Source organism: Mesorhizobium sp. WSM4821 (genome assembly GCF_055901555.1).
In genome coordinates, this window is sequence record NZ_CM148371.1 from 5,215,050 (window position 1) to 5,326,750 (window position 111,701).

110 protein-coding genes and 2 pseudogenes (2 of these 112 cut by a window edge) are annotated in these 111,701 nt (G+C 63.3%); 40 read left to right on the forward strand and 72 right to left on the reverse strand.

Annotation, left to right across the window (positions count from 1 at the left end; genetic code table 11):
- The 3 genes in view from AC0NID_RS25420 to hmgA are tightly spaced (each overlapping or abutting the next) and all read right to left on the reverse strand, a layout consistent with a single transcriptional unit that may run on beyond the window.
- Positions 1-735: the 5' portion of a fumarylacetoacetate hydrolase family protein gene (locus AC0NID_RS25420; protein ID WP_473452776.1), read on the reverse strand. 279 nt of this gene lie to the left of the window's left edge; only the first 735 of its 1,014 coding nucleotides appear in the window; the start codon lies at positions 733-735; the stop codon falls past the left edge of the window.
- The gene (locus AC0NID_RS25425) at positions 732-1,634 is read right to left on the reverse strand and encodes an MBL fold metallo-hydrolase (RefSeq protein ID WP_473452774.1); all 903 of its coding nucleotides are present in this window, start codon (positions 1,632-1,634) and stop codon (positions 732-734) included. Before AC0NID_RS25425 ends, AC0NID_RS25420 begins: the two co-directional genes overlap by 4 nt.
- A complete protein-coding gene (gene hmgA / locus AC0NID_RS25430) occupies positions 1,631-2,944 on the reverse strand; it encodes a homogentisate 1,2-dioxygenase (protein ID WP_473453297.1) in 1,314 nt (437 codons plus the stop codon). Before hmgA ends, AC0NID_RS25425 begins: the two co-directional genes overlap by 4 nt.
- 129 nt (positions 2,945-3,073) lie before the next feature.
- Here hmgA and AC0NID_RS25435 point away from each other — a divergent pair, with 129 nt between their 5' ends.
- Complete coding sequence (locus AC0NID_RS25435) at positions 3,074-3,523, forward strand: MarR family winged helix-turn-helix transcriptional regulator (RefSeq protein WP_473452772.1); 450 nt, start codon at positions 3,074-3,076, stop codon at positions 3,521-3,523.
- A gap of 214 nt (positions 3,524-3,737) precedes the next feature.
- On the opposite strand, the gene tdh is transcribed toward AC0NID_RS25435, so the two are convergent.
- On the reverse strand, positions 3,738-4,772 hold the full coding sequence (gene tdh / locus AC0NID_RS25440) for an L-threonine 3-dehydrogenase (protein WP_473452770.1): 1,035 nt from the start codon (positions 4,770-4,772) through the stop codon (positions 3,738-3,740).
- 209 nt (positions 4,773-4,981) lie between these two features.
- A complete protein-coding gene (locus AC0NID_RS25445; protein ID WP_473452768.1) occupies positions 4,982-6,169 on the reverse strand; it encodes a glycine C-acetyltransferase in 1,188 nt (395 codons plus the stop codon).
- Positions 6,170-6,447: 278 nt separating this feature from the next.
- Here AC0NID_RS25445 and AC0NID_RS25450 point away from each other — a divergent pair, with 278 nt between their 5' ends.
- On the forward strand, positions 6,448-8,520 hold the full coding sequence (locus AC0NID_RS25450; RefSeq protein ID WP_473452765.1) for a putative bifunctional diguanylate cyclase/phosphodiesterase: 2,073 nt from the start codon (positions 6,448-6,450) through the stop codon (positions 8,518-8,520).
- 106 nt (positions 8,521-8,626) lie between these two features.
- Here AC0NID_RS25450 and AC0NID_RS25455 read toward each other — a convergent pair whose 3' ends face one another.
- Positions 8,627-8,974, reverse strand: a complete 348-nt coding sequence (locus tag AC0NID_RS25455) for a MarR family winged helix-turn-helix transcriptional regulator (protein WP_473452763.1) — start codon at positions 8,972-8,974, stop codon at positions 8,627-8,629.
- Positions 8,975-9,171: 197 nt separating this feature from the next.
- Between AC0NID_RS25455 and AC0NID_RS25460 the strand changes: the two genes are divergently transcribed.
- Entirely contained in the window at positions 9,172-9,579 is a 408-nt protein-coding gene (locus tag AC0NID_RS25460; RefSeq protein ID WP_473452761.1) for a hypothetical protein, read from the forward strand.
- Positions 9,580-9,716: 137 nt separating this feature from the next.
- Here the strand turns inward: AC0NID_RS25460 and AC0NID_RS25465 are convergent, their stop codons facing one another.
- On the reverse strand, positions 9,717-11,762 hold the full coding sequence (locus AC0NID_RS25465) for an oxidoreductase (protein WP_473452759.1): 2,046 nt from the start codon (positions 11,760-11,762) through the stop codon (positions 9,717-9,719).
- Here AC0NID_RS25465 and AC0NID_RS25470 point away from each other — a divergent pair.
- The gene (locus AC0NID_RS25470) at positions 11,752-11,958 is read left to right on the forward strand and encodes a hypothetical protein (protein ID WP_473452757.1); all 207 of its coding nucleotides are present in this window, start codon (positions 11,752-11,754) and stop codon (positions 11,956-11,958) included. The two genes, AC0NID_RS25465 and AC0NID_RS25470, sit on opposite strands and share 11 nt — an antisense overlap.
- Positions 11,955-12,416: a preQ(1) synthase gene (queF, locus tag AC0NID_RS25475; RefSeq protein ID WP_473452755.1), complete on the forward strand. Its 462-nt coding sequence runs from the start codon at positions 11,955-11,957 to the stop codon at positions 12,414-12,416. Before AC0NID_RS25470 ends, queF begins: the two co-directional genes overlap by 4 nt.
- 29 nt (positions 12,417-12,445) lie before the next feature.
- Here the strand turns inward: queF and AC0NID_RS25480 are convergent, their stop codons facing one another.
- From AC0NID_RS25480 to AC0NID_RS25500, 5 genes are all read right to left on the reverse strand, one after another.
- Positions 12,446-13,630 (reverse strand): mandelate racemase/muconate lactonizing enzyme family protein, encoded by a 1,185-nt coding sequence (locus tag AC0NID_RS25480; protein WP_473452753.1) that lies wholly within the window; start codon positions 13,628-13,630, stop codon positions 12,446-12,448.
- An 11-nt stretch (positions 13,631-13,641) separates the two neighbouring features.
- Positions 13,642-14,202 carry a hypothetical protein gene (locus AC0NID_RS25485; RefSeq protein WP_473452751.1) on the reverse strand — a complete coding sequence of 187 codons (561 nt, stop codon included), beginning with the start codon at positions 14,200-14,202 and terminating at the stop codon, positions 13,642-13,644.
- Positions 14,203-14,206: 4 nt separating this feature from the next.
- Positions 14,207-14,686, reverse strand: a complete 480-nt coding sequence (locus AC0NID_RS25490) for a DUF3828 domain-containing protein (protein WP_473452749.1) — start codon at positions 14,684-14,686, stop codon at positions 14,207-14,209.
- Between the two features lie 96 nt (positions 14,687-14,782).
- The gene (locus AC0NID_RS25495) at positions 14,783-16,432 is read right to left on the reverse strand and encodes an ABC transporter substrate-binding protein (RefSeq protein WP_473452747.1); all 1,650 of its coding nucleotides are present in this window, start codon (positions 16,430-16,432) and stop codon (positions 14,783-14,785) included.
- Positions 16,433-16,476: 44 nt separating this feature from the next.
- Positions 16,477-18,027, reverse strand: a complete 1,551-nt coding sequence (locus AC0NID_RS25500; RefSeq protein ID WP_473452745.1) for a trimethylamine methyltransferase family protein — start codon at positions 18,025-18,027, stop codon at positions 16,477-16,479.
- Positions 18,028-18,119: 92 nt separating this feature from the next.
- On the opposite strand from AC0NID_RS25500, the gene AC0NID_RS25505 reads away from it, so the two are divergent.
- Positions 18,120-19,022 carry a LysR substrate-binding domain-containing protein gene (locus tag AC0NID_RS25505; RefSeq protein WP_473452743.1) on the forward strand — a complete coding sequence of 301 codons (903 nt, stop codon included), beginning with the start codon at positions 18,120-18,122 and terminating at the stop codon, positions 19,020-19,022.
- A gap of 20 nt (positions 19,023-19,042) precedes the next feature.
- On the opposite strand, the gene AC0NID_RS25510 is transcribed toward AC0NID_RS25505, so the two are convergent.
- Positions 19,043-20,032 carry a zinc-dependent alcohol dehydrogenase family protein gene (locus AC0NID_RS25510; RefSeq protein WP_473452741.1) on the reverse strand — a complete coding sequence of 330 codons (990 nt, stop codon included), beginning with the start codon at positions 20,030-20,032 and terminating at the stop codon, positions 19,043-19,045.
- Positions 20,033-20,136: 104 nt separating this feature from the next.
- Between AC0NID_RS25510 and AC0NID_RS25515 the strand changes: the two genes are divergently transcribed.
- Positions 20,137-21,039, forward strand: a complete 903-nt coding sequence (locus AC0NID_RS25515; protein ID WP_473452739.1) for a LysR family transcriptional regulator — start codon at positions 20,137-20,139, stop codon at positions 21,037-21,039.
- An 81-nt stretch (positions 21,040-21,120) separates the two neighbouring features.
- A complete protein-coding gene (gene mutL, locus AC0NID_RS25520; RefSeq protein WP_473453296.1) occupies positions 21,121-22,980 on the forward strand; it encodes a DNA mismatch repair endonuclease MutL in 1,860 nt (619 codons plus the stop codon).
- A gap of 239 nt (positions 22,981-23,219) precedes the next feature.
- Here mutL and AC0NID_RS25525 read toward each other — a convergent pair whose 3' ends face one another.
- The gene (locus AC0NID_RS25525; protein WP_473452737.1) at positions 23,220-24,113 is read right to left on the reverse strand and encodes a DMT family transporter; all 894 of its coding nucleotides are present in this window, start codon (positions 24,111-24,113) and stop codon (positions 23,220-23,222) included.
- Between the two features lie 90 nt (positions 24,114-24,203).
- On the opposite strand from AC0NID_RS25525, the gene AC0NID_RS25530 reads away from it, so the two are divergent.
- Positions 24,204-25,130 carry a LysR substrate-binding domain-containing protein gene (locus AC0NID_RS25530; protein WP_473452735.1) on the forward strand — a complete coding sequence of 309 codons (927 nt, stop codon included), beginning with the start codon at positions 24,204-24,206 and terminating at the stop codon, positions 25,128-25,130.
- Between the two features lie 365 nt (positions 25,131-25,495).
- The gene (locus AC0NID_RS25535; protein WP_473452733.1) at positions 25,496-25,729 is read left to right on the forward strand and encodes a DUF2093 domain-containing protein; all 234 of its coding nucleotides are present in this window, start codon (positions 25,496-25,498) and stop codon (positions 25,727-25,729) included.
- 61 nt (positions 25,730-25,790) lie between these two features.
- Here AC0NID_RS25535 and lpxK read toward each other — a convergent pair whose 3' ends face one another.
- From lpxK to AC0NID_RS25565, 6 genes are all read right to left on the reverse strand, one after another.
- Positions 25,791-26,819, reverse strand: coding sequence for a tetraacyldisaccharide 4'-kinase (gene lpxK / locus AC0NID_RS25540; protein ID WP_473452731.1), 1,029 nt, complete (start codon positions 26,817-26,819; stop codon positions 25,791-25,793).
- A gap of 1 nt (position 26,820) precedes the next feature.
- The gene (gene waaA, locus AC0NID_RS25545; protein WP_473452729.1) at positions 26,821-28,137 is read right to left on the reverse strand and encodes a lipid IV(A) 3-deoxy-D-manno-octulosonic acid transferase; all 1,317 of its coding nucleotides are present in this window, start codon (positions 28,135-28,137) and stop codon (positions 26,821-26,823) included.
- Complete coding sequence (locus AC0NID_RS25550) at positions 28,134-28,922, reverse strand: lysophospholipid acyltransferase family protein (RefSeq protein ID WP_473452727.1); 789 nt, start codon at positions 28,920-28,922, stop codon at positions 28,134-28,136. The genes waaA and AC0NID_RS25550 overlap by 4 nt, the downstream gene beginning before the upstream one ends.
- A 5-nt stretch (positions 28,923-28,927) precedes the next feature.
- The gene (locus AC0NID_RS25555) at positions 28,928-29,173 is read right to left on the reverse strand and encodes a DUF4170 domain-containing protein (protein WP_473452725.1); all 246 of its coding nucleotides are present in this window, start codon (positions 29,171-29,173) and stop codon (positions 28,928-28,930) included.
- 74 nt (positions 29,174-29,247) lie between these two features.
- Positions 29,248-30,054: a 3'(2'),5'-bisphosphate nucleotidase CysQ gene (locus AC0NID_RS25560; RefSeq protein WP_473452723.1), complete on the reverse strand. Its 807-nt coding sequence runs from the start codon at positions 30,052-30,054 to the stop codon at positions 29,248-29,250.
- Positions 30,041-31,384, reverse strand: a complete 1,344-nt coding sequence (locus AC0NID_RS25565) for a TldD/PmbA family protein (protein WP_473452721.1) — start codon at positions 31,382-31,384, stop codon at positions 30,041-30,043. Before AC0NID_RS25565 ends, AC0NID_RS25560 begins: the two co-directional genes overlap by 14 nt.
- Before the next feature lie 337 nt (positions 31,385-31,721).
- Between AC0NID_RS25565 and AC0NID_RS25570 the strand changes: the two genes are divergently transcribed.
- From AC0NID_RS25570 to AC0NID_RS25580, 3 genes are read left to right on the forward strand one after another with little or no spacing between them, the layout of a single operon-like run.
- On the forward strand, positions 31,722-32,798 hold the full coding sequence (locus tag AC0NID_RS25570; RefSeq protein ID WP_473453295.1) for a glycosyltransferase family 2 protein: 1,077 nt from the start codon (positions 31,722-31,724) through the stop codon (positions 32,796-32,798).
- A complete protein-coding gene (locus tag AC0NID_RS25575; RefSeq protein WP_473452719.1) occupies positions 32,773-33,465 on the forward strand; it encodes a class I SAM-dependent methyltransferase in 693 nt (230 codons plus the stop codon). The genes AC0NID_RS25570 and AC0NID_RS25575 overlap by 26 nt, the downstream gene beginning before the upstream one ends.
- Positions 33,443-33,892, forward strand: coding sequence for a GtrA family protein (locus AC0NID_RS25580; protein ID WP_473452717.1), 450 nt, complete (start codon positions 33,443-33,445; stop codon positions 33,890-33,892). The genes AC0NID_RS25575 and AC0NID_RS25580 overlap by 23 nt, the downstream gene beginning before the upstream one ends.
- Positions 33,893-33,992: 100 nt before the next feature.
- Here AC0NID_RS25580 and AC0NID_RS25585 read toward each other — a convergent pair whose 3' ends face one another.
- The 9 genes and pseudogenes from AC0NID_RS25585 to AC0NID_RS25625 form a co-directional block, all read right to left on the reverse strand.
- Positions 33,993-34,625 (reverse strand): hypothetical protein, encoded by a 633-nt coding sequence (locus AC0NID_RS25585; RefSeq protein WP_473452715.1) that lies wholly within the window; start codon positions 34,623-34,625, stop codon positions 33,993-33,995.
- Positions 34,612-35,775 (reverse strand): hypothetical protein, encoded by a 1,164-nt coding sequence (locus AC0NID_RS25590; protein WP_473452713.1) that lies wholly within the window; start codon positions 35,773-35,775, stop codon positions 34,612-34,614. The genes AC0NID_RS25585 and AC0NID_RS25590 overlap by 14 nt, the downstream gene beginning before the upstream one ends.
- 109 nt (positions 35,776-35,884) lie before the next feature.
- Complete coding sequence (locus AC0NID_RS25595) at positions 35,885-37,876, reverse strand: glycoside hydrolase family 127 protein (RefSeq protein WP_473452710.1); 1,992 nt, start codon at positions 37,874-37,876, stop codon at positions 35,885-35,887.
- 23 nt (positions 37,877-37,899) lie between these two features.
- Positions 37,900-38,757: a carbohydrate ABC transporter permease gene (locus AC0NID_RS25600; RefSeq protein ID WP_473452707.1), complete on the reverse strand. Its 858-nt coding sequence runs from the start codon at positions 38,755-38,757 to the stop codon at positions 37,900-37,902.
- Entirely contained in the window at positions 38,757-39,683 is a 927-nt protein-coding gene (locus tag AC0NID_RS25605) for a carbohydrate ABC transporter permease (RefSeq protein WP_473452704.1), read from the reverse strand. Before AC0NID_RS25605 ends, AC0NID_RS25600 begins: the two co-directional genes overlap by 1 nt.
- Positions 39,684-40,041: 358 nt before the next feature.
- Positions 40,042-41,298, reverse strand: coding sequence for an ABC transporter substrate-binding protein (locus tag AC0NID_RS25610; RefSeq protein WP_473452701.1), 1,257 nt, complete (start codon positions 41,296-41,298; stop codon positions 40,042-40,044).
- A 77-nt stretch (positions 41,299-41,375) separates the two neighbouring features.
- Positions 41,376-42,425 (reverse strand): LacI family DNA-binding transcriptional regulator, encoded by a 1,050-nt coding sequence (locus AC0NID_RS25615; RefSeq protein WP_473452698.1) that lies wholly within the window; start codon positions 42,423-42,425, stop codon positions 41,376-41,378.
- A gap of 429 nt (positions 42,426-42,854) precedes the next feature.
- A pseudogene (locus AC0NID_RS25620) lies at positions 42,855-43,160 on the reverse strand (HNH endonuclease); the annotation flags it as partial.
- A gap of 296 nt (positions 43,161-43,456) precedes the next feature.
- On the reverse strand, positions 43,457-44,365 hold the full coding sequence (locus AC0NID_RS25625) for a LysR family transcriptional regulator (protein ID WP_473452695.1): 909 nt from the start codon (positions 44,363-44,365) through the stop codon (positions 43,457-43,459).
- A 157-nt stretch (positions 44,366-44,522) separates the two neighbouring features.
- On the opposite strand from AC0NID_RS25625, the gene AC0NID_RS25630 reads away from it, so the two are divergent.
- On the forward strand, positions 44,523-45,416 hold the full coding sequence (locus AC0NID_RS25630; RefSeq protein WP_473452692.1) for an MBL fold metallo-hydrolase: 894 nt from the start codon (positions 44,523-44,525) through the stop codon (positions 45,414-45,416).
- 127 nt (positions 45,417-45,543) lie between these two features.
- Here AC0NID_RS25630 and AC0NID_RS25635 read toward each other — a convergent pair whose 3' ends face one another.
- From AC0NID_RS25635 to AC0NID_RS25655, 5 genes are all read right to left on the reverse strand, one after another.
- On the reverse strand, positions 45,544-46,653 hold the full coding sequence (locus tag AC0NID_RS25635) for an ISAs1 family transposase (protein WP_473459533.1): 1,110 nt from the start codon (positions 46,651-46,653) through the stop codon (positions 45,544-45,546).
- A gap of 387 nt (positions 46,654-47,040) precedes the next feature.
- Positions 47,041-47,208 carry a hypothetical protein gene (locus AC0NID_RS25640; protein WP_473458936.1) on the reverse strand — a complete coding sequence of 56 codons (168 nt, stop codon included), beginning with the start codon at positions 47,206-47,208 and terminating at the stop codon, positions 47,041-47,043.
- 21 nt (positions 47,209-47,229) lie between these two features.
- Positions 47,230-48,651: a TRAP transporter large permease gene (locus AC0NID_RS25645; protein WP_473458934.1), complete on the reverse strand. Its 1,422-nt coding sequence runs from the start codon at positions 48,649-48,651 to the stop codon at positions 47,230-47,232.
- Positions 48,648-49,295 (reverse strand): TRAP transporter small permease subunit, encoded by a 648-nt coding sequence (locus tag AC0NID_RS25650; protein ID WP_473458932.1) that lies wholly within the window; start codon positions 49,293-49,295, stop codon positions 48,648-48,650. The genes AC0NID_RS25645 and AC0NID_RS25650 overlap by 4 nt, the downstream gene beginning before the upstream one ends.
- A 63-nt stretch (positions 49,296-49,358) precedes the next feature.
- Positions 49,359-50,489, reverse strand: coding sequence for a TRAP transporter substrate-binding protein (locus AC0NID_RS25655; RefSeq protein WP_473458930.1), 1,131 nt, complete (start codon positions 50,487-50,489; stop codon positions 49,359-49,361).
- A gap of 154 nt (positions 50,490-50,643) precedes the next feature.
- Between AC0NID_RS25655 and AC0NID_RS25660 the strand changes: the two genes are divergently transcribed.
- Positions 50,644-50,838: a hypothetical protein gene (locus tag AC0NID_RS25660; protein WP_473458928.1), complete on the forward strand. Its 195-nt coding sequence runs from the start codon at positions 50,644-50,646 to the stop codon at positions 50,836-50,838.
- Positions 50,839-50,907: 69 nt separating this feature from the next.
- Here AC0NID_RS25660 and AC0NID_RS25665 read toward each other — a convergent pair whose 3' ends face one another.
- From AC0NID_RS25665 to AC0NID_RS25675, 3 genes are all read right to left on the reverse strand, one after another.
- Positions 50,908-52,332, reverse strand: coding sequence for a coiled-coil domain-containing protein (locus AC0NID_RS25665; protein WP_473458926.1), 1,425 nt, complete (start codon positions 52,330-52,332; stop codon positions 50,908-50,910).
- Positions 52,333-52,465: 133 nt separating this feature from the next.
- Positions 52,466-52,888, reverse strand: coding sequence for a cytochrome c family protein (locus AC0NID_RS25670; protein WP_473458924.1), 423 nt, complete (start codon positions 52,886-52,888; stop codon positions 52,466-52,468).
- 59 nt (positions 52,889-52,947) lie between these two features.
- Positions 52,948-53,301 carry a hypothetical protein gene (locus tag AC0NID_RS25675; RefSeq protein WP_473458922.1) on the reverse strand — a complete coding sequence of 118 codons (354 nt, stop codon included), beginning with the start codon at positions 53,299-53,301 and terminating at the stop codon, positions 52,948-52,950.
- 408 nt (positions 53,302-53,709) lie between these two features.
- Here AC0NID_RS25675 and AC0NID_RS25680 point away from each other — a divergent pair, with 408 nt between their 5' ends.
- On the forward strand, positions 53,710-54,879 hold the full coding sequence (locus AC0NID_RS25680; protein ID WP_473458920.1) for a LuxR C-terminal-related transcriptional regulator: 1,170 nt from the start codon (positions 53,710-53,712) through the stop codon (positions 54,877-54,879).
- Between the two features lie 54 nt (positions 54,880-54,933).
- Here the strand turns inward: AC0NID_RS25680 and AC0NID_RS25685 are convergent, their stop codons facing one another.
- The 3 genes from AC0NID_RS25685 to AC0NID_RS25695 form a co-directional block, all read right to left on the reverse strand.
- Entirely contained in the window at positions 54,934-55,605 is a 672-nt protein-coding gene (locus AC0NID_RS25685; protein WP_473458918.1) for a potassium channel family protein, read from the reverse strand.
- A complete protein-coding gene (locus tag AC0NID_RS25690) occupies positions 55,598-56,896 on the reverse strand; it encodes a TrkH family potassium uptake protein (RefSeq protein ID WP_473458916.1) in 1,299 nt (432 codons plus the stop codon). Before AC0NID_RS25690 ends, AC0NID_RS25685 begins: the two co-directional genes overlap by 8 nt.
- 189 nt (positions 56,897-57,085) lie before the next feature.
- The gene (locus AC0NID_RS25695; RefSeq protein WP_473458914.1) at positions 57,086-57,781 is read right to left on the reverse strand and encodes a response regulator transcription factor; all 696 of its coding nucleotides are present in this window, start codon (positions 57,779-57,781) and stop codon (positions 57,086-57,088) included.
- Between the two features lie 307 nt (positions 57,782-58,088).
- On the opposite strand from AC0NID_RS25695, the gene AC0NID_RS25700 reads away from it, so the two are divergent.
- Positions 58,089-60,248, forward strand: a complete 2,160-nt coding sequence (locus tag AC0NID_RS25700) for a hybrid sensor histidine kinase/response regulator (RefSeq protein ID WP_473458912.1) — start codon at positions 58,089-58,091, stop codon at positions 60,246-60,248.
- Positions 60,245-60,958 carry a response regulator gene (locus AC0NID_RS25705; RefSeq protein ID WP_473458910.1) on the forward strand — a complete coding sequence of 238 codons (714 nt, stop codon included), beginning with the start codon at positions 60,245-60,247 and terminating at the stop codon, positions 60,956-60,958. The genes AC0NID_RS25700 and AC0NID_RS25705 overlap by 4 nt, the downstream gene beginning before the upstream one ends.
- A 53-nt stretch (positions 60,959-61,011) precedes the next feature.
- Here AC0NID_RS25705 and AC0NID_RS25710 read toward each other — a convergent pair whose 3' ends face one another.
- The gene (locus AC0NID_RS25710) at positions 61,012-61,701 is read right to left on the reverse strand and encodes a cation diffusion facilitator family transporter (protein ID WP_473458908.1); all 690 of its coding nucleotides are present in this window, start codon (positions 61,699-61,701) and stop codon (positions 61,012-61,014) included.
- Between the two features lie 330 nt (positions 61,702-62,031).
- Here AC0NID_RS25710 and AC0NID_RS25715 point away from each other — a divergent pair, with 330 nt between their 5' ends.
- Together AC0NID_RS25715 and AC0NID_RS25720 are read left to right on the forward strand one after the other, a co-directional pair.
- The gene (locus AC0NID_RS25715; protein WP_473458906.1) at positions 62,032-62,460 is read left to right on the forward strand and encodes a hypothetical protein; all 429 of its coding nucleotides are present in this window, start codon (positions 62,032-62,034) and stop codon (positions 62,458-62,460) included.
- Between the two features lie 121 nt (positions 62,461-62,581).
- A complete protein-coding gene (locus tag AC0NID_RS25720; RefSeq protein WP_473458904.1) occupies positions 62,582-63,436 on the forward strand; it encodes an ADYC domain-containing protein in 855 nt (284 codons plus the stop codon).
- Here AC0NID_RS25720 and AC0NID_RS25725 read toward each other — a convergent pair whose 3' ends face one another.
- From AC0NID_RS25725 to AC0NID_RS25745, 5 genes are all read right to left on the reverse strand, one after another.
- On the reverse strand, positions 63,437-64,297 hold the full coding sequence (locus AC0NID_RS25725) for a patatin-like phospholipase family protein (protein ID WP_473458902.1): 861 nt from the start codon (positions 64,295-64,297) through the stop codon (positions 63,437-63,439).
- On the reverse strand, positions 64,294-65,544 hold the full coding sequence (locus AC0NID_RS25730) for a M16 family metallopeptidase (protein WP_473458900.1): 1,251 nt from the start codon (positions 65,542-65,544) through the stop codon (positions 64,294-64,296). Before AC0NID_RS25730 ends, AC0NID_RS25725 begins: the two co-directional genes overlap by 4 nt.
- Before the next feature lie 265 nt (positions 65,545-65,809).
- On the reverse strand, positions 65,810-67,174 hold the full coding sequence (locus AC0NID_RS25735; RefSeq protein WP_473458898.1) for a M16 family metallopeptidase: 1,365 nt from the start codon (positions 67,172-67,174) through the stop codon (positions 65,810-65,812).
- 98 nt (positions 67,175-67,272) lie between these two features.
- Positions 67,273-67,827, reverse strand: coding sequence for a 16S rRNA (guanine(966)-N(2))-methyltransferase RsmD (rsmD, locus tag AC0NID_RS25740; protein ID WP_473458896.1), 555 nt, complete (start codon positions 67,825-67,827; stop codon positions 67,273-67,275).
- Positions 67,808-69,598 (reverse strand): pseudouridine synthase, encoded by a 1,791-nt coding sequence (locus tag AC0NID_RS25745; RefSeq protein ID WP_473458894.1) that lies wholly within the window; start codon positions 69,596-69,598, stop codon positions 67,808-67,810. The genes rsmD and AC0NID_RS25745 overlap by 20 nt, the downstream gene beginning before the upstream one ends.
- 180 nt (positions 69,599-69,778) lie before the next feature.
- On the opposite strand from AC0NID_RS25745, the gene AC0NID_RS25750 reads away from it, so the two are divergent.
- A complete protein-coding gene (locus tag AC0NID_RS25750; RefSeq protein WP_473458892.1) occupies positions 69,779-70,231 on the forward strand; it encodes a nucleoside deaminase in 453 nt (150 codons plus the stop codon).
- Between the two features lie 29 nt (positions 70,232-70,260).
- Here AC0NID_RS25750 and AC0NID_RS25755 read toward each other — a convergent pair whose 3' ends face one another.
- Together AC0NID_RS25755 and ileS are read right to left on the reverse strand one after the other, a co-directional pair.
- On the reverse strand, positions 70,261-70,941 hold the full coding sequence (locus AC0NID_RS25755) for a hypothetical protein (protein WP_473458890.1): 681 nt from the start codon (positions 70,939-70,941) through the stop codon (positions 70,261-70,263).
- Between the two features lie 248 nt (positions 70,942-71,189).
- The gene (ileS, locus tag AC0NID_RS25760) at positions 71,190-74,177 is read right to left on the reverse strand and encodes an isoleucine--tRNA ligase (RefSeq protein ID WP_473458888.1); all 2,988 of its coding nucleotides are present in this window, start codon (positions 74,175-74,177) and stop codon (positions 71,190-71,192) included.
- On the opposite strand from ileS, the gene AC0NID_RS25765 reads away from it, so the two are divergent.
- From AC0NID_RS25765 to AC0NID_RS25775, 3 genes are read left to right on the forward strand one after another with little or no spacing between them, the layout of a single operon-like run.
- On the forward strand, positions 74,167-74,484 hold the full coding sequence (locus AC0NID_RS25765) for a hypothetical protein (RefSeq protein ID WP_473458886.1): 318 nt from the start codon (positions 74,167-74,169) through the stop codon (positions 74,482-74,484). The two genes, ileS and AC0NID_RS25765, sit on opposite strands and share 11 nt — an antisense overlap.
- A 2-nt stretch (positions 74,485-74,486) precedes the next feature.
- Positions 74,487-74,909 (forward strand): type II RES/Xre toxin-antitoxin system antitoxin, encoded by a 423-nt coding sequence (parS, locus tag AC0NID_RS25770; protein WP_473458884.1) that lies wholly within the window; start codon positions 74,487-74,489, stop codon positions 74,907-74,909.
- Between the two features lie 17 nt (positions 74,910-74,926).
- Positions 74,927-75,361, forward strand: a complete 435-nt coding sequence (locus AC0NID_RS25775; protein ID WP_473458882.1) for an RES family NAD+ phosphorylase — start codon at positions 74,927-74,929, stop codon at positions 75,359-75,361.
- A gap of 1 nt (position 75,362) precedes the next feature.
- Here AC0NID_RS25775 and AC0NID_RS25780 read toward each other — a convergent pair whose 3' ends face one another.
- Positions 75,363-76,175, reverse strand: coding sequence for a MipA/OmpV family protein (locus AC0NID_RS25780; RefSeq protein WP_473458880.1), 813 nt, complete (start codon positions 76,173-76,175; stop codon positions 75,363-75,365).
- 196 nt (positions 76,176-76,371) lie between these two features.
- Here AC0NID_RS25780 and AC0NID_RS25785 point away from each other — a divergent pair, with 196 nt between their 5' ends.
- On the forward strand, positions 76,372-76,926 hold the full coding sequence (locus AC0NID_RS25785; RefSeq protein ID WP_473458878.1) for an HdeD family acid-resistance protein: 555 nt from the start codon (positions 76,372-76,374) through the stop codon (positions 76,924-76,926).
- Between the two features lie 12 nt (positions 76,927-76,938).
- On the opposite strand, the gene AC0NID_RS25790 is transcribed toward AC0NID_RS25785, so the two are convergent.
- Together AC0NID_RS25790 and AC0NID_RS25795 are read right to left on the reverse strand one after the other, a co-directional pair.
- Positions 76,939-77,922 (reverse strand): bifunctional riboflavin kinase/FAD synthetase, encoded by a 984-nt coding sequence (locus AC0NID_RS25790; protein ID WP_473458876.1) that lies wholly within the window; start codon positions 77,920-77,922, stop codon positions 76,939-76,941.
- A 27-nt stretch (positions 77,923-77,949) separates the two neighbouring features.
- Positions 77,950-78,810: a TIGR01459 family HAD-type hydrolase gene (locus tag AC0NID_RS25795; protein WP_473458873.1), complete on the reverse strand. Its 861-nt coding sequence runs from the start codon at positions 78,808-78,810 to the stop codon at positions 77,950-77,952.
- Between the two features lie 351 nt (positions 78,811-79,161).
- On the opposite strand from AC0NID_RS25795, the gene AC0NID_RS25800 reads away from it, so the two are divergent.
- A complete protein-coding gene (locus tag AC0NID_RS25800; RefSeq protein ID WP_473458871.1) occupies positions 79,162-81,117 on the forward strand; it encodes a TadE/TadG family type IV pilus assembly protein in 1,956 nt (651 codons plus the stop codon).
- Between the two features lie 108 nt (positions 81,118-81,225).
- On the forward strand, positions 81,226-81,858 hold the full coding sequence (locus tag AC0NID_RS25805) for a LysE family translocator (protein WP_473458869.1): 633 nt from the start codon (positions 81,226-81,228) through the stop codon (positions 81,856-81,858).
- 12 nt (positions 81,859-81,870) lie between these two features.
- On the opposite strand, the gene AC0NID_RS25810 is transcribed toward AC0NID_RS25805, so the two are convergent.
- Positions 81,871-82,695, reverse strand: a complete 825-nt coding sequence (locus AC0NID_RS25810; RefSeq protein ID WP_473458867.1) for a DUF2189 domain-containing protein — start codon at positions 82,693-82,695, stop codon at positions 81,871-81,873.
- A 149-nt stretch (positions 82,696-82,844) separates the two neighbouring features.
- Positions 82,845-83,549: a glutathione S-transferase family protein gene (locus tag AC0NID_RS25815; RefSeq protein ID WP_473458865.1), complete on the reverse strand. Its 705-nt coding sequence runs from the start codon at positions 83,547-83,549 to the stop codon at positions 82,845-82,847.
- Positions 83,550-83,657: 108 nt separating this feature from the next.
- Between AC0NID_RS25815 and AC0NID_RS25820 the strand changes: the two genes are divergently transcribed.
- The gene (locus AC0NID_RS25820) at positions 83,658-84,023 is read left to right on the forward strand and encodes a winged helix-turn-helix transcriptional regulator (protein ID WP_473458863.1); all 366 of its coding nucleotides are present in this window, start codon (positions 83,658-83,660) and stop codon (positions 84,021-84,023) included.
- A 267-nt stretch (positions 84,024-84,290) separates the two neighbouring features.
- Here the strand turns inward: AC0NID_RS25820 and AC0NID_RS25825 are convergent, their stop codons facing one another.
- The 3 genes from AC0NID_RS25825 to AC0NID_RS25835 all read right to left on the reverse strand — a co-directional run bounded on the left by AC0NID_RS25825 (position 84,291) and on the right by AC0NID_RS25835 (position 86,301).
- On the reverse strand, positions 84,291-84,839 hold the full coding sequence (locus AC0NID_RS25825) for a dihydrofolate reductase family protein (RefSeq protein WP_473458861.1): 549 nt from the start codon (positions 84,837-84,839) through the stop codon (positions 84,291-84,293).
- 197 nt (positions 84,840-85,036) lie between these two features.
- The gene (locus tag AC0NID_RS25830; RefSeq protein WP_473458859.1) at positions 85,037-85,963 is read right to left on the reverse strand and encodes an SRPBCC family protein; all 927 of its coding nucleotides are present in this window, start codon (positions 85,961-85,963) and stop codon (positions 85,037-85,039) included.
- Positions 85,960-86,301, reverse strand: coding sequence for an ArsR/SmtB family transcription factor (locus AC0NID_RS25835; protein WP_473458857.1), 342 nt, complete (start codon positions 86,299-86,301; stop codon positions 85,960-85,962). The genes AC0NID_RS25830 and AC0NID_RS25835 overlap by 4 nt, the downstream gene beginning before the upstream one ends.
- Before the next feature lie 322 nt (positions 86,302-86,623).
- Here AC0NID_RS25835 and AC0NID_RS25840 point away from each other — a divergent pair, with 322 nt between their 5' ends.
- Both AC0NID_RS25840 and AC0NID_RS25845 read left to right on the forward strand, forming a co-directional pair.
- The gene (locus AC0NID_RS25840; RefSeq protein WP_473458855.1) at positions 86,624-88,342 is read left to right on the forward strand and encodes an adenylate/guanylate cyclase domain-containing protein; all 1,719 of its coding nucleotides are present in this window, start codon (positions 86,624-86,626) and stop codon (positions 88,340-88,342) included.
- Between the two features lie 266 nt (positions 88,343-88,608).
- Positions 88,609-89,124 (forward strand): CAP domain-containing protein, encoded by a 516-nt coding sequence (locus tag AC0NID_RS25845; protein ID WP_473458853.1) that lies wholly within the window; start codon positions 88,609-88,611, stop codon positions 89,122-89,124.
- Here the strand turns inward: AC0NID_RS25845 and AC0NID_RS25850 are convergent.
- The 5 genes from AC0NID_RS25850 to AC0NID_RS25870 all read right to left on the reverse strand — a co-directional run bounded on the left by AC0NID_RS25850 (position 89,045) and on the right by AC0NID_RS25870 (position 96,833).
- The gene (locus tag AC0NID_RS25850) at positions 89,045-91,894 is read right to left on the reverse strand and encodes an EAL domain-containing protein (RefSeq protein ID WP_473458851.1); all 2,850 of its coding nucleotides are present in this window, start codon (positions 91,892-91,894) and stop codon (positions 89,045-89,047) included. The genes AC0NID_RS25845 and AC0NID_RS25850 overlap by 80 nt on opposite strands.
- A gap of 310 nt (positions 91,895-92,204) precedes the next feature.
- Entirely contained in the window at positions 92,205-93,737 is a 1,533-nt protein-coding gene (locus AC0NID_RS25855; RefSeq protein WP_473458849.1) for a DHA2 family efflux MFS transporter permease subunit, read from the reverse strand.
- A gap of 426 nt (positions 93,738-94,163) precedes the next feature.
- Entirely contained in the window at positions 94,164-95,333 is a 1,170-nt protein-coding gene (locus AC0NID_RS25860) for an HlyD family secretion protein (RefSeq protein ID WP_473458847.1), read from the reverse strand.
- The gene (locus AC0NID_RS25865; RefSeq protein WP_145723451.1) at positions 95,330-95,809 is read right to left on the reverse strand and encodes a MarR family winged helix-turn-helix transcriptional regulator; all 480 of its coding nucleotides are present in this window, start codon (positions 95,807-95,809) and stop codon (positions 95,330-95,332) included. The genes AC0NID_RS25860 and AC0NID_RS25865 overlap by 4 nt, the downstream gene beginning before the upstream one ends.
- Positions 95,810-95,897: 88 nt before the next feature.
- Positions 95,898-96,833 (reverse strand): bifunctional helix-turn-helix transcriptional regulator/GNAT family N-acetyltransferase, encoded by a 936-nt coding sequence (locus tag AC0NID_RS25870; protein WP_473458845.1) that lies wholly within the window; start codon positions 96,831-96,833, stop codon positions 95,898-95,900.
- Positions 96,834-97,178: 345 nt separating this feature from the next.
- Between AC0NID_RS25870 and groES the strand changes: the two genes are divergently transcribed.
- Complete coding sequence (groES, locus tag AC0NID_RS25875) at positions 97,179-97,475, forward strand: co-chaperone GroES (RefSeq protein ID WP_006203049.1); 297 nt, start codon at positions 97,179-97,181, stop codon at positions 97,473-97,475.
- 62 nt (positions 97,476-97,537) lie between these two features.
- Positions 97,538-99,190: a chaperonin GroEL gene (groL, locus tag AC0NID_RS25880; protein WP_474033336.1), complete on the forward strand. Its 1,653-nt coding sequence runs from the start codon at positions 97,538-97,540 to the stop codon at positions 99,188-99,190.
- Between the two features lie 77 nt (positions 99,191-99,267).
- Here groL and AC0NID_RS25885 read toward each other — a convergent pair whose 3' ends face one another.
- Positions 99,268-99,867 carry a TetR/AcrR family transcriptional regulator gene (locus tag AC0NID_RS25885; RefSeq protein WP_473458284.1) on the reverse strand — a complete coding sequence of 200 codons (600 nt, stop codon included), beginning with the start codon at positions 99,865-99,867 and terminating at the stop codon, positions 99,268-99,270.
- Between the two features lie 164 nt (positions 99,868-100,031).
- On the opposite strand from AC0NID_RS25885, the gene AC0NID_RS25890 reads away from it, so the two are divergent.
- Both AC0NID_RS25890 and AC0NID_RS25895 read left to right on the forward strand, forming a co-directional pair.
- Positions 100,032-100,490 (forward strand): OsmC family protein, encoded by a 459-nt coding sequence (locus tag AC0NID_RS25890; protein ID WP_473458285.1) that lies wholly within the window; start codon positions 100,032-100,034, stop codon positions 100,488-100,490.
- Positions 100,491-100,538: 48 nt separating this feature from the next.
- On the forward strand, positions 100,539-100,901 hold the full coding sequence (locus tag AC0NID_RS25895) for a nuclear transport factor 2 family protein (protein WP_473458286.1): 363 nt from the start codon (positions 100,539-100,541) through the stop codon (positions 100,899-100,901).
- A gap of 12 nt (positions 100,902-100,913) precedes the next feature.
- Here the strand turns inward: AC0NID_RS25895 and AC0NID_RS25900 are convergent, their stop codons facing one another.
- The 7 genes and pseudogenes from AC0NID_RS25900 to AC0NID_RS25930 form a co-directional block, all read right to left on the reverse strand.
- On the reverse strand, positions 100,914-101,525 hold the full coding sequence (locus tag AC0NID_RS25900; protein ID WP_473458287.1) for a LysE family translocator: 612 nt from the start codon (positions 101,523-101,525) through the stop codon (positions 100,914-100,916).
- Between the two features lie 79 nt (positions 101,526-101,604).
- Complete coding sequence (locus AC0NID_RS25905) at positions 101,605-101,940, reverse strand: YkgJ family cysteine cluster protein (protein WP_473458288.1); 336 nt, start codon at positions 101,938-101,940, stop codon at positions 101,605-101,607.
- Between the two features lie 52 nt (positions 101,941-101,992).
- Positions 101,993-102,160: a hypothetical protein gene (locus AC0NID_RS25910; RefSeq protein WP_167522705.1), complete on the reverse strand. Its 168-nt coding sequence runs from the start codon at positions 102,158-102,160 to the stop codon at positions 101,993-101,995.
- Between the two features lies 1 nt (position 102,161).
- Positions 102,162-102,569 (reverse strand): hypothetical protein, encoded by a 408-nt coding sequence (locus AC0NID_RS25915; protein WP_473458289.1) that lies wholly within the window; start codon positions 102,567-102,569, stop codon positions 102,162-102,164.
- Positions 102,569-102,796: a hypothetical protein gene (locus AC0NID_RS25920; RefSeq protein ID WP_473458290.1), complete on the reverse strand. Its 228-nt coding sequence runs from the start codon at positions 102,794-102,796 to the stop codon at positions 102,569-102,571. The genes AC0NID_RS25915 and AC0NID_RS25920 overlap by 1 nt, the downstream gene beginning before the upstream one ends.
- A gap of 331 nt (positions 102,797-103,127) precedes the next feature.
- Positions 103,128-103,337 carry a cold-shock protein gene (locus AC0NID_RS25925; RefSeq protein ID WP_010915421.1) on the reverse strand — a complete coding sequence of 70 codons (210 nt, stop codon included), beginning with the start codon at positions 103,335-103,337 and terminating at the stop codon, positions 103,128-103,130.
- A 445-nt stretch (positions 103,338-103,782) separates the two neighbouring features.
- Positions 103,783-104,912, reverse strand: a pseudogene (locus tag AC0NID_RS25930) (metallophosphoesterase).
- Between the two features lie 121 nt (positions 104,913-105,033).
- On the opposite strand from AC0NID_RS25930, the gene AC0NID_RS25935 reads away from it, so the two are divergent.
- A complete protein-coding gene (locus tag AC0NID_RS25935) occupies positions 105,034-105,618 on the forward strand; it encodes a hypothetical protein (protein WP_473458291.1) in 585 nt (194 codons plus the stop codon).
- A 21-nt stretch (positions 105,619-105,639) separates the two neighbouring features.
- Here the strand turns inward: AC0NID_RS25935 and AC0NID_RS25940 are convergent, their stop codons facing one another.
- Positions 105,640-106,317, reverse strand: a complete 678-nt coding sequence (locus tag AC0NID_RS25940) for a hypothetical protein (RefSeq protein WP_473458292.1) — start codon at positions 106,315-106,317, stop codon at positions 105,640-105,642.
- A gap of 113 nt (positions 106,318-106,430) precedes the next feature.
- A complete protein-coding gene (locus AC0NID_RS25945; protein WP_473458293.1) occupies positions 106,431-107,045 on the reverse strand; it encodes a TetR/AcrR family transcriptional regulator in 615 nt (204 codons plus the stop codon).
- Between the two features lie 83 nt (positions 107,046-107,128).
- Between AC0NID_RS25945 and AC0NID_RS25950 the strand changes: the two genes are divergently transcribed.
- The 5 genes from AC0NID_RS25950 to AC0NID_RS25970 all read left to right on the forward strand — a co-directional run bounded on the left by AC0NID_RS25950 (position 107,129) and on the right by AC0NID_RS25970 (position 111,680).
- Positions 107,129-107,893: an NIPSNAP family protein gene (locus AC0NID_RS25950; RefSeq protein ID WP_473458294.1), complete on the forward strand. Its 765-nt coding sequence runs from the start codon at positions 107,129-107,131 to the stop codon at positions 107,891-107,893.
- Positions 107,894-107,994: 101 nt separating this feature from the next.
- Positions 107,995-108,981, forward strand: coding sequence for a glycosyltransferase family 10 fucosyltransferase (locus AC0NID_RS25955; RefSeq protein WP_473458295.1), 987 nt, complete (start codon positions 107,995-107,997; stop codon positions 108,979-108,981).
- A 142-nt stretch (positions 108,982-109,123) separates the two neighbouring features.
- The gene (gene fumC, locus AC0NID_RS25960; RefSeq protein ID WP_473458296.1) at positions 109,124-110,521 is read left to right on the forward strand and encodes a class II fumarate hydratase; all 1,398 of its coding nucleotides are present in this window, start codon (positions 109,124-109,126) and stop codon (positions 110,519-110,521) included.
- Between the two features lie 124 nt (positions 110,522-110,645).
- A complete protein-coding gene (locus AC0NID_RS25965; RefSeq protein WP_473458297.1) occupies positions 110,646-111,080 on the forward strand; it encodes a DoxX family protein in 435 nt (144 codons plus the stop codon).
- 177 nt (positions 111,081-111,257) lie between these two features.
- Positions 111,258-111,680 carry a DoxX family protein gene (locus AC0NID_RS25970; RefSeq protein ID WP_473458298.1) on the forward strand — a complete coding sequence of 141 codons (423 nt, stop codon included), beginning with the start codon at positions 111,258-111,260 and terminating at the stop codon, positions 111,678-111,680.
- A 5-nt stretch (positions 111,681-111,685) separates the two neighbouring features.
- On the opposite strand, the gene AC0NID_RS25975 is transcribed toward AC0NID_RS25970, so the two are convergent.
- Positions 111,686-111,701, reverse strand: the 3' end of a protein-coding gene (locus AC0NID_RS25975) for a serine hydrolase domain-containing protein (RefSeq protein WP_473458299.1). The gene runs 1,058 nt beyond the window's last position; only the last 16 of its 1,074 coding nucleotides appear in the window; its start codon lies off the right edge, out of view; its stop codon occupies positions 111,686-111,688.

The window sequence follows — 111,701 nt, forward strand, 5'->3', positions numbered from 1 at the left end:
AATCAGCGCCGGAAAATCGAAGGTCATGTCCACGCCGGCGTCCGCCCGGCCGAACGGCTTGCCGTTGAGATCGACCAGCAGCGGCAGGCTGACCTTGCCGCCGTCCCAGGCATCCCCAAGCTCGTCCGGCGTCACCGCGACAGGCGAAAAAGCAGAGGACGGTTTTGACTGGAAAAAGCCGAAGCCCTTGGCAAGCTCTGGCGCGGTAAGGGAGCGTAGCGTGACGTCATTGCCCAGCATGACCAGCCGGATCGCGGCTCTTGCCTCGTCAAGGCCTTCCCCCATCGGCACATCGTCGACGATGACTGCGACTTCCGCCTCCATGTCGATGCCAAATTCCTCGTCGGTCATGCGGATCGGATCGCGCGGCGCGATGAAGGCGTCCGAGCCGCCTTGATAGATCAGCGGATCGGTCCAGAAGCTTGCCGGCATCTCGGCGCCGCGCGCCTTCCGCACCAGTTCGACATGGTTCACATAGGCCGAGCCGTCGGCCCACTGATAGGCGCGCGGCAGCGGCGAATGGGCGTCATGCTCGTGAAAGCGGTCTGACGGCACGGCATTGTTCTCCAGCGATTCCGCTATTGTCGCGAGATGCGGCGCGATCCGGCTCCAGTCGTCGAGCGCCGCCTGCAGCGCCGGCACCAGAAACGAGGCATCGGTGAACCGCGTCAGGTCGCGCGAGACGACGACCAACTTTCCGTCACGCGTCCCGTCCTTCAATGTGGCAAGCTTCATGCGATTTCCTCTCCTGGAACGGCTTTATCGCCGCTTAATCCCACAACAAGGCCGTCGCGGGCGATCGTCAAGTCACCCGCCCATGTTTTCCTGACGGCGGCAATCCAGTCGGCCTCGCCGATCTCAGGATCGTCGGCCGGAATGAGGTGGTTGAGCACCAGTCTTCCGACCCCGGCCTCGGTCGCGATGCGGCCGGCCTCCTCGGCAAAACTATGGCTGGCGAGCAGATGTTCCCTGAGCCGGGCGCCGTTGCCGGTTTTCGCGACAAGCCGCTCGATGCCTTCTTCCAGCATGGCTTCATGGACGAGTATGTCGGCGCCTTTGGCAAAATCGGCCAAAGGCGGAAAGTATGCGGTATCGGCGGAGAACACCACGCTTTTCCCGTCATGCTCGAAGCGCAGCGCAAAGCAGTCGGTTACCGGCGGATGGTCGACGCGCAGCGCTGAAACTTTCAGGCCGCGCTCCTCCATCACCCGGCCTTCGCCGAACTCAACGATTGAAACCATGTCGAGAATATCCGGCCGGCCTTCGTCGGCGATGCGGATCTCGATGTCGAATTCCATCGCCTGGCAAAAGCGCCGCCAGTAATGGCCGGTGCCGGGCGGGCCGAACACGGTGAGCGGTGTCGCTAGACCCGCCGTCCAGGCGGTGTGGATCAGCGGACCGAGTTCCAGCAGATGGTCGGAATGCAGATGCGTGATGAAGACCAGGTCGAGCGCCTTCAGGCTGATGCCGGCGTCGGCCAGCCCGCGCGTCACGCCAAGCCCGCAATCGACGACGATGTTGCGGCCGCCGATCTCCAGCAGCGACGTACTCGGCCACGGCCCGCCCGGCCGGAGCGCCGGGCCGCCCTTCGAGCCCAGCAGCGCCAGCCGATCCCGCGTTGGATCGGCACTCAAGACCAGTCGCCCTCGGACGTGCCGTTGAAACGCTTCTTCAGATCGGTCCAGCAGTCGATGTAATTGTCCTGCCGGGTTTCAACCTCGGCGGCGTAACGGGTCAGCATCTGCGGGAATCGCGTCTCGAACATGAAGGCCATGGTGCTGTCGAGCTTTACCGGTTTCAGGTCGGCGCGCGAGGCCTTTTCGAAGCCAGACGCGTCAGGTCCGTGGGCCAGCATCAGATTGTGCAGGCTGATGCCGCCGGGAACGAACCCCTCCTCCTTGGCGTCGTACTGGCCGTGGATCAGGCCCATGAACTCGCTCATGATGTTGCGGTGGTACCAGGGTGGGCGGAAGGTGTTTTCCGCCACCAGCCAACGCGGCGGGAAGATGACAAAGTCGACGTTGGCGGTGCCCTCCTCGCCGCTCGGCGCGGTCAGCACCGTGAAGATCGACGGATCGGGATGGTCGAACAACAGTGCGCCGACCGGCGAAAAGGTCGCAAGATCATACTTGTAGGGCGAATAATTGCCGTGCCACGCTACCACATCCAGTGGCGAATGACCGATCTCGGTGACATGGAATTGCCCGCACCATTTCACGATCAGACGGCAAGGCGTTTCCTTGTCCTCGAACCAGGCGCAAGGGGTCTTGAAATCGCGCGGATTGGCTAGGCAGTTGGCGCCGATCGGGCCGCGATCCGGCAGCGTCAGCTTGGCGCCGTAGTTCTCGCAGACGTAGCCGCGCACTTCGGCATCGACCAGTTCGACCTTGAACACCAGGCCGCGCGGCAAGACCGCGATCTCGCCCGGTCGCAATTCGATGACGCCCATTTCGGTTACGAAGCGCAGGCTGCCGACCTGCGGCACGACCAGCAGCTCGCCATCGGCGTTGAAGAAATGGTCGTCGACCATCGAGCGGTTGGCGACATAGACATGGGCGGCCATGCCGGTCTGGCCAAGCACGTCGCCGGCGGTGGTGATCGAGCGCATGCCGGCGATGAAGTCGGTCGGCTCCTTCGGCATCGGCACCGGATTCCAGCGATACTGGCCGAGCGCCAGTTCGTGATCGCCGACATTCGGCGCGCTCTTCCACAGCGGATAATTCGCCGGTTTGAAGCGGCCGGTGTGCCTGACGCTCGGCCGGATACGATAAAGCCAGGAGCGCTCATTGGTGCCGCGCGGCGCGGTGAAGGGCGAGCCCGAAAGCTGCTCGGCGTAGAGGCCGTAGGCCGGCCGCTGCGGCGAGTTCCGCCCTTGCGGCAGCGAACCGGGCAAGGTTTCGGTCTCGAAGTCGTTGCCGAAGCCAGGCATGTAGGAAAAGGCCATCGTATCCTCCCTGAGCCGGTCCCTCAGCCCGCTGGAGCGCGGCTTACCGGTGTTGTTGACCAAACTGGTTTCATTTGTAACCATCGAAAATGTAACTATCAATCGCAGCGTCTGCCGGGATACAAAGTCATGGACGTCTTGGAACTGGAAAGTTTCCTGCCCTACCGGCTGTACCGCCTCGCCGATGCGGTCAGCCGCGAATTCTCGCGAGTCTACAAGGACCGTCACGGTCTGACGCGCCCGGAATGGCGCACGCTGGCCGGGCTCGGGCAACACGGCACGATGACCGCGACGGAACTTGGCGAACAATCGGCTATGCACAAGACCAAGGTTTCGCGAGCCGTCGCTGAACTCGAACGGCGCCGCTGGCTCACTCGAATGCCGGATGAAAGAGACAGGCGAGTCGAGCATCTGACGCTGACCAGGGCGGGCCTTGCCGCCTATAGCGAGATGGTGCCGCTGGCGAAGGCGTTCGAGCGGGAATTGCTTTCTAAGCTCGGCGATGGCGAGCGCGCGGCTATTGTCAGCGGAGTGGCCGCGCTGGAGGCAGCGTTGTGCAGATTAACGAAAAAGCTATGAAAGCTGCTTCGTAGCGATCCTTCACACCCCCCTCTGTCCTGCCGGACATCTCCCCCGCAAGGGGGGAGATTGGCAGTTTCAGCGCTCCGCTCATCCCTGCAACGTTGGGAATTGGCGAAGCCTCGGCGACATCCATCTCCCCCCTTGCTTGCGGGGGAGATGGCCGGCAGGCCAGGGGATACTGTCCCTCCGGCGTATCTGCAATGGCACCGACCTACCAGTCCATCACAACCTTGCCGGAATTGCCGCTCTTCATCGCCTCGAAACCGGAAATATAGTCGTCGATCCCAATGCGATGCGTGATCAACCCACTGACATCAAGCGGGCCCTGCACCAGCGCGATCATCTTGTACCAGGTCTCGAACATCTCGCGGCCGTAGATGCCCTTGAGATGCAGCATCTTGAAGATGACCTTGTTCCAGTCGATCTCGAAGCCGGTCGGCGCGATGCCCAGAATAGCGATCTTGCCGCCATTGTTCATGGTATCGATCATGTCGCGGAAGGCGGGCGCCGCACCCGACATCTCCAAACCGACGTCAAACCCCTCGGTCATGCCGAGCGCCGGCATCACGTCGCGCAGCTTTTCCTTCGACGCGTCGACCACATGCTGGACGCCGAGTTTTTTCGCCAGCGCCAGCCGCACCGGATTGATGTCGGTGATGACCACTTTTCGCGCGCCGACGCATTGCGCGACGAGCGCGCCCATGATGCCGATCGGCCCGGCGCCGGTGACCAGTACATCCTCGCCGACCAGATCGAAGGACAATGCCGTGTGCACCGCATTGCCCAAGGGATCGAAGATCGCGGCGATCTCGTCGGGCACGTCGTCGGGGATCGGCACGACATTGTGCTGCGGGATCGCTAGATATTCGCCGAAGGCGCCAGGACGGTTGACGCCGACGCCAAGCGTGTTGCGGCAAAGATGCCCCCTGCCCGCCCGGCAGTTGCGGCAATGGCCGCAGACGATGTGGCCCTCGCCCGAAACGCGCTGGCCGACCTTGTACTCTGTCACCGCCGCGCCGAAATCGGCGACCGTGCCGACGAATTCATGGCCGGTCACCATCGGCACCGGCACCGTTTTCTGCGCCCACTGGTCCCAATTGTAGATGTGGACGTCGGTGCCGCAGATCGCTGTCTTCCTGATCTTGATCAGAACGTCGTTGGGGCCGATCTCCGGCACCGGCACCTCTTCCATCCAGATGCCCGGTTCGGCCTTGGCCTTGACCAGTGCCTTCATCATGTTCGACATCAGGTTCTCCCGACACTTTGAGAGACTGAGTTCCTTCGCGCCTCCCTCTGTCCTGCCGGACATCTCCGGGGAAATTGGATGTCGCGACGCCGCGCCCCTTTTCCCATGTGGGCGATTGGCGAAAGCAAAGACGAGAGCCGATCTCCCCCCGTGTGGGGGAGATGTCCGGCAGGACAGAGGGGCGCGCCGTAGAGAACAAGCATCCGCGATTATCCAATTACACCAAGTTCGCGCCCGACTGCGCCGAACGCCTCGACCGCGCGGTCGATGTCGGCGCTGGAATGGGCGGCCGACATTTGCGTGCGGATGCGGGCCTGGCCCTTCGGCACCACCGGAAACGAGAAGCCGATGACATAGATGCCGCGCTTCAGCATGCGCGCTGCCATCTCCTGCGCCAGCGAAGCGTCGCCCAACATCACCGGGATGATCGGATGATCGGCGCCGGCAAGCATAAACCCGAGCTTACCCATTTCAGACCGGAACCGCGCGGCATTTTCGTACAGCCTCTTGCGTAATCCGTCGCCGTCTTTGATCAGTTCAAACACCCGGATAGAGGCGCCGGCGATCGCCGGCATCAGTGTGTTGGAAAAGAGATAGGGGCGCGAGCGCTGCCGCAGCCAATCGACCACCTGTCTCTTGCCCGACGTGTAGCCGCCGGACGCACCGCCCAATGCCTTGCCGAGCGTACCGGTGATGATGTCCAACCTGCCCTCGACGCCGCAATGCTCGGCCGAGCCGCGGCCATTCCTGCCGACGAAGCCGACCGCATGGCTGTCGTCGACCATCACCATCGCATCGTACTTCTCGGCGAGATCGCAGATGCCCTTCAGATTGGCGACGATGCCGTCCATGGAAAATACACCGTCGGTAGCGATAAGCCGGAAACGGCAATCCATCGTCTCCTTCAGCCGCGCTTCCAGATCGGCCATGTCGTTATTGGCGTAGCGGAAGCGCTTCGCCTTCGACAGCCGCACGCCGTCGATGATCGAGGCGTGGTTCAGCGCGTCGGAGATGACCGCATCCTCCTCGCCGAGCAGCGTCTCGAACAGGCCGCCATTGGCATCGAAGCAGGAGCCATAGAGGATCGTGTCCTCCATGCCGAGGAAGCCTGAAATCGTCGCCTCGAGTTGCTTGTGCTCTTCCTGCGTACCGCAGATGAAACGCACCGACGCCATGCCATAACCATAGCGGTCAAGCGCCCGCTTGGCTGCGTCGCGCAATTCGGCACTGTCGGCGAGGCCGAGATAGTTGTTGGCGCAGAAATTCAGCACCTTCTCGCCACCCACCTCGATCTCGGCGGACTGCGTCGAGGTGATCACCCGCTCAGACTTGTAGAGGCCGGCCGATCTCAGCCCTTGAAGCTCGCTGTCGATATGGGAGAGGAATGCCGCGCTCATGATCAGGCCCTGTTGAGATTGAATGGACTGTCGCCCCGCGCGCGCGAAAAATCCACCGCAAAAGCGACCGCTCCGGTGGCGCGGCCGCCAGTGGCCCAAATGCCGCGAATGACGGATGTTCAAATGCAGACGCGGCGCGAAAGAACGCGATAACCATTTCGCGAGCTTTCCACCGCTGCCTCTGTCGCCCGTCTGCCGATTTCCAAACCTGTTAACACTTTCAAGCCAATGGTTCTCGCACCCAACAATCTGTCGGCGAGAGGGACCGCCTCAGGAAAATGTCGCAGCAACCGGTGCAAACGATTTCGGGCAGGCTCATATTGTTGATCAAGGCTGGCTATTGGCTGGCGCTGCTGATCATTGCTGCCATGGTGATGGCCTCCTTCCTCCTTCTCCAGCAGATGATGGCTGCCCAGCGGCAAGGCGATGCGCTGCTCAATGTCGTCAGCACGCAAAAGGCGCTGTCGCAACGCATCGTCTTCCTTGCCAACGCGGCAGGCTCTGCGTCGCGCGACAAACAACCGGCTCTGGTCTTCGCATTGAAACAGGCAACGGCGGAGTTCGAGAGAAACTACGATCTTCTGCTCGAGCGGGTCGTCGCCGACCCGGCGTCACCGGCAAGGTTCGACCCAAGATCAGTCGAGAGCGTACTTTTCGCAAAGCCGTTTCATCTCGATTACTTCTCCGTCGGGCTTATTGCCAACGGCGGACGCCTGGTTTCGGCGTTTGAATCGCAACTCGGCATGGCCGGGAATGGCGGCTACAAGGGCGGCGGCGAACGCGTCAACCTCGACGCCTCCATCGCCAATGCCACCCTGTCGGGCTATGCGGCGCTCGGCCAGCGCATCAGCGCCCTAGCCGACGCGCGTTCGGAAAGACTTCTCGATCTGCATCGGACGCTGTTCTACACCACCATCGGCGTCATCGTGCTCGTGGCGCTTTTCATCTTGAGGCCGATGTCGAACGCCATTCTGCGCAAGACGCATGAACTGATCGATGCCCGCAATTCCATGGCATTCATCGCCGTGCATGACGGCCTTACCGGCCTGCACAACCGCACCTTCCTGACCGATCATTTCGATACGCTGATCAAGGCAGCGCAGCGCCGGCGAGAACGGCTTGCGGCGGTCCAGCTCGACCTCGACCGGTTCAAGCAGATTAACGACACGCTTGGCCACGCCGCCGGCGACTACGTGCTGGTGGTGACGGCGCAGCGCATGCGCGATTCCTGCCGGGCGTCCGATCTCTGCGTGCGTCTCGGCGGCGACGAGTTCGTGATGATCCTCAACGGTGCCGGAGGCACCGAGGACATCAACATGGTCGCCAGGCGGGTGCTGACTCAGATCAACGAACCTATCGTCTTCCGCGGCACGACCATCTTCCCAGGCGCCAGTGCCGGCGTCGCCGTCTATCCGGTCGACGCCGACAATGCGCAGGATCTGCTCGTCCATGCCGACCTTGCGCTCTACTCCGCCAAGAAGGCGGGTGGCGGAAGTCTCTCGTTCTTCTCCGAAGCGTTGCGGCTCGAACTCGATTACCGCAAACAGCTCGAGCATGACATCAGGATCGCCGTCTCGGGGAAGGCGTTCCAGGTCTATTTCCAACCGCAGGTTTCGTTGTCGAACGGCACGATCAGCGGCATCGAGGCGCTGGTTCGCTGGAAGCATGCCGAGCGCGGCATGATCGCACCAGGCGAGTTCATTCCCGTCGCCGAGAAATGCGGCCTGATGGCCGAGATCGGCCGCATTGTCATCGCCAAGGCGATCAACGAGGCGGCCGAATGGAACCGCGCCGGCATTGCCTTCGGACGGCTCGCCGTCAACGTGTCCGGCACCGAACTGCGTGAGCCGGATTTCGACGCCTTCCTCTTCGATACGCTGGAAAAGGCTGGCCTGCCGCCAGAAAAACTGTCGCTGGAGATCGTCGAATCCGTCATTCTCGACGACGAGAAGACCGGGATCGCCGCTAAGCTGCGCCACATCCGCGCCGCCGGCGTCCATCTTGAACTCGACGATTTCGGCACCGGCTACGCGTCGCTCAGCCACGTCAACCCGAACGAGATCGACCGGCTGAAGATCGATCGCCGCTTCGTCCAGAACATCAATGAGAACGGCGACAACAGCAAGATCGTACGGGCCATCACCGAACTCGCCCGCGGCCTTGGCATCTCGATCGTCGCCGAGGGCGCCGAAACCGAGGCCGAGCTCGATTCGCTGATGGCGCTCGGCTGCGACCAGGTGCAGGGTTACTCGATCGCCTTCCCGATGCCGCAGGACAAGGCACGCGAATGGCTGGTCGCGAGGACACCGAGGAAAGCCAGGCTGACCGTGCTGCAGGGAAGCCTGGCGTAAGGCGCCAATCTTGACAAGCCTGCCCGGGAATGGCGGCCTCTACACCTTCGGCGCGATCTCCGGCTATGACGGCTGAACGCATTCGCTAGATTTCGGACTGCGCCAGCTAGCCTTCGATATTAGCCCGCAGCGCCGCCAGCACCTTAGCAAACTCCGCCAGCCTGTCGTCGGACAATCCCGTCCGCAGCCGTTTATCGAAAACAACTGCTGCTGTCCGCAATTTGAGGAACAGCGCCTCTCCGGCTTCGGTCAGTTCGACCTGATGAACACGGCGGTTGACGGGATCTCGACGCCGGATCAGCAGGCCTTGCGTTTCCATCGCGTTCAGATGGTGGGTCAGCGTCGCACCCTGGATGCCGATCATCCCGGCGAGTTCGCGCTGGTTGGCCAGTTCTCGCGACTTGATCGACAACAGGGTGACCCAGACCGGCAGCGTGCCGCCCGCCGCGACCAAGGCGGCGTCGAAGGCCTGTCCAACAAGCTTTGCGGTTCGGGCGAGATTCATCCCGACTGGCGGGCGGTCAAAGGGCGTCATGGTTCGACACTAGAGCAAGGGAACGCCCGATGGAACTGGCTCGCACCCATACATTGACATCTAATCATTTGATATCTAATTTATGAGCGACGGCGGGAAAAGGAGGAAATGCGGCCATGCACTATGTCTACATCATCGTCCTCGGCCTTCACGTCCTGACCGGTGTGTTCTGGGCCGGAACGACCATCGCTGTAGCCCGCGATCCGGAGATTCGGGTCGAACGGTTCTTCCGGCCGCAAATGGGGGCCGCCGGCCTGGTTTTCCTCACCGGCATACTGCTCTGGTATTTCTTCCACGAAGGCCTTTTCGGCTCGATGGAAAAGGTGCTGGCGCTGGGCATTGCGACGGCCCTGATTGCCGCAGGCGTGCAAGGCGCGCTGGTCGGCTCCGCCAGCAGGCAGCTTGCCGGCGCTGACGCAGCGACGCAGACCCGGCTGCGCGCGAAATTGACGAAAGGCGAACGCATCGCCGGTGGGCTGCTGGTGATCACTGTGCTGTGCATGGCGACCGCCAGAATGTTTTGAGCGGCTTTGCCGCAATCACGGTTCACAAGATCGTACGGTGTCCGGCAACGGCCGGCGTGCGCGGCGCACAGACGGACCCGACGTACCTGATGGCTCTCCGTACGGAGGTTCGGCTGCGCGCCACCAATCGACACGCCTCAGATCCGCAACCCGAATCTGATGCCGTCATAGATGGCGGCGTGGATGTTGCGTGATGCCACCGCATCGCCGATCCGGAAGAGGACGAAACCAGCCTGCGGACCGCGCGCCGGAAAAATGTCGCCACCGTTGACCAAACGCTCGTAATCCACCGCGCCGCCGTTCTTCGACAGCGGCTTCAGCGCCAGATAGAGATCGTCGAGCGGCAGCGTGCCGTGCTCGACCACCACCTGGTCGACCCGCCGCTCGCCGCGCCAGCCATCGGCAAAGTCGGAAGCGAGTTCGGCAACCAATTGATTGCCCTCGCGCCGCACCGAACGCAGCCGCGTGTTGATGGTGATGGTGACCCCCCTTTCCTGGAAGGCGCGCATGTAGGGCACATGGTTCATGCCGCCCATTTCTGGGGCAAAGAAGCGTTCTGGCGAGACCAGCTCAAGCCTTGCGCCGCTGCCCGCGATCAGCTCGGCGGCACCCATGCCCTGATGGCCACCATTGTCGTCATAGAGCAGCACGTTGTCGGCTGGCTTGACGCTACCGGCCATGACGTCCCAGCTCGAAGTGACGAGGCTGTCGCCCGCGGCCAGCGGCGGGTTCTGTGGCAGGCCGCCGGTGGCGACCACCACCACATCGGGCGACAGCGCCAGAACATCGTCCTTCTCCGCCCAGGTGTCGTAGCGGATCTCGACGCCGAGCCGGTCGAGTTCGGCCAGCCGCCAGTCGATGATGCCGATCAATTCCTTGCGGCGCGGGTTTTGCGTCGCCAGCCGAACCTGGCCGCCGGCCTGGCTCGACGCTTCCAGAACCGTCACCTGGTGCCCGCGCTCGGCCGCGACGCGCGCCGCCTCCAGACCGCCCGCCCCCGCGCCGACGACGACCACGTTCCGCTTCGGCCCCTCGGTCCTCGGGATGATGTGCGGAATCTCCGCCTCGCGGCCGGTCGCCGCATTGTGGATGCACAGCGCCTCGCCACCCTCATAGATGCGGTCGAGGCAATAGGTGGCGCCGACGCAGGGGCGGATCTCGTGCTCGCGGCCCTCCATCACCTTCCGAACGATATGCGGGTCGGCGATGTGGGCTCGGGTCATACCGACCATATCGAGCTTACCGGTGGCGATGGCATGGCGGGCGGTGGCGACGTCGGAAATGCGCGCCGCATGGAAGGTCGGGAATTTCGTCGCCGCCCTCACCTCGCCGGCAAAATCGAGATGCGGCGAGGAGCGCATGCCGGTGACCGGAATGACCCTGGTCAGCGCGGCATCGGTTTCGATCGAGCCACGGATGATGTTGAGGAAATCCACCTTGCCGGAATTCGCCAGCCGCCTGGCGATCTCCACGCCTTCCTCTTTCGACAGGCCCTTCTCGAAGTCCTCGTCGGCGACCATGCGGATGCCGACGACGAATTGGTCGCCGACAGCCGCCCGCACCGCATCGAGCACCATGCCGGTGAAGCGCAGCCGGTTGTCGAGCGAGCCGCCGAAATCGTCGTCGCGCTGGTTGGTGGCCGGCGACCAGAAGCCGTCTATCAGGTGGCCGTAGGCCTCGAACTCGATGCCGTCGAGACCGGCGGCCTGGCAACGCTGGGCGGCCGCGGCATAGTCGGCGACGATGCGCTCGATGTCCCAGTCCTCGATGGTCTTGGGAAAGGCGCGGTGCGCCGGCTCGCGCACCGGCGAAGCGGACAGCACCGGCAGCCAGTCGGCCTTGTTCCAACCGGTGCGGCGGCCGAGATGGGTGATCTGGATCATGACCTTGCAGTCATGCTCGTGGCAGGCGTCAGCCAGTTCGCCAAGCCACGGCACGATGCGGTCGTCATAGACATGCAGATTGCCGAAGGCGGCCGGGCTGTCGCGCGAGACGATTGCCGAGCCGGCGGTCATGGTCAGCGCCATGCCGCCTTTGGCCTTTTCAGCGTGGTAGAGCCGGTAGCGTTCTTTCGGCATGCCGTCCTCGGAATAGGCCGGCTCATGGCTGGTCGACATGACCCGGTTCTTCAGCGTCAGGTGTTTGAGCTGGTAAGGCTGGAGAAGCGGATCGTTGGTGGTCATCGTCTTCCTGCTGTTTCCAAAATGTGCCGGAGCAGCGTGCGCTGTTCCAGATCTTTATTTAAGCATCGGATTTATCCGAAAACCGCTGCGCACTTTTCGGTCCGATGCTAATGAGCGGCAAATTTTTGTTTCACGCATGCCGATATCCCAAAACCGCTGCGCGCTGGGCGACAGGCAGGAAGGAACCCGCCCATGACCGATACGAAAAACCTTACCCAACTCGGCACCAACGTCGAGGCGCCACGGAGCCCTGATGCGGCAGTCCTGGAGACCGTACCGTTTTCGCGCGGCGACGGGCCGCCGGCCATCGTTCGCTTCACCTGCCCGGAATTCACCTCGCTCTGCCCGGTCACCGGCCAGCCGGACTTCGCCCATATCGTCATCGACTATGCGCCCGACGCGCTGCTGGTGGAATCGAAGTCGCTCAAGCTGTTCATGACCTCGTTTCGCAACCATGGCGCCTTCCATGAAGAGTGCACCGTCATGATTGGCCGCCGCATTGTCGCCGCGACCAAGCCCTTGTGGTTGCGCATCGGCGGCTATTGGTATCCGCGCGGCGGCATTCCGATCGACGTGTTCTGGCAGACCGGCGCACCGCCGGAAGGCGCCTGGCTGCCCGACATCGGCGTGGCGCCCTATCGCGGGCGCGGGTGAGCCTGAGTTTCTAAGGAAAATATGTTGCATCAGTTGAGCGGCAGCCGCCGGTAGCGGCCGGGATTGTTCGGGTCGCTGAAATGTCCCATCGGCCCGTGCTCGGCGAAATGCGCTGACCAGCGTTTCATTGCCGCCGGGTCGAGCTCGACGCCCAGCCCGTCACCTTCCGGCACGCGCACTGTGTTGCCTTTCTGCCGGAAGGGCCCGTCCTTGACGACATCGCCGATCTGCCAGGCAAACAGCGATTGCGATGCCTCGGTGACCCACGGCGTCGCCGCCACGAGATGCAGATAGGCCGATGTCATGATGCCGAGGTCGTTTGAATAGCACCAGAACCCCTTGCCCATCGCCTCACAGGCGGCGATGAATTTCAGGGTCTTCGACAAGCCGCCGAGTGCCGCGAAATTGCAGACGAAGTAGTCCGGCGCGCCGAGCGCGACGGCTCGTCTGAGATCCGGGATGTGCGTGGAGAACGGTATGCGCGAGTGCTGGCGAAGTGCGGCCATCTCCTCGAAGGTGGCGACCGGATCCTCGTAGTTGCGGATGTTGAACGGCTCGATCTCGCGCAGCACCCAGCGCGCGGTGGTCAGCGACCACTGCATGTTGGAATCGAGCTTGATCTGCGCCTTCTCGCCGAGCGCCTCGCGCAGCATCCGCACCGTCCTGATCTCGAGTTCGGGATCGCCCATGATCAGCTTGCCTTCGAAGATCGTCGAGCCGTGCTGCTCACGCATTTTCAGGCAGTAGTCGACGATGGCTTCGGGGGTCATTTCGCCGCCTGATCCATCCTGTGCGGGACGAAAGGCGAAATATTCCGAAAATGGGATGTCCTTGCGCACCGCGCCGCCGAGGAGCTTGTAGAGCGGCATGCCGAACACCTTGCCCCTGATATCCCACAGCGCCAGTTCGACGGCGCCGAACGCCACGGAGGCGGCATTCTCGCCGGTGTTCGCGGTGATCTGCCATGGCGGCACGCAACGCGCCTCGCAGTCGGCAATGTCGAGCGGATCGGCGCCGATCAGCGCCGGCGCGATCTCGGCCTTTATCACCTCGCCGAAATGCCACCACGGCGCCTCCCCCAGCCCGACCACGCCTTCGTCGGTCTCGACCTCCACGATCGACTTCGAGGCGCCGCCGTAAAGCCCAGCCGTCCACCAGAAGGGAGCATCGAGCGGAACATTGACATGGGTGACGCGGATGTTGGTGATCTTCATCGGCTCCATTCTCACTCGCACTGGTATTGGCTGAGCGACCATTCGCCAGTCACCGACAGAAGGTCCGTGACCTTCCAGTCGCCGTCGACTTTCCTGAATTTCCATTCCAAGCGGTGCGGATTGCCGGCGACGACGAAAGCGACGACGACCTTGGCCGCGTTGCCATTGACCGCTTCGATGGTCTTCAGGCTCTTGTCGATTTCGGTCTTGTCGTACTGCGCATTGTCGAGCGCCATGTTGGGATCGAGGCATTCGCCCTGCCCCGATTTGCGCAGCGCGTCGCTCTTGTCGAGCACCGACTTGGCCGGATCGGCGAAGTGGCCGCGCTGAGCCGGATCGAGCTCGAGCCCGACATGCTCGTAGAACGGTTTCACCACCGCCGTGGGCGAACCCGGCTGCACCGGCGCGGCCGGGGCATTATCAGCCGGCGGCGACGCGGCCGGCGGCGTTGCAGGTGCCGCAGTGTCGGCCGGCGCGCTTGCGGGCGGCGCGCCGAACAGGTCCTGAGCAGCGGCGCTGCTCAACCCCGCCGCCAGAAGGCACACAGTCGCCAGGGCCAGGGCGCGGGCCATGACATCACTCCGGCGCCTGGCCAGCCAGGCATTCGAGCGCACTCAGCGTCCAGCCGCTGGTCTTCGAGGTGATGTCGGCGATCTTCCACCGGCCGTCGACCTTCTTCAACGACCAGACCATTTCGCGTTTTGAATTGTCGCCTTCCGGGAAAAGACTGAACGTCGCGGTCACTTCCGCGCTGTCACCTTCCAGCGTCTCAGCAAGCTTGAGCGTCTTCGCCACGGTCTTCTCATCATAGTCCTGCGCATCGAGGCCCGGGGCGAAGTCGATGCAAGGGACTTCATCCGGAAGGTTCCTTGCCGCCTGGTCGTTGAGGTCGAACAGCCTGGTCACCGGCTCGGTGAAACGGTCGCGGTATTTCGCGTCGGCCTCGAATTTGACTTCGGGCACGTAGAAGAACTTCACTGCATTGGAAGCCGGGCCGGCAAACGCGGCCGGGGGCGCTGCGATCGAGAGGGCGGCGGCAAGCACAGTCAGTCTCATCCGATAATCTCCAGGCTTTCGTGGCGGGAACCGTTCCATACCACGAATCCTGCATTCCGGCCTTTTTGCAGCCCATGAAATCCCCTGGGCGCTAGCTCAGGCGTCCAGCCAGACGTTCTGGAGATCCATCTCGAAAGTCTGGTGGACAGCGTAATTCTTCACCTTCTTGTCCATGTGGCTGTACAGCTTCTGCCAGAACGGCTGAATGATGACGCCCGAATCCTGCAGGATCTGCTCGACGTCCTTCATGACCTCGCGCCGCTTCTCCACGTCGACGAGCGACAGGGCCTGCTTGAGCTTGGCGTCGAAATCAGGATTCGAGAACGCCGTCTCATTCCAGGCCTCGCCGGTACGATAGCCGAGCGCCAGCACCTGAACACCGAGCGGGCGCATGTACCAGATGGTCATGGAATAAGGGTATTTCGTCCAGTCGTTCCAGAAAGTCGATCCCGGCAGCACCGTGCGCTTCACCTTGATCCCGGCATCGCGCAGCTGGCCGGCGATCGCGTCGCCGGTGTTCTTTTGCCAATCGTCCTCGACGGTGATTAGCTCATGTTCGAAGTCGGCCTGTCCGGCATCAGTCATCAGCTTCTTGGCGCCCGCCGCGTCACGTGTCTTCTTGGGCAGCGGGTAGTATTCCGGATGGATCGGGCTGACGTGGTGGTTCTCACCGACGGTGCCCCGCCCGGCGTAGCCAAGTTCGAGCACCTCATTGTTGTCGACGGCCATCTGGAGCGCGTTGCGCACCCGCTGGTCGTCGTAGGGCTTGTGCGTGATGTTGGTCCGGGCAACGAGCGTTGTCGCTGTCGCAACCTCCGATTTCACCAGATCCATCTTGTCGAGTATGTCTATGAAGTCGGCGGGTGTCTCGAAATTGACGTCGATCTCGCCGGACTCGAATGCGTTCACCGAGGCGTTGAAGTCGGTGCCGTAGTCGATGAATTCGACACCGTCGAGCGGCGCTTCACCGCCCCACCACTTGCCATTCTCACGACGCTTGACGACCGCATTCTGGCCGACCGAATAGGACACGAGTTCGAAAGGCCCGGTGCCGATCGGCTTGGCGAGCGGATCGGCGCCGTCGGCATCGAAATTGCGGTGGACGACGAGAGCCGGATAGTCGGTGAAGTTCGGGATCAGCGAGATATCCGGTTCGTTCAGCGTCAGCTTGACCGTGTTGTCGTCGACCTTGGTGATCGCCCCATCCCTGGCCTTGCCGGTTTTTTCGTCGATCAGCGCGCCGACGCGGGCGGCCATGGAATTGCCGGCGGCACCCTTCTCGCACCAGCGCGTCAGATTGTAGGCCACATCATCGGCGGTGAAAGCATCGCCGTTGTTCCAGGTGACGCCCTTGCGCACGTGCAGCACATATTCGGTGGCGTCGTCGTTGACGTCCCAGCTTTCGAGCAAGACCGGCTCGAACGTGAATTCGCGCGTATAGCGCACAAGCGGCTCGAGCCAACAGCGCGAGATGTTCGCAAGTTCCACCCAATCGTAAGTGCGCGGGTCCTTTTGTGCCTTCACCGACATCGAAACGCGCAGCGTCCCGCCCTTCTTCGGCTCTTCGGCCAAGGCCCGTTGCGGCACGGCAAGACCGATCAGGCCGTAGGCCAGAGCCGTCGATGCGCCGAAGGCGCTTGCCAGCGCCAGGAACTCGCGCCGGTCCATACGACCCGCATGCGTCTCTTTCGCCATTGCCTCGATGGCGCGCGGCACGCGATCGCCGTTGCTTCTGAAGAATGTCATTTTTTTCCTCCCGTCTGGTTCCCGTCAGGTCTTCGCCTGTCCTATTAACTAACGCTGTCCGGCAGCTTCTCCTCGCGTCGCGCGATCAAATCCTCGAGACCCTCGGCGATGCCCTCGTCGAGCTTCGGCTCCTCATAGTCCGCAAGCATGTTGCGCGCTTTCTCGCGGCCGCGGGTGTCGTGGTCCTTTGCCCCTTCAGCCTTCCACTGTTCGTACGAATTGAAGTCCATGATGCTGGGTATGAAGAAGGCGGACTCGAAATGCTCGAGCGTGTGTTGGGTGCCGAGGAAATGGCCCTGCGGCCCGACCTCGCGGATCGCCGCCATGGCCTCCTTGAAGTCGTCGAAGGGGAGCCCGCCCGCATATTTGTACCAGCCGACGAGCTGTTCGCAGTCCGTGGCGAATTTCGAATAGCCGCAGGTCAGGCCGGCCTCGAGCCATCCGGCGGAGTGCCAGATGTAGTTGGCGCCGGCAAGGATGGCGGCATGCATCAGCATGTTCGCCTCGTAGCCCGCCTGGGCATCGTTCAGCTTCGAGCCGACATGGAAGCCGGAGGTGCGCCACGGCAGTTTGTATTTCCGCGCCAGAGCGCCCATCAGATACATCATCTGGGCGGCCTCGGGCGTGCCGCCCATGGGAGCGCCGGTCTTCATGTCGACCGTAACCATGAACTGTCCGTAGATCTGCGGCGAACCCGGACGCAGGAGCTGCGTGAACGCGATGCCTGCCAGCGCTTCCGCATTGACCTGCGCGACCGCGCCGACCGCAGAGGCCGAAGTCGAGGCGCCGCACAGCGCGAAGGGCGCGAGGATCAGCGGCTGGTTGTGACGCGCATAGACCTTCATCGCATCCAGCATCGTGGCATCCCATACCAGTGGCGAATTGCAGTTGGTGATCGCCACCAGCACCGGGTTGTCGCGGACAAAATCCTCGCCGAACACGACGCCTGCCATCGCCATCGTGTCTTCGGCGCGATCCTTGGACGTGACAATGCCCATGAAGGGCTTGTCGGAGTGCTTCAGCGCCGAATGGATGATGTGGAGGTGACGCTTCGGCACCGGGATTTCCATCGGCTCGCAGATGATCGAGCTCGACGAGTGCAGCGCCGGCGCCATGTAGGCGAGCTTGTGGAAATTGTTGAGGTCGGCGAGCGTGCCGTAGCGCCTGACGTTGTCGAGGTCGCGCACGTAGGGAGCGCCATACATCGGCACGAAGATGGAGTTGTTTCCACCTACGCGTACCGAACGCTGCGGATTCCTCGCATTGAGCGTGAATTCCGAAGGGACCTTCGATACGAGCTCCATCAGGAGGGCGCGGTCGATGCGGACCCTTGTGTCCGAGACATCGGCTCCCGCGGCCTTCCACATTGCAATGGCCTCGTCGTCGCGGAACTCGCATCCCACCTCTTCGAGGATCGAGAGCGACTCCTGGTGGATCAGCTCCACCGCCTCGTCCGGGACCATCTGATAGACCGGGATCTTACGGACCAGGGTCGGAAACGACGCCATGGGCGTTCCCCGCAGCGCCTTGCGCCCCAGGCGGCCACCCGCCCGACGGCTGGCGTGTTCGGTTACTTCGGCGGCCGGTGCGTTCATGGCAACTCCATCCTCCCAGAGACAGTCAATTTAGCGAGACGAAATATCGCTGTGACGTTGGAAAATCCTGATCTCTTGTATAAGGTCAGCTTATGCGAAACCTGCGCCACCTGCTGCCCTCCGCCGGCAGCCTGATCGTTTTCGAAGCCGCCGGGCGGCTGTCGAGCTTCACCGCCGCCGGGCGGGAACTCGGCATGACGCAGGCTGCCGTGTCCTACGCGATCCGCGGCCTCGAAGAGCAGCTCGGCGCCAAGCTATTCCAGCGCCGTCATCGACAGGTCAGCCTTACCGAAGCCGGCGACCGCTTCCACGCCGACGTTTCGCTCGGTCTGTCGCATATCCGCAAGTCGGCGGAGGATCTGCGCCTGCAGGCGACCGGCCGCCATGTGACGCTTGCGGCGTCGACCGCTTTCGGCTCCTTCTGGATGATGCCGCGCCTGCAGCAGTTTCGCGACGAATTGCCGGGCGTCGACTTGCGCATCCAGACCGCCGATCGCGATCTCGACATCATCGCCGAAGACATCCCGCTCGGCGTGCGCGGCGGCGAACCCAGGGAATGGGCCGACTACCACTCGCTGCCGCTGGCCGATGAGGAAATCTTCCCGGTCGCCGGCGCCAGCTATGTCGCGCGGTTCGGACTGCCCGACACCGTCGAGGCTCTTGCCGCGCACCGCCTCATCCATCTCGAGGAACCGTTTCGCGAGGCGGCGAGCTGGGAGGAGTGGTTCGCCTCTGCCGGGGTCAACATCACCGATGCCGGGCGCGGCTTGCGCATCAACGACTATGCGCTGGTGATCCAGGCGGTCATGGAGGGGCAAGGCATCGCGCTCGGCTGGCGGCACCTTGCCGAGCGGCTGCTGGCATCGGGACTGCTGGTGCGCGTCACCGGCCACACGATGACGACCGGCAAGGGCTTTCATGTCATCTGGCCGAGGAACCGCGAGCTCAGCGACAATGCCCGCAAGGTGCGGGACTGGCTGGCCGCGCAGGCGTGAGGTATTCCATCACTGCTCGGTCAAACCGTCACGACAATCTTGCCGAATTGTTCGTTCGACTCGAGAAAGCGATGCGCCTCGACAATCTTGTCGAACGCAAAGGCTCTGGCAATTGCCGGCTTTAGCGCACCTGACATCAATCCGTCGAAAATGAACGCCTTGGCAGCCTCCAACTTCGCCGGATCGCCGGTGATTTCATGGACAAGATAGCCGCGCAGCGTCAGCGTCTTCGCCAGCACTGCAGGCAGCGGGAACGGCGTCGGCTCGGGGCTCAAGCCGCCATATTCGATGAGAATGCCACCTCGTGCCATCGCGGCCGTCAGAGGCTCGAAAATCGGACCGCCGACTGCGTCAAACACCACTCGGATGTCCTCCGGCCCGGCGATCTCCTTCAGCCGGGCCTCTAGATCTTCCTCCGCTGAAGCGATGACATGAGCGGCGCCGATCTCCTGCAGGGCCTGCTTCTTGGCAGATGTCCGAGTGACCGCGATCGGCGTCGCACCAACCATATTGGCAATCTGGATCGCGGCGAGTCCGACACTGCTCGATGCCGCGGTGATGACGACAAAGTCCTGCCTGCGGAGCCTGGCGATGTCGATCAGTGCGCCATAGGCAGTGAGGTATTGCATCCAGACGGCTGCGGCCGCTGCCCAGCTGAGCGATGGCGGGTGCTTGACCACGAGCGCGGCCGGATAGGTGGCGATCTCGCCATAGGCAGGCCAGCGGGCCATCGATAATGGCGGAACGACGCTGACGGCCTCACCTGGCGCGAACCCGTCCACGCCTTCGCCGATCGTTTCGATGATACCCGCGGCCTCAAGGCCAAGACCGGAAGGCAATTGCGGCGTCTGGATATAAGTGCCCGAACGCATCAGCGCCTCGGCCCGGTTGAGCCCCAACGCCTTGACTCGGATCTGAATCTCGCCCCGACCGGGCGCAGGAATATCGACATTCTCAATGCGCAGAACCTCGGGACCACCAAGCTCATGGAAGCGAACAACGCGCGGCATCCAGTCGTAACTCAAAAACATTTGAACCGAATATGCTATGCCAGCGAGCGCATCGACGATAAATTGCCTTGAGAGCAGAACAGTAGAAACTGGAAGTTTCGAATATGGATCGCCTTACGAGCATGGCCGTGTTCGTCAAAGCCGTCGACCTGGGCTCGTTCGCGACGGCGGCTGCCGCTCTCGATCTGTCCGGACCGATGGTCGGCAAGCATGTCCGGTTTCTCGAAGAGCGTCTGGGCGTGCGCCTCATCAACCGGACCACACGCCGCCAGAACCTGACCGACTTCGGGCGCGCCTATTATGAGCGCTGCCGGATGGTGCTCGCGGAGGCCGACGCGGCGGATGCCCTCGCAGCCGATCAACTTTCCGAACCACGCGGAAAGCTGCGCGTCATCATGCCCGTGCACTTCGGCCGGCGCTGCGTTGCCCCGATCCTGCTGGAGCTTGCGCGGCAGCATCCCAAGCTCGAACTCGATCTGTCGTTCAGCGACCCGATCGCCGATCTTGCAGAGGATGGCTGCGACCTTGCCATCCGGACCGGCACTCTGGAGGATCGGGCCGGAGTGATGGCGCGTCGCGTCGCGCGCCAGCGCATGGTCGTCTGCGCGTCGCCATCCTACCTCGAGATGTACGGGTCGCCGCGTCTGATAGAGGATCTCGGCCGGCACCAGGCCATCCTCTACCGCCGTTCTAACCGTGTCGTTCAACCGTGGCTGTTTCCACGCAACGGCGAGCCTGCGGCGGAGGTCATGCCGGTCAGCCGGTTGCGGCTCGACGATCTCGACGCGATCGCAGACGCTGCGGCAGCCGGCATGGGGCTTGCCTGGCTTCCATACTGGCTTGTCCGCGAGCGCATTCAGACCGGCGCGCTTGTTGTGCTGTTGCCGGAACAGCCGGGATTTCTTTACGACGCCTATGCGCTATGGCTGCAGACGCCTCACTTGCCGCTGAAGGTCCGTCTCGCTGTCGATGCGCTGGCGGCAACACTGCCCAAGCTCATGACGTGACATGCAGGATCGCGGTGAGCGGCGCGGATTCCGCAATTCTGCCCCTCCCGCATGGGCCACGAATCCGCCTATAGTGCCCGCATGCCCATCCGCCAGCTTTCCGAAACGATGATCAACCAAATCGCCGCCGGCGAAGTCATCGAGCGTCCGGCAAGCGTGGTCAAGGAACTGGTCGAGAACGCACTCGATGCGGGTGCCACCAGGGTCGAGATCGTCACCGCCGGTGGCGGGCTGAACCTGATCCGTGTCACCGACGACGGCTCGGGCATTCCCGAGCCGGAACTGGCGCTGGCGATCGCACGCCATTGCACCTCGAAGCTCACTGAGGACATCCACGACATCCGCTCGCTCGGCTTTCGCGGCGAGGCGCTGCCGTCGATCGGCTCGGTGGCGCGGCTGTCGATCCGCTCGCGCACGGCGTCGGGCGACAGCGCCGCCGAGATCGGCATCGAGGGCGGCCGCGTGTCCGCGGTCAAGCCGGCGGCCGCCAATCGCGGCACCACGGTCGAGGTGCGCGACCTGTTCTTCGCCACGCCGGCGCGGCTCAAATTCATGAAGGGCGAGCGCGCCGAAAGCTCGGCTATAAGCGACGTGGTCAAGCGCATTGCGATTGCCTTCCCCGCCGTGCGCTTCACGCTGGCCGGCTCCGACCGTTCGACGCTGGACCTTTCGGCGGCCAACGACAGCCCTGAAGGCCGGCTGCGCCGCGTCGCGCAGGTGATGGGCGCCGACTTTCCGGACAATGCCGTTGCCATCGACGCCATGCGCGACGGCGTGCATCTCGCCGGCCACGTTTCGATCCCCTCCTTCAGCCGCGCCAACGCGCTGCAGCAATACGCCTATGTCAACGGCCGGCCGGTGCGCGACAAGTTGATTGCCGGCGCCATCCGTGGCGCCTTCGCCGACGTGCTGCCGCGCGACCGCCATGCGGTGACGGTGCTGTTCCTGACGCTCGATCCGGCCATCGTCGATGTCAACGTCCATCCGGCCAAGGCCGACGTCCGCTTTCGCGATCCGGGACTGGTGCGCGGACTGATCGTCGGCGCCATCCGCGAGGCGCTCGCCAATGCCGGCATCCGCGCCGCCACCACCGGGGCAGCCGGCATGATGGCGGCGTTCCGACCGGGCGCGGCGTCCTATGCGCATTCAGGACCGGCCAACGGCCACCGCAGCTACGAAGCGGCCTATCGGGCCTCGGGCTCCGCCGGTTTCGACCCTTCCCGCTCGCCGCAGCGGCCTCTGGATATGGAATTTGCAAATGGCGGCTTCGGCGAAAACGACCAGGCGGCGTTCGACGCCGGACCGCTTCACAGCGCCGACGCGCGGGCCGGGCAAGACGACGCGGCGGAGGCGCTGCTCGGCATGGCGCTGGGCGCCGCACGCGCGCAGGTGCATGAGAACTACATCGTCGCTCAGACCACGGATTCGCTTGTCATCGTCGACCAGCATGCGGCGCATGAACGGCTGGTCTACGAGGCGCTGAAGAACGCGCTGCAGTCGCGCGCCGTGCCGTCGCAGATGCTGCTTCTGCCCGAGATCGTCGACTTGGCCGAAGAGGATGCCGAGCGGCTTGCCACGCATTCCGAAACGCTGGCCCGATTCGGTCTCGCCATCGAGCGCTTCGGCCCGGGTGCGGTCGCCGTGCGCGAAACGCCGTCGATGCTTGGCGAAACCAATGTCCAGCAGCTGGTGCGCGACCTTGCCGACGAGATCGCCGACAACGACACGATCGACACGCTGAAGGAGCGGCTGGACAGGATAGCCGCGACCATGGCCTGCCATGGCTCGGTGCGATCCGGCCGCCTGCTCAAGGCAGAAGAGATGAATGCGCTGCTGCGCCAGATGGAGGCGACGCCGGGATCCGGCACCTGCAACCACGGCCGCCCGACCTATATCGAGCTCAAGCTTGCCGATATTGAGCGGCTGTTTGGGCGGCGGTGAGGTTGCGGCTTACGAGATCCGCTGGCGCGACCCCCTCTCCGGCCGCTCCGCGGCCACTTCTCCCCCACTGTCGTGGGGACGAGGATATACTAATCGCCAAAGCCGCGACCTTGGAAACCTGGGTTCCTCGCCCCACAAAGTGGGAGAGGTGATTTGCGAAGCAAACCGGAGAGGGGAAATCAAAAAGAGCCGTTCGATACGGCTCTTTTTGATTCAAGCAAGCCCTCCAACCCTCTGATTCACCTCTTCAAATTCACCACGATGACGCCGCCCAGCGCCAGCGCGCCACCGAGAATGCCGAGCAGCGTCGGCACTTCGCCCAGCCAGAAGAAGCCGATCAGCGTCGCCACCGGCGAAACCAGGTAGAGGAAGTTCGAGGCACGGGCTGCAGGCAGACGGGAAAGTGCTGTTGCCCAGGCGGCATAGGCTATCAGGCTTGGCACGATGCCGAGAAAGATGACGGCGCCGAGGCCGGCGGTATCGGCAACAGCCGCCTGCGCCAGGCCGCTCGGCAGGAAAGGCAACAGGCAGAGCGCGCCGAGCACCATGTTGGAGGCCGAAATGGTGAGCGGATGGTGACGGGCAAACAAAGGCTTCTGGACGATGGTGTTGACCGCCGAGCAGAGCGCCGAACCCAGCACCAGCAGCGCGCCGGTGTTGAAATGCAGACCCTGCCCCTCACCCATCGCGATGATGCCGATTCCGGCGAAGGAGATGGCTGTGCCGGCCCAGGCCATGCCCGAAAAGCGTTCGCCGAGCAGCGCCATCGCCATGACGGCGGTGAAGATCGGGCTCACGTTGATGATGAAGCCGGCAGCACCCGCCGAGACGGTCAGCTCGCCGAAATTGAGCATTGCCGTGTAGAGCGCGACGAAGACGACGCCACCGACCGCAAAGCGCCACAACTCGTCGAGCTGGGGCAGCGCCGGCCGCTTGATCGCGAGGAAGATCGCCGCCGGCACCGCCGCGATGGCGAAGCGCAGCGCGCCGAGTTCCAGCGGCCCGAAAGCGACGAGGCCGGCACGGATCGCCGGGAAGGCGGATGCCCAGCCGACCACCGTCAGAGCCACCGCGATGGCCGCCGTGGTATCCATCCGCTGTGTCGAATTCAACGTGCCGGTGTAAGCGCTCATCTCGCTGTCCTCGCTCTTCGATGCCATAGAGACAGGAAACGCTACTACCGGCCGGTTGACAAACGACCAAATCGAGAGTGAGCTGTGACTATGGATCACAGCTCAGACACGATGCTGCCGCTCGAAACCCTGCGCGCCTTCGACGCCGCGGCGCGGACAGGCAGTTTTTCGGCCGCCGCCGAAAAACTCAACATCACCCATGGCGCCGTCAGCCGGCAGATCGCCAAGCTCGAGGACTGGCTCGGGCTCAAGGTTTTCGATCGCGGCGCGCGCGGCGTTTCACTCACGATCGAAGGCAACCGGCTGCATCTGCGCACCAGCGAAGCCTTCGCGCTGATCGCAAGCAATTCGGACCGCTGGATCGAGCCGCGCGGCACCGCCGTGGTGCGGCTGACCTCTATCCCCTCGGTCAGCGGGCTGTGGCTGATGCCGCGCATGGCCGCGCTTGAGAACAACCCCAGCAAGCTGCGCATCGTGCTTGACGTCGATAACCGCCAGGCCGATCTTGCCGACGAAGGCATCGACCTGTCGATCCGCTGCGGCCGCGGCCGCATCCCGGGCCGCGTCTCGGTCCAGCTTTTCGAGGAACATGTCTTCCCGATCGCCTCGCCGGACCTCGCCAGGGAGATCGGCCGCGGCGACCCTGCCCGGCTGCTCAAATTCCCGCTGATCAACGATTCGGACGCCTCAGCCTGGCGCGCCTGGTTTGCCGCGCAGGACATGGACTATCGCCCGCGTCCGCAGGACCGCCGCTTCGAAGACTACAATCTGGTGCTCGACGCTGCAGCCCATGGCCTCGGCATCGCGCTGGCGCGGCCGCCGATGACCAAGCATCAACTGACGTCAGGCCGCATCGCCGCCGTCGACGACCGCATCGTGCTGAGCCCGATATCCTACTGGCTCGACCGGCCTGCAGGACGACCGCGCGCCGCCGCCGCCGAGCTTGCGCGGCGCATCGCCCTCCAGGCCGGGCTGGCGGCGGAGAAGATCGAGGATTTCATCGTAGCCGAGCAGTAAGATGCCGGGCATCCACTTTGCCGGCTTGAGGGATGGCACTGAGGCCTGAAACAAAAAACCCGCCTCGGCGGCGGATCGCAGGTGCAAATCAGCACCATGTCGCAATTACTAGCATAACTGCCGGCACAAAGCAAGAACAAATATGCTGTGCCTCCGGCCAATCGCTTCAGGTTGGCGCTGCCCCTTGCCCGCCTGCGTTGGTGGTCGGCGAAAGCCGAAGCGACATCCGATCTCCCCCCTTGCGGGGGAGATCGGCAGCTTCGCCGACGGCGCCTGCCAAATCCATCACCGCTTCGTCTCGATCCAAGCTTGACCTTGTCCGCAATTTGTGGCGATGACATCGTCATGAACCTTGGCGCCATGTCATGATGAACCGTTTCGAAGGCCCCGGCGGCAAGGAAGCCCGTATCCGCTACCTCGACGGCGACTTCCAGGTGACCAGCCCTGGCGCCTTCGTGCGCTGCGCGGTCACCGGCGAAAGCATCCCGCTCGATGAGCTCAAATACTGGAGCGTCGCCAGGCAGGAACCCTATGTCAGTGCCGCCGCGTCGCTGCGCCGCGAGGTCGAAGCGCATCCCGAACTGCGCAGCCGGCGGTAAGCCGGAACCGCCAGCATCTCCGCAGAAGGTTCTGCCGTCGCAACGCCGAAAGTCTTTCGCTTCACCCCCCCAGCTTGCGCTGCCGCCAGGCATCCAGCGTTTCGTCGATGATGCGTTCGGGCACGTGGTCGGGATCGAACACGGTGTCGATCGCCAGCACGTCGAGCTGTCCGAGGAAATCGGCGGGCGCGGCGTCGTGGCGCAGCCGGGCGGCGTCCTTGGCGGTGGTGATGAGGCCAAGCCCGGCACGGCGCGCCGTCGTTGCCAATTCGGCAAGCTCGTCCTTGCCATAGAAATGATGATCAGGAAACGACCGGGTCAGCGCGACTTCACCGCCGGCCTCACGGACCGTGTCGAAGAATTTGTCGGGATGGCCGATGCCGGCAAAGGCCAGAAACCGCTTGCCGGCCAGCCCCGCCTTGTTGCTTGGCCGCGTATGCGCCTCGAAGATCGGCCGGCCGGCGCGCGCCGCCTGGCGGACAACCGCATCGGCCGCAATGCCCTCGCCCATCTTCAGCAGCGCGCTAGTGAAAACCAGCTGGTCGACGATGTTTGCCCTGAGCGGACCGCCAGGGATGACGCGGCCATTACCGACGCCGTAGCGCGCGTCGACGACGACCAGCGCGTAGTCGATATGGATGCGCGCACTCTGGAATCCGTCATCCATGATCAGGAAATCGCAGCCATGTTTTTCCATCAGAAGCCGCGCGCCGGCGGCCCGGTTCGGCGTCACCGCGACCGGCGCGTGTTCGGCCAGAAGCAACGGCTCGTCGCCGACATGCCTGGCGGCGTCGTGATGCGGATCGACGACATGCGGCCGCGCGAACGAGCCGCCATGGCCGCGCGACAGGAAACCGGGATTGAGCCGCATGCGCCTGGCCTGTCCGGCCAGCGCGATCGCCACCGGCGTCTTGCCGGTGCCGCCGACGGTGAAATTGCCGACGCACAGCACCGGCGCGCCGATCTTTTCGCGCGCGGCCGAGCGCATGCGGCGGCCGGCAACGAGGGCATAGATCGCGGACAGCGGCGCCAGCGCCAGCGCCCGCCAGTCCGGCTCCTCCCACCAGAAGGGTGGTGCTTCGCTGGCCACTTCAGCGGCCGTTGGCGCCCTGCAGGCGCGACTTGACGACCAATGGCTGGATGTAGGGTTCGAGTGATTTCAGCGTGCAGGCCAAGGCGCCGCGCATCTCGTCGACGGTCGCCGCACCAGCGGCCATCATCTCGTGGCGCGCCACCTCGTTGGTCAAAAGGAAATTGACGGCGCCGGCCAGCATGTCGCGGTCGCGCACCAGCTTGGCGCCGCCGCTGTCGAGTAGCCGCTGATAGGCCTCGCGAAAATTCTGGACATTGCGGCCGGCCAGCACCGCCGTGTCGAGCATGGCCGGCTCCAGCGGGTTCTGGCCGCCCTCGGAGGTGAGCGAACGGCCAACGAAGGCGATTTCCGTCAGCCTGAGATAAAGCCCCATCTCGCCGATCGTGTCGCCGAGCAGAATGTCCGTGTCGGCGGTGATCCTGTCGCCCTTGCTGCGCCGTACCACTTTCAGGCCCATGCCGGAAATCTGCACGGCAAGCGCTTCGGCGCGATCGGGATGGCGCGGCACGACGATCGTCAAAAGGCCGCGGTGACGCCTGTGCAGTGTCGCGTGAACTTCAGCGGCCACCACCTCCTCGCCGTCATGGGTCGAGATCGCCGCCCAGGTCGGGCGGGTGCCGATCTGGCGCTTCAGCGCCGACAGCGCCCTTTCATCGGCAGGCGGCGGCGTGGTGTCGACCTTGAGATTACCGGACACGGTGACCGGCCGGGCGCCGAGCGAGAGGAAGCGTTCGCCGTCGATTTCCGACTGGGCGACGACATGGGCGAGATTCTCGAACAGCGCCTCGGCGATGTTGGCGCGCTTCTTCCAGGATTTGAACGAACGGTCCGACAACCTGCCATTGACCAGCACCTGCGGCACACGGCGCGCGCCGAGCTCCAGGATGGTCATCGGCCAGATCTCCGATTCGGCGATGATCGCCAAATCCGGCCGCCAATGGTCGAGGAAGCGGCTGACCGCCGGCTTGAGGTCGAGTGGCACATATTGGTGGATGATGCGGTCGCCGAGCCGCTCGTCGGCAACCTGCGCGGAGGTGACGGTCCCCGTCGTCAGCACGATGTTGACGCCGTAGTCGAGGATGCTCTCGACCAGCGGCACGACGGCGATGGTCTCGCCGACACTCGCCGCATGGATCCAGATCAGCGGCCCCTTCGGGCGCTCGCGCCCGGCGATGCCATAGCGCTCGCGGCGGCGAATTCGGTCTTCCTTGCCCCTGGAGGTGCGCCAGGCGACATAAGGCCCGATCATCGGATAGACGGCTGCGCCTGCGAAACGATACGCCGTCAGGAAGGTGCGCGCCCAGCGCTCGCTCATTTCGCGCCATCCACGAGGCGGTAGGCCTCGGCGGTCACGGCGTTGAGCGCGGCCGTGACCTCCTGGCGCTTGCGTTCCATTTCGGCCTCATCCGAGTCGGCCGGAACGAACACCGGCGCTCCCACGACGATCGAGGAGCGGCCGAACGGCAGATTGATCGTGGTCTTGTCCCAGCTGCGCTCCAGCACCTTGCGGCGGCTGGTGGCGATGGCGGAGGGCAGGATCGGCCGGCCCGAAAGCCGCGCCAGGAGAACAATGCCATGCCCGGCGTCGCGCGGCGTGCCATGCGGGATGTCAGCGATCATGGCGACGTTCTTGCCCGCGGCGAGCGACTTTTTCAGGGCAAGCAACGCTTTGGCGCCGCCCTTGTCGAGATGCTTCGCGTTTTGGCGCCCGCCCGAGCCGCGCACCGCCTCGATGCCGAACCTCTGGAGCATCAGCGCATTGAGCTCGGCGTCGGCGCTGCGCGACACCATGGCGACCAGCGGCCGCCCCTTGGGATAGTAGGCCGGGGTCAGAAGATGCTGACCGTGCCACAGTGCAATGATGCCCGGTTCGAACTGCCGGTAGACGCCGCCCGATATCTGCGTCGATCCATCGACCACACGGTTGGTCAGGCGGATGAGGCGAACGAACTGCGCGAACAGACTGGCGATGGCGTTCTTGACGAATCGCGACTGCGCCAGCGGTTCGCGTATTCTGCGCCAGAATGTCTTCGAGGTGCCGCCACGGCGCCTTCTGCCCGCGGACCTCGTGGCCAGCCCTTTCACTGCTTCATGGTCCATCGATGTTAACTGGCAGCCTTGTTGTCGGGGTCGAGCAACCGGTGCAGGTGAACGACGAAATAACGCATATGGGCATTGTCCACGCTGGCTTGGGCCTTGGCCTTCCATGCCGTTTGCGCGGACTGATAATCCGGGTAGATGCCGACGATGTCGAGCGCGTCGAGGTCGCGGAATTCGGTCCCGCTCAGATTCTTGAGTTCGCCGCCGAACACCAGGTGCAAAAGTTGCTTCTTTCCGTCTTCCGCGGCCATGTCGGTCCTTCACATATCGTGAGTTTGTGACAGGTCTAGACCAAAGCCGCCGACTTTGGAACCATTGAAAATGCTCAATTGTCCAGCCCGGCGATGACGCCCGAGAGGACGGCGAGGAGTTCGCCGCTGCCGGCAACCAGTGCGCCGTGGCGGATCACTTCGCCGGCATAGCGCGGCGCGCGGCCGTTCTGGTCCAGCAGTGCGCCGCCGGCCTCGTGCAAGATGAGGTCCGCCGCGGCGATGTCCCAGTCATGTGCGTTGGGTTTGACGAAGGTCGCGTCCAGCGCGCCATTGGCGACCATCGCCAGCCGGTAGGCGAGCGAGGGAATATAGGACACGCGGTTCAGGCGGCCCAGCCATTCCGCCGGCATCAGGTCGATCAACGGCTTCGGTCCGCCAATGTCGACCGTCGCCGCCGGGCGGCGCGCGGCAATGGGACGGCCGTTCAGGAACGCGCCCTCGCCGGGCAGCGCCCAATAGGTCTCCTCCATGGCCGGACATTCGAGCACGCCGGCAAGCGTGCGGCCGTCCTCGACCACCGCGACGCTGACGCACCAGGAGCGAAGGCCTTCGAGGAAGCCGCGCGTGCCGTCGATCGGATCGACGACGAAGGTGCGGCGGGCGGCAAGCCTTGCCGGATTGTCGGCCGTCTCCTCCGAGAGCCAGCCATAGTCCGGCCGCGCCGCAAGCAAGGTCTGGCGCAGATAGGCGTCGGCGGCGTGGTCGGCCTCGCTGACCGGCGAGGTGCCGCCCTTCATCCAGACTTGCGGGTTGTTGCCGAAATAACGCATGGCGATGGCCCCCGCCTCACGGGCAGCGTCGCGCAGGATGGCCAGTTCCTCACGAGCCCCGGCGGATATGACCTGGTCAAGCTCCGGCAAGGGTCATGCCTTCGATCAGAAGCGTTGGCGCGGCGGTGCCGAAATTGCGATCGAGGTCGCTCGCCGGGACCATGCTGAGAAACATGGTCTTCAGGTTGGAGGCGATGGTCACCTCGGCGACCGGATAGGCAAGCTCGCCATTCTCGATCCAGAAGCCGGAAGCGCCGCGGCTGTACTCGCCGGTCACCATGTCGACGCCCTGGCCAAACACTTCGGTGACGTAAAACCCCGATTTGAGCGACTTGATGAGGTCTTCGGGCGTCCGCTCGCCCGGCTCGATGGCGAGGTTGGTCGACGACGGCGAGACGGAGGAGCCGCTGCGCGAGCCGCGCCCGTTGGTGGTCAGCCCCAATTCCCGCGCGGCCGAGGTCGACAGGAACCAGTGGTTCAAAACGCCCTTCTCGACCATGAGCAGCTTTTCCCCCTCGATGCCTTCGCCGTCGAACGGGCGCGAGGCCTGGCCGCGGCGCCGGAGCGGATCGTCGGTGACGGTGATCGCGGCGGCAGCCACCTGCTTGCCCATCATGTCGCGCAGGAAGCTGGTCTTGCGCGCGACGGACGCGCCGTTGATGGCGGCGCCGAGATGGCCGGCGATGCCGCGGGCGACGCGCGGGTCGAACACCACGTCGACCGGACCGGTCGCCGCCTTGCGGGCGCCGATACGCCGCGCGGCGCGTTCGCCGGCGTTGCGGCCGATATCCTCCGGCGCGTCGAGATCGGAGAAATGCTGGCGCGAGGAATATTCGTAATCGCGCTCCATGCCGGTGCCCTCGCCGGCAATGACGCTGGTCGAGCGCGAAAAGCGCGATGCGACATAGTGGCCGACGAAGCCGTGCGAGGTGGCGAGCACCAACCCGCCGAGCCCGGCGCTGGCGCCGCTGCCCGCCGAATTGGTGACGCCCTTGACGGCAAGAGCCGCCGCCTCCGCGGCGAGCGCTGCTTCCTTCAACTGGTCGGCTGAAACTTCGGTGGCGTCGAACAGATCCAGGTCGCGCGGCTTGCCGACCAGCAGGACCGGATCGGCGAGGCCCTGATAGGGATCCTCAGGGGAGACTTTGGCCATGGCAACTGCGCGCTCGGCGAGCGCTTTCGGGTCGGAGGCAGCGGTCGCCGAGACGCTCGCCACCCGCTTGCCGACGAAGACGCGCAGCGAGACATCCTCGCTCTCGGACGCTTCGGTACCTTCGACCTTGCCAAGCCTCACCGACACGCCGGCCGAGCGGCCGCGCACCGCAACTGCGTCGGCGGCGTCGGCGCCGGCCCGCTTGGCGGCCTCGACCAGGGCCGCGACGCGGTCGGTCAATTTCGCTGCGTCGAGCGTATCCGTCATGCACATGATCCCGTTTTTCCGCCGGCTATAAGGGCGGCCACCCAGCACCATCTATTGTTCCGATGTGGCTTGTGCAATGGCAGAAGTGGCAAGCGGGATGGTCAGCCATCGGACATCGGCTTCAGGCGGCATGATGGACGCGGTTCCTCAAGGGCTGCTTCGCGCCAGGTTCGGACTGGCCGACAGCCCGCTGATGCCCTGTCACGATCACATGCAATTGCGGTAACGCCGCCTATGTCCTTTCCCGCTCATGATCGGACTCTGCTCGAAATAACTAAATTAGCAATTTCTTGTGTTAGCCCGGGAACTTTGTTGCTTGCGTTCCATTTTCAATCGCATGCGAGACTCTGTGATCCCAAGCATCAGGACTGCGGTGAACGTTTCGCCGCCGCGGTACTCGCTGGTCCTTCCAATATACAACGAAGAAGAAGTGCTGCCTCGGCTGATTGAGCGGATCAGCTCCCTGATCGACCGGCTGGACGGAGAGGCTGAGGCGATCTTCGTCGATGACGGAAGCGTCGATGGAAGCGTCGAATACCTTCGGAAGATGATCGCTGCCGAGCCGCGCTTCCGGCTGATCGAGCTTTCCCGCAATTTCGGGCATCAGATCGCGATCACGGCCGGCATGGACGCCGCTGTCGGCGATGCCGTCATCGTCATGGACGCCGACCTGCAAGACCCGCCGGAGGTGGTTCTCGATCTGGTGGCGAAGTGGCAGGAAGGTTTCGAGATCGTCTATGCGCGCCGCGTCAAGCGCGAGGGCGAATCCTGGTTCAAGCGCCTGACAGCGAGTCTTTTCTACCGCTTGCTGGCGAAAGTGACGTCGGTCGACATCCCGCGCGACGTCGGGGACTTTCGCCTGGTCGGGCGCAAGGCGCTGGAAACCTTCAAGCACATGCCCGAACACGACCGCTTCGTCAGGGGCATGTTCGCCTGGATGGGATTCAAGCAGACGGCGGTGCCTTTCGAACGCCCGGCGCGGACCCTCGGCCAGACCAAATATCCGTTCTGGAAGATGATGAACCTTGCCGTTCACGGCATCGTCAGCTTTTCCGAGAAGCCGTTGCGCATGGCGCTATGGGGCGGATTGGCGATCTCCGCGCTTGCGGTGGCGTTCGGTGCCTACGCCGTCTTCGCCTGGGTTTTTGAAACCGGCATCATTGCCGGCTGGACGTCCACCGTGGTGATCGTGTCGCTCCTTTGCGGCATCAATCTTTTCATGACCGGCGTGGTCGGGCTGTATGTCGGCGGCATCCACGCCGAGGTAAAGCGCCGTCCGCTTTACGTGATCGATCGGGTCGCCGGCTTCGACAAGGCCATACGCGCCACCGCCGCCCCTGACGGCAGCCGTCGATCGTTTCGAAAACCCAGGAACGGAGCCTCGGCTGATGGCCGAACTCTTCGACAGCTATAAATCGAATTATGGCGAGGCGGTCGCGGGATCCATCCGGTTTTCCGGACTCAGGCACGACTTCTTCCTGATCGCCAAGGCCGATTTGCTGAGGCGTCTCGTCGCCGAACGAGGGCTTAGACAGGGCGGTGCGAGTGTGCGGGCGCTGGATGTCGGCTGCGGCGTCGGTTCGCTCCACCCTCATCTCGAAGGCGCGTTCGAGAGCCTGGATGGCTGCGACGTCTCGGCGGACTCGATCCTGCGCGCCGGCCAGGACAATCCTGGTGTGAGCTACAGGGCCTGCACCACGCCGAGCCTGCCCTATGAGGACGGTGCGTTCGATCTGGCTTTCGCCAGTTGCGTCGTCCATCACGTTGCGCCAGTCTCCTGGCTCGATTTCTTCCGCGAAATGCGGCGCGTCGTGCGACCGGGCGGCGTCGCCTGCATCATCGAGCACAATCCGTATAATCCGCTGACGCGTCTCGCGGTGTTCCGGTGTCCGTTCGACCGGGACGCCGTCCTGCTCGACGCCGCCAAGGCAGCGTCCCTCTTCCGGGAGGCGGGCTTCAGCGATATCCGATCCGAGCACTTCCTGCTGCTGCCGTCGGCCCGGCCTTTCGCCAAGAAAGTCGAGCGCCTGCTCGCACCTCTGCCGCTTGGAGCCCAGTATGCGTGCAGTGCGCAGGTCTGAGGCCCGTTCGACCGCCGGCGCCGGACTGAGGCTGCTGGCGCGCTTCGGGGTGGTCGGCATCGCCGCGACGATCCTGTATGCCGCCTTGGCCATCGCCTGGGTCAGATGGATCGGCTTCACGCCCGTCCAGGCGTCGCTTGCGGCCTACGCCGCGGCCGCCGTGTTTTCGTATCTCGCCCACAAATCGGTAACCTTCCTGTCGAGCGGATCGCATCGATCGGAAGCTCCGCGTTTTCTCCTGCTGACGGCGACAGGTTTCGCCGTGGCTTATGTGGCACCGGCGCTTCTGACGGCGAAACTCGGCCTGCCGCCCATCATTGCCGTTCTGGTTACATGCTCGCTCATTCCGGCGATCAATCTTCTGATGCTCGACCGATGGGTTTTTGCGCAGCGAAGGCCCGGCCCGCAAGGCGATCGCTCCACCTAAAGCGCGTCGCGTTTGAACGGATTCATGCAACGCGCTTTAAGTTCTTGTTTTTATGCGTGTCGTTATCCCAAAACCGCTGCGCACTTTTGGGCGACATGCATTAATCCATCTCAATGGCGTCCAGCCGGAACGACACCAGCTTGATCGAGCGTTTGTAGATGTTGCTGGCGGCCGGAGTTGGCGGAATGCCGTCGAGATAGTCGAACGCAATTTCCAGTGTATCGGCCTTGCCGAGCGCCGCCGGCGGAATGACGAACGAGACCGTTCGCGGTTGCTTGCCCGACAGAGTCACCGCATGCGCCTGAACGCCGTTCACCGAGATCACCACCCTCTGCGTGATCTGTGGTGGACGAATGACGGCGGCCATATGCAGCGTGGCTGCCAAGCCGAGCCCGAGCGGCGGCATCTTCAGGCGAAGCCGCGAGGTCTCGCCCAGGGAATGGGTGCCGTCGCCTGCCGACCCCGACCAGCCGCAGACCTTTATGCTGGCCGCCTGTTTGGCGCCGTCGCTGCGGAAGGATACCGTCTGGCCAAGTGTGTAGCTGCCGGTGGCGTCGCGGTTGAGGCAGGTCGTCGTCCGATCGATGTAAAAGGCGCGATAATCGGCGTTGACGTTCGGATTGAGAGCAAGCGCAAGGATGACGATTTCGGCTGCCCCTAGAACTGCCGCAAGCGCGTAGCCGCCGAGCGAGGCGGCGCGCCGATACGGGGCCGGAATGTCAGACCAGGGCAAGGTAACCTCCGATCCACGCCACGGTCAGGAAATAACAGGTGGTCAGGAAGAGAGCCAAAGCCGCCAGATACGTCAGCCTCGATGCCGACAGCAGGGCGGCCAGCAACATTGTCAGAGGCGCAAGGCCAACGACGTATCTGACCATGGAGGCCAGGTTGGTGATCAGCGGCAGGATGATGCCGAGCGCGCAGAACAGCGCGGCGCCATATTGCCTGCGGACCACCAGCACCGCCGACAGCGCCAGCCCGATGACGGCGGCCAGCGCGCTCCATTGCGGCGCCGTGGGCAGCCACCCGGTGGTCGGAACAGCCGAGAGCCCGTCCCATAGAAAGACGAGCGGGTTGCCGGCCACCCGTCCAAACGCGCGCTGCACGTGCAAGAACGCAAAGCCGTCCCCAACCGTGACATAGAGAAACAGGATGTAGGCGAACAAGCCGGCGGGCGAGATGAGAATAGCGACGAGCAGATCCGGCCGGCCAAGCACCCAGCGCGGGAAGGACAGCGTCGATCCGCGCTGCTGGCGGTGTTGCCTGAACATCTGAATGACGGTCGCGAACACAACAAAGACCCCGACGAGCCTCGTTGCGGACAGGAGCGCGGATGAGATGCCCACGGCGAGATAGCTGGAGCGCTTGAGCGCCAGAAAAACGCACGAGGTCAGGAGCACGAAAAGAGGTTCGGTCAGGAACGTCGTGAAGTGGAAGGAGAACGGGCCGCTGAGCAGAAACGCGCAATACAGTATGTAGGCCCGCATGTTCTTCTCGAGCAGCGGCCATGCCACCAGGCAGGCGGCGTAGCTGCAAATGATGGACGTGATCGTGGCGACCAGTATCGTCTGGAAAGGGAAAACAACGCGGATCGCCGCCACCAGCATCGGGTAGAGCGGGAAGAAGCCCCAGCGACCGACATTGCTGTGGTCTGGAATGGGAAAGCGCTCGTAACCTTGTTCGCTGATGCCAATATACCAGGCGCAATCCCACCGGCAGAGCGCACGGGCATAAGCCGCGAAACCTGGTTCAGCCGATACCGAAGCAAATGCCGCATAGCGAATGGCCAGTCCGCTGACAACGAACAGGAGCGGCACCGCCGCGACGGCTACCGCAATAGAGCGACCACCAGTGTTCGGACGCGCGACATCTTCGAGCGCCAACTCTGCCTCCACCCATGCGAGTGGCCGGCGCCACTCTCCCCCCTAAACTAGCGCCGTCGGGGCAAATTCAAGACATGCCGTTCGCCGGCGGCATCATCTCCGCCCCGGATCAGGAGTCCCTCAGCCAGACCAGCATCTCGCCGGGATCGCGGTTGTCCCAGGCAAAGTACGGAACGGCCGTGACTTTCGTCTCCTCCACCGCCGGCGGCTCGGGGCGATAAAGCCCGTCCTCCCAGTTTTCAAACGCCTCTTTCTTGGCGACGGCTGAAAGCGTGACGACCCCACCCAGAAGGGTCGGCTGCTCATGCGCCTCGATATGTGCCGTCCGTGGCAGGGCGATGCGGTGCAACTGGCCGGTATTGTCGGTCTCCTCGACGCAATAGATCAGCGGACCGCGCGCAAGCGCGACGCGGCCGACGTCCTGCCGCACCTGCGGGTTGGCGTAGAGGCGGTCGATCGCCATTTCGAGATCGAGCTCGACCCGGTCGCCCTTGCGCCATTCGCGGCGGATCGCGGCATAGCCGTCGCTGGTGACGGCATCCAGATCGACCGCCTCCCCGTTCACCTTGAGCGCCGCCTTGCGGCACCAGGCCGGCAGGCGCAGGTGCAAGGTGAACTCGGTCGGCGCCTCGAGTTCGACCGTCATCGAGACCGCGCCGTCCCACGGATAGTTGCTGGCCTGGGTCAGCTCGACCGGCCGGCCGGCGATATCGAAACGGGCCGTTCCGTTTCCATAGAGGTGGACGGCCAGCGCGTCATCCGACAGGCCGTAGAAGTAACTGCCGATCGAGGCGACCATGCGCCCGATATTGGGTGGGCAGCAGGGGCAGCGATGCCATTTCCAGCGGTTGTGCTTGCCGCGGCTTTCCAGCGGGTTTTCGTAGAAGAACAGCGAGCCGTCGAGCGACAGGCCCGAGATCGAGCCGTTGTAGAGCGCCCGCTCCATCAAGTCGGCATAGCGCGCATTGGGTCCCATGCCGAGCATGCGGCTTGCCCAGAACACCAGGCCGACCGACGCGCAGGTCTCGGCATAGGCGGTTTCATTGGGCAGATCGTAGTCGGCGGTAAAACCCTCATTGTGCGACGACGGCCCTATCCCGCCGGTGATGTAGAGGTTCTTGGTCGTGAGATCGTCCCACAGCCGGTCGAGCGCCACCCGCAGCGTGTCGTCGCCATATTCGGTGGCGATATCGGCCATGCCCGAATAGAGATACATCGCCCTGACCGCATGGCCGACGACCTTGTCCTGCTCGCGCACCGGCTTGTGCGACTGGCTGTATTCGTAGGTCTTGAAATGATAGGCCTTCGGGTCGGCGCCGCGGGCACGCGCCTCCTCGTCGAAATAATGCGGCTCAAGCCCGCGCTGGTCGATGAAGTATTTGGCGAGGTCCATGTACTTTTTCTCGCCCGTGACCCGCGCCAGCTTGACCAGCGCCAGCTCGATCTCCTCATGGCCGCAATAGCCCTTCTTCCTGTCCGGCTCGGGACCGAACGTCTCGGCGATATGGTCGGCATAGCGGCACATGATGTCGAGCAGCTTGCGTTTTCCGGTGGCCTGGAAGTAGGCGACCGCGCCTTCGATCAGATGGCCGGCGCAATAGAGCTCGTGGCAATCGCGCAGATTGGTCCAGCGCAGGCCGGGCTGGATGCGCTGGTACCAGCTCGACAGATAGCCGTCGGGCTGCTGCAGCTTGCCGTAGATGTCGATGACGGCGTCGATCTTCTTCTCCAGGTCGTCATTGCGGCGGCGGTAGAGCGAGTAGGCCGCGGTCTCGATCGTCTTGCCCCAGTCGGAGTCCCAGAACATCTGGGTGGTCACCGTCGAGCCGGTGAACTCGGCGCCGGAGCCAGATTCTTCGTCGGGCGATGGGGAATGGAACGGAATGACGACGCCGGGCGACGGCTGCTCCGGGTCGATCTGCTCCAGCATGCGCGCCTCGACGCAGCGGTCATACAGGATGCCGGCGGTCCTGGTGGCGACGGCGTCGACGCGGTCGCCCCAGAAGCCGCGCACATCGACCTGCGGCACGGGCAACGGACGGAAGGCGAGTTTTGGCTTGCCCGAAGTGGCGGCTTGTCTGGCGGATTGCGATGCGGTCATGAATTCACTCCGTTCGAATGTGATCACTTCACGGCCCCTGCCATGAGGCCGCGGATGTAGAAGCGCTGCAGAGCCAAGAAGAGCACCAGGCACGGCACCATCATCACGGTGACGCCGGCCTGCACCGCGCCCCAGTCGATGGCGCCGAAGCGGCCCGATTGCAGCGCCGTCATCATGATCGGCAGCGTGAATTTGGACTGGTCGGTCATCAGCACCAATGCGGCCAGGAATTCGTTCCAGGCGCCGAGGAACGCGAACAGCGCGATGGTGACGATGCCCGGCCAGACCAGCGGCAGCATCACCCTGAGCAGCATGGTGACATTGTTGGCGCCGTCCATGCGGGCGGCCTCCTCGATCTCGCGCGGAACCGCGTCGAAGGCGTTGCGCATCATGAAGATCGAGAACGGCAGCTGCAGCGTGACATAGACGCAGACCAGCCCGGTCAGCGTGTTATGCAGGCCGATCTTGGTCAGCACCAGGAAGATCGGCGTCAGGATCGACTGGAACGGGATCATGATCGTCGACAGGATGACGACGAAGAGCAGGTTCTTCAGCGGAAAGCGGAAGCGCGAGAAACCGTAGCCGGCCAGCACGCTGACGATCACCGACAGCACCACCGTCATGGCGGAGACATAGATGCTGTTTTGCGCCGGCAGCCACAGCCCGTCGCCGAACGTGTTGAGCGTGGCGTAGTTCTCGATCGAAAAACCCGTCGTCGGCCAGGGCGGCAGCGGCGGCTTGCGCGCCTCCTGCGCCGGCTTGAAGGCCGAAAGCACGGTCCAGACGATCGGCGCCAGGAACAGCAAAGAGGCGACGATGCCCGTCGCGTGCTCGGCGATCCGGGCGCCGATGCGGCTTTTGCGGCTCATTGCCTGCGCCATCAGTCGACGCCCTCCGGTTGGCGCAGCAGCCGCAACTGGATGAGGCTGAGCGCGACCAGGATGACCAGCAGGACCATCGACAGGGCGGCGCCGTAGCCGAGCTTGAATGACACGAACGACTGGTTGAAAATCCAGTAGACGGCGGTTAGCGTCTGGTTGCGCGGACCGCCGCGCAGGATGATGTAGAACTGGTCGAAGGCCAGCACCGAGCCGGCAACCGACAGGATCAGCGCCAGCGCCAGCGTGCGGCGCATCAGCGGCAGGGTGATCGCCCGGAAGCGCGCGAACGGCCCTGCCCCGTCGATCATCGCCGCTTCCTGCAGATCCGGCGGGATCGACTGCAGGCCGGTCATCAGGATGATCATGGTGAAGCCCGCCACCTTCCAGACGACCATGGCGATGATCGACCAGAACGCCGGCTGGAACGTCGCCAGCAGATTGACCTTCTTCTCGGTCAGGCCGAGTTCGAAGGCGGCCGGGCTGAACAGGCCCGCATCGACATTGAGCAGCCACGACCAGAGCAGGCTGGCCGAGGCGAAACCGATGACGGCCGGCATGAAGAAGGACGTCCGGTAGAAGCCGGTCAGCGGCCGCGGCCTTTCGATGAACAGCGCCAGCGGAAAGGCGACGGCGAAGATCGCGATGGTGACGATCACCGTGTAGTAGCCGGTGAAACGCAGCGCGTTCCAGAACCTGGTGTCGCGCAGGATCGCCCAGTAATTGTCGAGGCCAATGAAGCGGTGCGCGCCCATCAGCGGCCAGTTGTGCAGCGACATCCACGCCGTCATGCAAAGCGGGATGATGAAGAAGACGACGACAAGCGCGACGGCCGGCGCGACATAGAGCAGGCCGATCCATTGCCGACGCCCGGCGCCGACCAGTTTTCGCCGGCGGGCGGGGGTGGAGGTGGTTGCGATGGAGGTCATGCGCGGCTCTTGCGGTTGAATCGTTGCAAATGTCCGGCCACCCGCCCCAAGGCAATCGTTTGAGGTTTGCGCTGCCCCTCATCGCCCTGCCGGGCACTTCTCTCCGTATAGTGACGGGGAGAAGGATGCTTTCGCAAAGGATTTCGCCAACACCCAGCGTTGGAGAAGGGGAGCCGAGGTCGCGGCCAGTGCCACCTTCTCCCCGTCACTATACGGGGAGAAGGTGCCAGCAGGCGGATGAGGGGCAGCGCCGACATTGACAATTGGTCTTCCAACAGAGTTAGAGGTGGTCTTTTGCCAGAAGCGATGTCCGGCCGCCCGACCAGGGAGACGGGCGGGCGGCCGGATCGGCGCCAGCCTACTGCTGCGGCGCCGAGTCGATGATCGACTGCATGGTTTCCTGCGCGTTGGCGATGGCGCCGTCGACGTCTTCGCCGAAGAAGACCTCGTTGACCATCTGGTTCCACGGACCGTTGGCGGAGTTGATCAGGTCGTTGAACACCACCGAATAGGGCGTGCGGCCCTTGGCCATGGCCTCCGCGGCGACCTTGTAGCGCGGGTCGAGGTCTTTCAGCGCCTCGTTGGCGATGTCGCCGCGCACGGGAAGGCTGCCGTATTTCGCCAGGATGGTCTGGCCCTCCAGCGAATAGGCGAAATCGAGGAACTCCTTCACCACCGCGATCTTCGTGGTGCCCTTGGTGACGACGAAATTGTCGCCGCCGGCAAAGGACGACCAGCCGCCATCCTTGCCAGGCAGGAAGGTGACGCCATAGTCGATGTCAGGATATTGCGTGTTCAGCGCGCCGATGGCGAAGGCGCCGGACGGCGAGATGCCGATATTGCCGGCGGCGAAGGCGGCAAAGAAGTTGGAGCCGGTGTCGGTCTGCGCGCCGGCCGGCACCAGGTCCTTCTTGACCATCGACCGGTAGAGGTCGATGGCGCCGCGCAGCTGCGGGCTGTCGAGCGTCGCCTTCGAGCCGTCCTCGGTGAGGATGTCGCCGCCCGACGCCCAGATCAGCGGCGTGAAGGTGAAGATGTTGCAGCCGCCGCAATTGCCGGAGAAATAGAAGCCCTTAATGTCGCCGCCGAGCGCGTTGACCTTCTCGGCATAGGCTTCGATCTCGGCCCAGTTGGCCGGGCCTTTCTCGGGGTCGAGGCCGGCCTGCTTGAACAGCTTCTTGTTCCAGATCAGCACCGAACTGTCGGCTGAGAACGGCAGCCCGTAGATGCGGTCCTTGTAGGTTCCGGTCTTGACGTGCGCCGGCGACAGGCTGGCGAAGTAAGGCAGCGATTTCGCCCAGTCGGTGATGTCTTCGAGCTGGCCGGCGGCGGCGAAGGACGGCGTGTAGATCAGGTCGAGCGAGAGCGCGTCTGGCGCAGTGCCGCCGGCGGCGGCGGCGCCGTATTTCGGGATGATCTCGGCATTGGGGATGATGTCCAGCTTGATCTGGTTCTCGTGCCCCTTGTTGAAGGCGTCGACGATGCGCGGCATGAAGTTCGAGCCGTCAGCGCGCACCCAGATGTTGGCGGTCTCGGCGGCTGCGGCAGGCCCAACTGTTGCTGACGAGCCAAAGATGCTCGCGGCAAGGGCGAGCCCGGCAATCATGGTTTTCATGGTTCTCCTCCTCATGGTTCTATTCTCCTCCTCACTCGGCCGCGCTGCCCGGCTGACCGGGTCAGCGGCGGCCTGTCTCAGCCGCCTGGCGGACGGCCGCATGACTGACGCACCACCAGCCGGCACGGCAGTTTTCTGATGCCCGGTTCGGCGGGTTTGCCGGCGACGAGCGAAAGCAAAGCGAGCCCGGCCTCGCGCCCGAGTGCCGCCAGGTTCATGTCGACCGAGCTCAGCGGCGGGCGCGTCGCCTCGGCCACGATCTGCCAATTGTCGAAGCCGATGACGCCGACATCGTCGGGCACGCCAAGCCCGCGCTCGCGCAGCGCATCGATGACGCCACGCGCGATCTGGTCGTTGCCGCAGAACACGGCGTCGGGTCTTTCGCCCCCATTCTTCGACAGCTTGCCGTCGAACAGCTTCTTCACCGCCTCGTGCCCCCACGCTTCCGACCACGATCCGAGCAAGGGTTCCATGACCGGCAAGCCTTTCTCGGCCAGCACGTCACGATAGGCCTGTGCCCGTTCGTGCACCACGGCAAAGCTCGCCGGCCCGGTGACATGGGCGATGCGCTTCCTGCCCAGCCGGCAGAAATGCTCGACCGCCAACCGCGCGCCGCCGGCATCATCGGACACGAAGGCGATGGCGCCGGGATCGGGCTGGGTGAAAGCATAGATCACGGGAATGCGCAGATTGGCGAGATCGACCGGTAGATGGCGGTCGATGCGCTTGCCGGTGGCGATGATGCCGTCGACGCGCTTGTCGAGCATGGCCTCGACATGCAGCTGGGCGAGCCGCGTGTCGTCCTCGACATTGCACAGGAACACCGAGACGCCGGCATCGACCAGCGCATCGGAAACGCCGGACATCAGCGGCAGCGAAAAGCGGCCATAGGTATCGTTGGTGAGCAGCCCGACGGTGAAGGAGCGCCGCCGCAACAGGCTCTGCGCCAGGCTGTTCGGCCGAAAGCCCAGCCGCCGCGCCGTCTCGCGAATACGCTCGCGCGTCTCGGCGGTCATCCGCCCCTGGCCGTTCAGCGCCTTCGAGGCCGTGGCCACGCTGACGCCGGCGGATGCGGCCACCTCGCGGAGGGTGACTGGTGCGGGCGCTGGCGAGGCGTCGGAGGACATGGTGCGCGGCGAATTCCTTAGTTGGGAAAAGGTTTTCTCTTGTTGGCCTGCGGGGCGCTGATTGGTGAGGTCGGCGGATGCAGGGCGATTTGGGAAAAGGTTTTCTCAGAGGAGATTAGGGGAAGGATGGGGGGATGGCAAGGGGATGGGACAGCACGTTTGTCAGGCCTCCCACGAATACGAAGAGGTCGAGGTGAGAAAAGTCATTCGGGCGCTAAGGGAAGCCGTCGCAGTGGTGGAGGCGCGCCTTGAAACGCCCCGCGCCCGTAAATCCGGCTTCAAGCTGTAGGGGTTTGCGATGAACACTCCGAGCATCACACCAATCCAGATCGATGATACCGATTTCTTGGTGGCGACCACGATCGAGCGTTGCCCGCGGATGATGATGACCCGCGAACTCACGAAGAATGCGCTTGAGGCGTCGTCTCAAACGAGACCATCAGGTCCGTTAAACGGAACAGGATTGACGAAATCGAGATATGTTCCGGGCTCAATCAGAGCGAGGTACATGTCGGGCGTCACGGGATCGGGAATGATCCGTTGGACTTTGGCTACGGCGTAATAGCCACGCGTATCGTTTACCTTGCTAGGCTCGTAGTAAATAATCCAGCCGCCGACGCATGCTTCGACGCGATGCAGATACGGGCGAGGAAACTGATATCGCTCAGCGGGGCGGTCATTGTAGATCGAATCTGGGCGATGAATGAAAACCCCGACCCCATGATTTCCTGCGATGCGTTCTTTGGGGATATCTGCCTCAGAACACCAAAATCCGATCTTGGGAGATTAGTCCAGGTCGAAGAAGCTTTTCCCCATGGTATCGGCGCGGTTGCGATTTCGTTGATAGGCTGGCGGGACAGCGCCCCCCTCTGGCCTGCCGGCCATCTCCCCCTCAAGGGGGGAAGATCGGCAGTTTCGGGCCTTGGCGCTTGTCCTGCAGCGTTGGTGATCGATTAGCGAAAGCGCCAATGACGGCCAATCTCCTTGAGGGGGAGATCGGCAGCTTCGGCCATCAGCGCCTCGCTCCAACCTTACAGCGCGCCCTCCCCGCTTGCTCCCATCTCCTGCTCAGCCGCAATCAGCATCTCAACAAACCTCGTCACCTTAGGCGGCCTAAACCGCGCAGCAGGATAAACCGTGTAGATGCCTCCGGAGGGCAGCCGCCACTCGTGCAGGATGTGGACGAGCCGCCCTGCAGCGAGTTCATCGCGCGCCAGGTAATCCGGCAGCACCGACAGGCCGGCGCCGGCGCGGACGGCGGCGAGCACGGCCGGTGTCGCGTCGATGGCGATCGTGGCCTGCATGCGCACGGCCTCGTGCTCGTCGTCGCCGCGCGAAAATTGCCACAGCAGCGGTTCGCGCAGCGCCAAGTTGGCGACGAAGGGCAGCCGGGGGAGGTCTTGCGGTTCGCCGACGGTGAAGCGGCCGGCAAACGCGGCGCCGCACACCATGAACTGCCGGAAGGTGCCGATCCGCCGTGCCTGCAGGCTGGAATCGGCCAGCCAGCCGACGCGGATCGCCACGTCCATCCCACCGGAAGCCAGGTCGATGGTCTCGTCACCTAGCGTCAGTTCCACCCGGCAGGCGGGATAGCGCGCGCTGAAGGCGGCGACCACTGGCACCACCGCCGACGTGCCGTAGTCGTTGGGCGCGGTGATGCGCAGCGTGCCGGTCGGCTCGGCGGCCGCCTGCGCGAGCTCGTCGAAGGCATCCTCGGCCTGCCGCAGCACCAGCAGGCAGCGGGCATGGAATGTGCGGCCGGCCTCGGTCGGATGGACGCGCCGCGTCGTGCGGATCAGCAGCGTGGTTCCGACCTCGCGCTCCAGCCGCGCCACCTGCTGGCTGACGACCGCCTTGGTGATGCCCAGCCGGTCGGCGGCCCGCGTGAAGGAGCCGGTATCGACCACCGCAGCGAAATAGGCCAGCCGGTTCAGGTTCATGCGTGGCTCATGGCAGGCCAGACCTCATTGTCAGTCAATGGCATACATTACGTCTATTTTGTTGGCCTTCAATACGCATTTCGCTTTTGCCATCTTCCAGACATCGAGGCTCCACGGGAGCCGTCCGAAGCCCGCATTTCAAACTCAGGAGACAATCGTGTTCACACGGAGAGCCATCATGAAAACCACCCTCGCCGCCGGCGCCGCCGCGATCCTTGCTCCCGCCGGGCTTGGCCATGCCGGCGAGCTTTCCTGGAAACATTTTCCGGCCGGCGAAAACGGCTTCTTTCGCGCCCCCGTGCTGATCACAGGCGCCGCCGAGGCGCTGCTGATCGACGGCGGTTTCACCTATTCCGACGGCCGCGCCGTGGCCGAGGCGATCAAGGCGACCGGCAAGACGCTCACCACCATCTATGTCAGCCAGTCCGACCCGGACTATTATTTCGGCCTCAAGCCGATCATGGAGGCTTTCCCGCAGGCACGGGTGATCGCCGCGGCCGAAACGGTGGCCGCCATCAACGCCAACGTCGACAAGAAGCTCGCCGTCTGGGGGCCGCAGCTCAAGGAGAACGGCCCGCAGGCGCTCGCCGATGTCGTCATTCCCGAGGCGTTCGACGGCAAGACGCTCAGCGTCGATGGCGAGACCATCGAGATCGTCAACGCTGAAGGCCTCGCAAACCGGCGCTATCTCTTCGTGCCGTCGCTGAACGCGGTGTTCGGCGGGGTGATGATTTTTTCGGACGTGCATGTCTGGATCGCCGACGCGCCGACCAAGGAAGAGCGTGCCGCCTGGCTCACCAGTCTTGAAAAGATCGCGGACGCCAAGCCTGCAATCGTCGTGCCCGGCCACATGACGCCGCAGGCCGCCACCGACCTTTCGGGCGTCGAGCACACCAGGGCCTATCTCATTGCCTTCGAGGAAGAACTGGCAAAGGCAAAGGACGCGGCCGCGCTCAAGGCCGCCATGGAGGCCCGCTTCCCCGGCCTCGGCATGGGGGTGGCGCTCGACATCGGCTCCAAGGTCGCCACCGGCGAAATGAAGTGGGGCTGAGGCGGGCGCCAATCTCGATCTGATCCGGGCCGCCTATGACATCATCGGAGGAGAACGGCCGTGAATTGTTGACGTCTGCGCCGCCCCTCATCTGCCTGCCGGCATCTTCTCCCCGTAAACGGCAGGGCTATCGCATATGGGTGAGAGCGTTGACGAGGTAGTCGTCGTTCCAGGCGCATTTCTTGATGCGGTGACTGATGGGGATTTTATCGACATCGGTGCTCTGCAGGATGTTTCGGGCGATGCGGGTGATGATTGCGAGGTTGGCTGGAGCATTGTCTTTTCGAGCCCTGCTGAGGTCTTCGTTGAGATGTACATCGAGCATCCAGTGCAGGCCATTTTCGATTTGCCAATGGGCGCGCGTCATGGCGAGCGCCTGTTGGGGAGTGAGCAGCGTGGAGGCCATGAACAGGCGTGTGCGCGGCTTAGCTTCGCCGCGTTTGGAAGTGACGCGCAGGAAGGCGGCATGGCCGGGCATGAGCGGCTTGTCCGCAGGCACCACTTCGGCCAGTCGCCACTCGTTGCGGCCATGGCTGAATTCACTGTGTTCGGCTGTTGCCGGGTCGGATTGCGACAGGAATTGGCGTGCCTTCTGGCGCCAGTGGCGGCGGTTTCCCTTCAGGGTGAGCACGTAGCTTCCGCCACGATCGAGGATGGCTTGCGCCATGCGACGATGGCAGTGGAGTGCGTCGGCGGTGACGATTTTGTCAGTGAGATCAATCAGATCCACGACCTTGAGCGCTGCCTCAATCTCGTTCTCGTCGGTGCTTGGCGTCGCCGCCGCCAGGCACAGGCGGGCCTCGGTCGCAAAGGCGGAGACCGTCAACGGTGGGCTGGCCGCCCGACCTCGCTCGTAGGCGCGTCGCAACGCCTTACCGTCAAGCGCCACGACTTCACCTGCCCCATTATCCATCTCGGCGAGCGCTTGGGCGAAACCGGCCGCAAAGACGCTAAAGGCCCGTGCAAAGGCGTCCGGGTCCATCAGCCGCAACAGCCTCGAGAAGGTGTCGTGACTTGGTGCGCTGTCATAGTCGATCAAGCGCGACAGGGCAGTCTTGCGGTTCTCGGCAAACAGGGCGAACTCCGTCGCCGTCGTGGCTCCACACAGGCTCGCCGCTACCATCATCACGATGATGTCGCCAAGCTGATGCGAGGCATTCCCAGCGCGCGGATCGGGCAGAGCCCCAAAACAAGTCTCAAGGCAGGAAATGGCAGTCTCTCCTCTGAAAACCGCCAATCCTCAGAATCCTCCAATACTCAAAATGCAACAAAAAAAGCCATATGCGATTCCCCTGCCGTAAACGGGGAGAAGGGGGCTGGCCGCGACCCCGGCACCCTTTTCTGCAACGCTGGAGATAAGCGAAATCCTTTGCGAAGCGTCTTTCTCCCCGTCACTATACGGGGAGCAATGCCCGGCAGGGCAGAGGGGGGCGTGAAGCAAGCGTTCGAGGTTCAAGCGGCCATCGGCCAGCAATTTGGGCGCAGCGGCGCGGTGCTATTTTCCTCGAGAGGTTGGCGGGATAGCGCCCCCCTCTGGCCTGCCGGCCATCTCCCCCACTTGGGGGGAGATTGGCAGCTTCGACCTTGGCCCTCGTCCTGCAGCTTGCCCGCGACCGCCCGGTGATTACCCCGCGCGGTTCCACAGTTGGCTCCAGAGATCGTAGCCCGCAAGCAGGACGCCGATGCCGATCGCAACCACTAGGTCGGGATGCGGGACGAACCGGACAACGACGCCGAAAAACGCCAGGAAGGCAACAAACGCCAGGACGGCCAGGAAGCGGCTCAAGCTCATCTATTGTCCTCCAGCGGCATCTCAGCCCCCGTAGATCAGGTTGGGCAGCCCGTACACGATCTGCGGGAAGATGTAGATAATGACCATGCATAGGATGACGATCAGCATATAGGGCATCATTCCGCGGAAAATATCCGAAAGCTGAACATGCGGCGGCGAAATGCCCTTTAGGTAGTAGGCCGACATCGCCATGGGCGGCGACAGAAAGGCCGTCTGAAGGTTGACCGCGACGAGCACGCCGAAAAACAGCGGATCGATCTCGAAATGCGCCAGCAGCGGCAGGAAGATCGGAATGAAGATCACGATGATCTCCGTCCATTCCAGCGGCCAGCCGAGGATGAAGATGATGAGTTGGGCGACGATCAGAAACATCAGCGGCGACATGTCGAGGCCGGTGACGAAATCGCTGATCAGCTGCTGGCCTCCCAGATAGGCAAAGACCGAGGCGAAGGTCGCGGAGCCGACGAACAGCCAGCACACCATCGCGGTCGTGCGCGCCGTCAAATAGACGGACTCCTTCAGGCGCTGCCACGTCAGGGCCCGGTAGGCGGCGGCCAGCACGACGCCGCCGAGCGCGCCGATGGCGGCAGCCTCCGAAGGCGTGGCGAAGCCGAAGAGAATAGCGCCGAGCACCGCGAGGATCAGGGCGGCCAGAGGGACGAAGGACGTCAGCAGCATCCAGCTGACCTGCAGGGCCGAATAGTGCCCGACCTCGTCCCGGGTCGGCCTCGGCGCCACCTGCGGCTGCAGCACCGCCTTGGCAACTACATAGGTCAGATAGAGGCCGGCAAGCAGCAGTCCTGGAAGCAGGGCCGCGGCATACATACGGACCACCGACACACCCGCCGTCGCGCCATAGACGATGAGCAGAATGGACGGCGGAATGAGGATGCCGAGGGTTCCGCCCGCGCAGATCACTCCCGAGGCATATCTGACGTCGTAGCGCGCCTTCAGCATGGCGGGAAACGCCAGCAAGCCCATGAGTGTCACGACCGCGCCGACAATGCCGGTGGCCGTTGCGAAAAGGGTGCAGGTGATGAGGGCGGCGACCGCCATGGAGCCGGGAACGCGCCGGGTGGCGATAAAGAGGGTGCCGAAAAGGCGCTCGATGATATTGGATCGCTCGACGATGTAGCCCATGAACAGGAACAGCGGGATAGCGGTCAGCACGTCGTTCGAGATCACTGAATAGGTCTGATTGACGAACAGATCGAAAATGCGGTTGTTGAAGAAGCCGCCGATCCAATGCTCCGCAAGCGTCCAGGCGTCGGCACCATCCTCGACCGCCCGTTCGTAGGCGCGCCACATCCGCCCCGGATCGAAATAGGCGTAGTAGCCGAAGGCGACGCCGAGCGCCATCAAGGTGAACGCAACCGGGAAGCCAAGGAAGATCGCCAGAAGCAGAATGAGCAACATCGCGACGGCGACCTGAGGATCGCTCATCTGTCTTCTCCGTCGCGGTCGGGTTTATCGTCGGGGTGGAGGAATGGGATGTCGACCGCTTCCGAGCCGTGATGCAGAACATCGAGCGTCTTGGCTTCCATCAGCACTTTCTCGGTCTCTTCCACGTCTTCAGCGGCGCGCGGCCATGTTCCGGTTCGCAGGCAGACGACGCAGCGGAACACCTGGGCAATCCCCTGCACGAAGAGCAGGATGCCCGCCGCCACGATGACAGCCTTGAACTGGAATATCGGAATCCCGGCCGGACTGTTCGAGCTTACCTCGAGAAAGCGGAAGCTGCGCGCGGCAGCCTTCCATCCGGCCAGAACCAGCGCCGTCACGCCTGGAAAGAAGAAGATGAAGTAGAGGACGAGTTCGACCGCCGCTTGCGTGCGCGGCTGCCACAGACGGTAGACGAAATCGCCGCGCACATGCCCGTCTCGCGACAGGGTGTAGGCGCCGGCCATCATGAACATGGTGCCGTAGAGCATGTAGCTGAGGTCGAATGCCCACGCGGTCGGCGCGCTGAACAAGTATCGCACGACAACTTCATAGCTCACGCCGAGCGTCATGATGACGACGCTCCAGGCGAACACCTTTCCAAACCATGCCGAAAGTTCATCGGCGAATGCAATGTAGCGGAGCATGTGGTGGGTTCCGTCAGCCGGCGGTCCGGAAGACCGCCGGCTTTGCCAACGCGGAGGCGCGAATTAGAGCTTCAGCTTGCCCGGGAAGTAATGTTCGTAGGCCAGTGTCAGGTCGGCTGAATTCATGAGCTCGTAGTAGACGACGCGTTCGACCCATTGGCGCTGGCTGTCGAGCACCCGCTTCATGAACTCATCCGCCTCCAGCGTCGGGATGATCTTGTCCCAAGCCTGGAGTTCTGCGTCGAGAATCTCCTTGGAGGTGCGGTGCACGGTGACGCCGTGCTCGCTCTGCAGCTTCTGCAGGTCGGCTGAATAGTTGTCGAGGGCGAGCGCGGTGGTGGCGGTGCTGGCCGCCTCCACGCCATATTCGAGAATGGCCTTCAAATCGTCGTCGAGGTCGTCGAACACGTCCTTGTTGAACAGGAATTCGAACGACTCGCTCGCCTGATGATACGACGACAGGATATAGTTCTTGGCGACGTCCTGCGAACCGAAGCGAAGGTCGGATGACGGATTGTTGAATTCGAAGGCGTCGATAACCCCGCGCTCCATGGCGGGCACGATTTCACCGCCGGGCAGCTGCGCCACGCTGAGGCCAAGGTTCTGCATGAGATCGGCGGCAAGGCCCACCGTCCGATACTTGAATCCCTGCAGTTCGGCGACGGTCGTGACCGGTTTCTTGAACCAGCCGAACGGCTGCGCCGGCATCGGGAAGCCATAGAAGCCGACGACGTTGAGGCCCATGATCTCCTGCGTCAGCTCGCGGTAGAAATCCTTGCCGCCGCCCTGGTGGAACCAGGCAAGCATCGTGGTGGCGCTGCCGCCAAACACAGGGCCGGTTCCGAAAAGCGACGCGGCCTTGTGCTTGCCGTACCAGTAGACGGGGACCGTATGCGCGGCGTCGATGACGCCGTCATTGACGCCATCCAGCACCTGGAATGCGCCGACGACCGCACCCGCGGGCAGGAGCTCGAACTTCAGCCGGCCGCCCGACATCTTTTCGACGCGCTCTGTGTACAGCCGCGCGAAATCCATCCAGATGTCCGAAGCAGGCCAGGAGGTCTGCATCTTGATGGTGACCGGCGACTGCGCCAGCACGGCCGGGGCCGCGAGCGTCGTCGCCGCAGCCGCACCGGCGGTGACGGCGGTGGACTTTCCCAGGAACCCGCGACGTGAGATTTTCTTGTCGGACATTTTATTCCTCCCATGATTGTAAACTCTTCTCCTACAAGCAGAATATGCGAACTTGCCTCTCGCGCAACCAGTTTCGCCATCGGCCGATCCGGGCGGGCGCAAATTGGGGCTGGAAACCCCGAGCCTCGCTGGAGGTTGGCGAGGAGGAGAACCGATGCCGCGGATCGACAACAATGCCGCCGGGCTCGTCTCGCTAGAACTGGTGCCGTTCCGGCTCGCCAAGTTCCGCCTGAACCGTGCCTCGTTCGAAGATTGCCGCGTGGCTGGCGCCGACGCTCGAGCGCAAAAGCTCGCCTTTCGGCACACATGTGGCGCACGGGAGGGACGACCGCTCACCGTCCTCCGGTGAAGCCGGCAGCCCGCCCGTCGATTGCCGAGCCACGGCCGGCCGCGTCGGCCGCAGACAGCGGCGCCGTTGCTATGACGTGGCGCGCAGGTTCCGACGCCCGCGCCGCCTGCTGGCGCGCGCCGCCTCCGCCACCACGCCGTTGATTTCTACCACGACGCCTTCCCGCGGCTTGGCGTTGGTGACCCTATGGAGGCGTTCATAGGGCAACAGTTCCTTGATCCGGGCATTGAGCGAAGCGACTTCGGCTCGCAGATCCTCGCACTCCTGCCTCTGGACGTCGAACTGCATCTGCTCGGAGGCCTGCTGCAGGGAAAGCTGCGAAAAATTCGCGTTCACCATCGAAAGATTCATCTTGTCGCGTTCGCTCTCCTTCATGAGAGCAGACAATTTTTCATCCGCAATTTGCCTTTCGGCCACGGCGTCGCTCCATTGCGCCTTGAACCTGGCGATCTCGGCGGCGGCGTCGCTGTTCTGGCTCGAGGCAAGCTCCAGTCGCGATTGGAGGTCCTGAATTTCGGAACGCAGGCCGCTCATCTCCGCGTGACCGCGGGCGAGCTCGGCTTCCCTGTCACTTTCCATGATACGAGCCGCTTCGTTCATCTCCGCCAGCTTCGTTTGCGCAATCTCAAGCGATTTCCGGAGCCTCATTTCCTCTTTTTCGCTCTTGCCAAGCGCAGCCAGCAGTTCCGAAAGCCGGCCCGCTTCGCTGGCATGAATGGTCGACAACTCGTCGAGCCGGTGCCGCGCGTCGGCTTCCCGCTTCAGCGCCTTGTCGAGATCGATCGACAGGCTGACATGTTTTTCGCGCAGCACCTTGTTCTCGCGCGCGCGTCTGCTGGCCTCGGCCATCTTGGCCGCAAGCGTCTTGACGATGTCGCCGAATTCGGCTTCGCGTTTTGCGCTTGCATTGGCTGCTTCCACGAGTTCCAGCCTTACCGCCGCCAGCGCGCTGCGAAGCGCCTCCCTCTCCTGAACCAGACTTGCCTCGCGCTGCTGCAAGACCTCGACGGCGCCTTCGCGCTCGCGCTGCTTTCTGATCGTATCGTGAAGCTGTTCCGACAGCGCTCGTTGTTCCGCGGTCAGGCTGGCATTTGCCAGTTCCAGTTCGTTGGCCCGAAGCATGTCGCGGTGAAGGATATTCAAGAATTCGCGTATCAGATTGTGCGAGATCGCGATCTGCGACCGCTTTGCATCGATCTCTTCCAGATAGTCCTGCGCATCATGAAAGAGCCCGTCGACAGCGCTCAAGGCAGCCAGCCGGGTTTGCGTGTACGAAGTCAGCCGTGGTGAGGCCTCGGCAGGGGCCGCGCTGTCCTCAGGCTGCGCGCTATCATTGTCTCCCGCCAAATCCTCATCCGGGACACCGCCGTTCTCCGGCGGCGACTGGTCGTCGAGGCTGAGGCACTCGTCGAATGCAACCGCCAAATCGGTTTCGAGCTCCTTGAATTCCCTGTCCACATTCTCGGCACGCTTGATCAGATCCTTGAAGTTCATGACCTAACACCCCCTCGACTGACTCCAAATTTCGTAGTTAAGAAATTGCTAACATAGCCTTTTACATCGGCCGCTTCCATAAGGAAAGCGCCGACCGCGTCGACGATGCCGGTCTCGTCAGGTCCCCACGGCCCTAATCCTCAAGCCTCCCAGGCCGCCCTCGGCCGAGCGCGCCGTCGGCGCGGGCCCGCAGGTAGGCGTAGATGTCGTCGATGTAAGGAGCGACGTTGGGGTCGTCGGCGAAGCCCTGCATGACCGAAGAACCGCCGCGCACGCCGTCGCGAACGTTGCTGCGGAAGACCTCGATGTCGGGCAGCCGGTCGACAAGGGCCGAGGCGAAGGTCGAGCCCATGCCGTCGGGGCCATGGCAGTGGTTGCAGCTGCCATGGTAGCGACGGAAGCCGTTATAGGTTCGCGCGTCGACCTTGCCGCCGACAACCTCATAGAACCTGCCCGCGGCCGGCTCTTGCGAAGACGCGTCGAACCCGGCGGCGACGGTCAGGACGACGACAGACGGGACGAGCCATGGAGACATCGTCCACCGCTGCATGCTCATTCAGCGCCGCCGCAACGCGGATGCTCCCTGATCATTCGGCCTTGAATCACTCGGCGTTCTCAGTCGACGGCAAGCTTCGGAGAAGCAACAATAATCCCGTCTATCGGCTGCGGGCTGACGACGAGCTTGCCGCCGACGCGCGATATCTCGACGATCTGGTCCGACTCTCCCAGCTTGCCCGGCACGGAGAGCGTGACCACCTGGTTCTCGGCCAGTGTCGCCACGAAACGCACGGGCAAGCCAGCCTCGCCCTGCGCGATCGTGGTGACCACCCGATAGCCGTCCTCCTCCGGCGTGTAATAGACGACGCCAAGGAAGCCGGCGAGATCGATGCTCTCGGCCTTCATGGCTCCAAGCTCGCCGGCATGCGCGGGCGCCATGCAAAGTGCTGCAAAGATAAAATACCTGTACATAATGCTGCTCCATCCCGAATTGTCCGGGCCGGGCCCGGCTCAAGGTTTCAGCAATAGACGGTCGCGCGCCGTGATCGTCGGCGCATACAGGAAGAATTCTCGATTTCCCCCCCGGCTGCATCACATCGGCGAAAGCTCGCGAGCCGGGAACGGCGCGAACCCCACCGGTCGTCACGATTGGTGTGACCTTTTATTCAGGGACGCGAGCATTTCACCTCCCGGCTGCTTGCACATCCTCTGTTTGGGGGAGATAATCGAATTTAAGCGATCGCTAAATCTGCAGGTTACGATACAGGTTCCGCCGTGCAGCCGGTCGACGGTCCGCGCGTGGTCCGCAGAGGCGAGAGCACCTTTGGGAGCGCGCAGCATTCCGCATCGGACGCGCTGTCGACATGCGGGGGGCCGTCGATGGCCAAGGCATTGTCGCATCATGATCTGTCGAAGCTGATCGGCTTGATCTACGATTGCGCGCTCGATCCCGGGCGATGGGAGGATGCGCTTGCCGGGATCAGGGATGCGCTCAACGCCCAGACCGCGGTCCTGCATCTTGACGACCTCAGCCACGACCGGCTGCTTATCTACAGGACCGTGGGAATTGAGCCATACTGGCTGGAACAGCAGGCCAAACATATCCCCGAGATCCACGCCCGGCTGATCGAGGACCTCTCGACATGGCCTTCGCTCGAAGTGCCGCACGTGGTGTCACGCCACATCCCTCGAAGCTATCTGGAGGCCTCCCGATATTTTCAGGAGTGCCTGAAGCCGCAGGGCCTGATCGACGTCATGTCGTTTTTCCTGATCCACACCCCTACCCGCCTTGCCGGCTTCGCCGTTGCCCGCCATGAGCGGCAAGGCATCATCACCGAGCGCGAGATCAAGCTTGGCGGGCTGTTGCTGCCGCATGTGCGCCGTTCGGTGATGATCAGCAACATGCTCGACATCAGCACGATCGAGCGCGCCCGGATGGCCGAGGCGCTCGATGCGCTCACCTGCGCCGTGGTCCTCACGAATGAACGCGGCGCCATCCTGCACGCCAACCGCTCGGCCACGCAGATGCTGCGCAGCGGCGCGCCGATCCACGATGCCCATGGCATTCTGCAGGCAAATATCCCGTCGGCTTCCAAGGAGCTTCACATAGCTATCATGATTGCGGCTCAGGATGAGGCAAGCATCGGCAAGACCGGACTTGCCGTCCGCCTCAGCGAATCCGACTTGCTCACCGAACCCGACCGCCCGCCCGTCTTCGCCCGCGTGCTGCCGATGGCCGGCGGCGATCTGCGCGCCGCCATGGAACCCGCGGCGGTCGCTGCGGTGTTCATCGGAAATGCACCGGACGAACATGACGCCGCCGATTTGCTGGCGACAGCCTTTGGACTGACGCTCGCCGAAACCCGCGTGCTCGCCAGCCTTCTCGCCGGGCACACAATGGCCGAGACCGCCGCCAGTCTTCACATCGCCAGCACGACCACGAAGACGCATCTCGACAACATCTTCCAGAAGACCGGCGTCTCCCGCCAGGCCGATCTGATGCGCCTTGTCATGCGGATCGTTCCGCCTACAGGGCAGCCTGCTCCCTGAACCAGCGCCGGGCGTTGACGGCCCCGCCAGTGTTCATCCGCCCGGATCATTTCCTCAGGCGATAGCGGCGAATTTTTCCACCAGCTTTGTCGGACCAGATACGATCAGCAGATCGCCGAGCTCTACGACGGTTTCCGGGGTGGCGTAGGTGAAGTCGGTTCGCGGCCGTTTCACGCCGACGACGGTGACGCCGTACTTGGTCCTTACGCCGGACTCCGCCAGCGTCTTGCCGACTGCCTCTCGCGGCGTCCTCGTCTTCACGATGGCGAAGCCGTCGTCGAATTCGATGAAGTCTATCATCTTGCCCGTCACCAGATGCGCCACGCGCTCGCCCATGGCGGCCTCCGGATAGACGACATGGTTTGCGCCCGTCCGTTCCAGGATACGGCCGTGGTTGGTGTTCACGGCCTTCGCCCAGATGTCGGGCACACCCAGTTCGGCGAGCGCCAGAACAGTCAGCACGCTGGCTTCGATGTCCGTTCCAATCCCGACCACGACATGCTGGAAATCCTGCACGCCAAGACGCCGCAGGACGTCGGCGTTGGAGCTGTCGGCCTCCACCACATGGGTGAGCTGGCTTGCCCAGGTCTGGACGAGTTCAGCGCTCTCGTCGATGGCCAGAACATCGTGACCGAGACTGACGAGGGACTGGGCAACGGCGCCGCCGAAGCGGCCGAGGCCGATGACGACGACGCCGTCACCGCGGGGTGTGTTGCTTTTAGCCAACGATTGGGCGCTCCTCTGGATAGCGGAAGGGGACATTGCGTTCTCGCAGCGCGAGCGCGCTGGCGATGGTGATGGTGCCGACGCGTCCGACGAACATCAGTGCAATGATGATCAATTGGCCGGCGGGGGGCAAATCCGCGGTGATTCCGGTGGAAAGGCCGACGGTCCCGAACGCCGATATCACCTCGAACAGCACGTCCTGCAGCGAAAAGCTCGTCACGCTGAGCAGGCCAAGCACGCCCCCGCCGACCGCTGTCACCGCCAGCAGGACAATCGTCAGCGCCTGGCGCTGGACGGGCGAACCGATGCGGCGACGGAATGCGGTCGAATCCGTCTGGCCGCGGATCTCGGCCCAGACGACAAAGCCCAGAAGGAAGAATGTGGTGACCTTGATGCCGCCCGCCGTGCCGGCGCTGCCGCCCCCGATCAGCATCAGGGCGTAGGTGACCGCCAGCGTCTCGATCCGCATGCCCGAGACATCGATTGAGTTGAAGCCCGCGGTTCGCGCCATCACCGAGTGCGAGCCGGCGTTCAGCAGCTTTCCGGGCCATTCGAAGAGGCCGAGCGTCGCCGGATTGGTCCATTCGTAGGCAGCCGTCGCGATGAGACCGGCAACCAGCAGGAAGGCGGTGCCGAAGAGCGTGATCTTGGTGTGGATCGACCAACGTGCCGGGTGCCGCATCCCATACCGGAGTTCAAAAATCACGGGAAATCCCAAGCCGCCGATCACGACGCCGGTCATGATCGGAATGAGCATGGCCGGGTCGAGCGCAAAGCCGGAGAGGCTGTCGGAGTAGGTGGAGAAGCCGGCATTGTTGAAGGCGGAGACCGCCTGAAAAAGGCCGTGCCAGAGGGCGTCGCTCCAACCGTAGTCGTAAGCATAGCGCAAGCGCCAGGCAAGCACGGCGGTGATCAGCGTCTCGATGGTCACGGTGACCAGCAGGATGAGCCGCAGGATCGCCGCGACGTCGCCGAGCATAAGGCTCTTCGTCTCGGCCTGAGCGACCAGGCGGCGGCTGAGTTTCAGCTTGCGGGTCACCAGCAGCCCGAGCAGCGTCGCGCCGGTCATGATGCCGAAGCCGCCGACCTGGAACAGCACAAGAATGATGCCTTGGCCGAATCCAGACCAGTAGGTGGGCGTATCCTGAACGACCAGCCCGGTGACGCAGACGGCCGAGGCGGCCGTGAACAGGGCCGTCAGCAGCGGGGCGCTCCCTGAGTCCGCGCGCGAGATCGGCAGCATCAGCAATGCCGTGCCCGCAAGAATGACAAACAGGAAGGCCAATGGCACCAGTCGAACGGGATGCTGTATCGATCGTCGCAAATGCCACCCTTGCTGCTTGTCCCCTTGAATGAGGCGGACCCACCGCTCTACAACACACCGCCCAGCGTTGGTCCACCCTCGAAGTGGCTCGGTCGCCCGGCGGTCGCCAAAACGCGAGAATAGATACGGCGCCTTCTCGCAACACCAAGGGTACAGTCACCGCCTTGGATACAGGTATCCAAGGCCGCGGATGGTCTTGATCAGTTCCGGCTTGGTCGGGTCCTTCTCGAGCCGGCGGCGCAGCCGGGTGATGCGGCTGTCGATGCTGCGGTCGAACGGCTCGTCGCCCCTGGGTGGTGCCAGATCGAGCAATTCGTCGCGACCGATGACCTGGCCGGGCCGCGTGGCGAAGGCCGCCACCAGATCGAGTTCCATCGGCGTCAGCGGAATGGCCACGCCGTCGGCGTCGATGAGGTCTCTCGCGCGGGCGTCGAACACATAGGTTCCGAAGGCGAAATGCCCGGCCGGCAATATGTCGGTCGATCCCTTCGGCTTGCGCCTGCGCAACACCGCGGCGATCCGCGCCTCCAGTTCGACCGGAGCAAAGGGTTTTGCCAGATAGTCGTCCGCGCCGACCTCCAGCCCCGCCACCTTGTCGAAGACCGAATCGGCACCCGTCAGCATCAGGATACCGGTGTCGTGATGTTCGCGAAGCCAGCGGGCCAGGCTAAAGCCGTTCTCGCCCGGCATGTTGAGGTCGAGAACGACAAGATCGGCTCTAGCCGCCGCGATCGCTTCGCGCAATTCGGCGCCACCGGATGCCGTACGTATGCCGTAGCCCTTCGCCTGCAGATAGTCGGCGATCATGAAAGCAACGTCGGTCTCGTCGTCCACGACAATGATGTCGGCCATGCGTTTCCCCCGCGGCGAGCGACCGTCCAAGCGTACAGGGCGCATTCACCCCGGGTCAATCGCCCGGTCGATCGCAGGCGCAGTCCCATCTGCAGCCGAATTCGGGCTGCTCGACACAATTGAAACAAGAGCCGCCGAGAAAAACCGGCTCGCGGCATCATCGAGAAACATCCTCGCGGTTATGTGTCCAACGACGTCGGACAGATGGCCGGGCGGGCTGGCTTGACAGTCCGTGGGCCGTTCAGTCCACTGGCCGCACGGAAACAGCAACCGTCGTGACGGCGCATCCGTCTGTGGAGACCTCGCCGTGCCGACCTCCTCGAAGCTGTCCAGGCATTACGCGTTGTTGATGGCGGCCTGCGTTTTGCCGCTTCTCGTGCTTGTCGTCGGCGTTGGCCTCTACCAGTCTTATGCCCTGCAGCATTCGTTTTTTCCTTACGCGCTCATTCTGACCGGGTTGCTTGTCTCGGTATACGCTTTGCACAGAGTGCTTTTGAGGGAGATCGTCGGCATCTTCGCCGAAAACCGCACGGCCCTGCGCGAACTGGCCGACAGCGAGCAACGCTACCGCAGCGTGGTCGAACTGCAGACGGAATTCGTCGTCCGAATGTCGCCGGGTGGCTATTTGAGCTTCGTCAATGATGCCTATTGCCGGGCATGCCGAATGACCCGGGAACAGCTCCTGGACCCGTCATGGTGCGAACTCGACGTGCTGCCGCCCGACGAACGGCGCAGGTTTTTGGACCACCTTGCCCGCCTGAGCCCAGAGGCGCCGAATGCCAGCATAGAGCTTCTCAATGCGATGCCCGATGGCGTGAGCAGATGGCTGGCCTGGAACGATCACGGCATATTCGACAGTGACGGGCGCCTTGTCGAAGTGCAATCCGTCGGCCGCGACATCTCCGACCGCGTGTTCGCCGAACAGGCGCGGTTTGAAGCCGAGAAACTTTCGGGAGAAAGGGAGGCACAATTCCGCGCCATCGCCGAAGGCGTACCGCTTCCGATCATCATCTCGGCGATCGAGGGGCCTGAAATCCTGTTCGTCAACGAACCGGCGCGCAAGACGCTCGGCGTCGAGGTCGGCCAGATCGGAGCCGAAGCGATAGCGACCTGGGAAGATATCTCGCGGCGAGATGATCTCCTGCGGCTTTTGCTGAGGGACGGAATCGTCGACGCATTCGAAGCCGGCATGACCAACATGCAAGGGTCGAGAATCGATACGCTCATTTCGGCGCGGCTGATCACGCAAGCCGGTCGTTCGGCCATGCTTGCGGCCGTCACCGACATCACCCGTCAGCGCGAAGCCGAAGCGGAGATCGCACGCCAGCGCGAGACACTGTACCAGTCGGAAAAGCTCTCCGCCCTCGGTTCGCTGCTGGCCGGCGTGGCGCACGAGCTCAACAACCCGCTTTCCGTCGTCATCGGCTACAGTTCGATGCTAAAGGAATTCTCGACGGACAAGGCGACCGTGGGACGCGCCGACAAGATCCACGCGGCGGCCGAGCGATGCTCGCGGATCGTCCGAACCTTTCTGGCGATGGCCCGCAAGAAGCCGCCGACACGGAGCGCGGTCGACATCAATGAGGTCGTGGTCGCCTCGCTGGAGCTTGCCGCCTATGGCCTGCGCTCGGCTGGGGTCGAGATCCGCACCGAATTGGCGGAGCCGCTTCCCAACATCTGGGGCGACAGGGACCAGCTTCATCAGGTGATCACCAACCTGGTGGTAAATGCACAGCAGGCGTTGCTGCAGGTCCCGCACCCGCGGCGGCTGACCATTGTTACCACCGGGGAAGACGATGCCGTCGAGGTTGTTGTCGCCGACAATGGCCCCGGCATGCCGGAGACGGTTCGTGCGCGTGCTTTTGAGCCTTTTTACACAACCAAAATGGCCGGCGAAGGCACTGGCGTCGGGCTTTCCGTCTGCCAGGGCATCGTGACAGCCCACGACGGCAGCATAGAGCTGGATTCGACGGAGGGCGGCGGCGCGCGCTTCACGGTCCGGCTTCCGAGCGGCACGACTGAGATGATTCTTGCTCCCGAGGTTGCCGGCAAGGCGCCGCCTGCCCCATCGGCCGCCCGAATTCTGGTGGTCGACGACGATGCCGACATTGCCTCGATGATCGCCGAGATGCTCCGCCGCGATGGCCACGACGTCACCGTCGCCGACGATGCGAATGCCGCCCTCAAGGCTGTGCGCCAGGATGGAATCGACCTTTTGATCAGCGACATACGCATGCCCGGCCTCGACGGCCCGGGCCTCTATCGCGCACTGGAGCAGTTGCGCCCCGGGCTCGTCAGCCGGTTGCTGTTCGTGACCGGCGACACGCTGGCGCCCGAGATCGATCGCTTCATCGGCGAGACGGGCGCGCCGGTGATCGAGAAACCGCTCGATCCACAAACTTTTCGCAGGCTGGTGATGGAACGCCTAAGGGCGATGGAGACCAGCGCAATGGAGGCCGGCGCGTGACAAAACAGAAATTGCTCATCGTCGACGACGAGGCGCCCTTGCGCGAGATGCTGTCGGACTACCTGCTGGCGCACGGCTTCGATGTCCGCTCCGTTCCGGATGGAGCGGGCATGCGCATCGAACTCGACCGCTCTGGCCCCGACCTCGTCATTCTCGACGTCAATCTCGTTGGCGAAAGCGGCTACGATCTCGCCCGCGAAATCGCCAAACGCAGCCGCGCCGGCATCCTGATGCTGACTGCCGTCGGAGACCTGCCGCACCGGCTCGAGGGCCTTGCCGCCGGGGCCGACGACTATATGGCGAAGCCGTTCGAGCCGCGCGAGCTTCTGGCGCGTGTCAGAAGCGTCATCCGGCGTCTGGGCGAGGAAGAGCGAACGCCGGGAAACCGCATCCGCTTCGGCGGCTGCATCCTCGATATGGATGGCCGCACGATGGTCGACCCGGACGGCGCCGACGTGCAGTTGACGTCGATGGAATTCGATCTGCTGTGCGTGTTCGCGCGCCATCCCCGGCAGATATTGTCGCGCAACCAGTTGTGCCGGCTCGCCCACAACAGGGATATCGAGCCGGGCGACCGCAGCATCGACATCCGCATCACGCGACTGCGCAAGAAGTTCGAAACCGAACCCGACGCGCCGGCGGTTCTGGTGACGGTTCGCGGCGAGGGTTATGTCTACGAGCCTGCCCAAGCCGAGGCCCGGCGCCGCTAGAATGAGACTGAGGCCTCCAGCCCGGACGGATCGAGGCCGTTCACTGCCGCGCCTTACGCGGCTGGCTTGCGCGCCCTGCGAAGTTCCCTTCGCAGGCTTCGAACAGTGTCCCGCACGACCGGGATGGTCCAGCGCACGGTCATCGTCGCGATCAACAGCCCGGCAACCGGATCGATGAAACGGGCCATCATCGTGCCTTCCCAGATCATGGCGGTTGCGAGCGAAGCGGCTATCAGCAGATTCGACGAGAGCTTGTCCGAGAACAGACAGATTTGTGCGCGCGCCAGCGCGGAAGCGGCAGCCAAGTTGCGGGCCTTCCATCGGCGCAGGATCCAGAGATTGATCGCTGCGTAGGCCCCGTTCAGGCTCATGGCGAGAATAATGCCGGGACCGTGAGGTTCGACGCCGCCGACGGCGATCCGCTGGATGGCGATGCCGGCGACGACTGCCATGGAAAAGCACATGCCCAGCGCAGCAAACGCGTTGGCGAGCGTCTCGGCCGAGGCCACCCGACGCTTGCGGCCCGTGCCCTCGTTGTTGCGGCCGCCAGTCACGACCGCGACGGTGACCAGCACCAGCATGTCCATCAGCGTCAGCGCGAGATCGGCGCGGATGGTCAGCGAGGTGGACGTCGCCGCCGCGTATGCCGTCAGCAGCAGGCCTGGGGTGCCCGCCAGCACCGCCAGCCGTGCTGTCCGCGCAGCCGCCGCCTCGCCGTTCGATCGATCATTGGTTTTTCGCAAGGGTTGCACCGCCAGAAATCTCCTCGTTTCTGGCGTCCCCAATGACGCAGGGGTGTTGCGCGGATTTGCCGAATTGCCGGCTGAAGGTTTCCTTTGTGTCGCCGTGCCGTGCGCACGCCGCGATTGCCGTCATTTGAGGGATACAGCCTCGAGCCGTCATGGCTGCCCGCATCACGACGAGGCATCCGTTCGCTCGTCAGGCTGCCCGGATCGCAACAACTGAAACAATTCGGGCGAATTCGGCATTCGTCCGAAACAGGCGGGAGCGAAAAGCCTCACCATGGAGCGAACCCGACGGGATGGCTCCGCTGAAACGAAAAAGGAAATCAAATGTATCGCTTCAAGACTTACATGGCTGCTGCCTCGGCAATGGCCTGCCTCGCCGCACCAGCCAGCGCCGGAGGCCCGGAAGGCAACAACGGCAAATCGCTGAACGGCCTCAACAACAATGCGGTGACCCAAAACGCCGTTACCCAGAACGCGATTTTCGCGAACGGCCTCGGCGTCTACGCGCTCAACGGGGTGCATGCCGACGGCATCGTTCTGGCGAAAAGCCTCGCTCCGGCCGGCAAATCCATCATCGACCCGAACGACCGCTCTGTCGTCGACCCGAACGACCGCAATCTGCCGGCTGTCCAGAAGAGCAATGTCGAATCCTCGACCGCCGGCAAGAAAAGCAACGGTCTTCCGTCTGGCCACAGCGTTGGCGGCGGCGATGGGAGCAACCATGACCGGCCGACCCCTACGCCGAGGCGCTAGGCATCAATTATGGGCGGACGGCCTTGTGCCGTCCGATCTCCGTCAAACGAAGCGGCTGCCGCGCTGATCTTTGGCGCGCTCAGCAATCACCGCTCGCAAATGCATCGTCAGGAGCCAAAAAATGCCACGTCGCCGGAATTGCCTCGCCTACGCACTGGCCGCAATCGCCGCAGCAATTTCCAGCATGGCCGCAACGCTTCCGGCTGAGGCCGGGACCGGACAAACTGTCAGCTCGATCTCCGTTGTCGGCACAAGGTTCGAGGTGACGACGGCGGACGGCCGCATTGTCGCCCAAAACGGCCTCGTCGGCGCCGTTCTGACGATTGGTGACGGACAGGACCGGATACCGCTGCGCATCGACGCGGTCGAGACCGATCCGAGGAATCCGGATGGCGGGATCATATTCTACGCCATGTCGAGCCGAGACGCAGCAACCGGCGCATGGCGCAATATCTGCGAACCCGACATCGAGGGCCGGCGCATGGGCTTTCCGCTTGCCGGCACCTGGACGCAGGATGGCCGCCATTTGCGGTCCGAGACGGCGTTCAGCATCACTTGCACCGGCGGCGCGCAGGCGAAATGCGCGCGGTTCGGATATCGGCCCTGGGAAAGCGCGCCGGACGGCACGCCGCTGTGGGATCATCATCAGGCCTGCACCCGCATGATCCGCGCCGATTATTGCGGCGATGGCGTCGGCCATACCCGCAACGGAACGCCGATCGTCGTCTACGACCGGAAGGGCATTCAGCAGGACGAGGCTGCGGCTGACATGTCGTTCGAAGCGGCGTGGGGACCGGCCGGCGCGCTTTGCGTCAGCCACACCAGAATACCCGACGTGCTCACGATGGAGGGACTGGCAGGGATCTGCCCGGGCGTGCGGCAGCAACCGCGGACAGCGGCGTGCGAAAGCCATGCCGGGGCGCTGATCCTGAACCGTTCGATTGACCCGCGAACGGTTAAATCCGTCGCCGAATAGTCAGGCCACGGAAGGCTTGCCCGCGTCGAGCTTGGCTCTCCCCTCCAACGCCTTCTCGATCTCCCGCTTCAGCTCGTCCTTGATCGCGGCCGTCTCGGTCATCAGGGCGTCGATCTTCATGAAATCGAGCACGCGGTATTTCGACACCGCCGGCCTGACCAGTATGTCCGGCTGGCATTGCCTCAGCTTGGCGGCGATGATCGACTGCATCATCAACTGCGTGGCGCCGAACATCAGGTCGACGGAGGTCGGGTATTTGCGCCGGGCCTCGGTCGGCACGCCGACCACGTCGACGGCTATGATGATGTCGGCGTCGTGCTCGATCAGATCGAACGGCACCGGATTGTAGATACCGCCGTCGATCAGCAGCCTGCCGTCGCGCATCACCGGGCGGAACACGGCGGGAATAGCCGCTGAAGCCGCAAGCGCCGAATGCAGGTCGCCATCGTGGAACACGGCGAGCTTGTGGCCGAAGTAATCCGTCGCCGTCACCTTCAGCGGTATTTTCAGCCCGGCGAAGGTCTCGGGAATGGTGTCGGGCAAGAACGCCTTGAGGATGCGCTCGACGTTGAACTGGGTGATACGCAGCCCGCCCTGCATCATCTCCGCGAAGGTGCCCGGTCGCGCCCGCCACATGCGCGCCGCAACCTCGGCGCGGCGGCCGAGGATCGAGCGCATATAGTCGTGAATATCCTTGCCGGTCATGCCCGAGGCCATGCCGGCGCCCATGATGGCGCCGATCGACGAGCCTGATATGGCGACGGGCCTGATGCCAAGCTCGTCAAGCGTCTCGATGACATGGATATGCGCCAGGCCGCGCGCGCCGCCGCCGCCGAAGGCGATGCCGAAGCTCGGGCTCATTGCTCACTGGCCTCGCCCTGCTTCGGCCCGACGACCATGATGGCCGGTTCGGGTGAGAGCAGTCTCTTCGCCGCCGCTTTGACCTGATCCAGCGTCACGCCGTTGATGAGGGCGCCGCGCCGCTGCACATAGTCGATGCCAAGCTTGTCGAGTTGCAGCTCGACAAGCGTCGCAGCGATGGCGCCGGAGGAATTCAGATTGTTGATGGCATAGGCGCCGATCATGTATTTCTTGGCCGCCGCCAGTTCCGCCTCGGTCGGCCCCTCCTCAGCCATGCGCCTCACCACCTCGCGCACGACAGCCAGCGTCTCGGCCGCACGGTCCGAGCGGGTCGCCGTGGTGATGGCGAGCGCGTTGGCGTGCCGGTGGTCGACGAGGTCGGAACTGATGTTATAGGCCAGGCCGCGCTTTTCACGCACCTCGTCGAACAGCCGCGAGGAAAAGGCGCCGCCGCCGAGGATCTCATTCATCAGAACCGCGGCGAAGAAATCCGGCGCACTCCGCTTCACGCCGGGATAGGCCAGTCGCAACGAGGTCTGCGGCTGGTCGTAATTGACCTCGAGCTGCTGGTTGAGTTTCGGATCGGCATCGGCGACCGCGCCGAGCGCCTGGTGTTCCGGCAGGTCGCCGAAAACCGCGTCGAGCTTTTTCTTCAACGTCTCGGCATCGATGGCGCCGACCACCGCCACATGCAGACCGTCGCGGGCGAAGTTCGCCCGGTGGAAGGCGATGAGATCGTCCCGTGCCATCATGGCGATGCTTTGCCTGGTGCCCTCGTCGGGCCGCGCATAGGGGTGGGTGCCGTATAATGCTTCCCGCCATTTGCGCTGGGCGACCGTGTCGGGGTCACGCTCGTTGGCGATGATGCCGGACAGCACCTGGGCGCGGATGCGGTCGATCGGCGCCTGGTCGAAACGCGGCTCGGTGACCGCCAGCCGCAACAGATCGAAAGCGCCGTCCCGCTGCTCGGCCAACATGCGCATCGAGCCATAGGTGCCGTCACGCGCCGCATCTAAGCCCATCTCGGCGCCGACATCGTCCAGCTTTATCTGGAAGGCCTCGCTGTCGAGATCGCCGGCGCCCTCGTCGAACAGGCCGCTCATCAGATTGGCAAGCCCTTCCTTCCCAGCGGGATCCTGCGTCGCGCCGCCGTCGAAGACGAAGCGGATGGCGACGATGGGCACGGAATAATCCTCCACCAGCCAGGCGGTGATGCCCTTCGACGACGTCACCTCCTGGATGTTCATGGCCCCGCGAGCGGCGAGTGATGGCAGGATGAGGAAGAGGAGCGAGAGGAGCAAGGTGGCCAAAGGGGCGGCTATGCGCGACCTTCCCTTCTCCCCTTGTGGGAGAAGGTGGCGAAGCCAAGCTCGGTCGGATGCGGGGTGTTCCAGCTTGGCACCGATGGTGCTCCGGCCAGCACCCCTCAACCGTCTTGCCGCTACGCGCCAATCCACCTTCTCCCACAAGGGGAGAAGGAAGAACGCGCCGCTGTGCTGGTTCGTCATCACATCAATTCCCTGCCTGTGTCTGCGGCAAGAGATAGCCGGTCGTCGAATGGTCGAGATTGAGATAGCGTGCGGCAACCGCCTTGATGTCGTCGGCGGTGACCTTGCGGATGCGGCTTGGCCATTCCTCGACATCACTGACGCTGCCGCCGGTGGCAAGCGTTGCGCCGTAGATGTTGGCCATCGAATCCTGCTTGTCGCGGGCGAAGATCATCGACCGAACGAAACGATCCTTGGCTTTCTCCAGCTCGCTCGATGTAACGCCATCCCTGGCGACGCGGGCGACCTCGACCTCGACAGCCGCCTGAACATCGGCCAGCTTGGCGTCGCCGCGCGGCGCGCCATAGACGGTGAAGTGGCTGGCATCGAGCATGGTGCCCTGGAAGAAGGCGCCGGCCTCGGCGGCAATGCCTTGCTTGACGACAAGCTGCTGGTAGAGCCGGCTGCGGTTGCCGCCGCCGAGGATCTCCGCCAAAAGGTCCAGCGCTTCCGCTTCACCCGGCTTTGCGGTGCGATAGGACGGAACCACCCATTGCGTCGAAAAGTTCGGCACGCTGACGCGCGTATCGGACAGCGTCACCGTGCGCCTGGTGTTCTGCTCCGGTTCGACCGGACGGATGCGCGGCGGCAGGTCTGGACCGCGCGCGACCTTGCCATAGGTCTTTTCGGCCAGCGCCTTGACCATCTCCGGCTCGACATCGCCGGCCACTACCAGCACGGCGTTGTTGGGCGTGTAGTATTTGTCGTAGAAGGCCTTGGCGTCGGTGCGGTTCAGCTTCTCCATCTCCTGCATCCAGCCGATCACCGGAATGCGGTAGGGCTGGTTCTGCCAGAGCGTGGCGTCCACCTCCTCGCCAAGCACCGCCTGCGGATTGTTGTCGACGCGCGAACGGCGTTCCTCGAGAATCACGTCGCGCTCGGTGGCGATGACGTCGCCGCTGAGGATGAGGTTGCGCATGCGATCGGCCTCGAAATCCATCATCTGCCCAAGCGCCTGCGGCACCACCGTCTCGTAGAAGGCGGTGTAGTCATGGGAGGTGAAGGCATTGTTGGAGCCGCCGATGGCCGAGACGGCGCGGTCGAACGCGCCGGCCGCATGGTTGGTCGTCGCCTTGAACATCAGATGTTCGAAGAAATGGGCGATGCCGGACTTGCCCGGCGGCTCATCCGCGCTGCCGATCTTGTACCACACCATATGGGTGACGATCGGCGCGCGGTGATCGGGGATGACGACGACCTCCATACCGTTGTCGAGCATGAAATTTGTCGCCTTGCCGTCGGCCGGCTTGTTGCCGGCCAGAACCGGGGCGCTCATCACGAGAGCCAGCGCCAAGAGCGTTCCGCGCAGCCATTCAGCCTGAAATGTCATCAATGGCTCCGGTTGTCATGGGGGTGGGACGATAGGCGGGGATATTGATACAGGCAAAGTGATTTGTTCGTCATTTTCGCGCGCAAAGGAGGCCGAACTCAGGCGGCTTCGATGAAGCGGATGACGGTCTCGCCATAGTTGCGCTCGTCGACAACCGAAAAACCCGGCCCTGCCTCGAAGGCTGCCACCGCCGCCTCCTCGACGATGCAGAGCGCGCCGGGGGCGAGCCAGCCGCCGGCCCTGGCCGAGCGCAAGGCGCGCTCGCCGAGGCCTTTGCCATAGGGCGGATCGGCAAAGACCAGGCCAAAAGCCGAAAGCGTGCCGGCCTCGCCCAGCGCCGTGGCGTCACGGCGGAATATTTTCGTACGTCCCGTCAGCCCGAAGGCCTCGACATTGGTGCGGATCAGGCCGCGTCCCTCGGCCGATTCCTCGATGAAGACGCCATAGGCGGCGCCACGCGACAGCGCCTCGAGGCCGAGCGCGCCGGTGCCGGCGAACAGGTCGAGCACGCGCGTGCCGTCCAGCCTGTCGGGGAAGCGATGCGCCAGCACGTTGAAGACAGCCTCGCGGGTGCGGTCGGTGGTCGGGCGGATGGCGCTTGAGCGGGGCGTCGCCAGCGGACGCCCGCGAAACTCACCGCCGACGATCCGCATGGCTTCCCCTTGATCCGCCAGGGCCGCTGCGCTTGCCGCCGCCATCACTCTTGCCGGAGTTTGGCCGTTCACCACGTGGCTTGCCGAACGGCTTTGCGCCTCCGGGTTTTCCACTGGCGGGTTTTCCACCGGCGGGCTTGCCATAAGACGGCTTGAACGAGGCCTTGCGTGCCTTGGTTTCGGCCGCCTTGGCGGCGTCGGCATCCGCCCTGCCCTTGCCGATCGGCCGCGCGCCCGGCGCCATCCAGACATTGGCCTTGCGCTGGCCCGGCGGCTCGATCGGCCGCTGCTCGCGTTCGGACTTTTTCCCGCCGCCCGGTTTGCCGCCAAATCCGCCCGGCCCGCTACGTTCGTATTTGGGGCCGCGCTCGCCGAAGCTCCTTTCCGGGCCAGAGCTTCTGCCGGGACTTGTCGACAGCTTGCCCAGCGCCTCGTCGCGGCTGCCTTCGCGGCGTTTGCGGTTCTTGATCAGTCCACCTTCGCCGATCGGTCGGCGTTCCCCGTCGCGGGTGAATTTCGGCCGGTCCGGCTCCGCTTCCCGCTCACGCCGCACGGGCCTGTTGGAGAACGGCTTGGTGATCTCGGCGTCGAAATTGGCGCCGGACTCCTCGACCAGGCGCTCGCCGAGCTGGTCGCGCAGCACGCGACCCTTGATCTCCAGCACATGGCCTTCGGGCAGGTCATCGAGCTGGAACGGCCCGTAGGAAATACGGATCAGCCGCGTCACGTCGAGGCCGAGCGAGCCCAGTATGTTCCTGACTTCGCGGTTCTTGCCCTCGCGCAGGCCGAGCGTCAGCCAGGCATTGGTGCCCTGCTCGCGATCGAGCGTCGCCTCGATGGCGCCGTAGAAGACACCGTCGACGGCGATGCCTTCGCGCAAGCCGGCAAGCGCACTTTCCTCGACCTTGCCGTGGACGCGCACGCGGTAGCGCCTGAGCCAGCCGGTGGACGGCAACTCGAGCACGCGCGACAGCCCGCCATCATTGGTGAGCAGCAGCAGGCCTTCGGTGTTGATGTCGAGCCGGCCGATGGTCATCAGCCGCGGCAGGTCGGCCGGCAGCACGTCGAACACGGTCTTACGGCCCTCGGGATCACGGTTGGTAGTGACCACGCCGGCCGGCTTGTGGAACAGGAACAGCCGGGTCCGCTCGATCGGCGGGATCTCCATGCCGTCGAGATGGATGATGTCGCCGGGCATCACGTTGAAGGCGGGAGAGGACAGGACCCTTCCATTGACCTTGACGCGGCCGGCCGCGATCAGCTCCTCGGCATCGCGGCGCGAGGCAAGGCCGGCGCGGGCCAACCGCTTGGCGATGCGCTCGCCTGCCTCTTCCGTCACTTCCGCGGGACGCGGACGCGGTTTGAAGCCGCCGCCCGATGCCCCTTGAGGCCGATCACCAAAATCGCGCTTGGGGCGGTCGCCGAAGTCGCGCTGGGGGCGGTCGAAACGCCGTTCGCCGCCCTCCGCCGGCGCCGGCCGGTCGCCGCGCGGCGCGTATGGCTTGCGCGGCCCCTCGCGCTTTTCATAGGGCTTGCCTTCAGGGCGCGGTCCCTTGCTGAACGGCCGATCGCCGCTTTTGAAGTCGCGCTTCGGCCGCTCGCCGTCAGCAGCCATTGGTCGGTCGCCGCGCGGCGCGTATGGTTTTTTCGCGCCGAAGGACGGCTTACCGCCCTTGCCGGCAGCGGTATCGCGACCACGCGGGTCCGACGGTTTCGGGCCATTCCTGCCCGGACCCTTTTGGCGCGGGAATTTCTTGTCTTTGTCGTCCATGTGGCCTTTGCTCGTTTGCACCGCTACAGCGCCGCGCATCCTATGGGACGCGCAAAGGACGCTGTAGCACATTGATTTTGGCGCATGATCCTTTCCGAAACCGATTCCGGTTTTCGGGGTCATGCGCTAGATAACAGGATCACGCCTGGGTGGCGAGGAGATAATAGGAATGGAAACCGCTTGAAGCGGCCGGATTTCATGGCGCTGGCATTGAAAGAGGCCGAAGCCGCCGCCTTGCGTGGCGAAGTGCCGGTCGGCGCGGTCATCGCCAGCGGCGATACGGTCGTTGCCAGCGCCGGAAACCGCACCCGCGAGCTCGCCGACCCCACCGCACACGCCGAGATGCTGGCGATCCGAGAGGCCTGCCGCAAGCTGTCGAGCGAGCGGCTCACCGGCCACGATCTCTATGTTACGCTGGAGCCCTGCGCCATGTGCGCCGGCGCCATCTCCTTCGCCAGGTTGCGCCGGCTCTATTTCGGCGCCGCCGACGAGAAGGGCGGTGCCGTGGTCAATGGCGTGCGCTTTTTCGCCTCACCGACCTGCCACCATGTGCCAGACATCTATCCAGGCATGGCCGAAAGCGACGCATCGCTGCTTCTTAAGGATTTTTTCAGGGAACGACGCGAACCGTAGCGTCGGCAACTTACCTTGGCGTCGGCAGCTTACCAGGGCAGCCAGTCGAACATGCCGCCGCTCTTGCTCTTGGCAGCCGCTTCCTTCTTGAGGCGGCGTTCTTTCTTGTATTCGTCCTCGCCGAGGTCGTCCACCGGCGCGGTGGCGGCAGCGGCGCGGTATTGCACCGGCGGCTCGCTCAGATATTTGCGGGTGTTCGGGTCACCCTGCTTGCCTTCGGCGAGGCGGCGCTTGACCTCGGCTGCGCGGCCCTTGTCCGAATCCGCCGGAGTCCAGGCCGGCGGATGACTGGATCCCGACTGCGCCAACGCGGCCTTGATCGCCGTTGGATCCGTCTGGACGTCATCGACGATCTGCGCCTGGTAGGACGGATCGTCCTGGTGGAGCGTGGCGTCGGCGCGCAGGCGAGCGCGGCGTTGCTCAGGCGATTCCGGCCAATCGGCGCTTGCCGTCGCGATGCTGTCCTGCGGCGGCGGCAGCACGCCCTTCTGTCCCGGCGCCGGCTTCACCAGTTCGGGACGCGGCTTGTAGTCGATCCTTTCCTTGTTCTTCGGCACAACCGAAAAAGCGCTGGTGAGATCGCCGGCAAGCTGGGCGGCGGCGGGCTTGTCGGTTCCGTAGGTAGGCGAGCCCATGCAGCCGGACAGCGCCAGGCCGGATACGACAAGCGGCGCCAGCAGAGCAACGCGCACGCAAGTTCTTTCGGTCATGCCAAAAAGTCCCACTCTAGACAGCCTCTCGATCGCCACCGGCCAAAGGTCCGGTCCCCATCGCCTATGCTCTTCCGACGGAAATCCGGCGACAATTTGTCGTCCGGAGTTTTGGCGTGTTTACCTCAACCACTCGTTAAGGGCAACGAGCGGAGGCCGATCAGCCGCCCGCCGTGGCATTTGTGCACCGATATAGTCTTGTGCATGTCGTAATCCCAAAACCGCTGCACGCTTTTGGGCGACATGCATTAAAGCCGGCCAAGCGCCTTCAACTCATGCAGGACCGTCGCGTCCCGCGCCGAAACGTCGGGAAAGTCCTTGTCCTGCCCGACATCGGACGTGTAGCGCCATGACCGCGCGCATTTGACCAGGCCCCGGTCCTCGGCCTTTTCGACCATCACGGCAACGCCCTTGACGTCGTCCAGCGTGAAGGCGCCGGAAGGCACGCTGCCATGCGCAACGACCAGATCGCTGGTGATCGCCATCTCGGCCATGTCGACATCTGATATCGCCGCTTCGAGCGCCGCATCGTCGAGCGTGACGACCGGCACCGCTTCCAGCGACGAGCCGATGACCTTCTGGGCGCGCGCGATCTCCAGCGCGCCGGTGACGACACGGCGGACCTGCCTCACCTTGCGCCATTTTTCCGCCAGCGCCTCGTTCTTCCAGTCGGCCGGGATGTGCGGAAACTGGTCGAGATGCACCGAGACGGCGTCTGGGTGACGGTCGAGCCAGGCTTCCTCCATGGTGAAGGGCAGCATCGGCGCCAGCCATTTCACCAGGCACTCGAACAGATGGCGCACCACCTGGACGGAAGCCTTTCGCTTCACGTTCGACGGCGCGTCGCAGTAGAGCGCGTCCTTGCGGACGTCGAAATAGAAGGCCGACAATTCGACCACCATGAAGTCGAGCAACGTGCGGGTGACGCGCTTGAACTCGAAGGCGTCGTAGCCCGCGCGCACGACTTCATCGAGCTCGCACATCCGATGCAGCATCAGCCGCTCCAGCTCCGGCATCTTGTCCAGCGGCACGTCCTCGCCCTCGTCATGGGCGAGCGTGCCCAGCATCCAGCGGATGGTGTTGCGCAGCTTGCGGTAGGCATCGATATTGGTCTGCAGCACGTTCTTGCCGAGCCGCTGGTCTTCCCAATAATCGGTCGTCACTACCCACAGCCGCAGGATATCGGCGCCCGACTGCTTGATGACGTCCTGCGGCACCACGGTGTTGCCGAGCGACTTCGACATTTTCCGCCCCTCCTCGTCCATGGTGAAACCATGGGTGACGACGGTCTCGTAAGGCGCCCTGCCCCTGGTGCCGCAGCTTTCGAGCAGCGAGGAATGGAACCAGCCGCGATGCTGGTCGGAGCCTTCGAGATAGAGATCGGCCGGCCATTTCAGGTCCGGACGGTCCTCCAGGGTGAAGACATGCGACGAGCCCGAATCGAACCAGACGTCGAGGATGTCCATCACCTGCTGCCATTTCGAGGCATCGTGATTGCCAAGGAAACGCTCCTTGGCGCCGACCGCGAACCAGGCGTCGGCGCCTTCCTTCTCGAAGGCGTCCATGATGCGCTGGTTGACCGCCTCGTCGCGCAGAACATTGCCGTCGGCATCGGCGAAGACGGCGATGGGCACGCCCCAGGCGCGCTGGCGCGACAGCACCCAGTCGGGGCGCTCCTCGATCATGGCGCGGATGCGGTTCTGGCCGGCCGCTGGCACGAAACGGGTGTCGTCGATCGCCTTCAAGGCACGGCTGCGCAGCGTCGTGCCGTCGCCGAGATCCTTGTCCATGTAGACGAACCATTGCGGCGTGTTGCGGAAGATGATCGGCTTCTTCGACCGCCACGAATGCGGATAGGAGTGCTTCAGCCGGCCGCGGGCGAACAGCGCGTCGCGCTTGATCAACTCGTCGATGACCGCCTGGTTGGCGTTGCCCTTCTTGCCGTTGTCGTCGATGACGCGCGCAGCACCGCCCTCGCGGTCCGGGCCAAAGCCCGGCGCATCCTTGGTGAAGAAGCCGGCATCGTCGACGGTGAAGGGAATAGCGGCATCGATGCCGCGCTGGCGCAGTTCGGGCGCGGCATCCATCCAGGCGTCGAAGTCGTCGCGGCCATGGCCCGGCGCGGTGTGAACGAAGCCGGTGCCGGCCTCGTCGGTGACGTGGTCGCCGGCCAGCATCGGCACATCAAACTCGTAGCCGCCATTCAAGCCTTTGAAGGGATGAGAAAGCGTAAAGTTTCCAAGCTCTTCGGCGCTGACGCTGCGAAGACGATTCAAGGTGACCTTGGCTTTGACAGCAGACTCTTCCGCCAGCGCCTCGGCAAAGATCAGCTTTTCACCGGGCTGCGGGCCGAATGCGTTCTCGGCCGTCGTGACCTCGTAGAGGCCGTAATCGATACGCGGCGAAAAGTTGACGGCACGGTTGCCGGGGATGGTCCATGGCGTGGTCGTCCAGATGACGACATGGGCCTCCAGCAAGTCCAGTGACGTCTCGTTAAGCTTCGGATTTAGCTTTGCGAGTTGCCCATCCACGACATTAGTGACTTGCCAGGCAAGACTGACGACCGGGAACTTCACCCAGATGGTGTCGCTCTCATAATCCTGGTACTCGACCTCGGCCTCGGCCAGCGCGGTGCGCTCGACCACGCTCCACATCACCGGCTTGGAGCCGCGATAGAGCTGGTTCGACATGGCGAATTTCAACAGTTCGCCGGCGATGCGCGCCTCGGCATGGAAGGCCATCGTCGTATAGGGGTTGTCGAAGTCGCCGACGACACCGAGCCGCTGGAACTCACCACCCTGTACCTTGATCCAGTGCGCGGCGAACTCGCGGCATTCCTTGCGGAACTCGTTGACCGGCACTTCGTCCTTGTTCTTGCCCTTGGCGCGGTACTGCTCCTCGATCTTCCATTCGATCGGCAGGCCATGGCAGTCCCAGCCGGGCACGTAGTTCGAGTCGTAGCCGCGCATCTGGAACGAGCGGGTGATGACGTCCTTGAGGATCTTGTTCAGCGCATGTCCGATATGGATGTTGCCGTTGGCGTAGGGCGGGCCGTCATGCAGCACGTATTTTTCGCGGCCGGCGGCGTCTTCGCGCAGCTTGGCGTAGAGGTCCATGTCCTGCCAGCGCTTGACCAGCAGCGGCTCCTTCTCGGGCAGGCCGGCGCGCATCGGGAAATCCGTCCGCGGCAGGTAAAGCGTCTTGGAATAGTCGATCGTTTCAGCGGTGTCGGTCATTGGGGTATCGGTCATTGGTCTGCCATATGCATTGCCCGGCGGCAAAAGAGCCCGGGCGTTGAATTATCATGATCTGGAAAAAGCGCGAGAGGCGCGCGCCAAGATTCCCGGCGGCTCCGGCGGCGCTCAAGCCGCCCGGAGCACCGGGCCTGTAATTCGTATCGTCAGCGCGGGAAAGCGCGAAAAGCTCATCATGACCGGGCTTTTAAACGAGGCCGGCGATATTGAAAAGCCCGAACTGGCGGGCGCCCTGCTTGCACCATCGGCCAATTGCGCCTATATCCTTGGGCAAATGGCAGCGGGGTAAACATGTCCAGCTTGCACATCAAGGTTCAGCCGAACCCAAATCCAAAGGCCGAGCGTGTCGGCGCCGCAATCCCGGACACCGCAACGGAACGGTTTCTCGTTCATGTCACCAGGGTCGAGGGACTTCGCCAGCGTGGCTTCAGCAATGACGAAATCTACAAGATCGTCGGCCCGCGACGGACATTGGCGCGCCGCAGGGAGCGAAACGAGACGCTGACGATCGCCGAGTCCGACCGTGTCATGCGGCTTGAACGGATTTCGGCGATGGCGGATCGGGTTTTCGGCAATCACGAAAAAGCGCAGCGTTGGCTACGCAAGCGCAGCAGGGTGCTCAACGAGACGCCAATCAACCTGCTGCAGTCGGAGACGGGTGCAGTCCTGGTGGAGGAAGAGCTCCATCGTATCGACCACGGCATCTTCGCCTGACTTATGCGGCCTGACTGATGCGGCTTTGGCGCATTTCCGGCTACGCCGATCTTTTAGGCGTTGGCGGCTTGGTCAGTTCCGGCCGTTGGCACGTCATGGGAATACCTATCGTCTACTGCGCCGATCATCCAGCCACCGCGCTTCTCGAGATCCTGGTGCATGTCGACGCGGAAGACATGCCTCAGACCTATCAGCTCCTGGAGGTCGACGTGCCGGACGACATTGCTGTCGCGTCTGCCGAATTGCCTGGTGACTGGAAGGATGACTTGGCCACAACGCAGCGGCTCGGGACGGACTTTGCCGCTGCAGCCATCCACTCCGTCATGCAAGTCCCTTGTGCAATTGTCCCGTTCGCAAGGAACTATATCCTCAATCCGGATTTGCTAGGTCGCGACGGCATCCAGATCGTGAGCGTCACGACGCACCCGGTCGATACGCGGTTGCTGGGATAACTCACATCGAGAAATCAAACCGATAGGTCGTCGAGACGCCGATCGTGAACTGGTTGCGGTCGCCGCGCTCCTTGACCAGGCTGGAATCAGCGGCCGGGCCCATCAGGCGCGAATATTCGCCGAACAGGCTGGCCGTCATCGGCTCGGTCACTTTCCAGGTCACCGCGCCGCCAATGCCCGCCGACCTCACGCCGCCGCCCGGATGGTACTCGCTGAGGCCTGAAGCCACGGCTTCCTCGGCATTGACGCCGTAATAGGCGTCGAAATAATCCGATGAGGCGAACGAGACGCGCGGCCCGCCCGAAATCCTGACGGTGGGCGTCACATCGTAGAATGCGTCGGCGGCGATATCGGCGACGAAGCCGTTATGGGCGCGAATGCCGTGCCGCAACTCGGCGCGGGCGCGCAACCAGTCAAGAGGATAGAATTCGAAGAAGCCGCCGGCCTCGCCGCCCCAGCGCACCGGGTCGAGGCCTTTCAGCTCGTCGGCGTCGCCGCCATCGCGCGAAAACAGGAATTTTCCCGTCAGGCCGGCGCGGAGGCCGCCGTCGTCGATCAGCGCCAGCGAGATGTTGTCGTTGCGCGAGGTGAAGCGGGCCGCGGGACCGGCCTTGCCGAGCGAGATGATCGGCGAGGCGCTGAGCAGGTAGTTTTTGCTGCCCTCGAAATCCGGCGCTACCATGCCGGTGGCGCCAACCGTCAGATACCAGTCGCCGGACAGCCAGCCCAAGGCGCCCTCGCCGGCTTCGGCGGCACCGGGCGCACCCAGCATGAAGGCGGCCAAGACCACCGGAAGCACCCTGACAGAACGCATTGTCACTCCGTACACACGAACACCGGCAGAACAACCGGCCCGCCAAAAGCCATGGCGCCCGTTCAGTAAAATTTGATTTAAATTCGATACGGCGCGTTCGCTTTTGTGGTGCGTGTCCAGTGCAAGTTGGTCGCTGGACGGGCAAGGCCTTCGGCGCTAACTTCCGAATTCGCGACCCTTGATGGAGACGGCGACAATGTCCCTGCGCGGCGATGCCTTGAAAGATGCGATCGGTCAGACGCAGGCGAAATGGGGATGGTTCGTCGGGCTCGGCGTGCTGCTGCTGATCCTCGGCGGCATCGCCTTCGGCAATCTGTTTATCGCCACGGTCGCCTCCGTCTATGTCGTCGGCTGGCTGATGCTGATGGCCGGCGTCATCGAGATCCTGCATGCCTTTGGAGTGAAGGCATGGAGCCGCTTCTTCTACTGGCTGCTCAGCGGGCTTCTCTATGCCGTCGCCGGGTTCTTCGCCTTCTACAATCCGTTGCTGGCCTCGGCGGTGCTGACCCTGTTGCTGGCGGTCGCCCTCGTCGCTTCCGGCGTACTCCGGGCATGGGTCGGTTACCAGCACAGACCGCAAAAAGGCTGGGGCTGGATCGTCGCGGCGGGCGTCATCAGCGCGCTGGCGGGCCTGGTCATCGCCATGGGCTGGCCAGTCAACAGCCTTTGGGTGCTGGGGCTGTTCCTCGCCATCGACCTGATCTTCCAGGGCTGGGCGTTCATTGCCGTCGGCCTGGCATTGAAGAAGTAGATTCAGTTAGATTCAGAAGGCGATGGCGGCGTCGAGCTCGGAAAGCGGACTGACGCCGGCAAGCAGCGCCCTCGCCTCGGCTTCGTCGTGTTTCATCTGCGCGACCAGCGCGTCGAGCCCGTCGAACTTCACCTCGGCACGCAGGAAACCGAAGAACGACACCGCGCATATCTCGCCGTAGAGATCGCCGGAAAAGTCGAAGACGAAGGTTTCCAGAAGCGGCGCGCCATCGTCGTCGACGGTCGGGCGGCGGCCGAAGCTGGCAACGCCGTCATGAAGCGTGCCGTCGGCGCGGCGGAAGCGGACGGCATAAATCCCTTCCTTCAGAGTGGCTTCCGGCGAAAGCCTCATATTGGCGGTTGGAAAGCCGAGTGTGCGGCCAAGCTGCTGGCCGCCGATCACCTCGCTTTCGACCGTGAAGCGGTAGCCGAGCAGGCCGGCGGCCTCGGCCACCGCGCCCTCGCACAGCAGTGCACGGATCCGGCTCGACGACACCACTTCGGCGCCCTCGTCGCGAAAGGCGTCGACCAGCGTGACGCCGAAGCCGTGGCGTTCGCCCGCCGCCATCAGATAGGCCGGGCCGCCTTGCCTGTTCTTGCCGAAGTGGAAGTCGAAGCCGGTCACGGCGTGGATGATGCCGAGATTCCTGTCCAGCACGTCGGTCACGAAGGCTTCCGCCGACAGCGAGGCGAAGGCGCGCGTGAACGGCTGTTCGACGAGTGCGGCAAAGCCCAGATACGACAGCAGCCGCGCCTTCATCGGCGGCGGCGTCAGCACGAACAGCGGCATATCGGGCCGGAACACCTTTCTCGGATGCGGCTCGAAGGTCAGCACCAGGGCGGGCACGCCGCGCCGGCGCGCCTCGGCAAGCGCGCGATCGAGCACGGTCTGATGACCGCGGTGAACGCCGTCGAAATTACCGATCGCCACCACCCCGCCACGCAAATGGGCAGGCAGCGGCGAGACTGCAGAAGCGCGTTCGAAGGTTTCCGTCATTTCAAGGCTTCCGTCATGGCGCGACCCCTACTGCAGTGTCGGAATGACGGCGACCGGCCGGTAGCCGTGCTTGTCCAGGAAGGCCGTCAGCCTGACCGGATCCGGACCCAGAGCGTCGCCATAGTCACGGGCGTGGATGCCGCCGGACACATAGAGCACGTCGAAGCCGTTGTCGGCGGCACCCTTGATGTCGGTCATCATGCCGTCGCCGATGGCCAGCACGTCCGAGCGCTCGACGGGGTGGCCGAGCAGGTCGGCGACCTCCTTCATCGCGAGGTCATAGACCGGCGCGTAAGGCTTTCCGGCGATCAGCGTGCGCCCGCCGAGCTGGGCGTAGTCGCGAGCCAAGGCGCCCGCGCACCAGATCATCCGCTCGCCGCGCTCGACCACGATGTCGGGATTGGCGCAGATGAAAGGCAGGTTCCTGGCGCGCAACCGGCGCAGAAGATCGGTGTAGTCTTCCGGCGTCTCAACCTCGTCATCGAACAGCCCGGTGCAGACCACGCCGGATGCCTCGAACTCCTCGACCAGATCGACGTCAAGGCCGTCATAGAGCGTGAAATCGCGATCGGGGCCAATGTGGAAGATTTTTCGCGCACCTTCGGCGATCAGGTCTCGGGTCACGTCGCCGGAGGTGACGACGCGGTCGTAGGCCGCCGGGGGAACGCCGATCGCATTCATCTGCGCCACCACATCGGCGCTTCGGCGCGGCGAGTTGGTGATCAGCACGACAGGTATCTTAGCCTCGCGCGATGTTGCCAGCGCCAGGGCCGCGGCCGGAAAATGCCGTTCGCCATTGTGGACTACGCCCCAGACATCGCACAGGATGGCCGAATAGGCTCCCGACAGATCCGCGAGCGAACCGATGACATCGGGCGAATCCGCCATACCGTTTTCCCAAATCAGATCATGATGATTGCGAGCGCCGCCGCCGACGGTTCGCCGCGGCAGGTCCGCATTAGCGGAAGCTCTTCACGCTGTCACCAGCTTTCGCGATGTTCAGGATTTCCACTCGCGATGAAGGCAACACCGAAAGGCATAAAATTCCTTATTTTCCAGATATTTAGCTTATCCCGAAGGACCTGCTTCGGCCCAATCGCAGCCAGCGTTGCCGTGATCGGCGGCGTGGTTAACGAGTTTTGAAAAAATGCGCCGGCCTTGGATGTATTTTAGCAATATGACATTTAATGATTGCTGGCATCGTCCCGCCATTGGGGTTCTGGCGGGATACTGAAGGCAATGATCCGAAAATTCGGTCGCGATCGGCGTGGCAACTACACGCTGATGACGGTCATCACCATGGTGCCGCTCATGGGCGGGTTGGCGCTCAGCGTCGATTACGCTGAACTGCTCCGCCAGAAGCAGACTACCCTGAACGCCCTGGATGCCGCCGGCATCGCTACCGCCCGGCAGATCGTTGCCGGCGCAAGCGAAGCCGACGTCAAGGCCTATGCCAAGGATTTCTTCGAAGCCAATCTCGGCCGCGTCGACCCGGCGAACACGTCGCTTACCGTCACCCTGCCCAACAACAATGCGGGCGGCGGCACGCTGAAGCTGTGCAGCGACTTGACGTACCACCCCTATTTTCTGCCGGCCGCCGCCATGCTGATGGGCGGGACCACCAGCGATACAAGCTTCACGGCGTGCTCCGAAATCCGCCTCAAGAACACTCTGGAAGTCGCCCTTGCACTCGATAATTCCGGCTCGATGAACAATCTGGGCTCGGGCACCGGCCAGAAGCGGATAGATCTGCTGAAGGCAGCCGCCAAGCAGCTTGTCGATACGCTGGCACTCCAGGCCCAGCAGATGAAACAGGTCAGCAAACCGGTGCAGTTCTCTCTGGTGCCGTTCGCCGCGTCGGTCAATGTCGGCCCCACGCATGACCAGGACAGCTGGATGGATCAGGACGGCACCTCCCCGATCCAGCATGAGAATTTCGATTGGGCGACGATGACCTCGGCCAACGACCCGAACAGATATGCCGAGAAGCTCAACGGCGTCTGGTACAAGCGCGGGAGCGGCTGGGGAGACACCGAGGACCAGCCGCTGACCCGCTTCAGCCTATACGCCGACATGACGGTCGAGTCCGGCCGCGAAGAGGTGCCCAACACCAAGCAATATATTTGCGACGAATACAGAAGAAACGGTACGTGTCGTTACGGCCACTGGACCACCCCGGAATATATCTACACCACCAGCCGCTATGCGAGCTGGCAGGGTTGCGTTGAGGCGAGGCCATACCCGTACAATAACGACGACACGACGCCGGACACCGCCACGCCGGCCACGCTGTTCGTGCCGATGTTCGCACCGGACGAGGCCGGCACCCTCTGGCTTGACTTCAACCGCGACGGCGTCAACGACGTCGACAGCACGTCGTATAATTACGGCAACAACTGGTGGGCCGACTGGCCATACACCGCAAATCCGACCGCTTCCACGCGGCAGTCGGACATGCGCAAATATTTCCTGGTCAAGCCTTACGGCTCGAAGTCGGCGGGCTCGGGCGACGGTCCGAATGCATCCTGCACGACCAACCCGATCACGCCGCTCAAGGACGTGAGCCAGGATGCGCAAAAACAGGAAATCAAGAGCGCCATCGACGCGATGGCGCCGAACGGCAACACCAACGTGCCGGAAGGCCTTGCCTGGGGCTGGCGCACGGTGTCGAGCAACGAACCGTTCACAGATGGCCGGCCGAACACCGAAAGGGGCAACGACAAGGTGGTCATCGTGTTGACCGACGGCGCCAATACCTACAGCGCCGTCAGCGACAGCAGCTATGCCAACAACAGGTCGACCTACGCCGCCTACGGTTACACCGGCCTGATATATCCAGGCTCGGGCAGCGTGACGCGCCTGTTCATGAACACGAGCACCGACATCGGCAAAACCACCTACACCAGCACCAATTACACGGCTGCGCTGGACGAGCAGATGCAGACCCTTTGCGCCAACGCCAAGAATTCGAACGTTCTCGTCATGACCGTCGCGCTCGACCTGTCGACCAGCGATGCCGGCGACAAGAAAGCGCTCGACGCGCTGAAAGCCTGTTCCTCGGACTCGCGCTTTCGCAAGGATCCCACCGAACCGACCAAACCGGCCAAGCTGTTCTGGAACGCGACCGGAGCGACGCTGTCGGACAATTTCAAGGAAATCGCCGACGAATTGTCGAACCTGCGCATCGTCGGCTGAGCGGAGCGCCATCGACAGCGGCGTTGGCGCAAAGGCTCCTGCCCTCATGCTCTTGCGGTCGATGAAAGCATGTGGTGAGTGTCCCCACCGCCATCCGGAGACGCCTCGATGCCCGAAGCCGCCAACCATCTCGCCTTCGCGCTGGTCTGCCTCGGCATGGTGCTGACGCCTGGCCCGAACATGATCTATCTGATCTCGCGGTCGCTGTCACAAGGACCGAAGGCCGGCCTGATCTCGCTTGGCGGAGTGGCGCTCGGCTTTCTGTTCTACGTTTTGTCGGCGGCATTCGGCATCACCGCGCTGCTGCTTGCCGTGCCCTACGCCTATGACGTGCTGCGCGTCGCCGGCGCGCTCTACCTCTTATGGCTTGCCTGGCAGGCAGTGAGGCCCGGCGGACGCTCGCCGTTCCAGGTGCGGGAACTGCCGAAGGATAGGCCGCGCAAGCTGTTCGTCATGGGCCTGATGACCAATCTGCTCAACCCGAAGGTGGCGGTGCTCTACCTGTCGCTGCTGCCGCAGTTCATCAGCCCCGGCAAGGGCGACGTGCTGTCCCAGCTTCTGGTGCTCGGCACCACGCAGATCGCGATCAGCCTCACCGTCAACGCGATCATCGCGGTGACGGCCGGCTCGATCGCCGTCTTCCTCGCCGGCCGGCCGCTGTGGCTGGTGATACAGCGCTGGATGATGGGCACGGTGCTGACCGCACTGGCGCTGAAGATGGCAACGGACGCGCAGCGCTGACGCTGCGCTCTCCTACATCGGCCGCCGGTCCTGCTGAGCCCGCTCCGGCTCGACCACCCGGCGGTAGAGATGCCACGTCGCATGGCCAAGCACGGGCATCACGACGGCGAGACCGGCAAACAACGGGATCGAGCCGATGACCAGCAGCACGGCGACCATCAGACCCCATAGCGCCATCTGCAGCGGGTTCGTCATCACCGCCCGCGCCGAGGTCTCGATTGCCGAGACAGCGCCGACATCGCGGTCGAGCAGCAGCGGAAAGGCGACGACCGTCGTTGCCAGCACGATCACGGCGAAGACGAAGCCGGCGGCGTTGCCGAGCAGGATCAGCGTCCAACCTCTGGTCGTCGTCAGCACCTCGCGCACAAAGCCGACGATCGAATCCGGCGGCTGATTGCCGAACAGGCTGGTGTAGATCGATTGCGCGGTGAACAGCCACAGCAGGAACAGTGCCAGCAGCATGATGCCGATGACCGCAATCGCCGGCAGCGCCGGCGAGTGGCGCACGTCGAGCGCGTGCCGCCAGGAGCTGTCCATGCCAAGTTCGCGGCGGCGGCTGATCTCGTAGAGGCCGATCGCGGCAAAAGGCCCGATCAGCGCGAAGCCGGACATCAGCGGATAGATGAGCTGGATGGCGTTGGAGCCGGAGCTCCATCGCGTCAGGATCAGGCCGACGACCGGATAGATCAGGCACAGGAAAACGTAGTGCGAGGGCTTTGCCCAGAAATCCTCGTAGCCGAGCCGCAACGCATCCATCAGGTCCGCGGTCGTGATGCGGCGCACCGTGGGCTGCACGTGCATTCCACGCGCGTCCGACATGACATGAAAGCTGGCCATAACCTTCCTCCCGTGTGTCGGGGACGGTCACCGCCAGGATGGCCGCCCATAGCTGCCACTTCAAGATCAGGCGGGATCATAACCGATTTGCCGGCGATTGTCGCCACCGCGCGGCGCCAGGTAGATTGGCGCCGCGCGGATGGCGTGAGTTAGGCGCCAAAGCGTTCGATCACCTCGGCCAGCGGGACATGGCCAAGGCAGGCGCCAGAGCCGGCGGGCTTTTCGCCATCCTCGATGGCCTGCGCGTAGTGCACGACCGGATCGCTTTCGATCCGGCGGCGCAACGCCGCCAGCCTGGGATAGGCTGCCGCGTCGACCGCCTTGTGGAACTCCGCCCAGCGCGCCACGCCGATCAGCGTGGTATCCGCCAGCGTCAGGCGATCGCCGACTAAAAAGTCCGTGTCGGTGATCATCGCCTCAAGCCGGTCATGGCGTTCTCTAACGGCCTTGCGGCCAAAGTCGCGCAAGGTCGCCAGCAGGGCCGGTTCGCCCGATTCCATTTCATATGCGACCCAGAGCGGGGTGAAGGCGGCGGTGAAGCCGGTGTTCACGAAAGCCATCAGCTGACGCATCCGGTCGGCTTCCGGCGAGCGAGGGTCGAAGCTGATACGACGTTGCGTGTCGCGGGCTTCGAGCCACGCGGCAATCGCCATGGTCTCGGTGAGCACCCTGCCCTCGTCGGTGACCAACACCGGCGTTTCCTGACGGCCGTTGATGCTGGCATAGGCGTCGTTCTTCATCTCGGTGAGCATGTCGACGCGACACAGGCGGTAGGGCTGTCCGAGCCGTTCAAAGGCAGCGACGAGTCCCATCGAACTTCCCAGCGGGAAGCCATAAAGGAGGATAGGTTCCATTTTCTTGTCTCTTCCATGTTAAGGGGATCACGCTGCGCAGCGAAGCTTGACCCTAAACGCTGGTCGCCCCATGTAAATTACGCACTATTCTGTAACCACGGTCCGCCCATGAAAGACGTCGTCTCAAGCTGCCCGATCGAAGAGGCGATGCGTGTGCTCAGCGGCCGCTGGCCCACCTTGCTGCTCTACTATCTCAAGGACGGGACCAAGCGATTCAGCGATTTGAGGCGTGACAACCCGACCGTGTCGCACCGCATCCTGGCGCTGGAGCTGCGCAAGCTGGAGGAAGCCGGAATCGCGCGGCGAACGGCGCATGCCGGCTATCCGCTGCGCGTGGAGTACGACCTCACAGCGCCCGGCCTCAAGCTCGTGCCGCTCATCGACGCCCTGGGCGACTGGTGGGAAGATACCGGGGACGACCGGGCCGGCCGGGTTTTATCGACGCCGGAAACTCGGCTCGTAGCGGCGGAATAGCCAGTGGTGAAAATCTGAGACCTTGTACCCGAGGCCGGACAACCGCTTTGGTGCTGTCCAAGCCGAATATCGGAATGCGCGGGCAGCGCCAGAAGCCGTCACGCCGCTTCCCCAGGCCCTCCCATTTCGACAAGCCTAAATGCATGTCGCGCAAAGTGTGCAGCGGTTTTGCGATAACGACATGCATAAAAACAAGAACCAAGAGCGCGTCGCTTGAATCCGCTCAAACGCGACGCGCCTCTAGTCGACGGGAAAGCGGATCGATCGTCATTGTCTGCTCTCCGGCGCGTAATGGAGGATGACAACACCTGATTTGAGCGTCCTCGTCTCCAGATGCTTCAAGGGTATCCGGTTCGGGCCGCCCTTGAAGAGCGGCGTGCCTCTCCCGAGAATGACGGGGTTGATCCCGAGGTGATACTCGTCGATCAGGCCGTGCTCCATCAGGGTCGCCGTGAGGTCGGCGCTGCCGAACACGAAGATGTCTCCGCCGTCCCTGGTCTTCAACTTGGAGACTTCTTCCGCGACATTGCCGTTGAAGAGCTTCGTGTTGTTCCAGTCGGCGTTTTTCAGCGTGCGCGAGAAGACCACCTTTTCGATCTTGTTCATGAAGTCCGCGATCCAGCCTTGCTCGGACGGCCAATAGGCTGCCATGAGTTCGTAGGTCACGCGGCCGAAGATCAGCGTGTCGGCCTTTTCCTGGGTCCCGCGAATGTAGTTCTCGAGTTCTTCTTCGAAGACGAACCAGTTGATATCTCTGTCCGGACCTTCGAAGAAGCCGTCGACGGTCACCATGTCCCATATGATCAGCTTTCTCAAAGAACCCTCCTCTTCGTGTATCCCTTTGTGAATTCTGGGCCTGTCCCGCGAAGCGGAAGCGCATGTCGGTGATCTGCCCCGCTTCCGAGACTGCGGTCTTCTCCAATCTGACCGGCTCCATGCCCTTCTGGCGGAAGAGGCGGATGCCGTCGCCGATGAGGACGGGCGCGCCATGCATGACGGGAAGTCGCAGCATTTCAGCGGGATGCGACGAAGCGTTCCAGTTTGCCCAGAGTTTGCAGTCCCAGTTCCACGGCACCGAAGCCCTTCGCCTGCTGGAACTCGGCAGCCGTGCTGAATACCATGCCCAGCGTTACCTTCGTTGCCCCGTTCTGATCCTCGAACGAGGCCCAGGCGTCGGCATGTTTCGGCCCGTTCTCGCCCCAAAGCAGCGTATAGCCGATCCTCTCCTCGGGCCGGACCTCGATATAAAGATGGTGGTTCGGGAAGACCGTGCCATCAGGCGCGATCATGTCGAATAGCCATTCGCCGCCCGTGCGCAGATCGATCCTTTTGGTGCGACAGGAGAACCCTTCCGGCCCCCACCATTGTGGCAGCGTTTCAGAGTTCATCCAGGCGCCCCACACAATGGATCGCGGCGCCTGAATCACCCGCTGCAGCACCATGGTTCGCTCAGCCGCGCCCGCGAGGTTGTCCAGACCGGCGCCGAAGCCTTCCCGGTAGCCTGCCTCCATGTCCTCCGCCAGCGAGGCAAGCTGCACCGTCACGACCAGCCGGCTGCACTCGTCCGCACCTTCGAAATCGGCTGTCACCAGCGCAGCAGATTGCGTCACGCCTTCGGACGAGATCACCTCGTAGTTCACGCTGCACACCGCTGGCTGCAGCGCAAGCCAGCCATTCTCGCAGCGGATGTCAGGCTGGCCTTCTACCTTGCAGAGCGAGATCTCGCGGCCACCGACCCTGATGTCGGATTCCAGGATTTCCACGGTGACCGAGGGCGATGGCGCAGCCCAGATCGCCCGCGCGGCCGGGGCCGTCCATGCCTCCCACAGCACGGCCAATGGCGCGGCCACGTCCCGTTCGAAGGTGAGCGTCGCAAAGCGGCCCTTCCTATCATCAGGCACCGCACGAGTCGCACTGTTTGCAGCGAGGTTCGATGTCATTCTGCGCGTTCCTTCATCACATTCATCACAAATGCGTCCAACCGGCCGAGCCGAGCGTCCCAGAGCGCCCGCTGTTCATCGAGCCATGTCCGCACCGGGTCCAGAGCCTCGGGTACGATGGCGCAGGTGCGTATTCGCCCGTCCTTGGACGTGGCGATCAACCCTGCCCCCTCAAGCACGGAAAGGTGCCTCATCACCGTGGGCAGCCGTAGTCCCGTGGGCCCAGCCAGATCCGTTACCCGCGCAGGTGTTTCGGCGAGCCGGGTCAGGATCGACCGGCGGGTCGGATCGGCGAGCGCATGGAAGAGCAGCGAGAGATCAGGATCATGCTTAGCCATGTCGCTAACTATCGCCCAAATTGCCGGTGGCGCAAGCGAAAACTTCGTCAAGTCGCTAAGTTTTTTCCGCCCAGACGCGCCGAGTTCGTAGAGCAGGCGGCCTAGTCCGAGTCCGTTGAGAGGTTGCTCGCAGCGATGCGAGCACACACCGATGCCTGCAATCGAAGACAAATTCCTGAAGCCGCCCAGTCCGCTTCCCACCGCGAGCCATAGTCTCAAGAGGCGTGATCTGTGGTATTATAGGCCGGTAAGGCGGGAGGCGCCGGTCCTGCCTGCCTCTGACCTGCGGCTTGCGAGTCGTGAATCTTTACCGAGGCTCAACATGGAGCGGAAGCTCGCTGCCATCCTTGCCATCGATGTCGTCGGCTACTCGGCGCTCATGGAGGCGGATGAAGCGGGCACCTTCGACCGGCTGAAACGTGGCCGCAAAGAGCTGTTCGAGCCGGAAATCGCGACGCGACACGGGCGTATCTTCAAGTTGATGGGAGACGGCCTGCTGGCGGAGTTCGGCAGCGTGGTGGATGCGGTCGAATGCGCGGTCACGCTTCAGCGCGGCATGGCGGAGCGTAACGCGAGCGTTGCCGAAGACCAACGCTTCGAAGTCCGGATCGGAATCAACCTTGGAGAAGTGATCGTCGAAGGGGACGATCGCTATGGCGAGGGCGTAAACGTGGCGTCGCGTCTCCAGCAACTCGCCGAGCCCGGTGGCATCTGCGTTTCGGAGAAGGTGTCCAAGGAGGTCAGGCAGAAGCTGGCGTTTGCGTTCGACCCCATGGGCGAGCAGCGGGTGAAGAATATAGCCGAGCCGATATACTGCTACCGGGTGAACCTGCACGTTCCAAGAGCCGCTCCGGTCGGCCGACCGGCATCGCTGGAATTGCCCGACAAGCCCTCGATCGCGGTCTTGCCTTTCACCAACATGAGCAACGATCCGGAGCAGGAAACCTTTGTCGACGGCTTGACCGAAGACCTGATCACCGACCTGTCTCGCTCAGCCGGCCTCTTCGTCATCGCGCGCAACTCAACCTTTGCTTACAAGGGGCGGTCGGTCGATGTGCGTCTGACCGCGCGTGATCTTGGGGTGCGCTATGTGGTTGAAGGCAGCGCCCGACGCGCCGCGGCGCGCGTGCGCATCAATGCGCAGCTGATCGACGCGATCGGCGGCGATCATATCTGGGCCGAGCGCTACGACAGCAGCCTCGAGGACATCTTTGCAGTGCAGGACGAGGTTACGGCCAAGATCGTCGAAGCCCTTGTCGGCCGATTGGCTGGACAGCCGGCGCGCAAACGGCCGACGAGTCTGGAAGCCTATGACCTTTGCGTGCGAGCCCGCGGCGTCAGTTTTCAGACTGGGTTAGGCGCGCGGGAAGCGCGCATGCTCCTGGAAAAGGCGATCGGACTCGATCCCGACTATGCCGAGGCACATAGCTTGCTGGCCCTCAATCTTTGGCTCGGCTGGCTGTTTTGGAACGAGCCGAAGCAAACCAACCAGCCTCGTGCGCTGGCGGAAGCGCAGCGGGCTGTGGCGCTCGACCCTAACGACGCGGGGAATCGCTGGGGGCTGGGAATCATACTTGGTCACGAACGGCGTTACGGGGAATCGGATGCCGAGTTCGAGGCGACCTTCAAGCTCGATCCTAATCATGCCGATGCCTGGGCGATACGCTCGGATCTCATCACCCTGAGGGGTGACGCGGTCAAGGGCGTCGAATTCGTGAAGCGGGCGTTGCGGCTCAATCCGCGCCCACCGGGATGGTACTATTGGATGGCAGGCCAAGCCTATTATGCGCTCGGCGACTATCAATCCGCGGTCGAGGCTTTGCGCAAGCCGGAAACCTACCGCACCACGTCGCGGCGCTTGCTTGCGGCAGCCCTCGCGCAGCTCGGGCGCCTGGATGAAGCCCGTCAGGAGGCGGAATTCTTCATGATGAACGATCCCCATTTCAGCATCAGGCACTGGGCAACATCGCAGCCATTCGACAACGAGGAAGTGCTCCAGCGCTTCGTCGAAGGCTACCGCAAGGCTGGCCTTCCCGACTAAAGAGCGCATCGTTTGGATCGCCGGCTTGCTCCGGTCAGGACATAGGCTCGTCTTTTGCCTGTGAAGGGGAATGCCCGTTGATGGCGCCCGAAGCGGCGCATTGCTGCCATTCGCAAGAGGAGAATTAAAGGTCTCCGATGAGTCAAACTGGTATTCCGTCTCGATACCCACGAGTCGGACTTCACCACTGGGGAAGACGCCGCAGCGACCGCGATTTTTGAGCGCCTGCCCGGCAAAAGCCATGATCGCGCTTATGTCAGGCGGGCATGACCGTTGCGAGAATCGAAAATGACGAAGTCCGAACGAGCCTTGACAGGCGAGCGCTGCTTAGGGCTGCCGGCCTTGCCGCGCTGGCCGGGCTCGCTGGCTGCGCCACCGTCCTGCCCACCGGCGAAGGCGCCGGTGTCTCGGCCTCGGCCGCCGGCAGGCTGGCGGGCATCCGCTCTTCCGCCGGTCTTGCACCGCTTGTCCCAGATCCCCGGCTCGAGCAGGCGGCCCTGCAGCAGGCCGGCTATATGGCGCGCGGCGGCCGCATGACCCACACCACCGGCTGGGGCAAGGGATTTGCCTCGCGCGTCCGGGGCAACGGCATCGCCGGTGCCGCCGCCGAAAACATCGCCGCGGGCCGCTTCGACGAGCCGAAACTGTTCGATATCTGGATGCATTCGGCTGGCCATCGCCGCAACATGCTCGACCCGCGCTTCACGCGCTTTGGCCTGGCCTTTGTCCGTGACGGCCGCGACAGCTCGCTGCGCTACTGGAGCCTGGTTCTGGGCAGATAGGGGTCGGGCAAACAGGGACCGGCACGCCGGCCCAATCCGCAGCCATCATATGCGCCGCGACGCCCATCGGCTGCGGATCATCAGGCCGTCGGTGCTTGCGGCCGAGCAACTCCCCGATGTCGCTGGCCGAAACCGGTTTGCTGAAATGATAGCCCTGCATTTCATCGCAGTTGTTCCTGCGCAGGAAGGCCACCTGATCGTCTGTTTCGACGCCCTCGGCAATGACCCTCAGATTGAGCTTTTGACCCAATGAAATCACCGCGCTGGCGACAGCCTGATCGTTCTCGTCGGCGACGAGATCGTTGATGAAGGACTTGTCGATCTTCAGCCGCGCGACTGGAAAGGTCTTGAGCGCACTGAGGCTGGAATAGCCCGTTCCGAAATCGTCGATCGAGATCTGAACGCCCAGGCTTTGCAGTTCGCTCATGGTCGCGACCGCCAGGTCGATATCCTGCATGATGAGGCTTTCGGTCACCTCCAGCTCGAGATACCCGGCCTCCAGACCGCTGTCCGCGAGCGCGTTGACGACGCGGCCGATCAGGTTCCTTTCCCTGAATTGCCGGGCCGACACATTGACGCAGACAGTCATCGGCGGCAGACCCGCATCCTGCCAGGCCTTGTTCTGCCGGCAGGCTTCGTGCAGAACCCAGTCTCCGATCGGTACGATCAGGCCTGTCTCCTCGGCCGCCGGAATGAAGGCGGTCGGCGGTATCGTGCCCCGCGTCGGATGATTCCAGCGCACCAACGCTTCGACCGCGAAGACCTGCCCCGACCGAAGATCGACTTGCGGCTGATAGACAAGGGTGAATTCGGAACGGGCCAGGGCGTTTCGCAATTCCTCCTGAAGCACGAATTTTTCATGCGCCGTGGTGTTGAATTCGGGAGCATAGAACTGGAAATTGTCGCGACCGAACTCCTTCGCGCGGTACATGGCTGCATCGGCATTGGCCAGCAGCGCGTCTGGATTCAGCCCATCCTTGGGGTAGCTTGCAATGCCGATACTGGCGGTCGCCCGCAGCCGATGCGCTCCGAGCTGAACCGGCTCCGCAATCGCCACACGGATTTTTTGCAGGGTCTCGGCGATCAGATCGACGTTCGTCGGCTGGTCGAACAGGACGATGACGAATTCGTCGCCGCCAAGCCGCACGACGGTATCGGTCGCCCTTACGCACTCGACCATGCGGGCGGCAACGGTCTTCAGCAGCTCGTCACCGGCATTATGGCCAAGCGTGTCGTTGACCAGTTTGAAATTGTCCAGATCGATGAACACCACCGTCACCCAACGATCGTATCGTTGCGCGTACAGGATCGCCTGCGAAAGCCGGTCCTCGAGCAAGGCGCGATTGGGAAGCCCGGTCAACACATCATGATTGGCCATGAAGTGGATCCGATCCTCGGCCAGCTTGCGCTCGATGGCGATCCCGGCGATGCGCGTCGTGAAATCGATGAGCCGGGTCTCGGCCTCGGTCGGTTCGCGCACCGTCATCGAATACATCGCAAAGAGGCCCAGCACTGCGCCCTGATGCGACAGGATCGGGGTCGACCAGCACGAACGATAGCCATGGGCCGCCGCCAGCTGGCGATAATCCTCCCAAAGCGGATCCTGCATGATGTCGGCGACGATGACCGGTTCGCGCCGGTAGGCGGCGGTTCCGCAGGACCCCACCTTGGGACCGATGGCAACCCCGTCGATGGCGCTCGTATAGTCTTTCGCCAAGCTCGGAGCGGCGCCGTGGTGCAAGTGGCTGCCGTCCTTGTCGAGCAGCAGGACGGACCCGAATATCCCCGTCAACTGGGATTCGACGAGGCGCATGAGGCGGTCGAGCACGTCTTCGAGCGGAGCGCTCGTCGCGATCATTTCCAGTATATGCGCCTGCCCGTCTCGAAGGACGTCCGCCTGCTTGCGGGCAGTGATATCGCGGGCGATGCCAACCAGACCGAAGATATCATCTTGAACATTGCGCAACGGCACCTTCGTCGACGAGAACCATTTGCCGGCGCCCGATGCGTCGATCACAAACTCTTCCTCGTCGATCATCGGCTGTCGGCTGCGCAGCACGTCCTGCTCGATAGCGCGAAATTTCCGCGCAAGCTCGGGGGCATGAAGGTCGAAATCGGTCAAGCCGATCATGTCGCTGGGGCTGTCCTTGCCGCAGTCGGACGCAATGGCCCTGTTGGCCACGACGAAGCGGCTTTCGGTGTCCTTGACCCACATGTAATCGGGTACCCAGTCGATCAGCGTCTGCAGCGAGATACGCTCGTCGACGATCAGGCGATTGGCGGCGAGTTCGGTAACGTCCTCATGCGTGGCGACCCAGCCGCCGTCGGGCATCGGCTGATGACGGATCTGAATCGTCCGCCCGTCGGTGAGTTCGGCGGCCCAGTCTCTCGAAGCCGTGCCCGAATTGACCGCCCGGGCCATTGCGAGATAGGCGTCGGCAGCCATTGCGGACGTCCCCGCAGCGACGCGACGCTCGATGATTTCGTCCAGCGTGACACCCGGCTGCAAATGCTCGGGCGCGATGCGGTAAATCTCCGCATAGCGGCGGTTGCACAGGATCAGCCGTTCATCGGCATCGAAAAAGCAGATGCCTTGCGAGACGTTGTCGATAGCCGTCTCGAACCGCAGCGCCTGCCGCTCGAGCGTTGCGATCGTAGCCCGAAGCTCGCGCTCGAGGGTTTCGTACGAGGCGGCCGTCAGCTTCGCCAGCGCGGCCAAATTGGTCGATTCGGGCGCTTCGGCGGCTTGCCTCGATGATTTCGTAACCAAACAGAATTCCTCCGGCTCGGCGCTTGCAGCAAGGCAAGGACGGCTCGCCTGCAAGCTAAACGACCGCATAGTGGTCCGGATATACTAATGGCAGGTGAACCGGTTCGATGCCGGAGGCAACCAGGCGTTGATAGCCGGGATCCAGGGTGTTCTCAGAGACTGTTTCGAAATTCGCTCTGGCGAGCCATATGGTGGTGGTTTCGAGAACCGGAGCGCAGAAAACGCCGTCAGATGGCCGCCGGAGTAGAATTTCCAAGCAGGCTCTCAGGGTGGCGACCTGAGTTCGGAGCCTGGTGCAAAGCCCCGAACGTCAGTCCATATGCGCGGCGGGTGCCCCACCGGCCGGACCGGTCCTTGGCTTGCGCAGCAGGAAAACAAAGGGGATGGCAAGCAGCGTCATCATCATCAGCAGCTTGAAGTCATTGACGTAAGAGATCATCATCGCTTGGCTGTTGACCATGCGATCCATCTGCGAAAGCGCCGTCGGATCACCGCCCGCCGCTGCCGGCGACGCCGCCCAGAGGTTTGGATTGAACGGATTGACGTAGGCCGAGAGCTCGGCATGGTTGACCTGGGTGTTGCGTACCAGGAGAACCGTTACCACCGATACGCCGATCGACGAGCCAAGATTGCGCACCAGGGAAAACAGCGCCGTGGCATCAGTGCGGAAGCGTGCGTCGAGCGTGGCGAAGGCCACAGTCGACAGCGGCACGAACACCATGCCCATTCCCAGCCCCTGGATAACGCCGGAACTGATGATGAGCCAATCGTCCATCTGCGGCGAGAAGCTGGACATCGTATGGAGCGACTGCGCGGTCAGGAGGAAGCCGATGACAACGAGGATTCTGGCATCGACCCTGTGCATGATGCGGCCGACCAGGAGCATCGAAATCATCGTGCCGACACCGCGTGGCCCCATGACGACACCGATGGTGACGGTCGGATAGCCGAAGATGTTGGACAGCATTGGCGGTAGCAGCGACATGCTCGCAAGGATGAGCACACCCATGACGAAGATGAATGCCAGCCCGGTCACGAAATTGCGGTCGAGGAAGATCTTCGGGTCGATGAAGGGCTGCTCCGCCGTCACCGTGTGAATGATGAACACCCAGAAACCGGTCAGCGAAAGACCAAGCTCGATCCAGATCTCCACCGAGGAAAACCAGTCGACCTCGCCGCCGCGATCGAGCATCAGCTGAAGCGCGCCGACGCCGAGCGATATCATGGCGAAGCCGAAGAAATCGAAGCTCCGCACCCGCCTTGCAACGGCCGGCAAATATGCGGCCATCCCGAGGAAGGCAAAAATGCCGACTGGCAGATTGATGAAGAAGACCCAGCGCCAGCTGAAATTCTCGGTCAACCAGCCACCCAGAGTCGGGCCGAGGATCGGCCCCAGCATGATGCCGGCGCCCCAGATGGCCATCGCCTGGCCGTGGCGTTCCTTCGGATTGATGTCGAGCAGGAAGGTCTGCGACAGGGGCACGATCGCCGCGCCGAACACGCCTTGCATAAGGCGGAACAGCACCATGCTCTCCAGGCTCCATGCAAGGCCGCACAGCATCGAGAAGATGGTGAAGCCGACCACCGCCGTCAGGAACAGTTCCTTACGGCCAAGCCGGTCGGCAAGCCAGCCGGTGACCGGCGTCATGATGGCCGCGGCCACGATGTAGGACGTCAGCACCCAGTTGATGTTGTCGGGGGAAGCGCCGAGATCGCCAGTCATAGTCGGCAGCGCGACGTTGGCAATCGTCGTATCGAGCGCCTGCATGATCGTCGCCAGCATGAGCGCAACGGTGATCAGGCCGCGATGCGGCACTTCGCGAAAGGGTTCTGGCGTGCTCATGATGCGGAACTTCCGACAGGTAACAAAAACGTGTACATTAGAGCGACGTGCGTCCATTTGGATGCATAAAGTACGCTCTAGTACTTTGAGTCCGCGCATCGTGCTTTCCGAAAATCGATTCCGATTTTCGGGCCGATGCGCAAGGCTTCCGGGCGGCGAGGCCTTCCGTATGGAGAGACTCTCGACGCGGTGGGACGCGACTATCGATGTGGGGGTTACATCGACCGAGCGTCTCGACAGGACGCACACCTGCCGCCCGGAAACCTGAGGACCGAAGGACCTGCGTCGCGTTGTTCAGGCTTCGGTCAGGCCGCAATGCAGCCCGGTCCAACCCCAACCCTCACCGCACGTCCTACCGGACCGATCCTGTCATCTCCTCTCGTGCATTTCCTCTCGCTGTGAGGCGAGAATTCCACTTCCGATGTCCTATTGCGCCTCACCCGCCGTGGCGTGGCCGAAGATACTGGGAAGCCCGCGGGAAACGCCGGTATCCACCGTGACTGTCACGCTCATGCCGGTGCGCAGCGCCATCCTGGCGTCGGCATCGGCCAGTTCCAGGCGCACCGGAATGCGCTGGGTGACCTTGACCCAGTTGCCGGTGGCGTTCTGGGCGGGCAACAAGGAGAACTCGGCCCCCGTGCCGGCGCCGATAGCCTTGACCGTGGCTTCGAAGGTCTTGCCCGGATAGGTGTCGACCACGATTTCGGCCTTCTGGCCCGGCTTCATGTTGGTGAGCTGGGTTTCCTTGAAATTGGCATCGATCCAGGTGTCGCCGGTCTCGACCAGCGAGAACAGCGGCGTACCCGAGCCGACATACTGGCCGACCTTGAACGAGGCAGCCTGGCTGACGATGCCGTCGGCCGGCGCCCTGACCGTGGTCTGCGCCAGATCGTAGGCAGCCTTGTCGCGCGCGGCGAGTGCCGACATCACGGTCGGATGCTCGTCGGTCTCGATATCGGGATCGCCGCCAAGTGCCGCCTTGGCGCTGAGGATGCCCTGCTGGGCCACGGCCAGTTGCTGCCTGGCCTTGTCGAGATCGTTCCTGGCCTCGTCCAGCGACGACTTGGCATTGATGCCCTTGCGGGCAAGGTCGGCGGCCCGGTCGTATTGCGACTGCGCGTAGTCGACCTGGCTGGCGTCGGACCCTTCCTGTGCCACCGCCTGGCTGTAGGCGGCACGCAACTGCTCGACATTGAGGCGCGCGCCGGCCACCGCCGCATCGGCCTGGGCCAGCGCGATCCGGTATGGCTCGGGATCGATGGCGAACAGCACGTCGCCCTGCTTGACAGACTGGTTGTCGAAAATATCGACCTGAACGATGCGGCCCGCCGTATCGGCGGCGATCGACACCTTGGCCTGCTGCAGATTGGCGTTCTCGGTTTCCTGATAGCGGCCGCCGGTCACCCAGACATAGCTGCCGCCAGCGATCAGCGCTGCGGGCAGCGCGAACATCAAAAGAAAACGGCCGGCACGGCGCTTCTTCTTCGGCGTCGGCGCTAACTGCGGAGCGACCGCCACAGGAGCTGCCGCCGGCTGCGCGGGAGCTTCCATCTCCAGCTTGGTCGCACTCTCATCCATCTTGGCTACCGCGTTCATGCTGCTGCGCCTTCTGCACCCTTGATTTTCTCGCAGGACGGCGTTTCGCCGTCCGCCAGGTTTTCGGCCATCGCCTCCAGTGCCCTGATCAGGACGCGGCGATCCTCAGGCGACACGCCGGTCAGCGATTGCTCATAGACTTCGCCAGCAAGGCTCTTGACCTCCGCGTAAGCCTCGCTCGCCTTGGCGGTCGGGAAGATCATGCGGACGCGGCGGTCGGCGGCGTCGGAACGGCGTTCGATCCAGCCGCCCTCCTCCATACGGTCGACAAGACGGGACACGCTGATCGGTTCGATCTCGAGAAGCTCGGCGAGCCGCGCTTGCGTGATGCCTTCTTCCTTGGCGACGCGGACCATAAGCCGCCATTGCGCCGAGGAAAGGCCGAGCCCGCTGGCCTTCGCCTCGAAGCGCTTGCGCATCAGGCGCTGCACGTCGTGGATCAAAAAGCCCAATCTGTCGATGCCATCGGAAACCATAAGCGGCATATATTATAAGCGTGCTTATTATTCAAGGTGGCGTATTGTGCCAGAAGCCGGCAAGTTTCATGACAGCCGCAGGAAGGCGCTACAGCTCCAGGTTCCAGTTCTGGCCGACCAGATCCTTGCCGAAGGCGTGGTGGCGCTCCTCGTCGGCCAGCTTGAAGCCTGATGCCTCGTAGATGCGACGCGCCGAGACAAGAATGTCGTTGGTCCATAGTGTCAGCGTCTTGTATCCCTTCGCACGGGCAAAGCCGATGCACTCCTCGACCAGCCGCCTGCCGATGCCGAGACCGCGCGCCGAGGGTTCGACATAGAGCAGGCGCAGCTTCGCCACCGCGTCCGACTTGCGCACGACGAAGACCGAACCGGCGACCTCCCCTTCCCGCTCGGCGATCCAGCTGCGCTCCCATTTCGGATCGAAGGATTTGACAAAGGCGCCGAGGATTTCGGCGACCAGCGCCTCGTAGGTTTCGTCCCAGCCATAGTCCTGGGCGTAGAGCAGGCCCTGGCGATGGATGATCCAGCCGATATCGCCGACCTGCAAAGGCCGCAGCATGTAGGGGACCTTGGGTTCCGCAGCCTCATCCAGCAGGCGTTGCACCGTCAGCATGGCCTTGACCAGCCTGTCCTGATCTAGAGCGGGAAGCCGGTCGAGCAAGGCCGCGACCTGATCATGGGAGCCCTGGTTCAGCGGCGCGAAGGCCGTCCTTCCCGCCGGTGTCATCGTGATCGACGAGCGCCGCGCGTCGGCTTCCGTCGCTGTGCGCTCCACCAGGCCGCGCTCCTCGAATTTTTTCAACAGCCGGCTGAGATAGCCGGGGTCGAGACCGAGATCGCGCGCGAGGTCAGTGGCGGTCAAACCGTTGCGATGCGCAAGTTCGTAGAGGACCCGAGCCTCGGTCAGCGAGAAGGCGCTTTTCAGCCATCCTTCGTCGAGCAGGCCGATCTGGCGGGTGTAGAAGCGGTTGAAGGCCCGCACCGCATCGATCCGCTCCTTGCTGGGTTGATGATGAATCGTCATTCCATCCTCCTGCTCGCACAAGATCAATCATTTAGTTGACGCAGTCAAGTATTTAGGAGATCGGTCGGGCCTGTTCGACAACATTCGCATCACCTCCACCGGGCTATGGCATGGCGGAACGGTGCCCGCTTCTGGTGCCCGCTTCTGATACTCAAATCGCCGGGGCGCCGGTAACGCCATCATTCCGGAGCGGGACGGCTGAATTAGGCTCTCGCGTGCCTTGACTCTCGCAAGCCGCCAGCTTATCTCACCGCCACGTTAGCACTCGCCATTGGTGAGTGCTAACTAGGTCCGGCGCCGCCGGACGGAGGAACTGTTCTCACCATTCTCATCGAGGAATAAAAAATGGCAAAGTCGAAGTTCCGCCCGCTTCATGACCGCGTGGTCGTACGCCGGGTTGAATCCGAATCCAAGACCGCCGGCGGGATCATCATCCCGGATACGGCGAAGGAAAAGCCGCAGGAGGGCGAGATCATCGCCGTTGGTTCCGGCGCCCGCGACGAAGCCGGCAAGCTCGTCCCGCTGGACGTCAAGGCTGGCGACCGCATCCTGTTCGGAAAGTGGTCGGGCACCGAAGTCAAGCTCAATGGCGAAGACCTTCTGATCATGAAGGAATCCGACATCATGGGCATCATCGGCTGAATATCGGCCTCACCGTCACTTAAATCTTCGGGCTCAATCCAAGCCCCTGCCAGGAGCTAAAAATGGCTGCCAAAGACGTAAAATTCTCCCGCGACGCCCGTGAGCGCATGCTGCGCGGCGTTAACATCCTCGCCGACGCGGTCAAGGTCACGCTCGGCCCCAAGGGCCGCAACGTCGTCATCGACAAGTCGTTCGGCGCCCCGCGCATCACCAAGGACGGCGTCACCGTCGCCAAGGAAATCGAGCTTGAAGACAAGTTCGAGAACATGGGCGCGCAGATGGTCCGCGAAGTTGCTTCGAAGACCAACGACATTGCCGGCGACGGCACCACGACCGCGACCGTTCTGGCGCAGTCGATCGTCCAGGAAGGCCACAAGTCGGTTGCCGCCGGCATGAACCCGATGGACCTGAAGCGCGGCATCGATCTGGCCGTCACCGAAGTCGTCGCGGCCCTCGGCAAGGCTGCCAAGAAGATCAAGACCTCCGAGGAAGTCGCCCAGGTCGGCACGATCTCGGCCAATGGCGATGAGTCGGTCGGCGCTATGATCGCGGAAGCGATGCAGAAGGTCGGCAACGAAGGCGTCATCACCGTCGAGGAAGCCAAGACCGCCGAGACCGAACTCGAAGTTGTCGAAGGCATGCAGTTCGACCGCGGCTATCTCTCGCCCTACTTCGTCACCAACGCCGACAAGATGGTTGCTGATCTCGAGGACGCCTACATCCTCCTGCACGAGAAGAAGCTCTCCAACCTGCAGGCCATGCTGCCGGTTCTCGAAGCCGTCGTGCAGACCTCGAAGCCGCTTCTCATCATCTCGGAAGACGTCGAAGGCGAGGCCTTGGCCACGCTGGTCGTCAACAAGCTGCGTGGCGGTCTGAAGATCGCCGCCGTCAAGGCCCCGGGCTTCGGTGATCGTCGCAAGGCCATGCTGGAAGACATCGCCATCCTCACCGGTGGCCAGGTCATCTCGGAAGACCTCGGCATCAAGCTCGAGAATGTCGGCCTCAACATGCTCGGCCGCGCCAAGAAGGTGTCGATCTCCAAGGAGAACACAACCATCGTCGACGGCGCCGGCAAGAAGGCCGAGATCCAGGGCCGCGTCGCCCAGATCAAGCAGCAGATCGAGGAGACCACCTCGGACTACGACAAGGAGAAGCTGCAGGAACGCCTGGCCAAGCTCGCCGGCGGTGTTGCGGTGATCCGCGTCGGCGGTGCGACCGAGGTCGAGGTCAAGGAAAAGAAGGACCGCGTCGATGACGCCCTCAACGCGACCCGCGCGGCCGTCGAAGAAGGCATTGTCGCTGGCGGCGGCGTCGCCCTGCTGCGCGCTTCGGCCAACATCAAGGCCACCGGCGTCAACGCCGACCAGGCTGCCGGCATCAACATCGTGCGTCGCGCGCTGCAGGCTCCGGCCCGCCAGATCGCGGCCAACGCCGGTGCGGAAGCATCGATCGTTGCCGGCAAGATCCTCGACAACAAGGGCGCGACGTTCGGCTACAACGCCCAGACCGGCGAGTATGGCGACATGATCGCCATGGGTATCGTCGATCCGGTCAAGGTCGTGCGCACGGCCCTCCAGGACGCGGCCTCGGTCGCCGGCCTGCTGGTCACCACCGAAGCCATGATCGCCGAGGCGCCGAAGAAGGACTCGGCTGGCGGCGGCATGCCGGGCGGTATGCCTGGCGGCATGGGTGGCATGGGCGGCATGGATTTCTAATCCAGCATTGCCTCGCATTCACGGAAAGGGCGCCGACAGGCGCCCTTTTTCGTTGCTTAAGTGTGCTATTAGCGAAGTTAATGCACTGCGGCAGCCGCATTGCTGGCCAGCAAGGCACCTTCTATCAGCGGGGCGACTTCATCGGCTACCGCCAGCACGGGAGCACGGTCGCGGGTGGCGCGCGCGATCACCATCAGCCCTTCCAGCGATGATTCGACCAGCAGCGCCAGAGCGTAGGCACGGCGCTCTGGCACCCCTGCCCCGACGAAGGCCGCCTGCAGCAGGCCTATCCATTGCGCGAAGGCCGACCGGCACAGTTCGGCCAGTTCCGGCATGTCGGCCGGCGAATCCAGCACTACCGGCGCGACCGGACAGCCAAGCGTGAACTGGTTGTCCTCCAGCATGCGTGCGATCGACTGGTAAATATGGTGGACGGCCACCGCCGGGTCCCGCTCGGCGGCGAGCGCTTCCCCCAGCCATTGCGTGACCTTTTCGACGCTGTCGCGCGTCACCTCGACGACCAATTGGTCCTTGCCGCCCGGAAAATGAAAATAGAGCGATCCCCTCGGTGCGCCGGAGGCGCTCAAAATATCGTTGAGCGAGGTACCGTGATAGCCGCGCTGCCTCAGCAGCAGCGCCGTCGCTTCGAGCATGCGGGTGCGGGTGTCGTTCGCCATGTCAGCCTCTGTCAGGAGTGACCATTATAGGCCTTGCCACGGATATGACAATCGGTCTACATAATATGTAGATCAGTCTACATATTTCTAGGGAAAGCCGACATGCTCAGCTATCGTCCTGAAGGGTCCGGCGCGCCACAGCTTCATCGAAGAGGAGAAAACCAATGACCATCCGTGACGCAGAGGCCCATTGGCAGGGGCCGTTGAAAGAAGGTTCGGGCCGGCTGCGGCTCGGCAGCGGCGTCTTCGAAGGTGCCTATTCCTTCCCGTCGCGCTTCGAGAAGGGTCCCGGCACGAATCCCGAGGAACTGATCGCGGCGGCGCATGCCGGCTGCTTTTCGATGGCGCTGAGCGCCATAGCAGGCAGCGGCGGCCATGTCCCCGCACGGATCCACACCGTTGCCAAGGTGCATCTCGGCATGAGCCCGGCCGGACCGACAATCACCCGCATCGACCTTGAAACAGAAGCCGAAATCCCGGAACTCGGGCCCGAGGAATTCCAGCGCCTTGCCCAATCGGCGAAAGCAACATGCCTCGTCTCCCGCGCGTTGGCCGGTGTGGCGGATATCAGGCTCAAGGCCGAGCTGATCGCCGCGGCTGCCGCGGATAAATCAACACATTAATGCCTCGAAGGAAGAACGCTCGTGAGTGTCCAAGGATGAGGAGAGAAAATGACCATTGAAAGCAAAGTTACCCGCGAGATCATGGAACGCTTCAACGGCGCATTTGAGACGCATCGCCCCGAAGACCTCGATGATCTGATCGGCGAGGGCTGCGTCCTCGAAAATACGGCGCCGGCTCCGGATGGAGCGCGCTACGAAGGGCGTGAGGCTTGCCTCAATTTCTGGAAGGGCGTGGCATCGTCCGCCAACCTTGTCTTCAAGGCTGAGGAAATCTCCGCGATGGGCGACCGTGGAATCATCCGCTGGCAACTTCGCTGGAGCGAGCGCGAAGCGGACCGGGTTCGAGGCGTTAACATCATGCGCGTTCGCGACGGAAAGATCGTCGAGGGTCTGGGATACGTCAAGGGGTAGCGCCAGTTGGCGCTACCGGTCAGTCAGCGCCAGTTTTGCACCGAGCATGACGAAGGCGCCGGCGAAGGTGCGGCGCATCCACGTCAGCACCTTCGGCCGCGAAACGACATGACTGCGGATCGAGGCGGCGAAGATGCCGTAGCCGACGAAGACGGCGAAGGTCAAAAGCATGAAGACGGTGCTGAGCTCCAACATCTTCGATAGCGCATGCGGTTCGGTGGTGCTGACGAACTGCGGCAGGAAGGCGAAGAAGAAGATCGACAGTTTTGGATTGAGGATGTTGATGAGGACGCCCGAAGCGATCATCTTGCCGGCCGAGCGCGGCGCGACATCCTGCGCGACGCTCAAGCCGCCGCCCTCCTTCAGCGTGTTCCAGGCCATGTAGAGCAGGTAGGCGACGCCCAGATATTTCAGTGTCTCGAAGGCGAGTGCGCTGGTGTGCAGGAGCGCCGCCAAGCCGGTGATGGCGGCCGCCATATGTGGGATGATGCCGAGCGTGCAGCCGAATGCAGCGATGATACTGGCGCGCGCGCCGCGCGACAGGCCGGCGCTCAGCGTATAGAGAACACCGGTACCGGGCGAAGCCACGACAATCAGCGACGTCAACAGGAATTCGATGCTCACGATGGTTCCTCCCGTGCCCTGCCCGCCGGCAAGGTAGCCAGCAAAGGCACGCCGCACAAGCCTGCCCGAACGCCGCTTGTCACAGCGTTGGCAATCCGTGCGCTTTGCGCGCCATCAGGCAATCGTCGCCGCCGGGCATGCAGGCGCGGCAGACGTCCGGGCGGATCTCGTAGATCCCGCAAGCGGTGGACTTGCCGACGTCGCCGGCAAGCGCTGAGCAGCGCCTCCCGTCACAGCGCATGCCAGCTTCGTCGGCGGACACATATTTTGCCGGAATCCGGTCGAGCTGCGCGTCGTCTTCTGTCGAGAAGCGCGGCCATTCGGCAGAATAGGAACAGCAGGCGCCGCAACTGTGGCAGTCGAAGAGAGAAGCGGCGTTCTCTTCCAGAGATGAAAAATCCCCGGCGACCGCCAAGGCAAGCAGCCCTGGCGCGGCAGGATCAAGACCGGCATCTCGCGGCAAGGCGCTATTTCTTCTTCCTGGTCTTGCGCGGCGCCACCTCCGCCGGCGACTTGAACAGATCGGTCGCGGCCTCGGCGGATGCATCGGCTTTCGGCGCGGCCGCCGGCTTGGCCAACTTTGCGGTAGCGGCCGGTGCTGCCGGCTGATCCTTGGCGGAAAACTTTATGGCCATATCAATCCTCGTCGGAGAAACGCGATGATGGCGCATTCGGGTTGCGAAGGCGGCCGATCAGCGCCGAGACTGCCGTGATGTTCATTTCCTCGGGCGACCAATTCCTGGCCTCCTCGATGTGCCGCGGCGCCAACTCGCGATGCGTGCTGCCGCTATAGGCGGCATCCTGATGGGTGACACGCTCATGGGTCTTGGTATTTTCGCGGACATATTCGATCAGATAGTTCGGGCATTCGGAGCGGCCGCGCACGCCGAGTCTGACCTGGGCGTCGCCATGGGCGCGCTTGCAGCGCTCGAGCTTTTCGAGAACGCGCCGGACATATTCGACCGGCTTGTCGAGCACTCCCACGATATCGGCGATGGTCGAATCGGCGGCGATCGCCTGTTGCGGGGCGCGCTTGGTGGCCATCAGCGTCTGCCTGCGCGCTTCGGCGAGGCAGCGAGCGCGGCGGCCGCAGCCATATCGTCAGCTTCCTTCTCCAGGCGCAGTTCGCGCAGCCGCGCGGTCTTGGCTTCCCGGGCCTGGCTGGCGGCATCCTGTTCGGAAATAATGCGGTTAAGCGACATGGACTGGGTCTGGGCCTTGCTGAAGATGGATTCGGCGTGGTCACGGGATTTCTTTGAAGTGGCGCTCAAGGTCTTTCTCCCGGTTCGGAGCATGATGCCGCAAAATGGCGGAGGCCGGTCTTTCGACCAGGACCACGCACAGGGCAATACGGCAGTCGGTTCAAGTTGCTGGAGCATCCTTAACACGTTCAGGCGAACGCGCAGTGCTCTTTATCGAACTTTTTAAAGGTCCCAAATGCAAAAGGCCAGGCGTTGCCCGACCTTCCGCTGGAATGCAGCGCGTCCGGTTGAACGTCGCTAACTCATCTGCGTCTTTCCGGAAACGGATGTTCCCGAGTCATGCGCTCGCCGTTCATCGGTGCCAGTACATCCGTGGTCACCGGCGAGGCTGAATTCGGTTTTAGGCCGCTTTCAACTGATCGGCGGACATCTTGCCCGACTTGTTGTCGCGGACCATCTCGTAGCCGAGCTTCTGGCCCTCGACAATGTCGCGCATTCCGGCGCGTTCCACGGCCGAGATGTGGACAAAAACGTCGGCCGAGCCGTCGTCAGGCTGAATAAAACCAAAACCCTTGGTGGCGTTGAACCATTTAACTGTGCCTGTGCTCATAACGAACCCTTTCCGTGGCAAATATTAGTTCGCCGTCGTGCGAATGCACAACAACGTTTGTCTCGATTTTGATGGGGGAAGTTCGTCAAAGGCGCGCCTGGGCACGCGGATAACAAAAGTCGGTCAAACAAATATCGACGAATTTCTTTTAGACTTCTTTTGGCGCCGTGTCAATTTTTTGCATTCACCGCCACCGGATCCGGCGCCAAAGCCGGGCCGGCGCCGCTGTAAAAAAATCGCACGATGCCGGGAACCATTTTGGCATCCGCGCATTTTGGAAATCGTCAGCAGTTCACGAGAGCAATCTTAGGAAGGGCTGACACAAAGGACGCCTCCCGTGCAATAAAACGCGCGAGGGGCGTTCTTTTATGGCGGCCGGCCGCTTCAACTCCGATGAGTGGGCGGCGTGGGCGGCCTTTAGCCTGCTTCAGTTGTTGCCGTCAAATCACATATTCAGGCTCTTCGAGAAAGCGCTGGTGAAGGCGACCTCGCCATGGTCACCGATGGCTTCGCCAAGCACCACGTCCACGCGGTCGCTGGTCACCCGCGCCAGCGCGAAGCCGCCCATGAAGGCGGCCTTCGGCTTGAACAGGTCGAGACCGTCGCGGCTGTAGATCATCGGCGTCTCGTGCTGGTGGCCATGGAAGATGCCGACGACATTGTAGTCCTTCAGCGCCACCAGCAGCGCCTGCCGGTCCGCCTCGCTCCACCAATGCGGCGCACCGGTGCCGTCATCGTCGAAGGTTCCTTTGGCGGCATCCCACCGTTCGATCGAAAAGACATCCCAACCATAATGCTGGAACAGAATGACAGGGCGGCCGTCCGCCGCATGGGTCGCCAGATCCTGCTTCAGCCACGGCAGGCTGGAAACGGCGCCGTGGCCGGTGTCGCCGGCAAAACGGTGCGTCTGGACGAGATGCAGGCCGGCCCAATCCCATGAGTAGCAGTCGGTGTCGAGATCGTAGCTGGTGGCCGGCACCGGCGGTTTGAAGAACACGCCGGCACGATGGTTGACCTCGACATAGTCGCGCATTTCGCGGCGGTACCAGTCGACATGCGGCGGCGGGCCGTTCTGGTCGAGATCGTGGTTGCCGAGCCCGACATAGACCGGCACATGCACGCGATCGGGGCGACACCCTGCTGGTAACGTTGGCTGAACTGGAGAAGCTGCGTGCCTTCGCTGGGCTGGGTGACCTGGCCGCCGCCGTCGTCGGTCATGTCGCCGCCGACGACGAGGCCGAGCGGCGTGCCGATGCGACTGCCCGCCGAGCGCAGGCCGGTGGCGATACCGTTGATTGCGGCCGGCCACGCCTTGTCGCCAATGCCATTCAACGCGGCGACGCTGCGCAGCAGGGCAGCATCAGTCTTGCCTTCCTGCTGGCAATTCGGGCTCAAACCGCTTGCCATGCGGCAGGCATGGGTGTCTGCCACGAACAGGAAGGTGGCGTCGACGGGCGGAATGCGCTGCCCGGCCTGACCGAGCGCCGGCCGCGCTAGGGTGCCGGCCATGGCAAATCCCGCCGCCTGCGCCATAAAGCTGCGCCGTGAAAGTGGTCCTGCCGAGACGCGATCCATGGCGCGAAATCAGCACAGCCGATGCCTCTTCGTCCAGTGGTCCCGAACGGGTGTGTCGACATGGTGCCGCAGGTCTGGCATTCCTTTCAGCGTCGGAACTCAACTTACGCGAGCAGATGCTATGAAGACGATATCCATCGGCATGACTCTCATCATCCTGGCGAGCGCCGCTCATGGTGCCGAGTGCATCGACGCCAAGGCCGCCAAGGCTGGCTTCATCCTTGAAAAGCCCGGAATCCGCAGCGAGTTTCGACCGGCAGCGGGCGGCATGATGTCCGTCGCCAACACATACCAGTCTCAATCGCCGCAGGCGCAATTCCTGTTCGGCGGTCTGATCGAGGTGCTCCGCGACAGCAAGACCGGTCAGCTCGCCATGATCCCGTTTTCCGATCTCAGAAAGCTGTTTCCGCTCAAGGCCGGGGCGAAGACCAAGACCCTGTTCGTCCGCCTCGCGCCGAACAAACAAACGAAGGGCACCGAAACGCTCGAGATCAGCGTCAAGGGCAAGGAGACGTTCAGCCTGGGCGATTGCAAGTACAACGTGCTCGCCGTCAAGCAGACGATCAAGAACGAGGCCGGCAAAACGTTGGATGAATTCACCGCGCTCTACGCGCCCGACCTGCAAGCAGTTCTGGCCAGACGCTATGACGAAGGCACCAACGCCGAAAGCGTGGTCGGCTACGAGGTCATCGAACCGCTGCCGTAGGGTGAGGCCCATCCAAGCGCCTTAGAAATCACAGGCCTCGGGGCGCTTGTCATCCGACCAGTCCGCGAGCTTCAAGAGCGTGAATTTCCCTTCGATTGGTTTACCTTCCTCCAGCCCTTCCGACACAACACCCTTTGCGGTGAGAAAGTTGATGTCACAACCGCCGATGGTTGTCTCCACGTCCCATGACCCATCCGATTTGTGGACTTCGTTACCCCACTCCCAGTCTCTGGAGTAGCCTGCGACCAGCAATTCGCCGCCGCGATGGATGATCGTGATGGCCTGTCCCCATGATTGCCGGGCTCCCCAGCCGTAAACGGACGTGACGATCAGCGATCCCTTGCCACTGCTTTCGAGCGGCTGAACCCAGGGGGTTTCTTCCGGATCGACGATGCCTTTCCTAAGAAATGCCGGCTTGCGCGACAGATCGAGCTTTTCATCGCCGACGGCCAGGTAGAGATAAAGGTCCACGCTCTCGCCAGCGCCCAACCCGTACCGCTCGTCGCTCAAAGAGCCAAAGTCCGTGCGCTCGGGCCCGCCCACCAACACCAACACGGCCCGATCCGTTTTGCCATCATTGTCTATATCGAGCGTGATCTCATACAACGCCTTGATCGAAGGTTCGGCGAGCGCAGGCGCCGGACCTGCCGCAAGGGCGACAGCGCAAGGCAAGGCCGCATATTGGAACAGTGTCTTCAAGAGCAATTGTCCCCCAGTCGTCCAGCAAGTCATCCAGGATAACATCGGTCGGGCGAGCGACAAACCTGGCGAACAGCGGAAGTGTCACAGCTCGAATTGGCCAGCGAGGCGGATCAGGACCTGTCCAGCTCGCGCACACAGTCGCGCAATACGCCAGCGTCCTGCGTTGTCTTGGCCATCGACATGGCGCCGGAATAGGTCGCGACCGCGAACGCCGCGAAGCGCTGCGGATCGGTTGCCTGCTCCCTGCCCGCTTGCTGGTCGGCCGTGACCTTGTCGGCGATCGCTTCGCGCCATGCCGAAAAGATGCCGGCAAGGACACTACGGAAATCCGGATCGGCGAGCGACAGTTCATGCGCCAGGTTGTTGAGCGGGCAGCCGCGCACGAAACCCTGCTGTTCCAGTTCCGTCGCCACGGCCTCGAACACGCCGCGCACAGCCTCGCGCGCCGAGCCTGCCGCCCGCACCGGCGCGATCCATGTTTCTTCGACGGCCGCCGCCACCCGCTCTTCGATCACCGCCAGCGCCAGCGCCTTCTTGGTCGGGAAATGATGATGCAGCGCGCCCCCGGTGACGCCCGCCGCCGCCATCAAATCGCCGAGACTGGAAGCGTGATAGCCGCGCGCCTGAAAGGAGGCTTCGGCGACATCGAGCACGCGTTTGCGCAGGCCTTCCGGGTCGTTGGTGCGTTTCCCGGGCGGCACCTTTGGGCGAACGGCTGCTGACATTTTCGCACGATAGCAGATTGACAAAACAGGACAACCGGTCTGTTTTAAAAACAGGATGACTGCCCTGTTTTGGAGAATGCGCTATGAGCCGGCCCGTGAATGCCCCATCGAAATCCAGGCTCGACGCCTCGCCGGTCGTCGAACTCAGGCAGTACGTGCTGAAACCCGGCCAGAGCGAGACGCTGATCGGCGTCTTCGACAATCATCTGATCGAGGGCCAGGAAGAGGCTGGGATGACCATCATCGGCCAGTTTCGCGATATCGACCGGCCTGACATGTTCGTATGGCTGCGCGGCTTCGACGGGATGGAGATGCGGAAAAATGCGCTGGCGGCTTTCTACGAGGGACCGGTGTGGGCTGCCTGGCGCGATGTCGCCAACGCCACGATGATCTCCTCCGACGACGTGCTGTTGCTGAAACCGGCATGGCCGGGCGCGAGCTTCGACCTGACGGGCTTACAACGAGAGGACTTGCCGGGTGACAAAAAGCCAAGCAGGGACAATTGCTTGTCGGGTATTGTTGTCATCCGGATTCATCATTTGCGGCCCGGCGCCGAGGCCGACTTCGCCAGCCGCTTCGAAACCGACGCCATTCCGGTGCTGGCGGCACTTGGCGCGCGGCCGCTTGCCGCCTTCGTCAGCGAGCATGCCGAAAACAGCTTTCCTCGCCTGCCGGTGCGGACGAGTGAAAACGTCTTCATTACCGTTACGAGTTTCGACAACGCCCATGCCAGCCTTGGGGCAGCGCTTGCCGCCGCGCCGGCCTGGCAGGCGTTGCAGTTGGGCCTGGCCAGGCCGACGGAAATGCTGCGCCTTTCGCCCACCTCACAATCGCTGCTGGGGCGATGACATGCCGCCGAGAGCCGCATGGACCAGCGGCGGCTTTGGCAATTTCGCTTTCCGGCCGGCCTAACGTAAGAAGCCTGTCCTACAATCGTGGTGCCAGCTTCATGCCATCGAACGACCCGCTGATCCTTTTCTACACGACTTTTTTCAGCAAGCCCGTCGACGTCGCATCGATACGCTGTGAAGTGCCCGGACGGTGGACGCTGGACAAGAGCCGGATTTCCGAGGCGGCCGCGGTCGTCTTCCATATTCCGAACTTTCGGGAAGTCGGCGACGCTTACAAGTATCCGGGCCAGTATTGGGTCGCCTGGTCGATGGAGAGCCGCCAAAACTACAAGCGCCTCGCAGACGCGGAAATCATGAGACATTTCGACATCACGATGACCTATGAAGCCCGGTCGGATGTTTGGGCGCCCTATCTTCCTCGTATCCGCTGGTGGGAACAAACGCTTAGCAGGCCAGTCCCGCCGAAGACGGAAATCGCTCCGGTGGCGCATTTTCAATCGGCCAGATTGAACTACAGCGGCCGCGTCGATTTCGCAGCCGAGCTTTCACGCCATATCAAGATCGATTCCTATGGCCGGCATCTCAACAACCGATCGATTTCGGGTCCCGATCTTGGCTCGAAAACAAAGATCGAAACCATTGCGCGGCACAAATTCTGCCTCGCCTTGGAAAACTCGGTCGACACCGATTACGTCACCGAGAAGATCTTCGACGCATTCAGAGCCGGTACCGTGCCGATCTATCTTGGCGCGCCGAATGTGAGTGAATTTGTCCCGGAGAACTCGTATATCGATGCAAACGCCTTCCGCGACGCCGAGGATCTCGCCTCATACCTCCAACATCTGATCGCAACGCCGCAAGCCTACGAAGCTTATTTTGACTGGCGGGCTAAGCCGTTGCCCGACAGGCTCGTCAAGCGCCTGCAATACCTTGAAACACCTCCTTTCTGTCGATTGGCGAGCCTCGTGCGTCAACGTATGGCGGACCGCACGCACCCGCCGGCGGGAAGGCCGACGCTGCCTTTCGGCCGCGTCTCTTTCCTGCGCACGCGGCTACGTCGCTGGCAGAAGAAAGTTCCGATCTGACAATCTGCTCGCCTCCCGCTGTCCAAGCCCGGAAGGGCGTCCCTTTTGAACCGATTTGCATCCCCGCCGTCCGCAATCTCCGCTTGAAGCCGGTTGTGCAACGCGATACGCCGGTGCCGAATTCGACAGACTGGAGAGACAAGTGAGCGCGCCAGAGAGCAGAACCGAAACCGACACGTTCGGTCCAATCGAGGTCGCCGCCGACTGTTACTGGGGCGCGCAGGCGCAGCGCTCGCTGGGCAATTTCAAAATAGGTTGGGAAAAGCAGCCGGCGTCGATCGTTCGCGCGCTCGGCATCGTCAAGCGGGCGGCGGCTGAAGCCAACATGGAGCTGAAGCGGCTTGATCCCACGATCGGCAGTGCGATCATCGAGGCTGCGCAGGAGGTCATCGACGGCAAGCTTGACGATCATTTTCCGCTGGTCGTCTGGCAGACCGGCTCGGGCACACAGTCCAACATGAACGCCAACGAGGTGATCTCCAACCGGGCGATCGAGCTCCTGGGCGGCGTCATGGGGTCGAAGAAGCCGGTGCATCCCAACGATCACGTCAATATGAGCCAGTCGTCGAACGACACCTATCCGACGGCCATGCACATCGCCTGCGCCGAGCGCATCGTCCACGACCTGTTGCCGGCGCTCAGGCATTTGCAGGCAGCGCTTGAAGCCAAGACCAAAGCCTTCGCGCACATCATCAAGATCGGCCGCACCCACACGCAGGACGCCACGCCCCTCACCCTCGGCCAGGAATTCTCCGGCTATGCAGCGCAGGTCGCCTCCTCGATCAAGCGCATCGAGATGACGCTGCCCGGCCTGCAGGAACTGGCACAGGGCGGCACCGCGGTCGGTACCGGCCTCAATGCGCCGGTAGGCTTTGCCGAGAAGGTGGCGGCGCGCATCGCCGCGATCACCGGCATCGGCTTTGTCACCGCGCCGAACAAATTCGAGGCGCTGGCCGCACACGATTCCATGGTGTTCTCGCATGGCGCCATCAACGCGAGTGCCGCCGCCCTGTTCAAGATTGCCAACGACATCCGCTTTCTCGGTTCCGGGCCGCGTTCTGGCCTCGGCGAATTGTCGCTGCCGGAAAACGAACCGGGTTCGTCGATCATGCCGGGCAAGGTCAACCCGACGCAGTGCGAGGCGATGACACAAGTCTGCGTGCAGGTATTCGGCAACAATGCCGCACTGACCTTTGCCGGCAGCCAAGGCCATTTCGAGCTCAACGTCTACAATCCGCTGATGGCCTATAATTTCCTGCAGTCGGTGCAGCTACTCGCCGACGCTTCCACCTCCTTCACCGACAATTGCGTCGTCGGCATCGAAGCGCGGGAAGACAACATCCGTGACGCGTTGAACCGTTCGCTGATGCTGGTGACGGCACTGGCGCCGACCATCGGCTACGACAATGCCGCCGAGATCGCCAAGACTGCGCACAAGAAGGGCACAACCTTGCGCGAGGAAGCGCTCGCCACCGGATTGGTCAACGAGGCCGATTACGACCGCCTGGTGCGGCCGGAGGACATGACGCATCCGGGCTAGCCACTGAGCGATCGCAAAAACGTTACTGCGGTGAACGAACTGTAATCAAATCCGCGTCTTTGGTGAACAGTCGGCTTGCTCTATCTGGACTGGGATCACAAACCCCTTCCCGGAGAGAATCACAATGTCCACCAATGCCTCCATTGCCGGTTCCGGCACCGTTTCCAACGCCGCCTCTAACGTCTCTGGCACGATCCTTCTCGGCCGTGTCCTGCTTTCAGTCATCTTCGTGCTTTCCGGTTTCGGCAAGCTCACCGCGATCGCCGGCACCGCCGGCTATTTCGGCAGTATGGGCCTGCCGTTGCCGACCGTAACGGCGATTGTCGTCGGCCTGCTCGAGCTGCTCGGCGGTCTCGCCATCCTCATCGGCTTTCAGACACGGATCACCGCCTGGGTGCTGGCGGTCTTCACCGTCGCCACGGCGCTGGTCGCCCACACCGGCTGGGCCGATCAGATGCAGATGATCAGCTTCATGAAGAACCTGGCGATTGCCGGCGGCTTCCTCGTGCTGGCCTCGTCGGGCGCCGGCGCCTATTCGGTCGATGCCAAGCGCGGCTGACGCAGTCGCAGGACTTTTTGCAGCAAAGGGGCGCGGAATTTTCCGTGCCCCTTTTTCGTTGTCGATCCATCCGGACCTTCGATTCGCCGGGCCAGTTGGCGTGGCCCGAATTTCTGTCAAGATCGAGGTGCCGGGCGAGGAACAGGCCAACCGGCCACGCCGACAACGGAGGTGACCATGCCCCGCAATGCGCTGCTACTGCTTTCCCGGCTGCTGCTCGCCGCGCTTTTCGTTCCGTCCGGTTTCCACGCGCTCAGCGACATCTCCGGCACGTCAGGCTATTTTGCCGGCCTCGGCCTGCCGCTGCCGACGCTCGCGGCCTGGGTGACAGGCCTGTTCGAGTTGATCGCCGGACTGCTCATCCTCGCCGGCCTCAAGACGCCGATCGCGGCGCTTCTGCTTGCCGCCTTCTGCATCGCAGCCGCCTTCATCGGCCATTATGGCCAGGGCGGCGACGATCCGACGCTGACCTTCATGCATTCACAGATGCTGATGAAGGACATCGCCCTATCAGGCGGTTTTCTGGCGCTGGCGCTGGCTGGCGCGGGCGCCTATTCGATCGACGGGCGCAGCTTCGGCATGGGCGCCGACGCGAGCTGACCGCCTCAGGTGTCCCGAAAA

Excerpts from the sequence above, each read along its gene's own strand:
- hmgA (WP_473453297.1), bottom strand. The coding sequence starts at position 2,944 with ATGGCCTTTTCCTACATGCCTGGCTTCGGCAACGACTTCGAGACCGAA.
- AC0NID_RS25435 (WP_473452772.1), top strand. The coding sequence starts at position 3,074 with ATGGACGTCTTGGAACTGGAAAGTTTCCTGCCCTACCGGCTGTACCGC.
- tdh (WP_473452770.1), bottom strand. The coding sequence starts at position 4,772 with ATGTCGAACATGATGAAGGCACTGGTCAAGGCCAAGGCCGAACCGGGC.
- AC0NID_RS25445 (WP_473452768.1), bottom strand. The coding sequence starts at position 6,169 with ATGAGCGCGGCATTCCTCTCCCATATCGACAGCGAGCTTCAAGGGCTG.
- AC0NID_RS25450 (WP_473452765.1), top strand. The coding sequence starts at position 6,448 with ATGTCGCAGCAACCGGTGCAAACGATTTCGGGCAGGCTCATATTGTTG.
- AC0NID_RS25460 (WP_473452761.1), top strand. The coding sequence starts at position 9,172 with ATGCACTATGTCTACATCATCGTCCTCGGCCTTCACGTCCTGACCGGT.
- AC0NID_RS25465 (WP_473452759.1), bottom strand. The coding sequence starts at position 11,762 with ATGACCACCAACGATCCGCTTCTCCAGCCTTACCAGCTCAAACACCTG.
- queF (WP_473452755.1), top strand. The coding sequence starts at position 11,955 with ATGACCGATACGAAAAACCTTACCCAACTCGGCACCAACGTCGAGGCG.
- AC0NID_RS25480 (WP_473452753.1), bottom strand. The coding sequence starts at position 13,630 with ATGAAGATCACCAACATCCGCGTCACCCATGTCAATGTTCCGCTCGAT.
- AC0NID_RS25485 (WP_473452751.1), bottom strand. The coding sequence starts at position 14,202 with ATGGCCCGCGCCCTGGCCCTGGCGACTGTGTGCCTTCTGGCGGCGGGG.
- AC0NID_RS25490 (WP_473452749.1), bottom strand. The coding sequence starts at position 14,686 with ATGAGACTGACTGTGCTTGCCGCCGCCCTCTCGATCGCAGCGCCCCCG.
- AC0NID_RS25495 (WP_473452747.1), bottom strand. The coding sequence starts at position 16,432 with ATGACATTCTTCAGAAGCAACGGCGATCGCGTGCCGCGCGCCATCGAG.
- AC0NID_RS25500 (WP_473452745.1), bottom strand. The coding sequence starts at position 18,027 with ATGAACGCACCGGCCGCCGAAGTAACCGAACACGCCAGCCGTCGGGCG.
- AC0NID_RS25505 (WP_473452743.1), top strand. The coding sequence starts at position 18,120 with ATGCGAAACCTGCGCCACCTGCTGCCCTCCGCCGGCAGCCTGATCGTT.
- AC0NID_RS25510 (WP_473452741.1), bottom strand. The coding sequence starts at position 20,032 with ATGCCGCGCGTTGTTCGCTTCCATGAGCTTGGTGGTCCCGAGGTTCTG.
- AC0NID_RS25515 (WP_473452739.1), top strand. The coding sequence starts at position 20,137 with ATGGATCGCCTTACGAGCATGGCCGTGTTCGTCAAAGCCGTCGACCTG.
- mutL (WP_473453296.1), top strand. The coding sequence starts at position 21,121 with ATGCCCATCCGCCAGCTTTCCGAAACGATGATCAACCAAATCGCCGCC.
- AC0NID_RS25525 (WP_473452737.1), bottom strand. The coding sequence starts at position 24,113 with ATGAGCGCTTACACCGGCACGTTGAATTCGACACAGCGGATGGATACC.
- AC0NID_RS25530 (WP_473452735.1), top strand. The coding sequence starts at position 24,204 with ATGGATCACAGCTCAGACACGATGCTGCCGCTCGAAACCCTGCGCGCC.
- AC0NID_RS25535 (WP_473452733.1), top strand. The coding sequence starts at position 25,496 with ATGATGAACCGTTTCGAAGGCCCCGGCGGCAAGGAAGCCCGTATCCGC.
- waaA (WP_473452729.1), bottom strand. The coding sequence starts at position 28,137 with ATGAGCGAGCGCTGGGCGCGCACCTTCCTGACGGCGTATCGTTTCGCA.
- AC0NID_RS25550 (WP_473452727.1), bottom strand. The coding sequence starts at position 28,922 with ATGGACCATGAAGCAGTGAAAGGGCTGGCCACGAGGTCCGCGGGCAGA.
- AC0NID_RS25555 (WP_473452725.1), bottom strand. The coding sequence starts at position 29,173 with ATGGCCGCGGAAGACGGAAAGAAGCAACTTTTGCACCTGGTGTTCGGC.
- AC0NID_RS25565 (WP_473452721.1), bottom strand. The coding sequence starts at position 31,384 with ATGACGGATACGCTCGACGCAGCGAAATTGACCGACCGCGTCGCGGCC.
- AC0NID_RS25570 (WP_473453295.1), top strand. The coding sequence starts at position 31,722 with ATGCGAGACTCTGTGATCCCAAGCATCAGGACTGCGGTGAACGTTTCG.
- AC0NID_RS25575 (WP_473452719.1), top strand. The coding sequence starts at position 32,773 with ATGGCCGAACTCTTCGACAGCTATAAATCGAATTATGGCGAGGCGGTC.
- AC0NID_RS25580 (WP_473452717.1), top strand. The coding sequence starts at position 33,443 with ATGCGTGCAGTGCGCAGGTCTGAGGCCCGTTCGACCGCCGGCGCCGGA.
- AC0NID_RS25595 (WP_473452710.1), bottom strand. The coding sequence starts at position 37,876 with ATGACCGCATCGCAATCCGCCAGACAAGCCGCCACTTCGGGCAAGCCA.
- AC0NID_RS25600 (WP_473452707.1), bottom strand. The coding sequence starts at position 38,757 with ATGGCGCAGGCAATGAGCCGCAAAAGCCGCATCGGCGCCCGGATCGCC.
- AC0NID_RS25605 (WP_473452704.1), bottom strand. The coding sequence starts at position 39,683 with ATGACCTCCATCGCAACCACCTCCACCCCCGCCCGCCGGCGAAAACTG.
- AC0NID_RS25610 (WP_473452701.1), bottom strand. The coding sequence starts at position 41,298 with ATGAAAACCATGATTGCCGGGCTCGCCCTTGCCGCGAGCATCTTTGGC.
- AC0NID_RS25615 (WP_473452698.1), bottom strand. The coding sequence starts at position 42,425 with ATGTCCTCCGACGCCTCGCCAGCGCCCGCACCAGTCACCCTCCGCGAG.
- AC0NID_RS25625 (WP_473452695.1), bottom strand. The coding sequence starts at position 44,365 with ATGAACCTGAACCGGCTGGCCTATTTCGCTGCGGTGGTCGATACCGGC.
- AC0NID_RS25640 (WP_473458936.1), bottom strand. The coding sequence starts at position 47,208 with ATGAGCTTGAGCCGCTTCCTGGCCGTCCTGGCGTTTGTTGCCTTCCTG.
- AC0NID_RS25645 (WP_473458934.1), bottom strand. The coding sequence starts at position 48,651 with ATGAGCGATCCTCAGGTCGCCGTCGCGATGTTGCTCATTCTGCTTCTG.
- AC0NID_RS25650 (WP_473458932.1), bottom strand. The coding sequence starts at position 49,295 with ATGCTCCGCTACATTGCATTCGCCGATGAACTTTCGGCATGGTTTGGA.
- AC0NID_RS25655 (WP_473458930.1), bottom strand. The coding sequence starts at position 50,489 with ATGTCCGACAAGAAAATCTCACGTCGCGGGTTCCTGGGAAAGTCCACC.
- AC0NID_RS25660 (WP_473458928.1), top strand. The coding sequence starts at position 50,644 with ATGCCGCGGATCGACAACAATGCCGCCGGGCTCGTCTCGCTAGAACTG.
- AC0NID_RS25665 (WP_473458926.1), bottom strand. The coding sequence starts at position 52,332 with ATGAACTTCAAGGATCTGATCAAGCGTGCCGAGAATGTGGACAGGGAA.
- AC0NID_RS25670 (WP_473458924.1), bottom strand. The coding sequence starts at position 52,888 with ATGAGCATGCAGCGGTGGACGATGTCTCCATGGCTCGTCCCGTCTGTC.
- AC0NID_RS25675 (WP_473458922.1), bottom strand. The coding sequence starts at position 53,301 with ATGTACAGGTATTTTATCTTTGCAGCACTTTGCATGGCGCCCGCGCAT.
- AC0NID_RS25680 (WP_473458920.1), top strand. The coding sequence starts at position 53,710 with ATGGCCAAGGCATTGTCGCATCATGATCTGTCGAAGCTGATCGGCTTG.
- AC0NID_RS25695 (WP_473458914.1), bottom strand. The coding sequence starts at position 57,781 with ATGGCCGACATCATTGTCGTGGACGACGAGACCGACGTTGCTTTCATG.
- AC0NID_RS25715 (WP_473458906.1), top strand. The coding sequence starts at position 62,032 with ATGTATCGCTTCAAGACTTACATGGCTGCTGCCTCGGCAATGGCCTGC.
- AC0NID_RS25720 (WP_473458904.1), top strand. The coding sequence starts at position 62,582 with ATGCCACGTCGCCGGAATTGCCTCGCCTACGCACTGGCCGCAATCGCC.
- AC0NID_RS25725 (WP_473458902.1), bottom strand. The coding sequence starts at position 64,297 with ATGAGCCCGAGCTTCGGCATCGCCTTCGGCGGCGGCGGCGCGCGCGGC.
- AC0NID_RS25730 (WP_473458900.1), bottom strand. The coding sequence starts at position 65,544 with ATGAACATCCAGGAGGTGACGTCGTCGAAGGGCATCACCGCCTGGCTG.
- AC0NID_RS25735 (WP_473458898.1), bottom strand. The coding sequence starts at position 67,174 with ATGACATTTCAGGCTGAATGGCTGCGCGGAACGCTCTTGGCGCTGGCT.
- rsmD (WP_473458896.1), bottom strand. The coding sequence starts at position 67,827 with ATGCGGATCGTCGGCGGTGAGTTTCGCGGGCGTCCGCTGGCGACGCCC.
- AC0NID_RS25745 (WP_473458894.1), bottom strand. The coding sequence starts at position 69,598 with ATGGACGACAAAGACAAGAAATTCCCGCGCCAAAAGGGTCCGGGCAGG.
- AC0NID_RS25755 (WP_473458890.1), bottom strand. The coding sequence starts at position 70,941 with ATGACCGAAAGAACTTGCGTGCGCGTTGCTCTGCTGGCGCCGCTTGTC.
- ileS (WP_473458888.1), bottom strand. The coding sequence starts at position 74,177 with ATGACCGACACCGCTGAAACGATCGACTATTCCAAGACGCTTTACCTG.
- parS (WP_473458884.1), top strand. The coding sequence starts at position 74,487 with ATGTCCAGCTTGCACATCAAGGTTCAGCCGAACCCAAATCCAAAGGCC.
- AC0NID_RS25775 (WP_473458882.1), top strand. The coding sequence starts at position 74,927 with ATGCGGCTTTGGCGCATTTCCGGCTACGCCGATCTTTTAGGCGTTGGC.
- AC0NID_RS25780 (WP_473458880.1), bottom strand. The coding sequence starts at position 76,175 with ATGCGTTCTGTCAGGGTGCTTCCGGTGGTCTTGGCCGCCTTCATGCTG.
- AC0NID_RS25785 (WP_473458878.1), top strand. The coding sequence starts at position 76,372 with ATGTCCCTGCGCGGCGATGCCTTGAAAGATGCGATCGGTCAGACGCAG.
- AC0NID_RS25790 (WP_473458876.1), bottom strand. The coding sequence starts at position 77,922 with ATGACGGAAACCTTCGAACGCGCTTCTGCAGTCTCGCCGCTGCCTGCC.
- AC0NID_RS25795 (WP_473458873.1), bottom strand. The coding sequence starts at position 78,810 with ATGGCGGATTCGCCCGATGTCATCGGTTCGCTCGCGGATCTGTCGGGA.
- AC0NID_RS25800 (WP_473458871.1), top strand. The coding sequence starts at position 79,162 with ATGATCCGAAAATTCGGTCGCGATCGGCGTGGCAACTACACGCTGATG.
- AC0NID_RS25805 (WP_473458869.1), top strand. The coding sequence starts at position 81,226 with ATGCCCGAAGCCGCCAACCATCTCGCCTTCGCGCTGGTCTGCCTCGGC.
- AC0NID_RS25810 (WP_473458867.1), bottom strand. The coding sequence starts at position 82,695 with ATGGCCAGCTTTCATGTCATGTCGGACGCGCGTGGAATGCACGTGCAG.
- AC0NID_RS25815 (WP_473458865.1), bottom strand. The coding sequence starts at position 83,549 with ATGGAACCTATCCTCCTTTATGGCTTCCCGCTGGGAAGTTCGATGGGA.
- AC0NID_RS25820 (WP_473458863.1), top strand. The coding sequence starts at position 83,658 with ATGAAAGACGTCGTCTCAAGCTGCCCGATCGAAGAGGCGATGCGTGTG.
- AC0NID_RS25830 (WP_473458859.1), bottom strand. The coding sequence starts at position 85,963 with ATGACATCGAACCTCGCTGCAAACAGTGCGACTCGTGCGGTGCCTGAT.
- AC0NID_RS25835 (WP_473458857.1), bottom strand. The coding sequence starts at position 86,301 with ATGGCTAAGCATGATCCTGATCTCTCGCTGCTCTTCCATGCGCTCGCC.
- AC0NID_RS25840 (WP_473458855.1), top strand. The coding sequence starts at position 86,624 with ATGGAGCGGAAGCTCGCTGCCATCCTTGCCATCGATGTCGTCGGCTAC.
- AC0NID_RS25845 (WP_473458853.1), top strand. The coding sequence starts at position 88,609 with ATGACCGTTGCGAGAATCGAAAATGACGAAGTCCGAACGAGCCTTGAC.
- AC0NID_RS25855 (WP_473458849.1), bottom strand. The coding sequence starts at position 93,737 with ATGAGCACGCCAGAACCCTTTCGCGAAGTGCCGCATCGCGGCCTGATC.
- AC0NID_RS25860 (WP_473458847.1), bottom strand. The coding sequence starts at position 95,333 with ATGAACGCGGTAGCCAAGATGGATGAGAGTGCGACCAAGCTGGAGATG.
- AC0NID_RS25865 (WP_145723451.1), bottom strand. The coding sequence starts at position 95,809 with ATGGTTTCCGATGGCATCGACAGATTGGGCTTTTTGATCCACGACGTG.
- AC0NID_RS25870 (WP_473458845.1), bottom strand. The coding sequence starts at position 96,833 with ATGACGATTCATCATCAACCCAGCAAGGAGCGGATCGATGCGGTGCGG.
- groES (WP_006203049.1), top strand. The coding sequence starts at position 97,179 with ATGGCAAAGTCGAAGTTCCGCCCGCTTCATGACCGCGTGGTCGTACGC.
- groL (WP_474033336.1), top strand. The coding sequence starts at position 97,538 with ATGGCTGCCAAAGACGTAAAATTCTCCCGCGACGCCCGTGAGCGCATG.
- AC0NID_RS25885 (WP_473458284.1), bottom strand. The coding sequence starts at position 99,867 with ATGGCGAACGACACCCGCACCCGCATGCTCGAAGCGACGGCGCTGCTG.
- AC0NID_RS25890 (WP_473458285.1), top strand. The coding sequence starts at position 100,032 with ATGACCATCCGTGACGCAGAGGCCCATTGGCAGGGGCCGTTGAAAGAA.
- AC0NID_RS25895 (WP_473458286.1), top strand. The coding sequence starts at position 100,539 with ATGACCATTGAAAGCAAAGTTACCCGCGAGATCATGGAACGCTTCAAC.
- AC0NID_RS25910 (WP_167522705.1), bottom strand. The coding sequence starts at position 102,160 with ATGGCCATAAAGTTTTCCGCCAAGGATCAGCCGGCAGCACCGGCCGCT.
- AC0NID_RS25915 (WP_473458289.1), bottom strand. The coding sequence starts at position 102,569 with ATGGCCACCAAGCGCGCCCCGCAACAGGCGATCGCCGCCGATTCGACC.
- AC0NID_RS25925 (WP_010915421.1), bottom strand. The coding sequence starts at position 103,337 with ATGAGCACAGGCACAGTTAAATGGTTCAACGCCACCAAGGGTTTTGGT.
- AC0NID_RS25935 (WP_473458291.1), top strand. The coding sequence starts at position 105,034 with ATGAAGACGATATCCATCGGCATGACTCTCATCATCCTGGCGAGCGCC.
- AC0NID_RS25945 (WP_473458293.1), bottom strand. The coding sequence starts at position 107,045 with ATGTCAGCAGCCGTTCGCCCAAAGGTGCCGCCCGGGAAACGCACCAAC.
- AC0NID_RS25950 (WP_473458294.1), top strand. The coding sequence starts at position 107,129 with ATGAGCCGGCCCGTGAATGCCCCATCGAAATCCAGGCTCGACGCCTCG.
- AC0NID_RS25955 (WP_473458295.1), top strand. The coding sequence starts at position 107,995 with ATGCCATCGAACGACCCGCTGATCCTTTTCTACACGACTTTTTTCAGC.
- AC0NID_RS25965 (WP_473458297.1), top strand. The coding sequence starts at position 110,646 with ATGTCCACCAATGCCTCCATTGCCGGTTCCGGCACCGTTTCCAACGCC.
- AC0NID_RS25970 (WP_473458298.1), top strand. The coding sequence starts at position 111,258 with ATGCCCCGCAATGCGCTGCTACTGCTTTCCCGGCTGCTGCTCGCCGCG.